The sequence below is a fragment of the Variovorax paradoxus genome (assembly GCF_030815855.1).
GTDB classification, from domain to species: Bacteria; Pseudomonadota; Gammaproteobacteria; order Burkholderiales; family Burkholderiaceae_C; genus Variovorax; species Variovorax paradoxus_M.
Genome location: NZ_JAUSXG010000001.1, coordinates 2,583,943 through 2,692,862, shown reverse-complemented (window position 1 = coordinate 2,692,862; position 108,920 = coordinate 2,583,943). Strand labels below are relative to the sequence as shown.

Genomic DNA, 108,920 nt, shown 5'->3' with positions numbered 1-108,920 from the left:
CGCGGGACTGCCCAACGAAGCAAACCGGATATGCGTAGAAGAAAAACTTCCTTGAACCTGCGAGAACCGCTGCATACCCTGCGGCACAGGATCGCCCCCTCATTCCCCCGAATTTCCGAAAGCCCCCATGAGCCTCACCGAACTTCCCGTCGAAACCGCAGGAAACGACATTGCCAGCGCCCGTGCGCGCGCCGTGGACGCCTTCCTCGCGCAGGCCCGGAGCCTGCTGCGTCCCGGCGCCGGCACCCCGGGCGGCGCGCTGCAGGCCGTGGCCGATACGCTGGTCCGCCTCGGCCAGCGCCATTCGCTGTTTCCGGCCGCCCACTTTCCCATCGATGCGCAGCGCCCCTCGCAGGTCTACCGGCTGGCCGAGGACGCGGACGGGGGCTTCGCGCTGTACCTGTCGGCCGGCCTGGCGGGCAAGGCCCAGCCGCCGCACGACCACACGACATGGGCCGTGATCGCGGGCGTCGAGGGCAATGAACGCAACGTGATCTACCGCCGCGAAAAGACCGGCGACCCGGCGCGCGATGCGCTGGTGCAGCAGCGCACCGTCGACGTGGCGTCAGGAAACGCCGTCGTGCTGTTGCCGGACGACGTGCACACCATCGAACTGATCGACGGCCAGGACGGCCGCCATTTGCACTTCTACGGCCGCGCGCTCGAACTGCTCGACAAGCGCGTGGTGTTCGAAGGCACCGAGGGCGGCAGCTACCGCCATTTCGCGCCGCCGAAGAATATCCGCCATCCGGTCATCCGCCCGGAGGCGCTGAAGGCCGCGCTGTCCGACGGCGAAGAGATCGCGCTGCTCGATGTGCGCGAGGCCGGCGTGTTCGTGCGCAGCCACATCCTGTTTGCGGTCTCGGCACCGCTGTGGCGGCTGGAGGTGCTGATCGACCGCCTCGTGCCGCGCCGCGGCACTCGCATCGTGCTGGCCGACGCCGACGAGTCGCTCGCGCACCAGGCAGCCGCCAAGCTCGTGCGCCTCGGCTGGCGCAACGTGTCCGTGCTCGCCGGCGGAACGCAGGGCTGGGCCGCCTCGGGCTACGAGCTCTTCAGCGGCAGCAATGTGCCGAGCAAGGCCTTCGGCGAAGTCATCGAGCAGAAGAAGCACACGCCCTGGATCTCGGTCGACGACCTGCACCAGCGCGTGGAGCGCGGCGACGACGTCGTGGTGGTCGACAGCCGCACGCCGGAAGAGTTCGCCGACTTCAGCCTGCCGTTCGCCCACAGCCTTCCGGGCGCCGAGCTGGTCTACCGCATCCAGGAACTCGCGCCCCGGCCGGAGACGTTGGTGGTGGTCAATTGCGCGGGCCGCACGCGCAGCATCGTCGGCGCGCAGACGCTCATCGATGCGGGCATTCCCAACCCGGTGGTCTCGCTCAAGGACGGCACCATGGCGTGGTTGCTGGCGGGCCGAAAGCTCGCGCATGGCCGCGCGGCGCCGCTGCCCGAGCCGGGCGAACGCACGCGGCAGGAAGCCCGCGCCCGCGGGGAAGACGTGGCGGCGCGCGCCGGGGTGCGCCGCATCGATGCGGCCGAATTCGCGCGCTTCGAGAACGAGTCCGACGAACGCTCGCTCTACCGTTTCGACGTTCGCACGCGCCAGGAATACGAAGCCGGTCACCTGGAGGGCTGGCGTTGGGCCCCGGGCGGCCAGCTCGTGCAGGCCACCGACGAATACGTGGGCACCCGCCGCGCCCGCATCGTTCTGGCCGATTGGGACGGCGTGCGTGCACTGACCACCGGGGCGTGGCTTGCGCAGTTGGGCGGACACGAAGTGTTCGTGCTTTCGCCTCCGGCCTTGCCGGTGCTGGTGCTCGGCCCGGAACCCGTGCGCGTGCTGTCGCTGCGCGCGCCCGCACCGGAAATTGCACCGCGCGAAGCCGCCGCAGCCCTCGAGGCGGGCATTGCGGTGGTATTCGATGTGGAGCGCCGCTCGGCCTACGAGCGCCGGCATGTCGAGGGCGCGCGATTCGCGGTGCCCGACCGGCTGCAGGAGTTCGTCGCCGACGTGCCTCTATCGCAGCGTATCGTGCTCACCTCATCGGACGGCGTGCTCGCGCGCATCGTGGCGGCAGAACTGGGGGCGCGCATCGGCCGCGAAGTTCACGCACTGGCGGGCGGCACCCAGGCCTGGGCGGCAGCGCGCCTGCCCACGGGCAATGGTCCCGAAGGCGTGCTGACCGGCGACGACGACCATTGGTACAGCCCCTACGCACACGTCGATCCCGCCAGGCGCGACGCCGGGTTCAAGCAGTACCTGGACTGGGAGATCGGCCTGGTGGCGCAGCTCGAACGCGAGGGCGACGTCGGCATCCGCCTCGTCGAGCCCGCAGCGCGCTGAACCGGACGATATCAAGGCGTCGGAGCGGCGCAACCGGATTGCGGCCATCCTGGAGCGCGTCGGCCTGCCGGCCGATGCGGGCGGCGCTTCCCCAACGAATTCTCGGGCGGGCAGCGCCAGCGCATCGGCATTGCGCGCGTATTGGTGCTGCGGCGTTCGCTGGGGGTGCTCGACCATTTCGCACGACCTCTCGGTGGTGCACTACATCGCCGACGAAAAAGCCTGCGCCAGATCGGCGGTCAGGTCGTGCGGGTCTTCGAGTCCGATGTGAAGCCGCACGACGGCCGCGTCGCCAGTCCATTGCCGGTGTTCGCGCAGACGCTCTGGTTGGGCGACCAGTGCCAGGCTTTCGTAGCCGCCCCAGGATGCGCCGATGCCGAAGAGCGTGAGCGCATCGACGAAGGCGTTGGCGGCAGCCGGCGTGGCATGGCGGAACTCGAAGGACACGAGCCCGCTCGCACCGCTGAAATCGCGTTTCCACAGCGCGTGGCCGGGGTCGGTGGGCAGCGCCGGGTAGAAGACGCGGGACACGTGCGGTTGCTGCTGCAGAAACTCGGCCACGGCGGTGGCGTTGCGCTGGTGCTGCGCGAGCCGCACGGGCAGAGTGCGCAGGCCGCGCAGCGCAAGGTAGGCATCGTCGGCCCCGATGGTCAGGCCCAGTGCCTCGTAGGCGGCCGAGATTTTTTCTGCAAGAGCCGGGCTATCGACCACCACCACGCCCTGCATCAGGTCGGAATGGCCCGAGATGTACTTGGTCGCGGCCTGGATGGAAATGTTGGCGCCAAGCGCCAGCGGCTGGTAGAACCAGCCGCCGCTCCAGGTGTTGTCGGTGGCTACGGTCAGGCCGCGGTCGCGCGCAACGGCGGCCAACGCCGGTAGGTCCAGCACTTCGTAGAGCAGCGAACTCGGCGATTCGAGGTACAGCAGCCGCGTGTTCGGGCGGATGCGGCTTGCCAGATCGTCGTGCGTGGGCGAGAAATATTCGATCTCGACGCCCAGGCGCTTGAGCAGCGTGCTGTCGACCCGGCGCACCGGCGCATACACGCCGTCGGCCACCAGCGCATGGTCGCCGGGCGAGAGCAGCGCGAGCAGCACCAGCGTGATCGCCGACAGCCCAGAGGGCGTAAGGAACGCGCGGTGCCCGCCTTCGAGGCCGGCCACCGCGTCTTCGAGCGCGCGGTGAGTGTCGAGCCCGTGGCGACCATAGGCCGCCACGCGTTCGCCCGCCGTGCGGCGGTGGTGGTATTCGGCGTGCGTGGCCGTGTTTTCGAAGCGCACGGTGCTGGTTCGCACCACGGGCACGTTGACCGGGCCGGTGCCGTCACGCAAGGCGGGCGCGCCCGCATGCAAGAGTTGGGTGGCGGGACGCAGGTTCGCCGCCGCCGAGGCCTTGGCCGTCATGCCGCCGCCTTGCTCGGCTTCAGCTGCGTGGCGTTGTAGTTCACGACCGCACCGGTCTCCAGATGCACGCCGATGCGCTGCGAAAGCGTTTCGAGCGGTCGGCCGTACAGGTGGAAATGCAGCGTGGGCCTGTCGCCGATCACGTGAATGCTGTGCAGGTCGTCGGCCAGGAAGCCGATGGACGTGCCGGGCTGCACCGTCACCTCGCGGTCGAGCTCGAGCCGCGCGACGGCGGGGTCGCTGCCGTCGTCGATGCGGCGGTAGACGCGGTTTTCTTCCTGGCCCTCGACCGCCACGATGGTGGCCCAGGTCGTGTGGTTGTGCGGAATCGAAGTCTTGCCCGGGTTGATGGAGTTCAGATAGAGCGCCACGCCGTCGTCGCCGTCTTCGGGGTTCAGGCGGTAGCGCGTGGAGGCACCCACGCCCTCGGTGACGGCGGGCGGCGGAAAGTCGGCGCGAGGGAACAGCTCGGTGTGGCTCGCCAGTGCTTCGAGACGGGCCGTGATGCGTGCGAGAACGGCGCGGTCGAAGGGCTGCGCGTTCGCGATGCCGCGGATCTCGGCGAGGGCCTCGCTGACGACGATTCGGCGCCGGGCGGCCAGAGCGGATGTGTGGTGGTTGGTGGTCATGGGTGGGGCAGGAGCGGTGGGGTTTCAGAGTGCGAAGCGCAGACGATCGAAGGGTAGCGCTTCGGGAATCGGGGCGGGTCGCGCCGGCGGCGTGCGCGGGCCTTCGCCCAGTGCACGGTGCAGGAAGGCTCGGGTGCGCTCGCTCTCGGGCTGTTCGAAGATGCGCGTGGGCGGGCCGTGCTCGACGATCACCCCGGCTTCGGTGAAGTACACCGTGTCGCTGATCTCTTCGGCAAAGCGCATTTCGTGCGTGACGAGCACGCAGGTCAGGCCATCGCGCACCAGGTCGCGGATCACGGTGAGCACCTCGCCGACCGTTTCGGGGTCGAGGGCGGAGGTCACCTCGTCGAACAGCATCAGCTCCGGGCGCATGGCGAGCGCGCGCGCGATCGCCACGCGCTGCTGCTGGCCGCCCGACAGCTCGCCGGGGTAGGCGGCTTCCTTGTGGGACAAGCGAACCTTGTCGAGCAGGGCGCGCGCGTCGCGCTCGGCCGTGGCGCGGTCGCGCCCGGCCACGCGGGTGGGCGCAATCACCAGGTTCTGCAGCACCGTGAGATGCGGGAACAGGTTGTATTGCTGGAACACGAAGCCCACGCGCTTGCGCAGGGCGATCAGCTCGGCCTCGGTGCGCAGTGCGTCCACGCGCGTGTCGCCGACGCGGATCTCGCCATGCTGCGGCCGCAGCAGGCCCGTGATGCAGCGCAGGATGGTCGACTTGCCCGAGCCCGACGGGCCGATGATCGACACCGCGTGGCCGCGCTCCACGTCCAGGTCGATGCCGCGCAGCACCGCATTCGCGCCGAAGGAAAGCTGCACGCCGCGCAGCGCGACCAGGGGGGAGGAAGAGGGGTCAGTGGCGGGCATGGCGGCGTTCCAGCGCGCGGGTGGCGCGGGCAATCGGATAGCAGTAGGCGAAGAACACGCCGAGCAGCGTGAAGTAGACGAGCACGGTGAAGTCGGTGCGCGCCACGGTGTTGCTGGCAATCTGCGCGGTGTCCACCACGTCGTGCGCCCCCACCAGGGACGCGAGCGCAGTGCTCATGGTGATGCTGGCGTACAGGTTCATCCACGGCGGCAGCATGCGGCGCAGGCACTGCGGCAGAACGATCAGCCGGAAGATCTCGCCGCGGCGGAAAGCCAGCGACTGCGCGGCCTCCCACTGGGCACTCGGAATCGACTGGATGGCACCCCGGAAGATCTCGGCCACCACCGCGCTGGTGGGCAGCGCCAGGCCCGCCACCACCTTGATCCAGTCGGGAAACGGCACGGTCCACGCGGCCAGGCGCAGCTCGAACGGAAACACGTAGGTGGTGAAGTAGATGAGCACCAGCACCGGTGCATTGCGGAAGAGCTGCACGTACCAGCGCGTGACCACGCGCAGCGCGCGTAACGGCGAGAGCGACAGCGCCCCCACCACCAGGCCGGCGAGGGTGCCGAGCGCCATGGCCAGCACGCTGATCTCGATGTTCGTGAGCAGACCCCGCAGCAGCGCGGGTGTCCATTGCCAGAGAAAGACCAGCGCCACGGGCGTGGTGCCCGTGGCGATCCAGATACCGACCACGGCGAGCGTGGCGGCCAGCGCCGCGAGCCACGGGTGCCGGCGCGGGTCGAAACGTGACGCAGACGCAGACGCAGACGCAGGCATGGGCGCGGCGCGCACGTCGATGGCGCTCACTGCGGCTTCATTGGCCATAGCCAGGCATCCTCAGGCGGCCTTCGAGCCAGCGGCCGGCCAGGCTGACGAGCCAGGTCAGCAGACCGAAGTACAGCAGGATCAGAAGCAGCAGTTCGAGCACGTTGTCGCGCTGCGTCCAGATCATGATCGATTCGTAGGTCACGTCGCCCACCGCGATGGCCGAGGCCACGGCCGTCATCTTCACGAGGTCGACCAGGTTGTTGACCAGAGAGGGGAGGGCGAAGCGCACGGCCAGCGGCAGCTCCACCCGCCACAGCAACTGGCGCTGCGAAAAACCCAGCGAACGCGCCGCTTCGAGCGTGACCTGCGGCACCGCCTCGATGCCCGCGCGCAGCGCCTCGGCATGGAAGGCGCCCTTGTGGATCGCGACCACGATCACCACCCACACGAAAGGCGTGAGCGGGTTGCCGCCCACGCCTTCGAGCTGGCGCGTGATCAGCATGTTGAGCACCAGGAAGGCACAGTACAGCTGCACCAGCGTGGGCGTGTTGCGCGTGACCTCGACGAAGGCGCGCGCGGGTAGCGCGAGCCAGCCGCGGCCCGAGGTGAGCGCCGCGGCCATTGCCACGCCGGCCGCGAGGCTGCACGGAATGGTCAGCAGGCAGAGCTCGAAGGTGACGACCAGCCCGCGCAGAAAGGCCTGCCGTTCGCCCAGGTCGAGCAGGAACGCGTAGTTGAGACCCAGCGGCTTGATCGCTGCCACGGCCTGCGCGAGCAGGCTGCCGCCTGTCATCCGGCCGCCTTCAACGCGGCGACGGCGCGGCCGATGCGCTGAACCGCATCGGCCAGCACGGCATCGCTGGCCGCGATGGACAGGCGGATGTAAGGCGACAGGCCATACGACGCTCCATCGACCACAGCCACACCCTCGGCTTCGAGCAGCCAGTCGGCCAGGTCGATGTCGGTGGCAATCGGCCGGCCGTCGGGCCGCAGGCGCCCGATCAGCGCGGCGCAGTTCGCGTAGACGAAGAAGGCGCCTTGCGGCGGCAGCACGGCGATGCCGGGCACCGCGGCCAGCGCCTTGGCGACGAGCGCAGCCCGGCGCGCATAAGCGGCGCGTGCTTCGCCCACGAAGCGCTGGTCGTGCGATTGCAGCGCGGCGGCCGCGGCCGCCTGGCCGATGGCGTTGGCACCTGACGTGGCCTGCGACTGAATGACCACCATCGCTCGCACCAGCGGCTCGGGCCCGGCGCCCCAGCCGATGCGCCAGCCCGTCATCGCGTAAGTCTTGGAAACGCCGTTGACCAGCAGCGTTCGCTCGCGCAGGTCGGGCGCGGCGTGCAGCAGGTGGGCGGGCGGCGCATCGCCGAACCAGATGTGCTCGTACACCTCGTCCCAGAGCACCAGCACGCGAGGGTGCCGGCGCAGCACGGCGGCCAGCGCCTCGAGTTCGTGCCGGCTGTAGACCGCGCCAGTCGGGTTGCCCGGCGAATTCAGGATCAGCCAGCGCGTGCGCGGCGTGAGCGCCTGCTCGAGCGCCTGCGCAGCGAGCTTGAAGCCGCTGGCTTCGTCGCACGGCACGATGACCGGTGTGCCGTCGTTCACGCGCACGATGTCCGGAAACGAAGGCCAGTAGGGGGCGGGCACGATCACCTCGTCACCCGCATCGAGCGTCGCCGCGAACGCCTCGAACACGATCTGCTTGGCCCCGTTGCCCACCACGATCTGTGCTTGCGTGTAGTCGAAGTCGTTCTCGCGGCGGTACTTGTCGACGATGGCCTGCCGCAATGCGGCAGTGCCGGGCGTGGCGGTGTATTTCGTCTCGCCGCGCGCCAGCGCGTCGATGGCCGCCTGCTTGATGTGCGCCGGCGTGTCGAAATCGGGCTCACCCGACGTCAGGGCGAGCACGTCGCGGCCTTGCGCAGCCAAGGCGGCGGCGCGTGCGCTGGCGGCGGCATTGGCCGAGAGCTTGACGCGTGACGCGCGTTGCGAGAGCGCCAGTGCGGGAGGCGCCGAGCTGGAGGTGCTCACAGCGGCGCCTTTGCAAACTTCGCCTTGAGCTCGTGCAGCAACGGAGTGGGGGTCATGCCGTTCTTCTTCTCGACCTCGATGAGCCAGCCGGTGCGATGCCAGTTCTGCACGATGCGGTCGATGGCCGCCTGCGTGTCGGCCTCGCCCTTGCGCAGCCAGATCACGGAAGGCGAGGGAATCAGGTCCGAAGGCGAGACGATGGCGTAGTCCTTCCAGTCGGCATTGCCGGCCGCCAGCTCGCGCAGGGTCGGGCTCACGTGCACGGCCGCCACGCAGTTGCCGCCCTTGAGCGCCAGCAGCGATTCGGGTTGGCCCCGAAAGGCCTTGATCTGCGCACCGTATTGCTCGGCAAGCGGCTTGGTGAAATTGCTGCCCTGCGACACGCAGACCGGCTTGCCGCGCAGGTCTTCCCATCGCGCGAGCCCGCTGTCCTTGCGTGCGATGGCCGCGCCGCCCACTTCCTCGAAGGGGGTGGGCACGAAAGACAGAATTTCGCTGCGCTCCTGCGTCCACTGCATGTTGGCGATGAGGATGTCGACCTTGCCCTGCTGCAGGAACTGCACGCGGTTCGATGGCTGCACCTGAACCGTTTCGAGGAGCACGCCCAAGCCCGTGGCGACGCCCTCGGCCAGCTCGACGTTGTAGCCCACCGGCTTTTGCGTCGCGGGGTCGATGGTGCCGAAAGGCGGGCCGGAGAGGATGACGCCGACGGTCAGCTTGCCGCGTTGCTTGATCTTGTCGAGCGTGGCGTCCGCATGTGCGGCGCCGGCGCTCGCCGCCAGGAGGAAGGCAGGCAGCAAAGAAACGAGAAGGCGTGGTGTCATGGCATCGAAATCGGGGAAAAACGAAAGTGCGGGGAGCCGTCTTGCAAGGCTCCCCTGAAAAGAAGTGCAGCGTGCAACGGCGCTGCCGCGGCCGCTCAGGGCGCGGCGCGCAGCCTGGCCTGCAGTTCGGGCAGCAGCGGCTGCGGCGGTTCGATGTGGTTGCGCTTCTCGGTCTCGATCAGCCAGCCGCTGCGATGCCACTGCTTCACCACCTTGTCGACGGCGGCGACGGTGTCGGCCTCGCCCTTGCGGGTCCAGACCACGGAGGGTGCGGGCAGGATCTCGTCGGTGATGGGCGCCGCATAGCCGGCCCATTCGGCGCTGCTGCGCAGCAGCGGCTGGATCAGCGTGGCGTCATGCACCGCCGCGACGCAGTTGCCGCCGCGCAGCGCGAGCAGCGATTCGGCGGAGGTCTTGAAGCCGCGCACCTGTGCGCCGTATTGTTCCTGCAGCGGCTTCACGTAGCTGCTGCCTTGCGAGGCACAGACGATCTTGCCGCGCAGGTCTTCCCACTTGGCGATGCCGCTGGTCTTGAGCACGGCCGCGGTGCCGCCCACGCGGTAGAAGGGCGTGGGGACATGGCTCAGGATCTCGCCGCGGTCGGCGTTGTATTCCATCGAGGCGATCAGCAGGTCGACCTTGCCCGACTGCAGGAACTGCACGCGGTTCGACGGCTGCACCTGCACCAGTTCGACCTCGGCGCCGAGCTGCTTCGCGAGGTCACGCGCCAGGTCGGGATTCCAGCCGATCAGTTGCTGCGTGGCGGGGTCGATGGAGCCGAAAGGGCCGCCACTCACCATGACGCCGATGGCGACCTTGCCGCGCTGCTTGATGCGGTCGAGCGTGGCGTCGGCGTGGGCCACGCCCGCCCACAGGCTGACGACCGTGGCAAGCGCGGCCGCGGTGCGGGAAGAGAAGAATGAAAGGCGCGAGCGAAAAATCATCGAATGAAAGGATCAAAAAAGGCGAAGCAAGGCAGACAGCGATCTTGCGAGGCCGCGACTGCCGCTGCAACGAACACCTTCAACTATCGATATGCGGATTTCCGCGCAAACTTTCGTGCGTACCGGTCGGCACGCGGAAGCTGGCCAGTTCATCGGGCGCGCACTGGGCGACAAGGCCCAGTTCCCAGTCGAGATAGCGGCGAGCGGCATCGAGGTTGCCGTCGTGGCGGTCGTGCACGAAGAGCAGGTAGTCGATGGCGTCGGCGTCGGGCGGCGATGTGGGTGTGGCCAGCTGGGGCCAGCCCGCGGCCTCGAGCGCTTCGGCCTTGGCCCACGAGAGCTGCTGCCAGCCGGCTTCGCTCAAGTCTTGGGCGGCCAGGCGCGCGAGGGTTTCGTCGGGTGCGATCAGCAGCACCGGGTGTTGCGGGTTGCCGCCGGTCGCGACGCGGGCATCGGCGACCACGCGCGGCCGGATCGACCAGATCGCACCGCGTGCATGGCGCGCCCTGTAGATCGGCGAGGGTCGCAGATCGAGCACGGCGGGCAGGCGGTCGTCGAGGCGGCCGTTGTGTCCGCGCAATGCGGACAGTGCGTCCGCGTCCAGGGCTGCCACCGTCGGCGGAAGCCTGGCGGGTGCGCGCATCGGTACGCGCAGGTCACTGGCGAGGCCGTCCTCGACCAGGGCCGCATCGAGACCGAGCCGCCGCAGCCACAGCGCCACGACGGGGGCGCGCACGCCATCGTCGTCGAGCACCAGGACGCGCGCGTGGCGCACCCCGATCTGCAGGTCGGTGGCTTGAAGCAATTGGCCTCCCGGTGCATGCCGTGCGCCTTGCAGGCCACCGGCGGCAAATTCTTCCGCGGTGCGAACGTCGAATACGAAAGTGGTGCGGGTGCCGTCGTCGAGCCAGTCCTGCGCCTGGGCGGCGGTGAGCACGGGCACGCCCGTGCGTTGCGCCGCCGATCCGGCGTCGTCGCGTGCGGCCTGGCGCTGCGCTGCATCGGGTGCAGGTGGAAGTGTCCTGGCGCTTCCGCGCTCGAGTTCGAAGCCTGCGAGTGCCCAGCCCTGGGTTCCGTTCTCCAGCGCGAACACGGGATTCGGTACGCCGAGGTCGCGCAGGATCTGCGCGCCGACGATGCTGCGCGTGCGCCCAGCGCAGTGCACCACGATAGGCGTCGCCGGATCCGACACCAGCGCGCGCCAGCGCAGCGCCAGCTCGCCATTGGGTACGGGAACGGCACCGGGAAGCGTCATCTTGCGGTGTTCTTCGAGCGTGCGGCCGTCGAGAAGAAGCAGCGGTTCGCCCGCGCGCTGCCAGGCGGCCAGCGTGCGTGCGTCGATGTGCGGCACTTCAAAGGCGTGTTCGGCGACTTCGCCGAAGGTCTTGGAGGGCAGGTTCACGCCCTTGAACAGCGTGTGCCCGGCGCGAGACCAGGCCGGTGCACCGCCTGCGAGCACCGACACGTCGTCGTAGCCGAGCGCCGCAAGGCGGCCCGCCGCCCTGTGCGCCAAGGCCGAGTCCGCATCGCCGTCGTCGAACAGCACGGTGCGGGTGGCACGCCGCGGCACGAGGCGCGCCACCTCGGTTTCGAGGCGGCTGTAGCTGGCATGGACTGCGAAGAAGGGATGGCCTTCGCCGTACTGGCCATGCTCGCGAATGTCGAGCAGCGCCAGTTCGCGCCCGTCCTGCAGCCATTGGTGCAAGGTGGCCGCGGAAATGGCGGATGCCGACGCTGATGCGGAAACAACCGCCGGGGCGGAAGCAGGGGTGGAAATTGCGGCGGTGGTGGACATGAGTGCGCTGAAGAAAAGGTCGGCGGCACCATAGCCTCTCGACGCACGCGCTGCTACGAAGACTTCCGCATAAGCAAACGCGGCGGCGAGAGATCGTGCTCGCGCCGACGGCCTGAGCGGCATCGGAATCGCGCTCCGGCAAACGCGCTAATCGCATAACCAAGCGCGAAAACCGGATTTCCTTAGTCCCGCGGCGCAGGCAAGACTCGAAGGCTCTTCGACAACCTGGTCTGTTCCGGATGCCCGGCCCTTTTCACCCTTCACACCCTTTGCGACCCCTACGCCTTGGCTTCTTCAGCCGCCTGCTGGACGAGGTCTCCGCCGCCGAGCGCTATCGTCTTGTCGCCGCGCAGATCGCCCATGCCGAGGCCTGCGGTTTCGACTCCGCCTGGGTGGCGCAGCACCACTTCCACGAACACGAGGGCGGGCTGCCGTCGCCATTCGTGTTCCTGGCGTATGTGGCTTCGCGCACGAAGCGCATCCGCCTGGGTACGGGCATCGTCACGCTGCCGCTGGAGAACGCCGTGCGCGTGGCCGAGGACGCGATCGTGCTGGACCTGCTCTCCGGCGGCCGGCTCGAGGTAGGCGTGGGCACGGGCGGAACACCCGAATCTTTTGCGGCTTTCGGGCTGGACGGCAACGACCGCTCTGCCATCTTCGCGAGGCAGCTTGCCGCAGTGCGCGCGGCATGGGCCGGGCAGCCGCTGGTGGGCGGCGACACGCTGTACCCCGCGGCGTCGCAGTTGCTGGACCGCATCTGGCAAGCCACGTTCTCGGTCAGCGGCGGCAGGCGCGCGGGCGAGGCCGGCGATGGCCTGATGCTGTCGCGCACGCAGCCGCGCCCCGAACACGCGCCCGATGCTTCGCTTGCCGACATCCAGAACCCGATCGTCGACGCCTACCTGGCCGCGCTGCCGCCCGACCGTGCACCGCGCATCGTCGGCTCGCGCAGCGTTTTCGTGGCGGAGACCCGCAAGGAGGCCCTGCGTCTTGCAGACATCGGGCTGCGCCGCTCGGCGGCCCGCTTCGCTGCTTCAGGACAGGTCGGCCTGGCAGACCGTGCCGGCCCGGATGCGTCGCTCGAACAGCTGATTGCCGCCTACGACGTGCACGTCGGCTCGCCGGACGACGTGATCGCCGCGCTGCGCGCGGACAGCACGCTCGCGCGCGTGACTGACCTGGTCTGCCAGGTGCACTCCGTCGATCCGCCGCACGAGGCGATCCTGCGCTCCGTCGAACTGACGGCCTCCGTCGTCGCGCCGGCCCTGGGCTGGACGCGCGGGGAGGGCGTCTCCGACCTTCAATCCCTTGCACTTCTCTAAGCTGGATTCCACTGTATGAACGCTACCGTTTCTTCATCCGCATCCGCTGTGCCCGACGTCATCGACCGGCTCGCCGGCATCGCGCCGGGCAGCCACCTCGACCGGGTTCGTGCCCAGCGCGAGCAGGCGCGCACGCATGCGCAGCAGAGCTATCTTTCGCTGTTCGCGCCCGTGCCGCCCCTCATCGGGAATTTCGAAATCGTGGATCGGTTCGCCATCGCGGCCTTCGTCGCAGGTCTGCACGGGCAGGCCGAAGCGGCGCGCTTCTATGCCGACGGCTTGGCCGGGCAGGGTGCGGAGGCTGCAGTGCTGGAGGCTATCGCCGGCGAAACGAAGCGCGGCGCCGCAGCAGGACCGTACGGCCGCTATCCGGCGGGCCCGCTGAGTGCCGAAGACGCCGCGGGCCCGTCGTATGCGGTCGGCGATGCACAGCGGCAGGTGCTCGGCGAGCGGTTGTCGAGCGCACTCGCGCATGCGCACCTGCTCGTCTTCCACCCCCGCGATGCGAGCGCGGCGGCGCTGCAGTCGCTGCTCGATGCCGGGTGGTCCAGCACCGAAATCGTGACGCTGTCGCAACTCGTGGCCTTTCTTGCATTCCAGATCCGCGTCGTCACCGGCCTCGGGGCATTGGCGCAACGTCCCGTCACCCTTGTCGATTGACCCGAGAAACACATGGCCGCCGAATCGACTCTTAGTCACCCCGACAACACCCACCCGATCGCCTTCACGCAGGCGCAGCTCGAATGGCTGCCCTGGCTCGAGCCGCTGCCCGAGGCCGAGCTGACCGAGCGGCATTTCGCAGGACTGGTGGACGCGTCGCGCGCCAAGTCGCCGTACTTTCGCCTGCTGGCGCGCGACCCCGACATCCTGGGTGCCCGCACACGCACAGACAAGGACATCTTCTACAACCCCGAAGCAGGGCTGCCGCGTGCCGAGCGTGAACTCTCGGCGGCTGCGGCCTCGCGCTACAACGGCTGCATCTATTGCGCGTCGGTGCATGCGCGTTTCGCCTCGCATTTCTCGCAGCGCACGGACGACGTACAGCGCCTGCTGGACGAAGGCGTGCAGGCCGACCTGGGCGAACGCTGGAACACGATCGTCGCGGCCTCGGTTGCGCTGTCGTCCACACCGTCCGCGTTCGGCGCCGAGCACGTCGAGCAACTGCGCGCGCTGGGGCTGGACGACCTCGCGATTGCCGATGTCATCCACGGCGCGGCCTTCTTCAACTGGGCCAACCGGCTCATGCTGTCGCTGGGGGAGCCGCAGCAAAGCGTGGCCGCATAGGCATGCATGCCGTTTCGCATTCCGTCGAATGCGAAAAACGAATATGGAAGCTCTGATCCGTTGTTTGGGGTTGGAGGCAGCGCGGCTAACCTGCGGCACCCAAGCTTTCTCGCATGGAAGAAAGCGGGCCAACACAACCTGTTTATCGAGGGAATCCAAAATCATGCTGCTTTCAACCCGACGCGCGTTTTCTCTGATGGCGCTCGCCATTGCCGGCCTGGCCGCCGCCGCACAGGCGCAAGAGGTGCTGCGCGTGGCCGCTTCGCCGGTGCCGCATGCGGAGATCCTGGAATTCATCCGGCCGCAGCTGAAGGCACAGGGCGTCGATCTGCAGGTCAAGGTGTTCAATGACTACGTGCAGCCGAACCTGGCGGTGAGCGAGAAGCAGCTGGACGCCAACTTCTTCCAGAACCGTCCGTACCTGGAGTCCTTCAACAAGGACCGCAAGACCGACATCGTGGAAGTGCCGGGGAGCGACGTGCACATCGAGCCCTTCGGCGCGTATTCGCAGAAGATCAAGAAGGCTTCCGAGCTGCGCGAGGGCGCCATCGTCGCGATCCCGAGCGATCCGTCGAACTCGGGCCGGGCGCTGTCGCTGCTGGCACGCGAAGGGCTCATCAAGCTCAAGGACCCGAGCAACATCAAGTCCACCGCGCGCGACATCGTCGCCAATCCGAAGAAGCTGGTGATCCGCGAACTCGAATCCGCGCAGCTGCCGCGTGCGCTGCCGGACGTGGACCAGGCGTTGATCAACACCAACTACGCGCTGGAGGCCAAGCTCGACCCGGGCAAGGATGCGCTCTTCATCGAAGACGGCCGCAAGTCGCCGTACGCCAACTTCATCGCCTCGCGCAAGGACAACGCGGCTTCGCCCGCCGTCGCCAAGCTGGTGGCGGCGCTGCATACGGCGGAGGTCCGCAAGTTCATCCAGGACAAGTACAGGGGTGCGGTGATCCCGGCCTTCTGAGCGATAAAGACTTCGCGGGCTTCATCGATCCCGGCCGACCGGCGCATGCCGCGCCATCAGCTCGGCGACCCAATCGATGAACACGCGCAGCTTGGCGCTGACATGCCGGTTCGGCGGAAACGCCACGTACAGCGGTATCGGGTCGAGCTGCCAGCCCTCGAACAGCGGCACCAGCTCGCCGCGCGCCACGTGCGCCTTGGCCATGTAGTCCGGCAGCCAGAGTACGCCCACGCCCGCGAGGCCAGCCGCGAGGTAGGCATTGCCATCGTCGACCGACAGCACATAGCGGCCCTGCACCTCGATGCGTTCGCCATCGCGGTGCATCGCGTACGGAAAGGTCTTGCCGTTGCGTGACCACAAAAAGCCCACGATGCGGTGATGCGAGTCTTCGAGCTCGAGCGGGTGCGAGGGCACGCCGGCGCGTGCCAGGTAGCTCGGCGCCGCATGAACCCCGAGCTGCAGGTCGCCCACGCGGCGTGCCATCAGCGACCGGTCGGTGAGCTCGCCGCCGCGCACGACGCAGTCCACGTTCTCGCCCATCAGGTCGACCACGCGATCGCTCACGCCCATGTCGAGCTGGATGTCGGGATAGCGGGCGTGGAAGGCCGGCAAGGCCGGCACCAGGATCGTGCGCGCCAGCGGGCTGGGCACGTCCACCCGCAGGCGGCCGCGGGGCAGCGCCGCGGCGCTGGACAGGCTGGTCTCCGCATCGTCCATGTCGGCCAGCAGGCGCACCACGCGCTCGTAGTAGGCCGCGCCGTCGGCAGTGACGTTGACCTTGCGCGTGGTGCGGTTGAGCAGCTTGACCCGCAGCCGTGCCTCCAGCTGCTGCACCAGCTGCGTCACGCTGGTCTTGCTCATGTGAAGCGTTTCGGCCGCCTTGGTGAAGCTGCCTGCTTCCACCACGCGGGCGAATGCCTGCATCGCATCGAAACGGTCCATGCCTGCTGCTCCTGCTGATTCGAAGATTGTTTGGATTCCGCAAACAGTGATTGTTGGCTTGGCCCGTTTATCCGGCAGGCACGAATGCCTAAAGTCCCTTCATCGTGATGACCGGGTCGGCGACGACCCATTCAGGAAAGAAGAGAAAGCAATCCATGGCTCAACGTGACGTCGTTTTTCCGCCCGGGCGCCAGGCGCTCTACGATAAGAATCGCTATTCGCCGGCCATCCGCTCCAATGGCTTCCTGTTCGTTTCAGGACAGGTCGGCAGCCGGGAGGATGGCTCGCCCGAGCCCGAGCTGGAGGCGCAGGTCCGGCGCGCGTTCGGCAACCTGAACGCCGTCCTGGCGGCGGCGGGCTGCACCTTCGAGGACGTGGTCGACGTCACCGTCTTCATCGTCGACCCGGAGTCGAATTTCGAAAGAATCTGGAAGCTGGTGCCGGAGTATTGGGGGAGCGCGCCGCACCCGACGCTGACCGGCATCGGCGTGACGTGGCTCTACGGTTTCCAGTTCGAGATCAAGGTGATCGCGAAGCTGCCGGAGACCAGCGAGCGCTGATCCGGCCGGCGGAGTCAGGAGCCGATGACCTGGTGGTCGCCGCTCGCGCCGAGCAGCTGGCGCACCTGCTGCGCCAGCGAGCCGAATATCCGTCCTGCCAGGCTGGGCTCGTCCCGCCCGAAGACGATGCGGTCGCAGCCGAAGTCGCGCGCTGCCGCCACGATGGTCTCCGCACTGCGCCCGATGGCCACCGTGGTGGTGCAGGAGATGCCGGCCACGGCGAGCAGGTTCTGTGCGAACTGCAGTTCCTCGGCGCCCGTGCTTTGCTGCAGCTCGCGCAGCTCTTGCGCGTCGAAGAACATCGCGACGTGGCCCGAGACCGCGGGCTGCACCCGCAGCAGCCGGACCGCTGCCGGTTCCCGCTGGCAGATGCGCACGACCTGATCGACGGCCGAGCGCGTGCGGGCCGGCTCGGTCGGGTCGATCGGAACCAGAATGCGCCGTCTCACGCCGGCACCTTCAGGCGTTGGCGGGTTCCGGCTGCTGACGGCTGGTCAGCCACTTGCCGATCGCCACGACGGAGATGGCGCCGATGGCGGGAATCACCTTGTGCAGCACATGCTGGTCGGCGGCCCAGCCGGCGATGGCCGGATCGGACATCGCCATTTCACCGGCCACCCAGCCCAGCAGGGCGGCGCCGAGCGTGATGATGATCGGGAAGCGGTCCATCAGCTTGAGGATCAGGGTGCTGCCGAAGATGATCAGGGGAATGCTGATCACCAGGCCGAACACCAGCAGCGGAACGTTGCCCTTGGCCGCGGCTGCGACGCCGACGACGTTGTCCAGGCTCATGACCAGGTCGGCGACGACGATGGTCTTGATGGCCGCAGCCAGGCTGGAGTGGCCGTCGAGGTTTTCCTCGCCGTCATCGCCCTTGAGCAGGCCGATGCCGATCCAGAACAGCAGCGCGGCGCCGACCAGCTTGAGGTACGGCAGCGTGAGCAGGTAGACGGCAAAGAACGTCAGGACCACGCGCAGCACGATCGCGCCCATGCTGCCGAACAGAATGGCCTTTTTCTGCTGCGCGGGCGGCAGCGAGCGGGAAGCCATTGCGATGACAACGGCGTTGTCGCCGCTCAGGACGATGTTGATCAGGATGATCTGCGACAGGGCAATCCAGAAATCCGGACTGGTCAAAAACGACATGGGGGTGTCTCCTCGAAGTGGACGCGGAACCACTGCGGTTCCGACGTGGTCGAGGCTACGGACCTGCGCTGTCACCTTTCTGCCGGCAGGCTGTCAGCCACTTGTCTGCCAGCTGTCAGCCAGCTTACAACCGGCCGATGCGGCGGGTTCGCGAGCCGGCAGGTTCAGGCCGCTCGCAGCGGGAAGAAGACGCTGAAGGTGTTGCCCACGCCGTCGATGTCTTCCTCCAGCGTGATCCGCGCACCGTGCAGCGTGGCGATCTCGCTGACGATGGCGAGGCCGAGACCGCTGCCGTCCTCCTGCGTGCCGAGGAGCCGGTGAAAGCGCTCGAAGATGCGCGCCCGCTCTTCCACCGGCACGCTGGGGCCGTCGTCGCTGATGGCCAGGCGGCATTGGTCGTTCTCGCCAGGGCCCACCTGCACGGTCACGCGGCCGCTGGGCTGGCTGTAGCGGATCGCGTTGTCGATCAGGTTGTTGATGAGTTCGCGCAGCCGGTCGCGGTCGGCGTTGATCACCAGCGGATGCTCGACGCCCTCGAAGCCCAGGTCGATGTCGCGCTTGAGCGCCTGCGGCACCCAGTCCATGCTGACCTCCAGGGCGTAGGCATTCAGGTCGAGCGCCTGCAGCTGCATGGCGTCGAGCGCGCCGGGCTCGTTGCGGGCGAGCGAAAGCAGCTGCCGCACCAGCCTCGACAGCCTATCGGCGCTGATGTAAAGCTGCGCCAGCGAATGGCGCACGCGCTCCGGGTCGCTCTCCCGCAGCGCCAGCTCGATCTGGGCCTTCAGGCCGCTCACGGGCGTCTTCAGCTGGTGGGCGGCGTCGGCCACGAAGCGGTTCTGGAAATCGAAGGTTCGCCCGAGCCGCGCCATCAGTTCGTTGACTTCATCCACCAGCGGCCGCACCTCTCCCGGAACGTCGTGCGTGTCGATCGGGCTCAGGTCCAGGTGCGAGCGGTCCGACACCGCGCGCCGCAGCCGCTGCAACGGCTCGAGCCCGCGCGAGATGCCGAACCAGACCACCGCGGTGGCCATCACGATCAGCAGCAACTGCGGCACCACCACGTTGGCCACCATCTCCCATGCGAAGCGCGTGCGCTTGTGCAGGGTTTCGGCGACCTGCACCAGGACCATCGGCGCTTCGGGCTTGGCGTCGACCGGCATCCGCGCCACCAGCATGCGCACCGGCTCGCCGCGGACCGTGTCGCGGTAGAAGCGCGGCTTGCCGGCTTCTTCGCCTCCGCGCGGCGGCGGCATTTCCGCATCGCCTCCGAGCGCGGTGCCGTCGTCGGCGACGACGCGGTAGAAGAGCAGGTCTTCCTGGTCGAGCAGCAGGATGTTGCCCGCGGCCTCGGAGAGATCGAGCCGGGGGCGGGTGCCGTCGAGCTTCACGTGCAGCACGATCTCGCGTCCGATCTCGTACAGCGCCCGGTCATAGGCGAGGTTGGAAAACCGCAGCGAGTTCCAGTAGGCGGCGCCTGTGTCCAGCACCAGCAGCACGGCGAGCGGCCCGAGCAGCCAGGCCAGCAGCTTGCGCTGCAGCCTGGGCTCAGGTTTCCGCATCGCCGCGATCCATCAGGTAGCCCATGCCGCGCACGGTGCGTATCTCGCATCCGAGCGGCTCCAGCTTCTTGCGCAGCCGGTAGACGTTGACCTCGATCGCGTTTTCGCCGACCTCGTCGCCCCAGCCGTAGAGATGGTTGACCATCTGCTCTTTGCCCACCACGCGCCCTTCGCGCATCATCAGCAGTTCCAGCACGGCAAGCTCGCGCGGCGACAGATCGAGCGGCTTCTTGTCGTAGAACACGCGGCGGCCCACCGTGTCGAAGCGCAGCAGGCCGTGTTCCAGATAAGGCGTGGAGTTGGTGCTGCGGCGCAGCAGCGCCCGCACGCGCGCCTCGAGTTCCGGCAGGTCGAACGGCTTGGCCAGGTAGTCGTCGGCGCCCAGGTCGAGCCCGCGGACGCGGTCCTGCAGGGTGTCGAAGGCGGTCAGCATCAGCACGGGCATGGTCGACCGGCGCGCTCGCAGCCGACGCAGCACGTCCAGTCCGCTCAGTTTCGGCAGGCCGATGTCCAGTATCGCCAAGTCGTAGATGCCGAGCGAGAGCGCATGGTCGGCCTCTTCGCCGGTGGAGACGATGTCGACGGCGTGGGCGGACTGCACCAGCGCGCGCGAGAGCGCGTCCGCCAGTACCTTGTCGTCCTCTACAAGCAATATCCGCATTGATCCATTCGCCCCGCCCGTATGTGGGCGAACATGCTAACCGGAATGGTCCGCGACGATCATCTTCCCGCAGAATCCGAAGAGGACTCCCCGAACATGACTTCCCCCACACCGCCCTTCATCCTCCAGCTTCAGGACCTGAGTTTTTCCTATGCGGGCCAGCCTGCACTGGTGTCCGGCTGGAGCGCTTCGTTGGACCAGGGCATCACGCTGCTGTACGGCGACACCGGCACCGGAAAGTCGACCTTGCTGCGCGTGATGGCGGGCACGCTCCCCGCTTCCGGGAGGCAGATGCTTGCGGGCGTGCGCCTGGACGCAGAGCCCGAAGCCTACAAGCGGCATGTGTTTTTCTGCGATCCGGCCACCGATGCGTTCGACCAGGTGACCGCGCGCGCCTGCACCGCCACCTTGAGCGAGGGCGACGCAGGCTTCGACCCGGCGCTGTGGCAGGCGCTCGTCGAGGGGTTTTCGCTGCTGCCGCACATCGAGAAGCCGATGTACATGCTTTCCACCGGATCGAAGCGCAAGGTCTGGCTCGCGGCCGCCCTGGCTTCGGGCCGCCCGCTGGTGCTGCTCGACGAGCCCGAAGGCGCGCTCGATGCGCGGTCGATCGGCTGCCTGTGGAAGGCCGTCGAATCGCAGGCCGGACGCGCGGGCCGCGCGATCGTCATCGCCAGCAGCGCGCGCCTCGAACACGTTCCGCAGATTCCGCTCGCCGGCCGCATCGAACTGCCGCTTCGTTAAGGAACGGGGCAGCCGGCAGCCGGACTTCCGGCCCCGCGACTGCGCCGGTAACGGCGCTAGTCCAGCAGCGCCCGGTGAAGGCGGATCGCCTCGGCCGACACGGCATTCAACTCGCCGGATCCGCTGGCGTCCAGGTGCGCAAGCAACGCGCGCCGCATGCGCGGCTCCCAGAAGCGTTGCAGGTGCAGCGCGAGGTCGTGCTGCGCTTCACCGCGGTCGGGCATGGCTTCGAAGAAGTTGCCCATCTGGTTGACCATGCGAATCAGCTGATCGACGTGCATTGCGGAAAACCTCAGGCGTTGGCGGGCAGGCCGTTCAGCCGCCACGGGTGGGTGTAGATGACCAGGTCGTCGCCGCGCACGAAGCCTGCCAGCGTGAGGCCCGCGTCTTCTGCGACCGAGGTGGCCAGCGAGGTCGACGCCGATACCGCCGCCAACAGCGGCACGCCGGCAGCGACAGTTTTCTGCACCATCTCGAAGCTCGCGCGGCTGGTCACGGCGATGAAGCCGGTGGAGGCGGGCACGGTGCTTCTTGCGAGCGCACCCACGAGCTTGTCGAGCGCGTTGTGCCGGCCGATGTCCTCGCGCACCAGCAGCGCTTCGCCTTTCGCGCTGCACCAGGCCGCCGCGTGCACGGCGCCGGTGACCTTCTGCAGCACCTGCAGCGATGCGAGCTCCCGCATGCCGCGAGCGACGGCGCCGGTCGAAAGTGCAGGGCCATCCGGCAGCGGCGGCAGCGTGCGCGAGACATGCGCCAGGCTCTCGGTGCCGCACAGCCCGCAGCCCGTTCGGCCGGCCATCGAACGGCGGCGCTGTTTCAGCCGCGCGAGAGCCGCGCTTGCCACGTCGAGCTTGAGTGTGATGCCTTCGGGCGCGTACTCTTCCTCGACGCCATAGAGTTCGCTCCTCCCGAGCAGGATGCCCTCGCTGAGCGCGAAGCCCAGTGCAAAGTCGGCCAGGTCGGTCGGCGTGGCAAGCATCACGGCATGCGAGATGCCGTTGAACTCCAGCGCGACCGGCACTTCCACGGCCACCCAGTCGCGGTTGTCGAAAGCCTGGCATGCGCGCACGCCGCGCACCGGCAGCAGCTCCGCGCTTCCGGGCCGCAGCGGCAGATCGGCCAGGTTCATTTGGCCCCCGCCGTTTCTTCGATCCGCTTGCTCAGCAGTTCTTCCTGCAAGGCGTTGAACCGGCTGTATTCCTGTTGCCATTCGGACGGCTGCATCACCGGCATCACCTGTACGGCGGTCACCTTGAACTCGGGGCAGTTGGTGGCCCAGTCGGAGTTGTCGGTGGTGATCACGTTGGCGCCCGATTCGGGGAAGTGGAAGGTGGTGTAGACCACGCCCGGCTGCACGCGTTCGGTGATGGTGGCCCGCAGCACGGTTTCGCCGGCCCGGCTTCGGATGCCGACCCAGTCGCCCTCGGCAATGCCGCGGTCCTCGGCGTCGGTCGGGTGGATTTCCAGCCGGTCTTCGCTGTGCCACTGGTTGTTCTCGGTGCGGCGGGTCTGCGCGCCCACGTTGTACTGCGACAGGATGCGCCCGGTGGTCAGGATCAGCGGGTACATGCGCGTGACCTTCTCGTCGGTCGGCACGTACTGCGTGATGATGAACTTGCCCTTGCCGCGCACGAACTCGCCGATGTGCATGGTCGGCGTGCCTTCCGGTGCGGCCTCGTTGCACGGCCACTGCACGCTGCCCAGCTTCGCCAGCTTGGCGTAGCTCACGCCCGTGAAGGTGGGCGTGAGCGCGGCGATCTCGTCCATGATCTCCTCGGCGCTCGCGTAGTTCATGGGGTAGCCCAGCGCGTTGGAGAGCAGCTGCGTCACCTCCCAGTCGGCATAGCCGGCCTTGGGCGGCATGACCTTGGTGACGCGCGAGATGCGGCGCTCGGCATTGGTGAAGGTGCCGTCCTTCTCCAGGAACGACGCGCCGGGCAGGAACACATGGGCGTACTTGGCGGTTTCGTTCAGGAACAGGTCCTGCACGACGATGCATTCCATCGCCATCATGGCCTCGGCCACGTGCTGGGTGTTCGGGTCCGACTGCACCACGTCCTCGCCTTCGCAGTACAGGCCCTTGAAGCTGCCGGTGATGGCGGCATCGAACATGTTGGGAATGCGCAGGCCCGGTTCGGGCCGCAGTTCGACTCCCCAGGCCGATTCGAAGCTGCCGCGCGCGGTGCTGTCGGACACATGGCGGTAGCCGGGCAGTTCGTGCGGAAACGATCCCATGTCGCAGGAACCCTGCACGTTGTTCTGGCCGCGCAGCGGATTCACGCCCACGCCTTCGCGGCCTACGTTGCCGGTGGCCATGGCCAGGTTGGCAATGCCCATCACCATGGTCGAGCCCTGGCTGTGCTCCGTCACGCCCAGGCCGTAGTAGATGGCGGCGTTCTTCTTGCCGTCATGGCCCTTGGCGAACAGCCGCGCGGCGGCGCGCAGGTCAGCGGCTGGCACGCCGGTCACTGCTTCCATGGCCTCGGGCGAGTTGGCCGGGCGAGCGACGAATTCGCGCCACTCGTTGAACGACTTGGCCTCGCAGCGCTCGGCCACGAAGGCTTCGTCGACCAGGCCTTCGGTCACGATCACATGCGCCATGGCGCTGATCACCGCCACGTTGGTGCCGGGCTTGAGCTTGAGGTGATGGTCGGCCTTGACGTGGGGCGACTTCACCAGGTCGATGGTGCGCGGGTCGACCACGATCAGCCGGGCGCCGGCGCGCAGGCGGCGTTTCATGCGCGAGGCAAACACCGGGTGGCCGTCGGACGGGTTGGCGCCAATCACCATGATCACGTCCGACTTCTCGACCGACTTGAAGGTCTGCGTGCCGGCCGATTCGCCCATGGTCTGCTTCAGGCCGTAGCCGGTGGGCGAGTGGCACACGCGCGCGCAGGTGTCGACGTTGTTGTTGCCGAACGCCGCGCGCACCAGCTTCTGCACCAGGTAGCCTTCTTCATTGGTGCAACGTGACGACACCAGCCCGCCGATGGAATCGGTGCCGTACTTGGCCTGGATGCGGCGGAACTCGCTGGCGGCGTAGTTGACGGCTTCGTCCCAGCTCACTTCCTGCCACGGGTCGGTGATCTTGCTGCGGATCATGGGCTTGAGCACGCGGTCCTTGTGGGTGGCGTAGCCCCAGGCAAAGCGGCCCTTCACGCACGAGTGGCCTTCGTTGGCCTTGCCGTCCTTCCAGGGCACCATGCGCACCACTTCGTTGCCCTTCATCTCGGCCTTGAAGCCGCAGCCCACGCCGCAGTAGGCGCAGGTGGTGATGGCGCTGTGCTCGGCCTGGCCCAGCCAGATCACCGATTTTTCCTGCAGCGTGGCGGTGGGGCAGGCTTGCACGCAGGCGCCGCAGCTCACGCATTCGGATTCCATGAAAGGCTGGTCCTGGCCCGCCGATACGCGCGACTCGAAGCCGCGGCCGCTGATGGTGAGCGCGAAGGTGCCTTGCGTTTCCTCGCAGGCGCGCACGCAGCGGTTGCAGACGATGCACTTGGCCGGGTCGTAGGTGAAGTAGGGGTTGGACTCGTCCTTGGCGCTCTTCAGGTGGTTGGCGCCGTCGTAGCCGTAGCGAACATTGCGCAGCCCGGTGACGCCGGCCATGTCCTGCAGCTCGCAGTCGCCGTTGGCGGCGCAGGTGAGGCAGTCGAGCGGATGGTCCGAGATGTAGAGCTCCATCACGCCCTTGCGCAGTTCCTGCAGCCGAGGGCTTTGCGTGCGTACTTTCATGCCGGCCTCGGCCGGCGTGGTGCACGAGGCCGGGTAGCCCTTGCGCCCGTCGATCTCCACCAGGCAGAGCCGGCAGGAGCCGAAGGGCTCCAGGCTGTCGGTCGCGCACAGCTTGGGCACCTGCACACCCGCGTCGACCGCCGCGCGCATCAGCGAGGTGCCCTTGGCCACCGTGATCGGCATGCCGTCGATTTCGAGCGTGACTTCCTCGGTGGACTCGCGCCTGGGCGTGCCGTAGTCGATGTCTTGCGATGGGTTCAGCATGAAGTGTCTCCTGGAATGCGCGTCGACTCAGGCGGCGAAGCGGTCGGGGGCTTCGATGCCGAAGTCCTCGGGGTAGTGATTGATGGCCGATAGCACGGGGTAGGGCGTCATGCCGCCCATGGCGCAGAGCGAACCGTGCAGCATGGTGTCGCACAGGTCGCGCAAGAGAATGACCTGCTGCGGCCGGTTCTGGTTGCTGGTGATCTTGTCGATCACTTCCACGCCGCGCGTGGAGCCGATGCGGCAGGGCGTGCACTTGCCGCAGGACTCGATCGCGCAGAACTCCATCGCGTAGCGGGCCAGCTGCGACATGTCGGCCGTGTCGTCGTGCACCACGATGCCGCCGTGCCCGACCACCGCGCCCACGGCCGCATAGGCCTCGTAGTCCAGCGGCAAGTCCCACTGCGCCTCGGGCACATAGGCGCCCAGCGGGCCGCCCACCTGCACCGCCTTGATCGGCCGGCCGCTCGCGCTGCCGCCGCCGAAGTCGTAGAGCAGTTCGCGCAAGGTCAGGCCGAAGGCCTTTTCGACCAGGCCGCCCTGCCTGATGTTGCCGGCCAGCTGAAACGGCAGCGTGCCGCGCGAGCGGCCCATGCCGTAGTTCTTGTAGAAGTCCGCGCCGCGCGACAGGATGATGGGCACCGACGCCAGCGTGATCACGTTGTTGATCACGGTCGGCTGGCCGAACAGCCCCTGCAGCGCCGGCAGCGGCGGCTTGGCGCGCACGATGCCGCGGCGGCCTTCCAGGCTTTCGAGCAGCGCGGTCTCTTCACCGCACACATAGGCGCCGGCCGCCTTGCGCACGGTGAGGCGAAAGCGGTGGCCCGAGCCCAGGATGTCGTCGCCCAGAAAGCCAGCCTGCTCCGCATGGCGGATGGCCTCGTTCAGGGTGGCGATGGCATGCGGGTATTCCGAACGCACGTAGATGTAGCCTTCGGTTGCGCCCGTCGCAATGCCGGCAATGGCCATGCCTTCCACCAGCATCAGTGGATCGCCTTCCATCGTCATGCGGTCCGAGAAGGTGCCCGAGTCGCCTTCGTCCGCATTGCAGACGATGTATTTTTGCGGCGCCTGCGCGGCCAGCACCGTCTTCCATTTGATGCCGGCGGGGAATGCGGCGCCGCCGCGGCCGCGCAGTCCGGAGTCCAGCACCTGCTGGACGATCTCCGCGGGGGCCAGCGTCAGCGCGCGGCGCAGTCCCGCGAAGCCTTCATGCGCCTCGTAGTCGGCCACCGACACCGGGTCGGTCATGCCCATGCGCATGAAAGTCAGGCGCTCCTGCTTCTTCAGATACGGGATCTCGTCGGTCAGGCCGAGGTTCAGCGCGTGGGCGCCGCCGGAAAGAAAGCTGGCGTCGAACAGGCCTGCGACATCGGCGCGCGTGACCGGACCATAGGCCACGCGGCCTTCCGGCGTTGCCACCTCGACCAGCGTTTCCAGCCAGAACAGGCCGCGCGAGCCGTTGCGCACGATGCGCACGTCGACCTTGCGTGCAATTGCTTCCGCTTCGATCTGCCGGGCCACACGGTCGGCGCCGACAGCCAGCGCCGCGGAGTCGCGCGGGACATAGACAGTGGTGGTCATGAGGCTTGCCGCGCTTCCTCGACGATGTCGTCGAACAGCGCCGGCGTGATGCGCGCATGCACCTCGTCGTTCACCGCAATGGCGGGGGACGAGGCGCAGAGCCCGAGGCAGAACACCGGTTCCAGCGAGTATTGGCCGTCCGCCGACGTGCCGTGCACATCGCAGCCCAGGTGCTTTTTTGCATGCTCGAGCAGTGCGTCCGCGCCCATGGCCTTGCAGGCTTCGGCGCTGCAGACCTGCACCAGCAGCCGGCCCGCCGGGGTCGAGCGGAAGTGGTGGTAGTAGCTGACCACGCCATGCACCTCGGCGCGCGACAGGTTGAACTGCTCGGCGACGGCGGGGACCACGTCGGATGGCACATGTCCCAGCGCGTCCTGGATGCCGTGCAGCGCAGGAAGCAGCCCGCCGGGCACGTTGGTGTGCGCGGCGGCGATGGATGTCGCGATATCCAGGTTATTCATATGCTCTCTATCTCCTAATTGCGCGGTCGCAATATTCGTGGTTTCGCGAGTGTATGGAGAGGGGTCGAGTGCCACAATATGAAGCGTTCAGCCCACTAAATATGCTTTGAAAAGCCGAAACTCATGCATGAAGTGCACATCAAGCCGCAATGGACCATCCGCCAGACCGACGGTGCGGCCCTGGCGCCGCGGGTGATCGAACTGCTGGTGCAGGTGCTGGAGCACGGCAGCCTGTCCAGCGCCTGCACCGTTTCCGGCGTGTCCTACCGCCACGCGTGGGAACTGATCCGGCAAGGCGAGGCCATGTTCGGCCAGCCGCTGGTGGCCATGCAGCGCGGCAAGGGCTCCAGCCTTACGCCGCTGGGTGAAAAGCTGGTGTGGGCCGACCGCCGCATCACCGCGCGCCTGTCGCCGCTTTTGGATTCGCTGGCCTCCGAACTGGGCGCGGAAATCGAGAAGCTGATCCCCACCGCGCCCACGCTGCTGCGCATCCACGCCAGCCACGGCTTCGCCATCGAAGCCCTGCACGGCTTTCTCGCCGCGGCGCAGGTGCCGGGCGACCTGCGCTATTGCGGCAGCGAAGAAGCGGTGGCCTCGCTGCACCACGGCAGTTGCGACGTCGCGGGCTTCCACGTGCCGCTCGGCGCGTTCGAGGCCGAGGCCATCGCCCACTATGGTTCCTGGCTCGCCCCGGAAACGCAGAAAGTCATCGGCATGGCGACGCGGCACCAGGGCCTGATGGTGGCGCCCGGTAACCCGAAGAAGATCTACACGCTGGCCGACCTGGCGCGTCCCGGCGTCCGCTTCATCAACCGGCAGGCGGGTTCGGGCACGCGCTACCTGTTCGATCTTCAATTGCGAGAGCAGGGCATCGCGCCGGAATCGATCAAGGGCTACGAGCAATGCGAGTTCACGCATGCCGCGGTGGCGGCCTTCGTGGCCAGCGGCATGGCCGACGCGGGCTACGGCGTTGAAACGCCGGCGCGCCAGTTCAAGCTGGACTTCATCTCCAACCAGGTGGAGCGCTACTTCCTGCTGTGCGACGAGCGCTCGCTGGCCGCGCCCATCGTGCAGCGGATGCTGGACATCCTGCAGAGCGACGCGTACCAGGACGCCGTGAACCGGCTGCCGGGCTACCAGGCGGTGAACTGCGGCCGCGTGCTGTCGCTGACGGAGGCGTTCGAATCGCTTCGCGTGGCACCTGTCAGGAAAGCCGCCGCCGCGAGCCGACGGCGACAAGATCGCGCCGCCCAGGGGTAGCGCATAGCGCGCTCAGGTATGCCGCGGCGACATATCTAAAAGTGTCCGGCCCAGATAGCGAGCCGCGAGGCGAGTTGAGATAGTTCGAAGCACCGGTGCCACGGCGAGCACCGGCGCTTCGAACAAATAGATCTGGAGACAAAAAATGGATATGCGCACTCGCGCCTGCCTGGCTGCGGGCCTTGCAACGGCTTCGCTCGGCTCTTGCCCCGCATTCGCGCAAAGCGCCTCGGCGGACAGCGTGAGCATCTACGGCGTGCTCGACCAGTATGTGGGTTCGCTGCGCCGAAGCGATCAGTCTGGCCGCACCAAGGTGCTGAACAGCGGCGGCATGACGACCTCCTACTGGGGTGTTCGGGGCACCGAAGACCTGGGAGGCGGGCTGCAGACCTTCTTCGCGCTGGAAAGCTTCATTCAAGCCGATACCGGCACCTTCGGCCGGACATCCGCCGACCCTTACTTCTCGCGTAACTCCTACGTGGGGCTCGGCGGCGCCTTCGGCCAATTGAGCGTGGGGCGGCAGACCAACGCGCTCTATGCGGCAACCGGCAACTTCAATCCGTTTCTCGCGTCCGCCAATCTGAGCCCGGTGATGCTGCAGGTCTGGAACACGGGCTACAACCGCGCGGTGCTGGGGGACAGCGTCTGGGACAACACGGTTCAGTACACGTCGCCCGAGGTGACGGGCTTTCGTGCTTCTGCGTCGTATGGCTTCGGCGAGGTCACGAACCGGCCCGGCCGGCACAACCTGAACCTGACGCTCAACTACGCGAACGGCCCGTTCGCTGCGGCGATTTCCGCGCAGGAGGCCGACGTGGGCCCGGGCCTCGCGGCCCCGGTCACGAGCCAGAAAGCCCAGATGGCCGGACTCTCGTACGACTTCAATGTGGTGAAGGTCTACGGCCAATACTTTCACACCGACACGCCCGACATCCGCACCCAGACGCGGACGACGCAGCTCGGCTTCGCGGTGCCCGTTGGCGCAGGCCGGCTCATGGCGTCTGTCGCGAGCACGCGTCGAGACATGCCGCTCACGGATTCCCGCCGGACCACATCGGCGCTCGGCTATGACCACTATCTTTCCAAGCGCACCGACCTCTATGCGGTCTACCTCTCGGACAAGCTCACGGGCTTCGACCGGCGAGGAAACCTGGCGCTCGGCGTGCGGCACCGCTTCTGAGAGTTCCTGAACGCTTGTCTTACAGTGAATCGAATCCCATGAACACTCTCCTGAAAATGACCCGGCACTCCGCGCTTGCCCTGGCTGCGCTCGCCCTCTGCGCCAGCGCCAACGCACAGCCGGCGTCGACGAAACCGATTCGCCTGGTGGTGCCCTTCGGCCCCGGCGGCGTGGCCGATCTCACGGCGCGGACCGTGGCGCAGAAGATGTCGGAGTCCATGGGGCAAAGCATCATCGTGGACAACAAGCCGGGCGCAGGGGGCGTGGTCGCGTCCGACACCGTGGCCAAGGCGCCGCCTGACGGGCTGACCGTTCTGCTGATGTCCAACGGCAATGCCGTGAGCGTGGGGCTGTTCAAGCACCTGCCGTTCGACACGGTCAAGGACTTCGCGCCGGTCTCGACGCTCGGTTATTTCGACATGGCCGTCGTGACCGCCGCAGATTCCAGGTTCAAGACGCTGCAGGAGCTCCTGGCCCATGCGAAGGCGCACCCCGGCACGGTGAACATCGGGACGATCAACATGGGCAGCACGCAGCATCTCGCGGCCGAGCTGTTCAAGCGCAGCACCGGCATCGATGCGCAGGTGGTTCCTTTCAACGGATCGCCCGCGTTGATCACCGCGCTGCGTGGTGGGCAGATCGATGCCGGCGTGGAAATCCTCGCGCCCATCCTCGGCCAGATCAGCGGAAAGTCGGTGCGGCCGCTCGCGGTCATGGGCGCGAAGCGGTCGTTCGCGCTGCCCGACACGCCGACCGTCGCGGAAAGCGGCACGCCCAACTTCAGGGTGGCGTCCTGGAATGCGCTTGCGGTGCCGGCGAAGACGCCGCCCGCTGTCATTGCCCGGCTCAACAAGGAGGCCAACGCAGCACTCGCCGCGCCGGAGGTCAAGGAGCGGCTGCGCCAGCTCGGCGTCGAGGCGCAGGGGAGCACCGCGCAGCAGCAGGCGGACCTTCTGCGGGACGAGATCCAGCGCTGGTCCGAGGTGATTCGCCTGGCCGGCATTCCGAAGCAGTGAGCGTCCGGCCGGCCGTCAGGTGGTGCCGGGCCTGGCGGGCGACGGTGGGTTGCTCATCGTCTGGGTCACCACCTCGCGGATCAGCGTGAGCACGGCTTGCTGGGTGAGGGTGGTCGGCCGTTGAGAGCTCAGCGCAAGGGCGAGCCGGCTGCGCAGCGGCGGGCTCTCGATCCGGCGGATGGCAAAAGCCTCCGGACGGGGCGCGGTAAGAATGGCGTTCGAAGACAGCACAGCCAGTCCCATGCCTTCGATCACCAGGTCGAGGATGGCTGCAACCCCGTCGATCTCCATCGAGATGGAGGGCCGGCATCCGATGTTCGCCATCTCCGCTTCGACCAGCATGCGAATCGAATTGGGCTTTGTCGGGATCACGAGCGGCGCCGAAGCCACGTCGCGCAACGAAACCGCTTCGCCGGTCTTGCCGCCGGGCTGCGCCGGCCCGACCAGGTACAGGTCTTCTTCCAGGATGACGACGCTGTCGATGTCCGCGGAAGGTGCCGGGTTGTAGAGCAGCGCCAGGTCGATGCGGCCGGCGGTCACCGATTCCTGCAGAGCGCTTGAAAGCGCTTCGGTGATCGACAGGCTGGCATCGGGAAGCTGCTGGCGGAAGGCGCGGGTCAAAGGCACGGCGATGCGCTTCGCGATGCTGGGCGGCAACCCGACCGCAACGCGGCCGGCCAGCGCACCGCGCAACAGGCCGAGGTCTTCCTTGGCGCGTTCGATCTGATGCAGGATGCCCCTGGCGTGGTCCAGCAGCAGCTTGCCTGCGTCGGTGAGAGTCACGCCGCGGCCGTTGCGTGTCAGAAGGTTTTGTCTCAGCTCCACTTCGAGCTGGCGCACCTGCCGGCTGAGCGCGGGCTGTGCGACGTCGATCACGATCGAAGCCCGGGTGAAGCTCCCCAGCTCGGCGACGTGAACGAAGTACTCCAGCTGCTTGAGATCCATGGAGCGGAGTCTAGGGGCTGCCCGCGCCTTAGGCACCTCGGACGCTATGCCCAGTACAGCCGCATCGGGTTGTCCACCAGCAACTTGCGCTGAAGTTCTTCCGTCGGCGCGATGCGGGGAATCATGTCGACCAGCGTGCCGTCGTCGGGCATGTGCGTCTTGAGGTTGGGATGCGGCCAGTCGCTGCCCCACAGCACGCGGTCCGGAAACTCCTCGACCAGGCGGCGCGCGAAAGGAACGACGTCGTCGTAAGCGGGCGGACCGGAGAGCGACAGGCGCTCGGGGCAGCTCACCTTCGACCAGACATTCGAATGCTCGCGCAACAGCCGCACGAAGCGCTCGAACTGCGGTCCGTCGACCGGCTGGCGCACGTCGGGCCGGCCCATGTGGTCGACCACCACGGTGGTCGGCAAGCGGGTGAAGAAGTCCCACAGTTCGGGCAGGTCCTGCGCTTCGAAATACACGACCACGTGCCAGCCCAGCGGCGCAATGCGCTCGGCGATGTTCATCAGCACCTCGCGCGGCGTGAAGTCGGCCAGCCGCTTGAGAAAGTTGAAGCGCACGCCGCGCACGCCGGCTTCGTGCAAGAGGCGAAGTTCGGCGTCGCTCACGCCCGGCGCGACCGAGGCCACGCCGCGCGCGCGCCCGTCGGCATGCGCAATGGCGTCGAGCAGGGCGCGGTTGTCGTTGCCGTGGCAGGTCGCCTGCACGATCACGTTGCGCTCGAAGCCCAGCAGATCGCGCAGCGCGAACAGCTGTTCCTTCGACGCGTCGCACGGCGTGTATTTGCGTTCCGGCGCATAAGGGAACGCGGCAGCGGGACCGAAGACGTGGCAGTGCGCGTCCACCGCACCCGGCGGCGGAGTGAAGCGCGGCTTCGATGGCGCGGGGTGAAAACAAAGCCAGTCCTTGTCCATGGTGCTGGCGATCGCGGTGCGTCCTGTTTGCATAGCGCCGTATCTTGCGCAAAATTCGAGCACGCGGCGAGTGCAAAAACGCGCTAGCAGCTAGCGTGTTTCGGCATGGCGCGAGACGGGTGCATCGGAGCAAAAAAACAGCCCGCGCTAGGGCGGGCTGGAAAGTGACCTGCTGGAGGAGGGAGGATCAGAGAGGGTGCAGGCCACAGGGAGAAAGAGCCTTGACTATGTCTTGTGAACCTGCATGCAACCTGACTTGAAACTGGATCCCTCAATCCTCGTCTTCCCACTTGCCGACGACGGTGCCAAGCACGGTGAATGCCATGCGGATGGGCTCGTGCTTGGGGTTCAACGGCAGCAGCCAGCGGCGGCCGTCTTCTTCCTTGAAGACCTTGAACGTGACCTCGTTGCTCGCCTCGAGCCTGGCGATGACGCGTTCGCCATCGGCGGGCGTTGTTTGCAGCGTGTCGACGAAGATGATCGATTCCGCGGGATAGCTCTTCATGTGCCCGCTCGGCGCGGTCATGCTGTCGCCGCGCACGCGCAGCGCGTAGGTGTTGCCGGCGCTGTGATGCGCCACGCACGGAATCCACCGCTCGGCCTGAATCGCTTCCCGCGCGGCGCTGTTCCAGGATGCAGCCTGCGTCCAGGCAATGAGCGGTACCGTGCCGGGCGTGCCCGGGCTGAACGAAGGGCTCGACGGCGGCGTGCGCGTGACCCGGTAGGGGCCAGGAGGTTCGTTGGCGTTGTCGCGCGCCGGGCGTACCTGCACCTTGTCCCACGGAGCCGGGCCGTCGCCGGTGTCGAGCCAGTTGGGGTCGACGCGATAAGCGCGTGCCAGGGCGAGCAGGCCCATCGATCGGCCGGTGTCGCCGCGTTCAATCTTGGAAATGTTCGACTGCTTGACGCCCGAAGCGGCTTCCGCCTGCTTCTGGGTCATCTTGGCGTATTTGCGTGCTGCCAGTGCACGCGCTGCAATAGTCTCCATGGGCGCAGATTTAAGCGCAGGCGAATATTCAACTTGGACTTTAGAATAGTTGAAAGGGAGTATTTGCCATGAAACCACGCAAGCTGGTGCTGGCGCCGAAGGCCGCAACGCCGACGCAAAAGCCGATTGGAGGCCTGTGGGTCGACCGCGCGCTCTGCGCGCTCTTGGCGCTGCTGTCGGCCGCTGCGCTGTTCTACGGATTTCGCCTGCGCGACTATGGCCTGGGCGGCTTGGCGATTTCCGGCCTGGTGACCGCCGCCTGCGTGAGCATTGCGCTGTTCGACGACTGCGCGTTCAGGCGGGCGCGGGCGGTTCGGGAGGCAATAAGGCGAGGGTCGCGCTGACGCGCACGCAGTCCTTGATGTGCTGTTCGCCCAAGGCGCGCAAGGCTGCATAGCCGAGCGCGGCGGAAACGATCTGCCCGGCAATCGGCACGTACTTGGCCGCCTGCTTGGCCGTGAGCTTCACGCCGGCGTGCCGGGCGAGCCTGATCAGCAAATCGCGCGTCACGAGCCGGCCGACCAGCAACGCGCCGACCGTGGTGGCTGCCTTCTGGATGCGCTCGCGCTGGTGCGGCGCGAGCTTTTCCACCTGCGTGACCGAAAGGCCGAACTCGGCGCTGATCTGCGGCACCAGCCGCGAGAGCAGGGCCGCATCGGCCGCCCAGTCGATGCCGGGAAGCGGAATGGCACTGGCGGCCGCGGCCATCAGCGCCTTGCGTCCGATCAGCCGGCGGCTGCGGTGGACCGCCGCAATCAGCTTTTCGTCACCCCGGGCCAGTTCGATGGCGGACGGCATGCGGCATGTCTCCTTTGCGGGTTCAGGCCGCCAAGGCCTCGAGCTGGTCCGACAGGGCCAGCCAGCGCTCTTCGAGGCGGCCGATTTCATCGTTGAGGGCTTTCAGCCGCTTGCCCGCATCGGCAATCTCGGCGGGCGGAAGGGGCTGGGCCAGGCGTGCCTCGAGCGCGGTGCGTTCGGTGCCGGCCGCGGCCAGGCGTTCGTCGATTTGCGCGATCTCGCGCTTGATCGGCTTGGCCTGGTCGCTGCGTTGCTGGCGGCCCTGGGCATCCTGCTTGCGCTGCTGCGGGTTCTTGTTCGCGGTCGCGGGTTCGCTGGACGCAGGGGCGGGCGCAGGCACGGCTGCAACTGCAACAGGCGCGGCTGCGTTGGCCGCCTCGCGCACGGCGATCTTGGCTTCTTCGCGCAGCCGCTTGGCTTCGTCGAGCAGGTAGCGCTGGTAGTCGTCGAGGTCGCCGTCGAAGTCGGCGACCACGCCGCGGCCGACGAGCCAGAACTCGTCGCACACCGAGCGCAGCAGCGCACGGTCGTGGCTCACGAGCATCAGCGTGCCTTCGAATTCATTGAGCGCCACGGCCAGGGCCTCGCGCGTGGCAAGGTCCAGGTGGTTGGTGGGCTCGTCGAGCAGCAGCAGGTTGGGCCGCTGCCAGACCATCATCGCGAGCACGAGGCGGGCTTTTTCGCCGCCGCTCATGGTGCCCACGGGCTGCTTCACCATGTCGCCGCTGAAGTTGAAGCTGCCGAGGAAGCCGCGCAGCGCCTGCTCGCCGGTCGCTTCCTTGACGTTGCTGCCCAGCTCGCGCGCCATGCGCACCATGTGTTCGAGCGGGTTGTCCTGCGGTCGCAGAACGTCGAGTTCCTGCTGCGCGAAGTAGCCGATGTTGAGGCCCTTGCCCTCCGTGACTTCGCCGGCCAGCGCGCCCATTTCGCGCGCGATGGTCTTCACCAGCGTCGACTTGCCCTGGCCGTTGGCGCCCAGGATGCCGATGCGTTGGCCCGCCAGCACCGAGCGGCTCACGCCGCGCAGGATGGTCTTGGGTTCTTCGTTCTCGATCTCGTAGCCGAAGCTCGCGTTGCCGATCGAGAGCATCGGGTTCGGGATGTTGCCCGGCTCCTTGAACTCGAAGGTGAAGTCGGCCTCGGCCAGCAGCGGCGCGACCCGTTCCATGCGCTCCAGCGCCTTGACCCGGCTTTGCGCCTGCTTGGCCTTGCTGGCCTTGGCCTTGAAGCGGTCGATGAACTTCTGCAGGTGGGCGATCTTGTCCTGCTGCTTGGAGAACGCGACCTGCTGCTGCTCCATCTGCAGGGCGCGCATGTCTTCGAACTTGCTGTAGTTGCCGCCGTAGCGCGTGAGCTGGGCGTTGGCGATGTGCAGCGTCACGTCGGTCACGGCGTCGAGAAACTCGCGGTCGTGGCTGATGACGATCATGGTGCCGGCGTACTTCTGCAGCCAGGCTTCGAGCCAGACGAGCGCGTCCAGGTCCAGGTGGTTGGTGGGTTCGTCGAGCAGCAGCAGGTCGCTCGGGCACATCAGCGCGCGGGCCAGCTGCAGGCGCATGCGCCAGCCGCCCGAGAAGCTGTTGACCGGCTCGTCGAGCTCGTGCGACTTGAAGCCGAGGCCGAGGACCAGCGCCTGTGCTCGCGGCACGGCGTCGTGCTCGCCGGCATCGGCCAGGTCGGTGTAGGCGTGGGCCAGTTCCATGCCAATGTCCGGGTCATCGGGGTTCTCGGCATAGGCAGCCTCGATGGCCGCGAGCGTGGCGCGCAGTTCGGCGAGTCGGGTGTCGCCGCCGACCACGAAGTCGGTGGCCGATTCCTCGGTTTCTGGCATGTCCTGCGCCACCTGCGCCATGCGCCATTGCTTGGGCACGTAGAAGTCGCCGCCGTCTTCGTGCAGCGAGCCGTTGAAGAGCGCGAACAGGGTCGACTTGCCGGCGCCGTTGCGGCCCACGAGGCCGACCTTTTCCCCGGGGTTGATGGTGACGGTGGCGCCGTCGAGCAGAACCTTGGCGCTGCGGCGAAGAATGACGTTTTTGAGAGTAATCATGAAATAGGAACCGTAGGGGCGATTATCCCGCCCGGCCCGTGGCGGCTTGGCGCGAAGGGGCAAATGGGGACGCCGCCCCGATAAAAGGAGCGCCGCAGCCTTGGCTGCGAGAAAGCGGCGGAAGGGGAGAAAGGACTGGGCGGTCGCAGCTAACGCGCGCCGGCGCCCGCGAGCAGTGCGGTTCGGGTCACGAGCAAGACCTGGTCTTCGCCTGCGGAGGTTTCCAGCCACACGACTTCGAGCTGCGGGAAGGCGGCCTCGAAGTGGTCGCGCTCATTGCCGATTTCAAGCACCAGCACCGCCTGCTCGCTCATGCGGGAAGGCGCATCGGCGAATAACCGGCGGACGAAGTCCATGCCGTCGGCGCCGCCGGCCAGCGCCAGTTCGGGCTCGGCGAGGTATTCGGCGGGCAGCGCGGCCATGCTCGCGCTGTTCACGTAGGGCGGGTTGCACAGCACCAGGTCGTAGGGGCCGGGCAGGTTGGCCAGGCCGTCGGATTCGATGAGCCTGACGCGGGCGTCCAGCTGGTGCCGGGTGACGTTGATCGCGGCCACCTCGAGCGCCGGGGTCGACAGATCGGCGGCATCCACCGTGATGTCCGGATAGGTCATGGCCGCGAGCACGGCGAGGCTGCCATTGCCGGTGCACAGGTCGAGCACGCGCTGCGTGTGCTCGCCGAGCCAGTAGTCGATGCTGCCGTCGGCAATCAGCTCGGCGATGAAACTGCGCGGCACGATGGCGCGCTCGTCCACGTAGAACGGCACGCCCTGCAGCCAGGCTTCCTTGGTGAGATACGCCGCAGGCTTGCGGGTGGCGATGCGCTCGTCCAGCAGTGCTGCGACCTTGTCGGCGTCGGCCGGCGAAACGGGTGTATCGGCCGCCGCATCGATGTCGTCGAGCGGCAGCTTCAGGCGCCACAGCACGAGCCATGCCGCTTCGTCGAACGCGTTGGCGGTGCCGTGGCCGAACGCGACGCCGGCTTCTTCCAGCCGCTTGGCGCCGGCTTCGATCAGTTCGATGACCGTGCTCATTGAATAACCTCCGCGCTTCGCGCTGCGGTGCGAGCTTGCTTGGGGCGGCCCGGCGCGGCGCTCATCGGGCCAGCGACGCTTCGAGCCGCTCCAGCGTGCGCTTGTAGATGTTCTTCAGCGTCTCGATCTCGGCCACGTCGATGTGTTCGTCGATCTTGTGGATGCTGGCGTTGACCGGGCCGAGCTCGACCACCTGCTTGCAGATCTTGGCGATGAAGCGCGCGTCGCTGGTGCCGCCGCTGGTCGAGAGCTCGGTGGCGATGCCGGTTTCATCGGCAATGGCCGCCTGCACCGACGCCACCAGTTCGCCCGGTGTCGTGAGAAAGGGCAGGCCGCCGATGGTCCAGGCCAGCGAGTAGTCGACGCCGTGTGCATCGAGCACCGCATGCACGCGCTTTTGCAATGACTCGGGCGTCGATTCGGTTGAGAAGCGGAAGTTGAAATCGATGACCGCGCTACCCGGAATCACGTTGCTCGCGCCGGTGCCCGAGTGAAAATTGCTGATCTGCCAGCTGGTCGGCTGGAACCAGGCACTGCCCGCGTCCCAGCCGCCGGCCGCGTTGATGGTCACGAGTTCGGCCAGCGCAGGCGCCACCGAGTGCACGGGGTTGTTGGCGAGGTGCGGATAGGCGATGTGCCCTTGCACGCCGTTGACCGTGAGCTTGCCGCTCATGGTGCCGCGGCGGCCGTTCTTGATCATGTCGCCGCAGCGCTGGACGGCGGTGGGCTCGCCGACGATGCAATAGTCGATGACTTCGCCGCGCGCGGCCAGTGCGTTGCAGACGATGACGGTGCCGTCGACACCCGGGCCTTCTTCATCGCTGGTGAGCAGCAGCGCGAGCGTGAGCTTCGGGTCGGGCGTGGCCTTGAGGAACTCTTCGATCGACACCACGAAGGCGGCAACCGAGGCCTTCATGTCGCACGCGCCGCGGCCGTAGAGCTTGCCGCCCCGGTGCGTGGGCGTGAACGGATGGCTGGTCCATTGCTCGATCGGGCCGGTGGGCACCACGTCGGTGTGGCCTGCAAACACCAGCGTCTTGGTTGCCGCGGCGCCTGCGGGGCGGCGCACCGCCCACAGGTTGGTCACACGAAAGTCGTCCGGACCGCTCTCGATGGTTTCGAGCGTGAAGCCCAGTGGCGCCAGCCGTTCGCCGATGATCTGCTGGCAACCCGCGTCCTCGGGAGTGACGGAGGGGCGCGAGATGAGTTGTTCGGCGAGCTGGAGCGTACGGGACATCAGATAAAAAGCCAGGGGGCTGGGTCGGTCAGAACTTCACGTCGAGCGTGATGTCGGTGAAGGTGGGCTCGTCGACCTGGTCCGTCAGGTGGCGGTCGTCCACCTTCGGCTTGGGCGCGGCGCGGTTTTGCAGCCGCCACATCAGGTTGGTCGGCGAGTCGGACTGGGCCAAGCCTTCTTCGCGCGTCACGCGCTCTTCGGTGATGAGCCGGGCAATGTCTTCCTCGAAGGTCTGCGAGCCTTCGGCCATCGACTGCTCCATGGCTTCCTTGACCGCGGAGAAATCGCCTTTTTCGATCAGCTCGGCCACCAGGGCCGTGTTGAGCATGACCTCGAGCGCCGGCACGCGGCCGCCGGTGGGCGTGCGCAGCAGCCGCTGCGACACGACGGCGCGCAGGGCCGAGCCCAGGTCGCCCAGCAGCGTGGGGCGCACCTCGACCGGGAAGAAGCTCAGGATGCGGTTGAGCGCGCGGTAGCTGTTGTTGGCATGCAGCGTGGCGACGCACAGGTGGCCCGATTGCGCATAGGCAATGGCCGCGGTCATGGTTTCGCGGTCGCGGATTTCGCCGATCTGGATCACGTCGGGCGCCTGGCGCAGCGCGTTCTTGAGCGCAACCTGCAGCGACTCGGTGTCGCTGCCCACGTCGCGCTGGTTCACCAGCGACTTCTTGTTGGTGTAGGTGAACTCGATGGGTTCTTCCACCGTGAGGATGTGGCCCGTGGCGTGCTCGTTGCGGTAGTCGAGCATCGAAGCCAGCGTGGTGGTCTTGCCCGCGCCGGTGGCGCCGACCATCAGGATCAGGCCGCGCTTCTCCATGATCAGCGTCTTGAGAATGTCGGGCAGGTTCAGGTCGGCAAAGCTCGGAATGGTCGAGGCGATGTGCCGCACCACCACCGCATAGCTGCCGCGCTGGCGCATGGCGCTGATGCGGTAGTTGCCGGCGCCCTCGAGCATCACGGCCATGTTGAGTTCGCCCGTTCTTTCCAGTTCCTGGATGCGGGCTTCGGGCACCACTTCGGCCAGCAGCGCGAGCGGCGCGGTGGCGGGAAGCACCTGCGCGTTGATCGGCACGCAGGTGCCGTTCATGCGGATCAGCACCGGGGAGTGGGCCGAGAGGTAGATGTCGGAGGCCTTGCGCTCGGCCATCAAACGAAGAATTCGCTCCATCATGTTCATCGGTCTCTCTCCTCGGGTGCTGTTGTTTTCTAACGGGACAAAGGCAGGGGCCTGTCGATCAGTCGCGCAGCAGGTCGTTCAGGCTGGTCTTGGAGCGCGTTTGCGCATCGACCGTCTTGACGATGATCGCCGCGTAGGTGCTGTAGTCCTGGCCCGACTTGGTCTTCTTGGGCAGGTTGCCGCTGATGACGACACTGCCGGACGGCACGCGGCCGAACAAGGTCTCTCCGGTGTCGCGGTTGAAGATCGGGGTGCTCTGGCCGATGTACACGCCCATGCCGAGCACGGAGTTTTCCTCGATCACCACGCCTTCGACCACTTCCGAGCGGGCGCCGATGAAGCAGTTGTCTTCGATGATGGTCGGGCCGGCCTGCAGCGGCTCGAGCACGCCGCCGATGCCGACGCCGCCCGAGAGGTGCACGTTGGCGCCGATCTGCGCGCACGAACCCACGGTGGCCCAGGTGTCGACCATGGTGCCTTCGCCCACATAGGCGCCGATGTTCACGTAGGAGGGCATGAGGATCGCGCCCTTGGCGATGTAGCTGCCGCGGCGTGCGACGGCCGGGGGCACGATGCGAACGCCCGATTCCTTCAGCTCGCCGGCCGACAGGTGCGAGAACTTGGTCGGCACCTTGTCATAGAAGCCCAGCGAGCCGGCCTGGATCTGCTCGTTGTCCTTCAGGCGGAACGACAGCAGCACGGCCTTCTTGATCCACTGGTGCACCGTCCACTTGCCGACGCTTTCGCGCGTGGCAACGCGCAGCTTGCCGTTGTTGAGTTCGGAAATCACATGCTCGACGGCGTCGCGCACTTCGGCCGAGGCGGCGGTGGGCGAGACATTGGCGCGGTCTTCCCACGCGGCGTCGATGATCTGTTGCAGTTGCTGGGTCATGGAGAGAGTCTCGGGTAAAAAATAGGGGCCGGAAAAGCAGCGGTTCAGCGCTGGCCTTTTGCGCCGGATCGGACGAAGCGGACGATGCGTTCGGCGGCTTCCACGCATTCGGCCGTTTCGGCCACCAGCGCCATGCGAATCCGTCCGCGGCCGGGGTTGGGGCTGTGCGCCGTGTCGCGCGCCAGATAGCTCCCCGGCAAAACCGTAACATTGTATTGAGCGTAGAGCGCGCGGGCGAAGGATTCGTCGTCGCCAGCCCACACTTCGGGCACCCCCGCCCAGAGGTAGAAGCTGGCATCGGGCAGGCGCACGTCGAGCACCGGTTCGAGCAGGGGCGTCACGGCGGCGAACTTGGCGCGGTACTTGGCGCGGTTCTCGATCACGTGGGTTTCATCGCCCCAGGCCGCGATGCTGGCGGCGGCCACGGTGCCGCTCATGGCGCTGCCGTGGTAGGTGCGGTAGAGCAGAAAGCTCTTGATGATGGCGGCGTCGCCCGCCACGAAACCGCTGCGCAGGCCCGGCACATTGCTGCGCTTGGACAGCGAGGTGAGCGCAATCAGGTTCCTGAAGTCGCTTCGGCCCAGCTTGGCGGCGGCTTCCAGCCCGCTGAGCGGAGGCTCCTCGCGGAAGTAGATCTCGCTGTAGCACTCGTCGGCCGCAATCACGAAACCGAAGCGATCGGACAACGCAAAGAGTTTCTTCCATTCGTCCTGCGCCATCACGGCGCCGGTCGGGTTGCCGGGCGAGCAGACGAACACCAGTTGCGTGCGTTCCCAGACGGCCTTTGGCACGCTGTCCCAGTCGACCGCGAAATTGCGCGACGGCACGCTCGGCACGTAGTACGGCTCGGCGCCCGAGAGCAGGGCCGCGCCTTCGTAGATTTGATAGAACGGATTGGGCGAAACCACGATCGGCGCGGGGGATTTGCTGGCGTCGACCACCGTTTGCGCCAATGAGAACAGCGCCTCGCGCGAGCCGTTGACCGGCAGCACCTGCGTGGCCGGATCCAGTCGCAGTGCGTAGCGGCGCTGCAGCCAATCGGTAAAAGCGGTGCGCAGCTTCAGGTTGCCGGCCGTGGCGGGGTAGGCCGCCAGCGTGGCCATGCTGGCCGCCAGCGCCTCCTTGATGAACTCGGGCGTGGCGTGCTTGGGCTCGCCGATGCCCAGGCTGACGGGCGCGAAATCGGGGTTGGGCGTGACGCCCTCGAACAAGAGCCGCAGCCGCTCGAAGGGGTAGGGCTGAAGCTTGGAAAGCAGGGGATTCATGGAGAGCGATTATCGGCGACAGGTCGCCGGCCGCTCAGGTCCCGCTGCGCCGGTAGAACGCCAGCGAGCCGGCCAGCGCCAGCAGCATCGCGCCGCAGGTGCGGTCGATCCAGCGGGCGGCGGCGGCTGTCAGCAGTCGCATTGCCCGCGCGCCGACGAAGGCATAGACCAGCATGACGGCTGCATCGAGCGACGCGAACAGCACGGAGATGATGGCGTACTGCATGCCTTGGGCGGCCGCCGGGTCGATGAACTGCGGCATCAGCGCCGAGCAGAACAGGTAGCCCTTGGGGTTGGTCACCGCGACCAGGAACGACTTGAGAAAAACCTTGCGGCCTTCCTTGGGCATGCCCGCAACGGGCTCGCCAGCATCGGCGCGCGGCGCGTCGAAGCTGCCGCCCTTGGAGCGCAGCATGCGAATGCCCAGCCAGGCGAGGTACACGGCGCCCACCCACTTGAGCATGGAGAACCAGAACTCCGAGGCGGCCAGCAGCGCGCCCAGGCCCAGCGCCACCGCGCCGACCAGCACGAAGTCGGACAGCACGGCCCCCAGGATGCCCGGCAGCGCACCGCGCACGCCGCGTCGCGAGCCGTTGCTCAGTGCCAGCAGCACGGTTGGCCCGGGCGTGGCGATGGCGGCCAGCGCCACGATGGAGAACAGCAGGGCGGTGGCGAGCGTCATGGCGGCGGGCTTCCTTATAGGGTCAGGGGTTCAGATTTTCTTGACCAGCACCTGGCTCTTGCGGTCCCAGTTGTACTTGCGCTTGCGGGCTTCGGGCAGCCAGTCGGGGTTGACCTGCTGGAAGCCGCGCTTGAGGAACCAGTGCATGGTGCGCGTGGTGAGCACGAAGATGCTTTCGAGCCCCATCGCCTTGGCGCGGTGCTCGATGCGCTTGAGGATGCGCTCGCCGTCGCCTTGCGATTGCGACTGGGGCGAGACGGTCAGCGCGGCCATCTCGGCGGTCTTTGCCTCGGGGTAGGGGTAGAGCGCCGCGCAGCCGAAGATCACGCCGTCATGCTCGATGACCGTGTAGTGGCCCACGTCGCGCTCGATTTCGGTGCGGTCGCGCTTCACCAGCGTGCCGTCGCGCTCGAACGGCTCGATCAGCTGCAGGATGCCGCCGATGTCGTCGACCGTGGCTTCACGCAGGCTTTCGAGCTTCTCGTCGATCACCATGGTGCCGACGCCGTCGTGCACATACACCTCGAGCAGCAGCGCGCCGTCCAGAGCAAACGGCAGGATGTGGTTGCGCTCCACGCCGCCCTTGCAGGCTTTGACGCAGTGCTGCAGGTAAAAGGCCGTGTCGGTCGGCCGCTGCGGCGCCGGCAGCGACGCCAGCAGCTTCTCGGCCGCGGCGAGCGGCAGCTCGGTATCGATGGGGTTGTCTTCGCTCTCGGGCAGCTCGCTGTCGATGCGGATGCCCGGAATTTCCGTCAGGAAGATCAGCTTGTCGGCCTGGATCGAAATGGCCACGCTGGTGGCGACTTCTTCCATCGTCAGGTTGAAGGCCTCGCCGGTGGGCGAGAAGCCGAACGGCGACATCAGCACCATGGCACCGAAATCGAGCGTGCGGCGGATGCCCACCGCATCGACCTTGCGCACCAGGCCCGAATGCTTGAAGTCCACGCCGTCGACCACGCCGATGGGCCGCGCCGTGATGAAGTTGCCCGAAATCACGCGCACCGTCGAACCGGCCATCGGCGTGTTCGGCAGGCCCTGGCTGAAGGCCGCTTCGATCTCGTAGCGCAGCTGGCCGGCGGCTTCCTGGGCCGAATCGAGCGCCACCTCGTCGGTGATGCGGATGCCGTGCGAATAGCGCGCCTCGTGCCCCTTGGCGGCGAGCTGCTCGTTGACCTGCGGGCGGAAGCCGTGCACCAGCACGATCTTGACGCCCATGCTCTGGATCAGCGCCAGGTCTTGCGCAATGTTCTGCAGCTTGCCCGCCGCGATCGCCTCACCCGCCAGCGCGACCACGAAAGTCTTGCCACGGTGCGTGTGGATGTAGGGCGCGACCGAGCGGAACCAGGGCACGAAGGTGAAGTTGAAAACGGTGGACATGGGGCGTGATTGTGCATTCTTGAGGGACGATTCGTGCGGGTCGGGCCATCGTGATCTCGGGGCGGCGGCCTGCGCAGGCCGATGTTGCGGTTGTTGCCGGCGCCGTTGGCACCAACAGTGCGGCGCGTCGATAATCGACGGTTTGCCTGCCGCGCCTTCCCGAACAGCTTTTCCCTTGACGACCACGACACCTTCCGCTCCCTTGCGCATCGACTTTCCCGAATCGCTCCCCGTCTCCGGCCGGCGCGACGAAATCATGGCCGCCATCGAGGCGCACCAGGTGGTGATCGTCTGCGGCGAAACGGGCTCGGGCAAGACCACCCAGCTGCCGAAGATCGCGCTCGCGCTCGGCCGCGGCAAGCTCAATGCGCCGCCGGGCAAGGGCCGGCTCATCGGGCATACGCAGCCGCGGCGCATTGCCGCAAGCTCGGTGGCCAAGCGCATCGCCGAAGAATTGAAAACGCCGCTGGGCGACGTGGTCGGCTTCAAGGTGCGCTTCCAGGACCGGCTGAGCCGCGACGCCTCGGTCAAGCTCATGACCGACGGCATCCTGCTGGCCGAGACGCAGACCGATCCGCTGCTCAAGGCCTACGACACGCTGATCATCGACGAGGCGCACGAGCGCTCGCTGAACATCGACTTCCTGCTGGGCTACCTGCGCGAGATTCTTCCGCGCCGGCCCGACCTGAAGGTCATCGTGACCTCGGCCACCATCGACGCCGAGCGCTTTGCGCAGCACTTTGCCTCGGCCAAGGGGCCGGCGCCGACCATCATGGTGTCGGGCCGCACCTTTCCGGTCGAGCAGCGCTACCGACCCTTCGAGGAGTCGCGCGAGCACGACCTGAACGACGCGATTGCAGATGGCGTCGACGAGCTCTGGCGCGATCCGCACAACGCGGGCGACATCCTCGTGTTCCTGCCCGGCGAGCGCGAGATCCGGGAGGCGGCCGACCACCTGCGCCGCCACCTGAGCCACCAGCCGCTGCTGCGCAATGCCGAGGTGCTGCCGCTGTTCGCGCGGCTGTCGGGCCCCGAGCAGGACCGCATCTTCGACAGCCACACGGGCCGGCGCATTGTGCTGGCCACCAACGTGGCGGAAACCTCGCTCACGGTGCCGGGCATCCGCTACGTGATCGACACCGGCACCGCGCGCGTCAAGCGCTACAGCTTCCGCAGCAAGGTCGAGCAGCTGCTGGTCGAGCCGATCAGCCAGGCCGCGGCCAACCAGCGCGCGGGCCGTTGCGGCCGCGTGGCCAACGGCATCTGCATCCGGCTCTACGACGAGAAGGATTTCGACGGCCGGCCGCGGTTTACCGACCCCGAAATCCTGCGGTCGTCGCTCGCTGGTGTGATCCTGCGCATGAAGTCGCTGCGCCTGGGCGACGTGGCTCAGTTTCCATTTCTCGAGGCGCCTTCGCCGCGCGCGATTGCCGACGGTTACCAGCTGCTCAACGAGCTGGGCGCGGTCGACGATGCCAACGAGCTCACGGCCACCGGCGCCGAGCTCGCCAAGCTGCCGCTCGATCCGCGCGTGGGCCGGATGATTCTGGAGGCTCGCACACGCGGCGCGCTCGAAGAAGTGCTGGTCATCGCCTCGGCGCTCAGCGTGCAGGACGTGCGCGACCGGCCGATGGATGCGCAGCAGCAGGCCGACCAGGCGCATTCGAAATTCGACGACGACAAGAGCGAATTCAGCGGCTACCTGCGGCTGTGGAAATGGATCGCCGATGCGCGTGGCGGCCATGGCGACACGCACAAGCTCAGCAACCGCCAGTACGAGCAGCTGCTGCGCCAGAACTTCATCAACATTCGTCGCGTGCGCGAATGGCGCGACATCCATTCGCAGTTGCTCACGGTCGTGACCGAGCACAAGTGGCGCATCAACGCGGAGCCTGCAGGCTATGAGCCGCTGCACCTGTCGATGCTCGCGGGCCTGCTCGGCAACGTGGGCTGGAAGCTCGAGGACGACGAGGCGTACCTCGGTGCACGCGGCATCAAGTTCTACAAGCATCCGGGCGCGCACCTGAAGAAGAAGCCGGGCCGCTGGATCGTTGCGGCCGAATTGGTCGAAACCACGCGGCTCTTCGGCCGCGGCATTGCGAACATCGAGCCGCAGTGGCTCGAACAGGTGGCCGGCCACCTGCTGAAGAAGCAGCTGCTCGATCCGCACTGGGAGAAGAAGGGCGCTCAGGTTTCGGCGCTGGAGCGCGCCACGCTCTACGGCCTCGTGGTCTACAGCGGCCGCCGCGTCGATTTCACCAAGGTCGATCCGGTCGCGGCGCGCGAGATCTTCATTCGCGAGGCGCTGGTGGCCGGACAGTGGGAAAGCAAGTTCCCCTTCCTCACGGCCAACCGCAAGCTGGTGCGCGAGGTCGAAGGGCTGGAGCACAAGGCGCGCCGGCAGGACGTGCTGGTCGATGAAGAACTGATCTTCGCGTTCTACGACGCGCAGCTGCCCGCCGATGTAGCGAGCGGCATCACCTTCGAGAACTGGTACCGCCATGCGTCCAGGGAGCAGCCGCGCCTGCTCTTCCTGACGCGCGAGGAGCTCATGCGCCACCAGGCGGCGGGCATCACCACGCAGTCCTTTCCCGCCACGCTGAAGCTTGGCGGCGTCGATTGCGCGGCGAGCTATCTGCACGAGCCGGGCGACGCGAAGGACGGCCTCACGGTCAGCGTGCCGCTCTTCGTGCTCAACCAGGTGAGCGAGGAGCGCTGCGAATGGCTGGTGACGGGCATGCTGAAGGACAAGATCCAGGCGCTGCTCAAGAGCCTGCCGCAGCGTCCGCGCTCGCGGCTGGTGCCGCTGCCCGAATCGGCCGCGAAGCTGGCCGAGGAACTCTCGGCGCCCGAGATGTTCGGCCACGGCTCGCTGACCGACGTGCTGCTCAAGCGCGTGCGCGATGCGACGAGCATCGACGTCAAGCGCGCCGACTTCAAGCTCGACATGCTGCCGCCGCACCTGTTCATGAACCTGCGCATCGTGGATGAACACGGCCGTCAGCTCGGCATGGGACGCAACCTGGGCGCGCTCAAGGCAGAGTTGGGTGCGCAGGCGCGGGGCGCTTTCCAGGCGCTGGCGGGTCTCAACGTCAAGGCTTCCGCGGAGCGAAAACCGGCGGACGGCAGCGACGGGCGCGTGCAAGCCACGGGCACCGCCGCAGCGCCAGCCGCCGCCGCGCCGAGCCTGCCCGCAGGCCAGCGCTACACGAACTGGAGCTTCGGCGAACTGCCCGAGCTGATGGAAGTGCGCCGCGGATCGCAGTCGCTGATCGGCTTTCCGGCGCTGCGCGACGAGGGCGACGCGGTCACCATCGAGGTGTTCGATGAACCCGCGGTGGCGGCCGCCAAGCACCGCGCCGGCCTGCGCCGGCTGTTCGCACTGCAGCTGAAAGACGCGCTCAAGTACCTCGAGAAGAACATCCCCGATCTGCAGAAGATGGCGGTGGCCTACATGCCGCTGGGCACGTCCGAAGAGTTGCGCACGCAGATCATCGACGTGGCGATCGACCGGGCCTTTCTTCAGGAGCCTTTGCCCACCGACGAGTTCGCCTTCAAGCGCCGGCTTGAAGAAGGGCGCGGCCGGCTCACGCTGATTGCGAACGAGGTCGCCCGCCTGGCTTCGTCCATCTTGGTCGAGTACGCGGCCGCCGCGCGCAAGATCAAGGACACGAAGATCCACCCCGAGGCCGTGCAGGATGCCGCGCAGCAGTTGCAGCGCCTCGTCGGCAAGCGCTTCATTGCCGATGCGCCGTGGACGCAGCTGCAGCATTTCGCGCGCTATCTCAAGGCGATCGTGCTGCGGCTCGACAAGCTGCGCGCCGACCCCGCGCGCGATACCGCCAAGCTGGCCGAACTCCGGCCGCAGGAGCAACGCTATTGGCGGCTGGCGGCGGAACGCAAAGGCGTGGTGGACGACCGCATGCTCGAATTCCGCTGGCTGCTGGAGGAGCTTCGCGTGAGCTTTTTCGCGCAGGAACTGCGCACGCCGCAGCCGGTCAGCATCAAGCGGCTGGACAAGGCCTGGGCCCAGCTGCAGGCCTGAGCGGCAGGGCGGCAAAAAAAGAAGCCCGCTTGCGCGGGCTCCTTTCAGGTGCGGGAAATCCGCGGGAGCGTCATATGCGTCCCATGAGCACCAGGATGACCACGATCACCAGGACAAGGCCCAGGCCGCCGCTTGGCCCGTAGCCCCAGCTGCGGCTGTAGCCCCAGCTCGGCAGCGCGCCGATCAGCAGCAGGATCAGAATGATCAGCAGAATGAACGAGAGGGACATGCTTTTCTCCTGGACGTTGTTGTTACGAGCATTGATGCTCGGTGTCCGGGAGCGCAAGACACGCCGGAAAGCCGCTCCTTCGGCGGTCAGGACTGTCCTACCGTCAGCGTCGGCCTGGGAGCCGCGTCGATCCGTTCAGAGCCGGGCGAGGCGATCCAGCGCGGAATTCAGCGTCTCGTCCTTCTTGGCAAAGCAGAAACGGACCACGCGCTGATCGAAGCCGTTGCCGTAGAACGCCGACAGCGGAATGGCCGCCACGCCGATCTCGCTGGTGAGCCACAGGCAGAAGTCGGCCTCGGACAGGTCGCTGACCGCCGAGATGTCGACGCACTGGAAATAGCTGCCCTCGCTGCGCAGCAGCTTGAAGCGGGTTTTCTCGGCGAGCCCTGCGGCAAAAAGGTCGCGCTTGCGCTGGTAGAAGGCCGGAAGCTCGAGGTACGGCTTCGGATCGGCCATGTACTGCGCGAGCGCATGCTGCATGGGCGTGTTCACGGTGAACACGTTGAACTGGTGCACCTTGCGGAACTCCGCCATGAGCGGCGCCGGCGCCGCAACGAAGCCGACCTTCCAGCCGGTGACGTGATAGGTCTTGCCGAAGCTGCTCACGATGAAGCTGCGCGCCGCCAGGCCCGGGAAGCGGGCCACGCTTTCGTGCTGCGCGCCGTCGTAGATCATGTGCTCGTACACCTCGTCGGCAATCACGAACACGTCGGTCGGGGCCAGCAGCTCTTCGAGCTTGCGCATTTCGGCCGCGGTCCAGATCGTGGCGCTCGGGTTGTGCGGCGTGTTGACGATGATGGCGCGCGTGCGCGGCGAGAGCGCCGCGGCAATCTTGTCGAAGTCGGGCCGGAAGGTGCCAGGCACCAGCGGCACGCGCACCACGCTGCCGCCTGCGAGTTCGATATTGGGCACGTAGCTGTCGTAGCAGGGCTCCAGGACGATCACCTCGTCGCCTGCGCGTACCACGGCAAGAATGGCCGTGAGGATGGCCTGCGTGGCGCCCGCGGTCACCGTGATCTCGGTGGCCGCGCTGTAGCTGTGGCCGTAGAGCGCGGCGATCTTGCCGGCAATGGCTTCGCGCAGCGCCGGAATGCCGGGCATCGGCGGGTATTGGTTGTGGCCCGCGGCCATGGCGGCCGTCACGTCTTCGAGCAGCTTCGGGTCGCATTTGAAATCGGGGAAGCCCTGGCCGAGGTTGACCGCGTTCTTCTCCGTTGCCAGTGCGGACATCACGGTGAAGATGGTGGTGCCGACGGCGGGCAGCTTGGTGGCGATCTCCGGCGTGCGGGGGGCGGAAAGAACAGTGCTCATGGTCGTGGTCGAAAGCTGGGGCTGCTGAATATCAAAGATCGTAGTCTTGCTGATGTCCGCTCAGGGCCTTCGCGATCAGGTTGCGGTCGAGCCGGTCGGACAGCAGCTCGGCAAACTTGAACACGAAGTTGCGCAGGTAGGCGCTGCGCTTGAACGCCACGCGCGCGATGTTCTGGCCGAACACGTGGCCCATGGGGCGCACCACGAGGTCCGCGTTCGACTCGTCGCGCACCGCCATTTCGGCCACGATGCCCACACCCAGGCCCAGGCGCACATAGGTCTTGATCACGTCGGAGTCGATGGCTTCGAGCGCGATGCGCGGCGTGAGTTTTTTCTGCGCAAAGGCGTGGTCGATGCGCGTGCGGCCCGTGAACGACGGGTGGTAGGTAATGATGGGTTCGAGCGCCAGGTCTTCGAGCGAAATGCGCTCCTTGGCGGCCAGCGGATGGTCCTTGGGGAGCACCAGCACGTGCTGCCATTCATAGCAGGGCAGGGTCACGAGCTCGGTGTAGTCCGCGAGCGATTCGGTGGCAATGCCCACCTCGGCAATTTCGTCGATCACCATGCGTGCCACCTGGTCGGGCGAGCCCTGGTGCAGGCTCACGTTGACCTTCGGATAGGCCTCGCGCAGCCTGGCCACGGGCACCGGCAGCACGTAGCGCGCCTGGGTGTGCGTGGTGGCAATGGAGAGGGTGCCGCTGTCCTGCGCGCTGAACTGCTCGCCGATGCGCTTGAGGTTGCCGACTTCGCGCATGATCAGTTCGATGCTCGCGATGACATGCTGGCCCGGCTCGGTGACCCGCTTCAGGCGCTTGCCATGGCGGGCGAAGATCTCGACGCCGAGCTCTTCCTCGAGTTCGATGATGGCCTTGGACACGCCAGGCTGCGAGGTATGCAGCGCCTTGGCCGCCTCGGTGAGGTTCAGGTTGCGCCGCACGGCTTCCTGAACAAACTTGAACTGGTGCAGATTCATATCAAATTCCGTCTTATTGCGGAATTCATTATGCCTTCGGAGTCTATCGAAATAGCCCCGAGATCAAGATTTGCTTGCGATTCTGGCCAGCAATTCGACCAGTTCGGGCTCCTCGCCCACGATGTTGGCGAGCTGGAATTCGACCTGCGGCCAGGTTCCGCGCAGCGCGTCGAGCTGCAGCGGCAGGTCTTCGCGGGCGTGCTTGCCCATGCCGAGAAACAACGGAACGACGCGGAGCGCCCGCGCACCGCTCGCAATCAGGGCCGCCGCGGCGGTGCGCAGGTCGGGCGCGGCCAGCTCCATGTAGGCGCAGACCACCCGGGCCTGCGGGTCGAGCACCGTGACGCGCGCGGCCACGGCCTCGATGGGTTCGCGCCAACGCTCGTCGCGCGAACCGTGGGCCAGAAGGATGATGCCCTTCGTGCTTCCCGTCGTCATGCCGGCCTTCCCTGGTCTTCTATCTTCGAAGCACCAGCCAGCTGAACGCGGCAAGCGACATGACCGAATAAATGAGCCCCGGCGCCGCCGCTGTTAGCCATGGCGACCAGTTGCTCAGGTTGCCGAGGTAGCCGAACACGTTGTTCAAGAGGAAGAAGCTGATGCCGATCATCACGCCGCCGAACACGTAGGTGGTAATGCCGGCCTGGCGGAAGTGCAGGTAGGCAAAGGGCAGGGCGAGCACCACCATCACGAGGCACGAGAGCGGGTAGAAGACCTTGCGCCAGAACTGGATCTCGTAGCGCTGCGCGGTCTGTCCGTTGGCTTCGAGGTGGCTGATGTAGTCGAACAGGTCGATGGTGCTCATGCGGTCGGGCCGCAAGAGTGCGACGGACACCATCTCGGCCGTGAGCGTGGTCGGCCAGTCGAGCTGCGGCACCCGGCTGGTCAGGATGTGAGCCTTGTTAGCGTCGCTGCGCGTGTCGTAGTCTTGCAACTCGACATCCGACAGCACCCAGCGGTCGTCCAGAATGCGCGCGGAAGTCGCGAGGAGCTGCTTGCGCACGTAGCCATTGGCATCGAACTCGAAGATGCGCGCATTCCTGAGGGAGCCATCGCGCGAGATGGACAGCACGTTGACGGCGTAGGACACGTTGTCACGCTTCTCCTTGAGCCATGCCCCCGTATTGCCGACCAGAGAAAAGGTGCCCTGGTATCGCGACTTGAGCAATTGGCCCGTGCGCTCGGACATGGGGGCGATGTAGTCGCCGATGGCAAAGGTCAGAAAAACAAATCCGACGCCCAGCAGCAGCAGTGTGCGCAGGGCGCGCCAGGGGCCGAGGCCGCTGGTGCGAAGAATCGTGTATTCGGAGCTTTGCGCCAGGCGTGCCATCACGAAGATGCAGCCGATCAGCACGGTGATCGGGAGCAGCTCGTACAGGTGGCTCGGAATCAGCAAGGTCACGTAGATCAGGGCCTGCGCCGGCCCATAGGCCAGGCTTTCGGGTTTGCCGATGGATTGCAGTTCGTCGACGAAGTCGAAGAAGAAGAACAGGCTCAGGAAGCCGAGTGTCACGAAAGCCACGGCCTTCAGTGCCTCGACATAGATCAGGCGTCGGATTGTTTTCACGTGGTCGGGTCGATCTTGGTGGGCTGGGACGGCAGGCCGCCGGGAATGACCCGCTCCACCTTGCGTCGCCGACCCCAGTTGTTATTGCGCAAAACCAGCCATGCGACGCCGATCAGCAGCACGCCGCCGTGAAGCAGCAGCATGAACGAACCCATGCTGTAGCGCCCGGAGCTGATCCAGCTCTGGCCGAGGTTGAGCATGTTGTAGTAGACGACGAAGGCGAACAGCGCAAACAGCAGGTTGCCGCTGCGTCCCACGCGCGGGTTGACGCTCGACACGGCCAATGCGAGCAGCACGAAGTTGATGGCGGCCAGCAGCATGCCGATGCGCCATGCCAGTTCGCCGCGGCTCGCGTCGCCGGGCTCCCGCAGGAGCTGAAGCGTCGGCTTGGCGCGCGCCGGCGTGGTGTCGGCTGTAAAGGCGTTGTTGCCGCCCGCCCGGGTGCCGTAAGTCTCGAATTCGCTGATCTTGAGGCCCGAGGTCGCGGTGGGCAGCAGCGGGCGCTCGAGCCGCTGGCCGTTGCTCAGCATCAGGTAGCGGTGCTCGCCGACGTTCTCGATGCGTCCGCTGCGCGCGGAGGTGGTGATCTGCAGACCCCGCTCGATGGCCCAGATGAACACGTTGGTCGCCGTGGCGCCGTCCGGCGTGTCCTTGTCGATGAAAAAGACACGGATGCGACCGGCCGATTCGCGGAATTCGCCGGGCGTGACGCGCTCGATGTCGCTGCGCTGTTCGTATTGCGCGCGCATGCCGATGGTCTGCGAGTTGGCCCAGGGCCAGCCCAGCAGCGCCATCACCGCAATCAGCGCGAGCACCGGCCAGGCAAAGCGGAACAGTGGCTGGACGAAATCGGCGAGGCCGCGCCCGCTGGAAAACCAGATCACCATTTCGCTGTCGCGGTACATGCGCGACAAGGTGCCGACAATGGCGATGAACAGGCTCAGGCTCAGGATGGTCGGCATGTAGCCGAGCACCGTGTACGCCATCACCAGGAACACTTCGGACGGGTTCACGCTGCCCTTGGAGGCGAGTCCGAGCGTGCGGATGAGCATCATGGTCATCACGATGGTGACCAGGACGACGAGGGTCGCTCCGAAGCTGCGCGACAGCTCCTTGCGTAGGGAAGAATGGAATAACATCGTTCGAGGAAAAAAAGGATTATGGACTTTCAGCTCAAGACCCTCACCGTCGCCCGCGCCGCGGCCGAAAAATCCGACGTACTCATCGTGCTCGTCGGCAGCGTCCCCATCACCGCCAAGGACCCGCTTTCCGCACTGATTGCCAGCGCGCGCAAGGCCGGCGACCTGCCCGACAAGGCCGGCAAGCTGCTCACGCTCTACCAGCCGAACGAAGTGGTGGCGTCGCGCGTCGTGCTCGCGGCCATCGGCGACGGCAAGCCCGCGTCGGTGCGCAGCGGCGTCATTGCGGCGGTCAATGCGGCCAAGGCCCATGGACCGAAGCGGGTGGTGGTCGTGTTCGCGCACGAAGCCGACAGCGCGGCGGTGGGGTGCGCCGTTTCCGCGGCGGCCGACGCCAGCTACGTCTACACCACGACCAAGTCGAAGGCCTCGAACGGCGAGGGCGGGCGCACCATTCGCAACCTCACGCTCGGCGTGGCCGATGCCGCCGCGGTGAGCAAGGCCTTCGACGAAGCCCGCGCCACGGTGTCCGGCATCGAGCTTGCCAAGGAATGGGGCAACCGGCCCGGTAACTATTGCACGCCCACCTTGCTGGCCGATGCCGCCAAGGACCTGGCCAAGCTGCCCCGCATCAAGTGCGAGGTCCTGGGCCCGAAGGAAGTGCAGAAACTCGGCATGGGCTCGTTCGCCGCCGTGGCGCAAGGCTCGGCCGAGCCGCTGCGCTTCATCGTGCTGCGCTACCAGGGCGGCCCCAAGGACGAGGCGCCCGTGGTGCTGGTCGGCAAGGGCATTACCTTCGACACCGGTGGCGTCTCGCTCAAGCCGGCCGCCGAAATGGACGAGATGAAGTTCGACATGTGCGGCGCAGCCAGCGTGCTCGGTACCTTCCGTGCGTTGGGCGAAATCCAGCCGGCGATCAACGTGGTCGGCCTGGTGCCCTCGTGCGAGAACATGAACGACGGCCGCGCGATCAAGCCCGGGGACGTGGTCACCAGCATGAGCGGGCAGACCATCGAGGTGCTGAACACCGACGCGGAAGGGCGCCTCATCCTTTGCGACGCGCTGACGTACGCGAAGCGCTTCGATCCGGCCGCCGTGATCGACATCGCCACGCTCACCGGGGCCTGCGTGGTGGCGCTGGGCGGCGTGCGCAGCGGCCTTTTCACGGCCGACGAAGCGCTGGCCTCCGCGCTGCAGGCGGCCGGAGAAGCATCGCAAGACCGTTGCTGGCGCCTGCCGCTCGACGACGAATATGCCGACGGCCTCAAGAGCAACTTTGCCGACGTCGCCAACGTGGCGGGCCGCGCCGGCGGCGCCATTACCGCGGCCAAGTTCCTGCAGCGCTTCGCCGGCGATTTCGCCTGGGCGCACCTGGACATCGCGGGAACGGCCTGGAAGAGCGGGGCGGCCAAGGGGTCGACCGGGCGGCCGGTGGGCCTGCTGGTGTCGTATCTGATGGAACGCGCACGCAGCGGGGCAGCCAAGGCGGCACCGCCGAAGGCCGCGCGCAAGAACGCCGGCCCGGTCAGCCGAAAGGCCCGGTCCGCACAGTGACGGAAATCGGCTTTCATTTCAATACGCCGGACAAGGTCAACTACGCCTGCCGGCTGGTTCGAAAGGCCGTGAGCGCGCGCGGGCTGCGCGTGGTCGTGGTGGGCGAGGCCCCGATGCTGGAGGCGGTCGATGCCGCGCTCTGGCAGCTGGCGCCCTCCGACTTCATCGCCCATTGCCGCGGCGACGCACCGGCGCACATGCTGGCCCGTTCGCCGGTCATTCTTTGCGCCGAGGGCGCCGATGCCGCATCGCTTCCGCACCGGGAGATGCTCGTGAACCTGGGGCCCGAGGTTCCGGCCGGCTTCGAGCGCTTCGAGCGCCTGATCGATATCGTGAGCGACGAGGCGGTAGACCGGCAGATCGGCCGGTCGCGCTGGCGCCACTATGCCGACCGGGGCTACACCATCCAGCCGCACGACTTTGCAAGGAGCGCCTCCTGATGGCCAGCACCCTGCGTACACCGCCCAAGTTCGTTCCCACGCTGACCACGGTGCTCGATCTGCCGGCCGAACCCGTGGCGGCCGAGGTGGCCAAACCTCCCCCAAGCTCGCCGGCACCGCCGGTCGACCTCGCCGAGGCCGTTGCATTGCCCCCGGCCGAGCAGCGTTCCGAGGCCGAAATCGTGCGCCTCGAAGAGCAGCTTCTGCACCGCGTGCTGCAGCGCGTGGACCTGTCTCTGGAAGAGCGTTTGAGCGACGCGGTGTCGGCCGCCGTTCAGCAGCAACTCGATGCCATGGTGCCTCGGCTGCGTGGAGAAATCGAGGCCGTATTGCGCGCGTTGGTGATCGAAGCCATGGCCGCCGAACTCTCCGAAAACACAGGGTCTACGCCAGCTTCCGGAGCATAAAGCTTCAGCTAAACTGCGCGCCAGGTCGGTAGGCGGGAGGGTGCCGCTGGTCTGCGGCGCGGAACTTGCGAGGTCTGCGCGCCCGGATCACACGACCGGTTCTTAGTTTTATTTATCCATGTTCTGGAGGTTCTCATGCAATTGAAATGGACTGCGGTCGCACTGGCTGCTCTCACGCTGGTGGCTTGCGGCAAGAAAGAAGAAGCTGCTGCACCCGCCGCACCGGCGCCCACGGCAGCGGCTCCGGCACCTGCAGCGCCTCCGGCCGACGCACTGATCGTCAAGATCGGCCACGTTGCGCCCACCAGCGGTCCGATTGCCCACCTTGGCAAGGACAACGAGTTCGGCGCCAAGATGGCCATCGAAGACCTCAATGCCAAGGGCCTCAAGATCGGCGACAAGGTTGCCAAGTTCGAACTGCTGGCAGAAGACGACGCCGGCGATCCGAAGCAAGGCACCGCAGTGGCCCAGAAGCTGGTCGACAGCAAGGTCAACGGTATCGTGGGCCACCTGAATTCGGGCACCACCATCCCCGCATCGAAGCTCTACAGCGACGCCGGCATTCCGCAGGTTTCGCCATCAGCCACCAACCCCAAGTACACGCGCCAAGGCTTCAAGACCACGTTCCGCGTGGTGGCCGACGACACGCAACTCGGCGGCACGCTGGGCAAGTACGCGGTCGAAACGCTCAAGGGCAAGAACATTGCCGTGATCGACGACCGCACGGCCTACGGCCAAGGCGTTGCCGAAGAATTCGAGAAGGCGGCCAAGGCTGCCGGCGCGACCATCGTCGGCCACGAATTCACGACCGACAAGTCGACCGACTTCAACGCCATCCTGACCAAGCTCAAGGCTTCCAAGCCCGACGTGCTGTTCTTCGGCGGCATGGATGCCGTGGGCGGCCCGATGCTCAAGCAGGTCAAGCAACTCGGCCTGAACGTCAAGTTCATGGGCGGCGACGGCCTGTGCACCGGCGAACTGCCGAAGCTGGCTGGCGATGCCATCGGCGAAGAGATGGTGGTTTGCGCCGAAGCCGGTGGTGTCGATGGCGACTTCAAGCAGCCGCTGGAAGACTTCAAGGTCAAGTTCAAGGCCAAGAACGGCGTGGACGTGCAGATCTACGCACCGTACGTGTACGACGCCGTCAACGTCCTGGCCGAAGCCATGGTCAAGGCCGGTTCTTCCGACCCTGAAAAGTACCTGCCGGAAGTCGGCAAGGTGCAATACAAGGGCGTGACCGGCCCGATCGCCTTCGACGAAAAGGGCGACATCAAGAACGGCGCGCTGACGCTCTTCACCTACAAGGGTGGCGTGCGTACGCAGATCGCCGTGGTGCGCTGATCGGCGCCATGACAGCGCGCAGCAATGCGCAAAAAGAGAAAGGGCCTTCGGGCCCTTTTTTCATGGCTGCCAGCCGCTGGCACCCGTCGGATCAAACCAGGGCGGCATGCCCCGAGGGGCGGTCGGTGTTGCAGTAGTCGATGAAGGCGTCGAGGTCGCGCGACTTGTCGAAGACGGCATCGGCGCCCAGTGCCTGGCAGCGTGCGCGAATGTCGGCTGTCACGTAGTTGCTCAGCACCACCGCGCGCTGGCCCGGCCCGCGCGTCTTGCAGCCCGAGAGCACGCCGAGGCCGGAGCCTTCCTTCAGGAACAGATCGATGATGAGCAACTGCCAGTCATGCGGATGGGCGGCGAGCCAAGCGAGCGCGGCCGACTCGGTTTCGGCAAAACCGACGACCTGGCCATTGACCAGATCCTCGAGGGCCGGCACGAGGTTGTCTCTGATGGTCTTGTTGTCCTCGACGAGGAACGTGATGAGGGCCATGCCGTGTTTCGCTTTGAGAACCAATAGCGTAGCGTGCCGGACGTGTCCGCAGCGTAGGAGAAAAGGATAAGGATCAATCCATTCCGCCGGGACGGACCGTCAAAGCGCTCAGTCCGCACCGCCGGATCGGATCCTTGCCTTGAGTTCCTCGGCTTCCGCCTGGCTTTCGTCGCGCTCGGCGGTGACCTCGAGGCGCTTTTCGATTTCTTCGCTCAAGGCGGCGTTCACCTCGGCCAGCGTTTCCGCCGACTTGGCCAGCTTTTCCTCGAGCTGGCTGGTGTGCTCGATGGCCTGGGCCACGTCACCCACCTGTACCTCTTCAGGCAGCCCCTGCTCGAGAACCGTGTTCACGATCGCGAGGTTGTCCGATGCCCGCTGCACATCGGCGGCAACCGCTTCGGTCTTCTCCAATGTCTGTTCGAGTGACGTATCGCCGCCCGATGAAGTTTGTTGCTGTCCGGCCATCCGGGCTCCTTTGCAGGCGTGAAAAGTAAGACCTTTGGATCGTACTGCCAGACGGCCGCGGCCGGCAGGGCAGACCACGTTGCTGAAGTACAACGCAGCAACAAAAAAGCCCAAGAAGCTTGGGGCAACTCGGGCTTTTCTACTTTCTCTGCATGTTCGCGAACGGTTACGAACAATCAATCTCTGGCGGAGCAGGCGGGATTCGAACCCGCGGAGGGCTATTAACCCTCACACGCTTTCCAGGCGTGCGACTTAAACCGCTCATCCACCGCTCCTGAGCCTTCGATTGTAGCAGTCGCTCAAGCCGGATTTTGCGGCTTGCCGGCTTGAACCATGCGCATGGCCGAGGCGATGAGTGCGGCCGTTTCGGTCATGTTGCTCGGAACGATCAGCGTGGTCTTGGCATCGGCCGCAACCTTGCCGTAGGCATCGACCGCGCGTTCGGCCACCTTGAGCTGCACCGCCTGTTCGCCGCCGGGCTGGCGGATGGCTGCCGCTACGCGTTCGATGGCGTCGGCGGTGGCGGTGGCCACGGCCGTGATGGCGGCCGCCTCGCCCTGGGCGTTGTTGATCTGGGCTTGCTTCTCGCCCTCGGAGCGTGCGATGAAGGCTTCGCGCTCGCCCGTGGCGATGTTGATCTGCTCCTGGCGGCGGCCTTCGGAGGCCGCGATAAGGGCGCGCTTGCCGCGCTCGGCGGTGATCTGCGCCTGCATGGCCAGCAGGATTTCCTTGGGCGGCGTCAGGTCCTTGATTTCGTAGCGCAGCACCTTCACGCCCCAGTTGAGCGCCGCCTCGTCGATGGCCGCGACAACCTGGGCGTTGATGACGTCGCGCTCCTCGAAGGTCTTGTCGAGCTCGAGCTTGCCGATCACGCTGCGCAGCGAGGTTTGCGCCAGCTGCGTCACGGCCACGATGTAGTTCGACGAGCCGTAGCTTGCGCGCATCGGGTCGGTCACCTGGAAATAAAGGATGCCGTCCACCTGCAGCTGGGTGTTGTCCCGCGTGATGCAGATCTGGCTCGGCACGTCGAGCGGGATTTCCTTCAGGCTGTGCTTGTAGGCCACCCGGTCGATGAACGGGATCAGGAAGTTGGGCCCGGGCGTCATGGTGCCGTGGTACTTGCCCAGGCGCTCGCGCACCCAGGCGTTCTGCTGCGGCACGAACTTGACCGACTGGCTGATGAAGATGATCGCAATGACCAGGATGATGATGGGAACTGAATATTCCATGATGTTTCTCCTCTTGAGTTCTGTTCAGGTCTTCTCGACCACGAGGCGGCTGCCGATGACTTCGATCACGCGGTGCTCGCCGGTGGCGAGAGCCTGGCCAGCGCGCGAGACCACGGTCCATTGAGCGCCCCGGTAGCGCACGGTGGCCGTGCCGTCGAGGTTCCACCCCTCGATATGGATGATCTCACCGATGTCCAGGTTGACGTCGCGATTCGACCCTGTGGCTGGCGCCGCCGGCTGCCGGCGCTGCACGGCATACCAGACCAGCACGGCGCCCACGCCGACCACTGCGGCCACCACCAGCTGCACGACCGTCCCGGCGCCCATGTGGGCCGCAATGGCTGCGGCTGCGAAGCCGGTCGCCAGCAGCAACAGGTAAACGGTGCCGGACAGCAACTCGAGCACGATCGCGGCTCCCGCTATCAGCCACCAGATGGTGGAATTCGCCATGTCTTCTCCTCTTTGATGGACGCACGACATTCTGAGTCAAAAGCTCACGCAATCCTTCATCCGAATTCCGTACACTTCGCGCCTCGCCTCATTGCCCTGTCCGGAGCCCCGCTCATGAAATTTCGCTTTCCCATCGTCATCATCGACGAGGACTTCCGTTCCGAAAACACTTCGGGCCTCGGCATTCGCGCGCTCGCGCAGGCCTTCGAGAGCGAGGGCTTCGAGGTGCTGGGCGTCACGAGCTACGGCGACCTGAGCCAGTTCGCCCAGCAGCAAAGCCGGGCCAGCGCCTTCATCCTGTCGATCGACGACGAGGAATTCACCGTGGGCCCCGACCTCGACCCGGCCGTGCTCAGCCTGCGCAGCTTCATCGGCGAGGTGCGGCGCAAGAACGCCGATGTGCCGATCTATATTTACGGCGAAACCAAGACCTCGCGCCATATCCCGAACGACATCCTGCGGGAGTTGCATGGCTTCATCCACATGTTCGAGGACACGCCGGAATTCGTGGCGCGCCACATCATCCGTGAGGCCAAGAGCTACCTCGAGGGCGTGCAGCCGCCGTTCTTCAAGGCGTTGATCGATTACGCTGAAGACGGTTCGTACTCGTGGCACTGCCCCGGCCACTCCGGTGGCGTGGCGTTCCTGAAGAGCCCGGTGGGCCAGATGTTCCACCAGTTCTTCGGCGAGAACATGCTGCGCGCCGACGTCTGCAACGCGGTGGAAGAGCTCGGCCAGTTGCTCGACCATACCGGCCCCGTGGCGGCCAGCGAGCGCAACGCAGCGCGCATCTTCAATGCCGACCATTGCTTCTTCGTGACCAACGGCACCAGCACCAGCAACAAGATGGTGTGGCACCACACGGTGGCGCCCGACGACGTGGTGGTGGTCGACCGCAACTGCCACAAGTCGATCCTGCACGCGATCATCATGACCGGCGCGATTCCGGTGTTCATGAAGCCCACGCGCAACCACTTCGGCATCATCGGGCCGATTCCGAAGAGCGAGTTCGAGCAGAGCGCGATCAAGGCCAAGATCAAGGCCAACCCGCTGCTCGCCGACGTGGACCCCAACAAGGTCAAGCCGCGCGTGATGACGCTCACCCAGTCGACCTACGACGGCGTCATCTACAACACCGAGACCATCAAGAACATGCTCGACGGCTACGTCGACACGCTGCACTTCGACGAGGCCTGGCTGCCGCATGCGGCCTTCCACCCGTTCTATGGCGCTTATCACGCCATGGGCAAGCGCCGCGTGCGGCCGAAGGAATCGCTGGTGTTCGCGACGCAGTCGACCCATAAGTTGCTCGCCGGCATCAGCCAGGCCAGCCATGTGCTGGTGCAGGACTCGCAGAACCGCGCGCTCGACCGCGACCTGTTCAACGAGGCCTACCTGATGCACTCGTCGACCAGCCCGCAGTACGCGATCATCGCGAGCTGCGACGTGGCCGCGGCCATGATGGAGCCGCCCGGCGGCACCGCGCTGGTGGAGGAGAGCATTCTCGAAGCGCTCGATTTCCGCCGCGCCATGCGCAAGGTCGAGGACGAGTTCGGCAAGGACGAGTGGTGGTTCAAGGTCTGGGGCCCCGAGAAGCTCGTCGACGAAGGCATCGGCCGCGCCGAAGACTGGATCATGACGGGCGAGAAGAACGGCAAGCCGAAGAACAAGAAGTCCCCGCGAAACTGGCACGGCTTCGGCGAGCTGGCCGACGGCTTCAACATGCTCGACCCGATCAAGTCGACCATCGTCACGCCGGGCCTCGACCTCGAGGGCAACTTCGCCGAGACGGGCATTCCCGCGAGCGTGGTCACCAAGTTTCTCGCCGAGCACGGCGTGATTGTGGAGAAGACCGGGCTCTACAGCTTCTTCATCATGTTCACCATCGGCATCACCAAGGGCCGTTGGAACACACTGCTCACGGCGCTGCAGCAGTTCAAGGACGACTACGCGCGCAACCAGCCGATGTGGCGCATCCTGCCGGAGTTCTGCCAGCAGCATCCGGGCTACGAGCGCCTGGGCCTGCGCGACCTGTGCCAGCACATCCACCAGCTCTACGCACGCTACGACGTGGCGCGCCTCACGACCGAGATGTACCTGAGCGATCTCACGCCGGCCATGAAGCCCAGCGACGCCTTTGCCCACATTGCGCACCGCAAGACCGAGCGCGTGGAAATCGACGAGCTCGAAGGCCGCATCACCACCAGCCTGATCACGCCGTATCCGCCGGGCATTCCGTTGCTCATTCCGGGCGAGGTGTTCAACAAGAAGATCGTCGACTACCTCAAGTTCTCGCGCGAGTTCAACCTGCAGTGCCCGGGCTTCGAGACCGACATCCACGGTTTGGTCGCGCGCATCGACGAAACCGGCAAGAAGCGCTACTACGCGGACTGCGTGGCGGCGCCGAAGAAATAAGTAGAGAGAGGAAGAGGGCGGCGCGCGGCGAGCGCGCTGCTGCGCTTCAGGAGGGCAGGTCGATGCGCACTCGCATGAAGCGGGCAAACCTCGGCAGGCCGCTGGCGTTCGTGCCGTTGAAGCGGTAGGTCACCCAGCTTCCGACCGCGGGTGGATTCTCGCGCTCGGCGTCGGTCAGGCCGGTGCCGAGCTTGAAGCGCTTGCCGTCGGGTGTTTCTACCAGCAGCGCACCGAGGCGGCTGCTGTGCTTGCCTTTGCCCTGCACATGGCCCACCACGCGGGCCTCGGCGTCTTCATGCGGCTTCACCTTGAGCAGGTCGCTATTGCGTTCGGCGCGGTAAAGCGATCCGCCCCGGTGCAGCATGAGGCCTTCACCGCCCATCTTCACAGTCTTGTCGAGCAGCGCCTGCAAGTCCGCATGCGTGGTGGCGCGCTCTTGCGGCACGGGGATGACCCACGGTGCGCCGGTGATCGGCAGCAGTTTTCGCAGCGCGGCCAGCCGCGCCGTGAAATCGCCGCCCTGGGCCGGCAGGTCGAACACCATGAAGCGCATGCTGTGCCAGGCCGTGTCGTTGGGCGTCTGGCTGCGAACGGTGGAAACCGCATGCGAAAACTGACCCCGGCCGGCCCACAACTCGCCGTCGAGTGGCTGCTTCGGAAGCGGCGCGGTGAACCAGGCCGGTGCCACCACCGGCTCGCCGCCACGCGTCCAGAGCCGCTTGCCGTCCCAGTAGCCGCGCACCCCGTCGTACTTTTCGCTCACCCAGTAGTCGGCCAGCGACATGCCGGGGCGATAGACCTCGGCCAGCATCAACGCCGGCGCGGCTTCGCGTGCCGCGGCCATGCCCGCCGCCAGTGCGCCAAGGCCGGCGAGCAGGAGGGAGCGTCGGGTTAGCACAGGCCGTTTTTATTCAGCCATGCCCGCCACGACGTTGCTGAAGCCGCCGTCCACATAGGTGATTTCGGCGGTCACGCCGCTGGCGAGGTCGCTCAACAGGAAGGCGGCCACGTTGCCGACTTCCTCGATGGTCACGTTGCGGCGGATCGGAGAGGCATCCGCCACGGCGGACAGCATCTTGCCGAAGCCCTTGATGCCGCTGGCCGCCAGCGTCTTGATCGGGCCGGCGCTGATGCCGTTCACCCGCATGCCCTTGGGGCCGAGCGACGCCGCGGTGTAGCGCACTGAAGCTTCGAGCGAGGCCTTCGCCAGGCCCATGGTGTTGTAGTTGGGCAGCGCGCGTTCGGCGCCCAGGTAAGTCAGCGTCAGCAGTGCCGACTTGTCGTTCAGGTAGGGCAGGGCTGCCTTGGCCATGGCCGGGAAGCTGTACGCGCTGATGTCGTGCGCAATCTTGAAGCCCTCGCGCGACAGGCCCTCGAGAAAATCGCCCGCGATGGCTTCACGCGGGGCGAAGCCGATGCTGTGCACGAAGCCGTCGAACTTGGGCCAGGTCTGCGCCAGATCGGCGAAGAGCTTGTCGATCTGTGCGTCGTCGCCCACGTCGCAATCGAAAATCAGCTTCGAGTCGAAATCGGCGGCGAATTCGGTGATACGGTCCTTGAATCGCTCGCCGACGTAGCTGAAGGCGAGTTCGGCGCCTTGTTCGTGGCACGCCTTGGCGATGCCGTAGGCGATGGAGCGATTGCTCAGCACGCCGGTAATCAACAGTTTTTTGCCAGAAAGAAAGCCCATGAAGTTGCCTCGTGAAAATCTTGGGCAGAATTCTCGCATGCGGTTTCTCCGGGTCTGGTGGTTATTGGTGTGTGCAGCTCCCGTGTGGGCGGCTCACGGGTATGCACTCTGGGACGACCTGAAATACGCGCCGGGCTTCACGTCGTTCGATTACGTCAATCCCGACGCGCCCAAGGGCGGCGAGCTCCGGCTCGTGAGCAATCAGCGTTACTCGACCTTCGACAAGTACAACCCCTTCACGATCAAGGGCGCGCCCCCCGCGTACCTCGACGGCCTGCTGTTCGACTCGCTGCTGACCGGATCGATGGACGAAACCGCCTCGGGTTACGGCCTCCTTGCCGAGGACGTCGCGGTTGCGCCGGACCGCCGCAGCGTCACTTTCCGGCTGCGGCCGGAGGCCCGCTTCCACAACGGCATTCCCGTGGAAGCAGCCGATGTGAAGCACAGCTACGACACGCTGATCGGCCCGTTCACCTCGCCGGGATACAAGACCATGCTGCAGGAGGTCGATGGTGCCGACGTGCTGGACGCGCGCACCATCCGCTTCCGCTTCAAGACACCGAACCGCGAGCTGCCGCTGATCGTCGGCGGCCTGCCGGTCTTCAGCCGCGCCTGGGGCGTGGAGAACGGCAAGGCCAAGCCCTTCGACCAGGTGGTGATGGACATCCCCATCGGCAGCGGCGCATACAAGATCGGGCCGGTGCGCTTCGGCAAGGACATCACCTATGTGCGCGACCCCAATTACTGGGGGCGCAATCTGGCGGTGAACCGCGGCGTCCAGAACTTCGACCGCATCACCGTGAAGATCTACAAGGACAACACGGCCCGCCTCGAGGCGCTGAAGGCAGGGGAGTTCGACATGATGAGCTTCTACTCGGCGGGCGATTGGGCGCGCCGGGTGACGGGCAAGCGCTTCGACTCGGGCGAGCTCATCAAGCAGGAGTTCCCGCACAAGAAGCCCGCCGGCTTCCAGAGCTATGTGCTGAACAGCCGCCGCGAGAAGCTGAGCGATTCGCGCGTGCGGGAGGCGCTCGGCCTTGCGCTGGATTACGAGTGGATGAACCGGCAGATGTTCTACGGCGGCTATCCGCGCGTCAAGGACCTGTTCGGCAACACCGATTGCGAGGCCCAGGGATTGCCTTCGGCTGAAGAGAAGGCGCTGCTCGATCCTTGGCGAGGCAAGATTCCCGACGCCAGCTTCGGCCCCATGTATGCCCCGCCCACTACCGAAGGCGCCGGCCAGTCGCTGCGCAACAACCTTCGGCGGGCGCGGGATCTGCTGAAGTCAGCAGGCTGGGAGTACCGTGACGGCGCATTGCGCAACGCCAAGGGCGAGGCCATGACGCTGGAGTATCTCGACAGCAAGGAGGGCGGCGTGCGCACGGTGTCGCCGTGGATGCGCAACCTCGAGAAGCTCGGCATCTCGCTGAACTTCGCGCCCGTGGACTTCGCGCTGTACCAGGAGCGGCTCGACAGGTTCGAGTTCGACATCACGAGCATCAACTTCCCGGGTACCAACAACCCGGGCCAACAACTGCTCGAGATCTTCGGCAGCAAGGCGGCCAAGACGGAGAGCTCGGGCAACTACATGGGCGTGTCCACGCCGGCGGTCGACGCGCTGCTCAAGCAAATCGTCGAAGCCGACAACAAGGCCGAGCTTCTGCCCGCCTGCCGCGCGCTGGACCGCGTGATCATGCACAGCCACTACCTGATTCCCCAATGGACGCTGATGTCCCACCGCGTCGCCTACGACGACCGGCGGCTGGCGTTCAAGGCGCCGATGCCGCCGTATGCCGGTGCCGAAGCCTGGGTCATGGGCGCCTGGTGGGCCAAGCCGCAGAAACCATAGAAGAGAAAGAAAACAAGCCATGCTCTCCTATGTACTCAAGCGGCTCTTGCTGTTCATCCCCACGCTGCTGGGCGTTTTGCTCGTCACTTTTCTGGTGATCCAGTTCGTGCCGGGCGGGCCGGTGGAGCAATACCTGGCCGAGGCAAAAACCGCGGGCGTCGGCGGCGCCGGTGGCTTCGAGTCGGGCGGTGGTTCGTACCGCGGCAACCAGGGGGTCGACCCCAAGCGGCTCGAACAGATCAAGGCGCTCTACGGCTTCGACAAGCCGCCCCATGAACGCCTCTGGCAGATGCTGGGCCAGTTCGCGCGCTTCGATCTCGGCAGGAGCTTCTTCCAGAACAAGGATGTGTGGACGCTGATTCTCGAAAAGCTGCCGGTGTCGATCAGCCTGGGTCTGTGGACCTTTTTCATCAGCTACGGCGTCGCGGTGCCGCTGGGCGTTGCCAAGGCGGTCAGGGCGGGAACGCGCTTCGACCTGATCAGCACGCTCATCGTGCTGGTCGGCTATGCCATTCCCGGCTTCGTGCTCGGCGTGGCACTGCTGGTGATCTTCGGCGGGCAGCTTCAGTGGTTTCCATTGCGCGGATTGACTTCGTCCAACTGGGACGAACTGAGCTGGGGCGCGCGCATCGTCGACTACCTCTGGCACATCACGCTGCCCGTCACCGCCATGGTGCTCGGCAGCTTCGCGGTAACGGCCATGCTGACCAAGAACGCCTTTCTCGAGGAAATCCGCAAGCAATACGTTCTGACCGCCCGGGCCAAGGGGCTGGGCGAGCGGCAGGTGCTGTGGAAGCATGTGTTCCGCAATGCGCTGATCCCGATCATCACGGGCCTGCCATCGGCTTTCATCGGTGCGTTCTTCGCGGGCTCGCTGCTGATCGAAACCTTGTTCTCCCTCGACGGGCTGGGCCTGCTCGGCTACGAAAGCGTGATCCGGCGCGACTACCCGGTGGTGCTCGGCACGCTGTACCTCTTCACGCTGATCGGCTTGGTGACCAAGCTGATTTCCGATCTCTGCTATGTCTGGGTGGACCCGCGTGTCAAATTCGACTGAAGGCGCGATGTCCATCGCTGTGCCGGCCCACGTGGATACCGGGGCCGTGCCGCATACGACCGCCCATGTTTCCCCCAGCCGCCGGGCCTGGCTTCGCTTCAAGCGCAACCGGCTCGGCTACTGGAGCCTGGTGATCTTCACCGTGATGGTGGTGCTGAGCCTCTTTGCCGAAGTGCTGTCCACCGACAAGCCGCTGGTGCTGCGCTACGAAGGACGCACCTATTTCCCCGTGCTGCGCGACTATTCCGAAAAGACCTTCGGCGGCGACTTCGAAACGCCGGCCGATTACCTCGATCCGTTCATCCGAGAGCGGATCACTTCGGGCGGCAATTGGGCGATCTACGCGCCCAACCCTTACGGGCCGAAGACGCTCAACTACTTCGCCAAGGCGCCGAGCCCGGCTGCGCCCACGGGCGACAACTTCTTCGGCACCGACGACCGTGGCCGCGACCTGCTGGCGCAGCTGATCTATGGCTTTCGCGTGAGCGTGCTGTTCGGCCTGGCGCTCACGGCGATCGGCACGGTGCTCGGCGTGATCGCGGGAGCGGTGCAGGGCTATTTCGCGGGCAAGGTCGACCTCGCATTCCAGCGCTTCATCGAAATCTGGGGTTCGATGCCCGAGCTGTACCTGCTGATCATCTTCAGCGCCATCTTCGCGCCCAGCGTCGCGTTGCTGTTGATCCTGCTGAGCCTTTTCGGCTGGATGGGACTGGCCGACTACGTGCGTGCCGAATTCCTTCGCAACCGCCAGATGGACTATGTGCGTGCCGCGCGCGCCTTGGGTGTGAGCAACCTGCAGATCATGTGGCGCCACATCCTGCCCAACAGCATGGTGCCGGTTGTCACGTTCCTGCCGTTTCGCATGAGCGCAGCCATCCTGGCGCTGACCTCGCTCGATTTTCTGGGGCTCGGCGTGCCGCCGGGCACACCCTCGCTCGGCGAACTGCTGAGCCAGGGCAAGGCGAACATCGACGCCTGGTGGATTTCGTTGTCCACCTTCGGGGTGCTGGTCATCACGCTGATGCTGCTGACCTTCATGGGCGACGCGCTGCGCGATGCACTCGATCCGCGGAAGGCCGACAAGTGAGCGACATGACCTCTCATCAGCCGTTGCTCGACGTGAAGAGTCTGGGTGTCGCCTTCGGCGGCAAGAGCGTGGTGCATGGCATCGACTTCCGCATCGCCGCCGGCGAGAAGCTCGCGCTGGTGGGCGAGTCGGGCTCGGGCAAGACGGTGACGGCGCTGTCGCTGCTGCGGCTGGCGCAGAACGCCGATGTGACCGGCACCGCGCAGCTGCTCGATGCCGCAAGCGCTTCCCATGGGCGCGACCTCCTGTCGATTCCAGAGCGCGAACTGCGCGGCATTCGCGGCAAGGAGATCGCGATGATCTTCCAGGAGCCGATGACCGCGCTGAACGCGCTCTACAGCGTGGGCGACCAGATCGCCGAGGTGCTCGAACTGCACGAAGGGCTCTCGGCGCGGGCGGCCCAGGCGGCGGCCGTCCAGTTGCTCGCGGACACCGGCATTCCCGAGCCGGCGCGGCGGGCGAGGGCGTTCCCGCACCAGCTTTCGGGCGGCCAGCGCCAGCGCGCCATGATCGCCATGGCGCTCGCCTGCAAGCCGCGCCTGCTGCTGGCGGACGAACCGACCACCGCGCTGGACGTCACGGTGCGCGCGCAAATCCTCGAGTTGCTCGCCGATCTGCAGCGCAAGCACGGCATGGCGGTGCTGCTGATCACGCACGACCTGAACCTCGTGCGGCGGTTCGCCGACCGGGTCGCGGTGATGGAAAACGGCCACATCGTCGAGCAGGGGCCGGTGGCCGCCGTGTTCGACGCACCGCAGCATGCCTACACGCGCAAGTTGATCGACAGCCATCCTGAACGCAATGTCGCCGCGGTGGCCGTGGGCGCCGGGGCGCAGCCGGTGCTCGAAGCTGCGGGCCTGCGCGTGAGCTATCCGGTGTCCAGGCCCGGCATCGCGGGCTGGTTCCGGAAGGGCGAATTCATCGCGGTACAGAACGCCGATTTCCGCATTGCGCCGGGCGAAACGCTGGGCGTGGTCGGCGAGTCGGGCTCGGGCAAGTCGACGCTGGCGCTGGCCGCGCTCGGGCTGTTGAAGTACCGCGGCGCGCTGAAAGTGGACGGCAAAGGCTGGGCGGTCGATCGAAAGTCCGATCTGGCCCTGCGCCGGGTCATGCAGGTGGTTTTCCAGGACCCGTTTTCTTCGCTCTCGCCGCGCATGACGGTCGAGCAGATCGTCGGCGAGGGGCTGCGCGTGCACGCTCCCGAGCTCGGCACGGCGCAACGCCGCGCGCGGGCGCTGGCGGCGCTGGCCGACGTGGGCCTGAGCGAAGCGCAGTTTCCCTCGCTGCTCGACCGCTATCCGCACGAGTTCTCGGGCGGGCAGCGCCAGCGACTGGCAATTGCGCGCGCACTGATCGTCGATCCGCAGCTGCTGGTGCTCGACGAGCCCACGAGTGCGCTCGACGTGACGATCCAGAAGCAGGTGCTGGGTCTGCTGCAGCGCCTTCAGCGCGAGCGGGGCCTGAGCTATTTGCTGATCACGCACGACGTGGAAGTGATCCGCGCCATGGCGCACCAGGTCATCGTGATGAAGGACGGCGCCATTCTCGAAGCCGGCGCGGTCGAGCGCGTGCTCGATGCGCCCGCGCATCCCTACACCCAGAAGCTGGTGGCCGCGGCGCTGCTGGAATAACAACGGAACTCAAAAAATGTCGGGAGTCGGACAAGACCGGCGCGGTGCCTGGCGCGCGGCGCTGGCCTGCATGGTCACTTTGGCTGTGGCCATGGGCTTGGGGCGCTTTGCCTTCACGCCCATGTTGCCGATCATGCTGCACGAAGGAAAACTCCAGCTCGAGGCCGGAGGCGTGCTGGCTTCGCTCAACTATCTGGGCTACTTCCTCGGTGCGGTCAGCTGCGCGGCGATCGGCATCAAGGCCAAGAGCATGGTGCGCGGCGGCCTTGCCGCAACGGCGGTCTTGCTGGTCGGCATGGGCGTGCTCCACAGCTTTGCGAGCTGGGGCATCCTGCGCACGGCAGCGGGGGTGATGAGCGCCTGGGTTTTCGTTTTTGCGTCGGGGTGGGGCCTGCGGCGCTTGGCCGAAACGAATTCCCCGGCACTGGCCGGCGTGATCTACACGGGGCCCGGCATCGGCATCGCCATGACCGGCCTGCTCGGCGGCGCCCTGGGGCGTTGGGGCTCGGAAGCCGGGTGGATCGGTCTGGGCCTGCTGGCCGTGGCGCTGGTGGCGCTGATCTGGCGGGTTTTCGACGATGGCGACTTGCCCGCCGCCAGCGGTTCCATGGCGGCACCCGCTGCCGCGACCGGTTCGGCCGCATCCGCGTCGGCGCGCAGCGACGCGATGTGGCTGGTCGCGCTGTACGGCCTGGCCGGCTTCGGCTACATCATTACCGCCACCTTCCTGCCGGTGATCGCCCGCCAGGCATTGCCGGGCTCGTCCTGGCCTGATTTCTTCTGGCCGCTTTTCGGGCTGGCCATCATTCCGGGCGCCTTGATCGGTGCGCGCGCCCCGGTTCACTGGGACAACCGCTTGCTGCTGGCGGTGGCTTATGCGCTGCAGGCATTGGGCGTGGTGCTGTCAGTGGCTTGGCCGACGATTGCCGGCTTTGCGCTCGGGAGCCTGCTGCTCGGCATGCCGTTCACGGCCATCACCCTTTTTGCAATGCGAGATGCCCGCCGGTTGCGGGGAAACTCGGCCGCCGGGTTGATCGGCTACGCGACGGCTTCCTACGGTGTCGGGCAGATCATCGGTCCGCTCTTTGCCGCGCCGCTGGCGCAGAGGACCGGCTCTTTCCAATTGCCGCTGCTGGTCGCGGCGGCCGCATTGGCGCTGGGTTCCATGCTGTTTGCACTGGTCTGGTCCAAATCCCGGCGCCAATAGCGCTTTGAGCCACTCCAGCCCCTTCATTTATCACGGGAATAGCATATAATTCGAGGCTCACGACCAAACGGGCGGGTACCAACCGCCCGTTTTTTTTGGTCTATGCATTCTCGATGCGTGGCACCCGTGGCATTCCATGGCAAATGGGTGGCACGCATAAGCATTTTTACAAGGCATTTTCGAACACGTGGCATTGCAGCAGACAGTGGAACAAACCGTGGCCGGACTCGGCTACGACCTGGTCGAGATCGAGCGCTCGGCCGGGGGATTGCTGCGCGTCACGATTGATTTGCCTTGGAAGGCCCCCACATCGGAAGCTCTGGCTGCCGGCATCCCCGAGCCTTTCGTGACGGTCGAAGACTGCGAAAAGGTCACGCGGCAATTGCAGTTTGCGCTCGAGGTCGATGGTGCCGATTACAAGCGGCTCGAGGTTTCCTCGCCGGGTATTGACCGTCCGCTTCGCAATGAGCAGGATTTCGAGCGTTTCGTCGGCGAGGTGATCGACATCACGCTCAACGCGCCCATGGGGGCTGCGGCGGCGGGGCAGGTGTCTGCCAACCGCAAGAAATTTCGCGGCACGCTGGAGCGTGCTGAAAAGGTGGAAGGGGCCGTCGGCGCCCCGGGCTGGCAAATCGTCTGGAGCGATGCGCCCGAGCCGAAACCGGGTCAAAAAGTGAGCAAGAAGCGCGCGCCTGCACCGTTGCATGCGCTCGGTTTTGTGCTGGACGAGCTGCGCGATGCGCGGCTCGCGCCAATTGTGGATTTCAAGGGCCGCAGGGCCAAAACCCAACCGGGTTTTTCGGATATTGACGACGGAACGAATGTTCCGGACTGACCAGAGGAGTGGTGGCATGAATCGCGAAATGTTGATGTTGGTGGATGCGATCTCGCGCGAAAAGAACGTCGAGCGCGACGTTGTTTTCGGCGCGGTCGAATCCGCGCTGGCGCAAGCCACCAAGAAGCTCCATCAGGGCGACGTGGACATCCGCGTCTCGGTCGACCGTGACAGCGGCGACTACGAAACCTTCCGGCGCTGGCACGTCGTTCCCGACGAGGCCGGGCTGCAGCTGCCCGACCAGGAAATTCTCCTGTTCGAGGCCAAGGAAGAAATGCCCGACATCGAGGTCGACGAATACATCGAGGAAGCGGTCGAGTCCGTGCCCATCGGCCGTATCGGCGCCATGGCGGCCAAGCAGGTCATCCTGCAGAAGATCCGCGACGCGGAGCGCGAAATGCTGCTCAACGACTTCATGTCGCGCGGCGACAAGATCTTCGTGGGCACCGTCAAGCGCCTGGACAAGGGCGACATCATCGTGGAGGCCGGCCGCGTCGAAGGGCGCCTGCGCCGCAGCGAGATGATCGCCAAGGAAAACCTGCGCAACGGCGACCGCGTGCGGGCCATGATCATGGAAGTCGACCTGACGCTTCGCGGCGCACCGATCATCCTGTCGCGCTCGGCACCCGAGTTCATGATCGAGCTGTTCCGCCAGGAAGTGCCCGAAATCGAACAAGGCCTGCTCGAAATCAAGAGCTGCGCCCGTGACCCGGGTTCGCGCGCCAAGATCGCCGTGCTCTCGCATGACAAGCGTGTCGACCCGATCGGCACGTGTGTCGGCGTGCGCGGCACGCGGGTCAACGCCGTCACCAACGAGCTCGCCGGCGAGCGCGTCGACATCGTGCTGTGGAGCGAAGACCCGGCGCAATTCGTGATCGGTGCCCTGGCCCCGGCCAACGTGTCGTCGATCGTGGTCGACGAAGAAAAGCACGCCATGGACGTGGTGGTCGACGAGGAAAACCTCGCCATCGCCATCGGCCGCGGCGGCCAGAACGTGCGCCTGGCTTCCGACCTCACCGGTTGGAAGATCAACATCATGGACGCCAACGAATCTGCGCAGAAGCAGGCCGTCGAGACCGATGCCAGCCGCAAGCTCTTCATGGAAAAGCTCGACGTCGACGAGGAAATCGCCGACATCCTGATTTCCGAGGGCTTCAACAGCCTCGAAGAAGTGGCCTATGTGCCGATCTCCGAAATGCTGGAGATCGAAGCTTTCGACGAAGACACCATCAACGAGCTGCGCACGCGCGCCAAGGATGCGCTGTTGACCATGGAAATCGCCAAGGAAGAGGGCGTCGAGACCGTCTCGCAGAATCTGCGCGACCTCGAAGGCCTCGACCCCGAGCTGATTCCCAAGCTGGCCGAGGCGGGTGTACACACCCGCGACGACCTCGCCGACCTCGCGGTCGATGAACTCACCGAGATCACCGGCCACAGCGCCGATGACGCCAAAGCCCTCATCTTGAAAGCCCGCGAACATTGGTTCGCAGGCCAAGAGTGACGGTCATGGAGGCACGAAACCAATATGTCCAGTACCACTGTCGCCGAGTTCGCGAACGAGCTCAAGAAGACTCCCGAAACCTTGCTTGACCAGCTCAAGAGCGCAGGCGTGCCCAAAGCGGCACCCACCGATGCACTCACCGAGGCGGACAAGCAGCGCCTGCTCGGCTTTCTCAAAGCCAGCCATGGCACCGCCGAGCCAGAGCGCAAGAAGATCACGCTGACGAAAAAGTCGACCAGCGAGATCAAGCAGGCCGACGCCACCGGCCGCGCCCGCACCATCCAGGTCGAAGTGCGCAAGAAGCGCACCTTCATCCAGCGTGAAGACGGCCATCCGGCCACGCCTGAATCGCAACCGGTGGCTGAAGCGCCCGCCGCGGCACCCGCCGCACCCCGCATCGACGAGGCCGAACTGGCCCGCCGCGAGGAAGAGGCGCGCCGCCAGGCCGAACTGATCCGCCGCCAGGAAGAAGAACTGGTCGAAAAGCGCCGCCTGCGCGAAGAAGCCGAAGCCCGCGAACGCGATCAGGCCGAAAAGGCCGAGCGCGCCGAACAGGCCGAGCAGGAAGCCGCACGCATCGCCGCCGAGAAGAAGGCCGCTGCCGAAGCCGCCGCCGCGCCCGCAAAGGAAGCGGCCAAGCCGGTGGCAGCCCCCGCGGCCGCCGCAGCCGCTGCCGCGGAGCAGCAAGCCGCAGACACCAAGCTGGCCGCCCAGACCGCCGCCACTCAAGCCAAGGAAGACGCGAAGGCCAAGGCCGCCGCCGAATCGAAGGCCCGTGCCGACGAGGAAGCCGCCCGCGCCAAGGACCTCGACGAGCGTCGCCGCAAGGCACTCGCCGAAGCCGAAGCCATTCGCGCCATGATGAACGCACCGGCCCGCGTGCTGGTGCCGCACAAGGCGCCGGAGAAGCCGCAGCCTGAAAAGGCCGCGGTCAAGGGCACGCTGCACAAGCCAGCCGCCCCGGCAGCGCGCCCCGGCGCGCCAGCCGCACCGGGTGCTGCTGCAGCGCCTGGCGCCGGCAAGGAAGTCAAGTCGGCCAAGCTCTCGTCGAGCTGGGCTGGCGATCCGGCCAAGAAGAAGGAAATCAAGACCCGCGGCGATGCCAGCGGCGGTGTCGGCCGGGGCAACTGGCGCGGAGGCCCGCGCGGCCGCCGCGGCAGCAACGACCGCGGTGGACACGAAGAGCATGTGCAGGCCGCACCGGTCGAGGCGCGCGTTCTCGAAGTGCACGTGCCCGAAACCATCACGGTGGCCGAACTCGCCCACAAGATGGCCGTCAAGGCGCAGGAAGTCATCAAGCAGCTGATGAAGCTCGGCATGATGGCAACCATCAACCAGTCGCTCGACCAGGACACTGCGATGATCATCGTGGAGGACATGGGCCACAACGCGGTCGTCGCCGCGCTGGACGATCCGGAAGCCTTCACTGACGAGGACGTTGGCGCGCAAACCGCCGAAGCCCTGCCGCGCGCACCGGTCGTGACCGTCATGGGCCACGTCGACCACGGCAAGACCTCGCTGCTGGACTACATCCGCCGCGCCAAGGTGGCCGCGGGCGAAGCCGGCGGCATCACGCAGCACATCGGTGCCTACCACGTGCAAACCGAACGCGGCATGGTGTCGTTCCTCGACACCCCGGGTCACGAGGCCTTCACGGCCATGCGTGCCCGCGGTGCGCAGGCCACCGACATCGTCATCCTCGTGGTGGCGGCCGACGACGGCGTCATGCCCCAGACCAAGGAAGCCATCAAGCACGCGAAAGCCGCTGGTGTGCCGATCGTGGTTGCCATCAACAAGATCGACAAGCCCGACGCCAGCCCGGACCGCGTGAAGCAGGAGCTGGTGGCCGAAGAGGTCGTGCCTGAAGAGTACGGCGGCGACGTGCCATTCGTGCCGGTGTCCGCCAAGACGGGCCAGGGCATCGACGACCTGCTCGAACAGGTGCTGCTGCAGGCCGAAGTGCTGGAACTCAAGGCGCCGGTGGATGCCGCCGCCAAGGGCCTGGTCATCGAAGCCCAGCTCGACAAGGGCCGTGGTCCGGTCGCAACCGTGCTGGTGCAATCCGGCACGCTCAAGACCGGCGACGTGGTGCTGGCCGGCTCGACCTATGGCCGCGTGCGCGCCATGCTCGACGAAGACGGCAAGGCCATCAAGACCGCGGGTCCGTCGATTCCGGTCGAGATCCAGGGCCTGACCGAAGTCCCGCAGGCGGGCGACGAATTCATGGTGATGAGCGACGAGCGCCGTGCGCGCGAAATCGCGACCTACCGCGCCGGCAAGTTCCGCAACACCAAGCTGGCGAAGGCCCAGGCCGCGAACCTGCAGAACATGTTCACCGACCTCTCGGCCGGCGAAGTGCAGACGCTGCGCATCATCATCAAGGCCGACGTGCAGGGCTCGCAGGAAGCGCTGGCCCAGTCGCTGCTCAAGCTGGCGAACGAAGAAGTCAAGGTGCAGATCGTGTATGCCGGCGTCGGCGGCATCAGCGAAAGCGACATCAACCTCGCCATCGCCTCGAAGGCTGTCGTGATCGGCTTCAACGTGCGTGCCGATTCCGGTGCGCGCAAGCTGGCCGAAGGCAATGGCGTTCAGCTGAACTACTACAGCATCATTTACGATGCCGTGGACGAGATCAAGGTTGCGATGTCGGGCATGCTGGCACCAGAGCGCCGCGAGGAAATCATCGGCTCGGCCGAGATCCGCACGGTGTTCGTGGCTTCGAAGATCGGTACGGTCGCAGGTTCGTACATCACCTCGGGTTCGGTCAACCGCAGCGCGCATTTCCGCCTGCTGCGCGACAACGTGGTGATCTATACCGGCGAAGTCGACTCGATCAAGCGCATGAAGGACGACGTCCGCGAAGTCCGCGAAGGCTTCGAGTGCGGTATCAAGCTCAAGAACTACAACGACATCAAAGAAGGTGATCAGTTGGAATTCTTCGAGATCAAGGAAATCGCCCGGACGCTCTAAGCGTTCGATGCGAGAGAGACCATGCCGAAAAGAAAAGCCGCCACTCCCAACCGCGCGTTCAAGGTTGCCGACCAGATCCAGCGCGATCTGACGGAGCTGATCGCGCGCGAGTTGAAGGACCCGCGCGTGGGCATGGTCACGGTCCAGGCGGTCGAGGTCACGCCCGACTATGCGCACGCGAAGATCTACTTCAGCATGCTCACGGGCGACGTGGACGAAACCACCGAAGCGCTGAACCAGGCCGCGGGGTTCCTCCGCAACGGCCTGTTCAAGCGCCTGCACATCCACACCGTGCCGACGCTGCACTTCCTGTTCGACCGCACCACCGAGCGTGCGGCCGACATGAATGCGCTCATTGCGCAGGCCGTCGCTTCGCGTTCGAAAGACGACTAGCCATGAATGCGCCACGCACAAGGGTGCAGCGGCGCCCTGTGCATGGGGTGTTGTTGCTCGACAAACCGCTGGGACTTTCCAGCAACCAGGCCTTGCAGAAGGCCAAGTGGTTGCTGCGCGCCGAAAAAGCGGGCCATACCGGCACGCTCGATCCGCTGGCCACCGGCGTCCTGCCGCTGTGCTTCGGCGCGGCCACCAAGTTCAGCCAGCTGCATCTCGATGCCGACAAGACCTACGAAGCCACGGCGCGCCTTGGCGTCAAGACCTCGACCGGCGACGCCGAGGGCGAGGTGATTGCCGAGTGCCCGGTGCACGTCACGCCCGAAGACCTGACCCGTGTCGAGGCGCAGTTCACCGGCCCGATCCGGCAGGTTCCGCCGATGCACAGCGCGCTCAAGAAAGACGGCAAGGCGCTGTACGAGTACGCACGCGAAGGCATTGAAATCGAGCGAGCGCCGCGCGACGTGGTGATTCACCAACTGAGCCTGGCGCGGACCGCCGATACGGCGGTGCGAATTGTCGCCACCGTGAGCAAAGGCACTTACATTCGCACTCTCGGCGAAGATATCGGCGAAGCGCTGGGTTGCGGCGCGCACCTGACATCGCTGCGCCGCACGGCGACGGGCGGCTTCGGCGAGGCGCAATGCGTCACCCTCGAAGCGCTCGAGGCCATGAACGAGGACGAGCGTCTGGCACGGCTCCTGCCTGCCGAATCGCTGGTGGACGGCCACAGCCGCGTCATGCTCGGCAACGAAGATGCGGCACGCTTTCTCTCGGGCCTGCGCCGCCGGGGCGACTGGGCCGATGCCGACGAGGTGGCCGTGTTCGGCATCGAGCCGCCGGCCTTCCTGGGAACGGCCCACATCACGGCCAACGAATTGATTCCGGGGCGCTTGCTGAACCCCATCGAAATCCAGCAAATTCTTTTGAACGCACAACAGACCGAAGCGACACCATGAGTACCAAGCAAATCCGCAATATCGCCATCATTGCCCACGTGGACCATGGCAAGACCACGATGGTCGACCAACTGCTGCGCCAGTCGGGCACCTTTGCCGAGCACGAGAAAGTGGTCGACACGGTGATGGACAACAACGCCATCGAAAAAGAACGCGGCATCACGATTCTGGCCAAGAACTGCGCCGTGACCTGGGAAGGCACGCACATCAACATCGTCGATACCCCCGGCCACGCGGACTTCGGCGGTGAAGTGGAACGTGCGCTCTCGATGGTCGACGGCGTGGTGCTGCTGATCGACGCGCAAGAGGGCCCGATGCCCCAGACGCGTTTCGTGACCAAGAAGGCGCTGGCCCTCGGCCTGAAGCCGATCCTGGTCGTGAACAAGGTCGACAAGCCGGGCGCCAACCCCGACAAGGTGGTCAATGCCGCCTTCGACCTGTTCGACAAGCTCGGCGCGACCGACGAACAGCTCGACTTCCCCGTGGTGTACGCCTCGGGCATCAACGGCTGGTCGTCGCTCGAAGAGGGCGCTGCCGGCGAGCAGTGGGGTCCCGACATGTCGGCCCTGTTCAACACCATTCTGAAGCACGTGCCGGCGCAAACGGGCGACCCCGAGGCGCCGCTGCAGCTGCAGATCTCGGCGCTTGATTTCTCGACCTTTGTCGGCCGCATCGGCGTGGGCCGCATCAGCCAAGGCACGCTCAAGCCCATGATGGACGTGGTCGTGATGGAAGGTCCGGACGGCAAGGCTATCAAGGGCCGCGTCAACCAGGTCCTGACTTTCCAGGGCCTCGAGCGCGTGCAGGCCACCGAAGCCGGCCCAGGCGAAATCGTGCTGATCAACGGCATTGCCGATATCGGTATCGGCGTGACCGTGACCGACCCCGCCAACCCGGCGCCGCTGCCCATGCTCAAGGTCGACGAACCGACCCTGACCATGAATTTCTGCGTCAACACCAGCCCGCTGGCCGGCCGCGAAGGCAAGTTCGTCACCAGCCGCCAGATCTGGGACCGCCTGCAGAAGGAACTGCAGCACAACGTGGCGCTGCGCGTGAACGAAACCGACGAGGAAGGCATTTTCGAAGTGATGGGCCGGGGCGAACTGCACCTGACCATCCTGTTGGAAAACATGCGCCGCGAAGGCTATGAAATGGCCGTGTCGAAGCCGCGCGTGGTGTTCCGCACCGTCAACGGCGAAAAGCACGAACCGATCGAGCTGGTGACGGCCGACATCGAAGAGCAGCACCAGGGCGGCGTGATGCAGGCACTGGGCGAGCGCAAGGGCGAACTGGTCAACATGGAACCGGACGGCCGCGGCCGCGTGCGCCTCGAATACCGCATTCCGGCGCGAGGCCTGATCGGCTTCACCAACGAATTCCTGAACCTGACCCGCGGCTCGGGCCTCATCAGCAACATCTTCGACAGCTACGAGCCGCACAAGGGCGACATCGGCAGCCGCAAGAACGGCGTGCTGATTTCCATGGACGATGGTGAAATCTTCACCTACGCCCTGGGCAAGCTGGACGACCGCGGCCGCATGTTCGTGAAGGCGAACGATCCGGTGTATGAAGGCATGATCGTCGGCATCCACAGCCGCGACAACGACCTGGTGGTGAATGCCACGCGCACCAAGCAGCTGACCAACTTCCGTGTCTCGGGCAAGGAAGACGCGATCAAGGTCACGCCGCCGATCGAACTCACGCTCGAATACGGCGTGGAATTCATCGAAGACGACGAACTGGTCGAAATCACGCCCAAGAGCGTGCGCCTGCGCAAGCGTTTCCTCAAGGAAAACGAGCGCAAGCGGGCCGGCCGCGAAATGGCGAGCTGATCGCCGTCGACAACCGATGCTGCGCCTGACGCACGGCGGGGCTGTGTGGCTGATGGTCGCCGTGACCCTGATGTGGGGCACGGCGGGCGTCATCACGCGGCACCTGGCGCAGGCGCACAGTTTCGAGATCACCTTCTGGCGCAGCCTCTTCACGACGCTGGCGCTGCTGGTGATCTTGCCGCTTTGGCGGGGTCGGGCGGTGTTTTCCCAGATACGGCACGGCGGGCGCGAGCTCTGGATCTCGGGGGCCTGCTGGACCGTGATGTTCACGGCCTTCATGGTTGCGCTCACGCTGGCGTCCACCGCCAGCGTGCTGGTCACCATGGCGCTCGGGCCGCTGCTCACTGCGCTGGCGGCGCGCCTCTTCATCGGCCATCGGCTACCGGTGCGGACCTGGCTTGCCATCGTGACGGCTGGCCTCGGCATTGCGTGGATGTACGGCACCCAACTGATGCAGGGCGGCAGAGGCGCGGCGGGCGCGGGCGTCTCGCTGCTCGGAACGCTGGTGGCGCTTTGCGTGCCGCTGGCCGGCGCCACCAACTGGACCGTGGTTCAGCATGCGCATGCCAAGGGTCATGACATCGACCTGGTTCCCGCGGTGTTGATCGGCGCGGCGCTCAGCGCGCTGTTCACGCTGCCGTTTGCGTTGCCGTTCCAGGCGAATGCGCACGACCTCGGTCTGCTTGCGTTCCTGGGCGTGTTCCAGCTGGCGATTCCCTGCGTGCTTTCGGTGCTTTGCGCACGGGTATTGAAGGCGCCCGAGGTGGCCTTGCTCGCGTTGCTCGAAGTGATCTTCGGCATTGGGCTGGCATGGATCGGCGCCGGCGAAACGCCCGCGTCCAGTGTGCTGACCGGCGGGGCGCTGGTCATCGGCGCACTGGTGTTCAACGAACTTCTGGCGCTGCGCGGACGGCGCACCGCGGCGGCCGACAACGTGCTGCCCAGCGCTCACTAGGCATCCTCTTCGGGCAGGAGAGCGGCGCCAGGCAAGCGGAAAAAAAAGGCCCCGACATCTGCCGGGGCCTTCGCGATTCAGGAGATCCTGGGATCTCAGGGGCGGGCAACCTTCCAGGCGCCATTGGCCACGCCGTCACCGGTCTTGTCGCCGGGCTTGGCGTCCTTCGTCCAGTAATAGAGCGGGGCTCCCTTGTAGGCCCACTGCTTCTTGCCGTCTTCGCGCACGATGACGGTGTAGCCGCCCATGGGCTTGGCGGTTTCGGCCACCGGCAGCGGCGGCCAGTTGGCGGCGCACTGGGCGTTGCAGGCGGAGGTGCCTGCACCGGGCGTATCGCGGGCGAAGGTGTAGAGCGTCATGCCGTTCGGTCCGACGAGCACACCGTCGGCGGTGCGGGTGGGGGTGTCGGGTGCGCTGGCGGTCTTGTTGGACATGCCACCGCAGCCGGCGAGCAATGCCGCCGCGAGGATCGAGGCGCTGAGCAATTTCATGCAGTTTCTCCTTCAGTTGAAAAATCGCGAAAACAAGCCGAGTGGTGGTTGCGCGACCCGGCAGTTTATGCCGGGCTCACGACAAATCGCGGTAGGCGAGTGTCGCGAGTTTCAGCAAAATATCACGCGGCAGCTTACCGGCAACGGCGTAGCCGAAGCCCTGGTCCACCCAATAGAAGCTGGGCACCGGCCCTTCGGACGCAAAGCGGAAGGCCGTTTCGCGCGATGCGGGAGTGCCGGCGGCCTGGCTGTCGAGCGTGCCGATGTAGAGCGTCACGCGCTCGCCGGCGCTGTCCTCGAACATGAACTGGGCGCGTGCGCCGCTTTCCCCCGGCAACAGGCGCCCACCGACGAGCGTATAGCCCATCGCCGTCAGGTCCGGCACCTTGAGTGGCTTGTCGAGGCGTTTGGACAGCCACTGGACGAGATGCTGCTGCTCGGTGCCGGCCACTTCGACGGGGTGTCTTTTCTCGGGCGCATAGACGGCGTGCGCAATCGACGCGTCGTGCACGAACTCGCGCATCGCAGGTGCCTTGGCCAACTGGACCGGCGCGGCACGTTGCGCCGACCACTGGGCATTGCCGAGCCAGCCTGCGCCAAAGGCGACCAGCACGCCGGCCGCCATGCCGCCCCATCGCATCCAGCTGGCTTGCCGGGCCTGCCCGGGCCGGTTGCGATCGAGCGCGCTCATCAAGGCGGAGGGAATGGGTTCGTCGAGCAGTTCGCCGTGCAGCCGGCGCAGCGCGTCGCGCTGGACGCGCCAAGCCGCCACCTGCGCCGCAAGGGCCGGATCGTGCGCCGCGGCGTCCTCGACCTCGGCGCGGCGTTCCGGTGCCAGATGGCCATCGACGAGGGCATGCAACTCGTCGTCGGCGGGGGGCGGGGCAGGGCGATTCATGATGGAGTGAGAGGTTTCACTTGAGGCGGCGCAGGCCGGGGCGATGCGGCGCAGCGGCGCCGTCCATCAACTCGTGCAGCCGGACGCGGGCGCGCGACAGGCGGGACATCACCGTCCCCGCGGGAATGCCGAGCACCTTGGCCACCTCGGCATAGGAGAGGTCTTCGAGCGTGACCAGCAGCAGCACGGCCCGCTGCTCCTCGGGCAGCTGCATCAGGCAGCGCTGCAGGTCGAGGCCGGTGCCTAGGTCCCGGGCCGGATCGACGTCACCCTGTGGTTCGTGCGCCAGGTCGTCCAGCGGCACGACGCTGTGCGGCGGCGGCGTGCGCCGAAGCTGGCTCGCGAAGATGTTGTGCATGACCGTGAACAGCCACGCGCGCAGGTCGCTGCCCACCACCCAGAGCCGCCACTTGCTGCAGGCCCGTTCCAGGGTGTCCTGCACCAGGTCGTCGGCCGCCCATGCATTGCCCGTGAGTGCGCGCGCATAGCGGCGCAGGCTCGGGATCTGGTCGGCCAGCAGGCGGGCGTCCATGAGCGGCACAGGCGCGTGAGGTCAGGGCTTGGCGATTTTCCAGGCGCCGCCGACGCCGTCGCCGGTCTTGTCGCCTGGCTTGGTGTCCTTGGCCCAGTAGTAGAGCGGCCAGCCCTTGGCGGCCCATTGCTTCTTGCCGTCGTCGCGCGTGACGATGGTGAAGTCGCCGGCCGCCTTGTCGCTGTCGGCGGCCATGAAGGGCGGCCAGTTGGTCGCGCAACCACCGTTGCACACCGATTTGCCGTTGCCTGCGGTGTCCTTGTCGAAGGTGTAGAGCGTCATGCCGTTCGGGCCGACCAGGGCGCCATCGGCGGCTTTGGGCTGGGCGAGCGCGGGGAGCGCGAGCAGGCTACCGAGCAGCACGGTGGCAATACCGATGGAGGAAACGCGGAAAGGCAAAGGCAGCATGGAAAGACTCCTGGTTGGGTGGCATCGACGATCCGATGACACCGCACAAACGCCTGCAATCGGCGTTTTATTCCATGCCGCGCAAAAAAAGAACTAGCGGCTGCGGCTTTTCATCGCGCGCTCGACCTCGCGCTTGCCTTCGCGGTCCTTGATGGTGTCGCGCTTGTCGTGCTCGGCCTTGCCCTTGGCCAGTGCGAAATCGCATTTGACCTTGCCGGCCTTCCAGTGAAGGTTGAGCGGCACCAGCGTGTAGCCCTTCTGTTCGACCTTGCCGACCAGCCGGCGAATTTCTTCCTTGTGCAGGAGCAACTTCTTGGTGCGGATCGAGTCGGGGTTGACGTGGGTCGAAGCGCTCTTGAGCGGGTTGATCTGCAGGCCGACGACGAACAGCTCGCCGTCGCGGATCACCACGTAGCCGTCGGTCAGCTGGACCTTGCCTTCGCGCAGGGACTTGACCTCCCAGCCTTCGAGCACGATGCCGGCTTCGAAGCGTTCTTCGAAGAAATAGTTGTACGCGGCCTTCTTGTTGTCGGCGATGCGGGAGGAGGTATCTTGTTTCTTGGTGGCCATGGCTCGGGAAGGTGGGGGCGCATGGCTTCAATACAATCCGTCGCGCACGCTGTCCCGATTCTATGAAAACCGTCAACAAGTCCGTCCTCATCTGGTACAGCGCCGAAGAGATGTACGCGCTCGTCACCGATGTGGAGAAATATCCGCAGTTTTTGCCCTGGTGCGACAAGGCCCGCGTCATCGAGGAAGACGAGGCCGGAATGACCGCCGAAGTCGGCCTGGCCTTCGCCGGCCTGCACCAGAGTTTCACCACCCGCAACAGCCATGTGCCGGGGCGCGAAGTGCACCTGAAACTGGTCGACGGGCCGTTCTCCAACCTCGACGGCCACTGGAAATTCGTGCCCGTGGGCGAGCCTGGCGACCACGCCTGCCGCGTCGAGCTGCACATGAGCTACGGCTTCAACAACTTTGCGCTGCAGGCGCTGGTGGGACCGGTGTTCGACACGGTCGCGTCCAGCCTGGTCGAAGCCTTCGTGAAGCGCGCCGAGCAGGTCTACGGCAAGGAAAGATGATCGAAGTCACGCTGTGCTGCTCTCCCGCGCCACGCGAGGTGTTCGAACAAAGCCTGCAGCTGGCGCCCGGGGCCACGGTCACCGACGCGGTGAAAGCGAGCGGCCTCGCGCAGCACTTTCCGGAGCTGGATTGGCGCCATTCCATGACGCCGGGAATCTGGGGCAGGGAAGTCGACTGGAACCAGCCGCTCAAGGACGGCGACCGCGTCGAGCTGTGCCGGCCCCTGGCCGTCGACCCCAAGGTGGCGCGCCGCGAACGTTTTCAGCGCCAGGGCGCGAAGGGTACCGGCCTGTTTGCGAACCGCCGCAAGGGCGGCAAGGCCGGCTACTGAACCGGCGGCGACCGGCTGCTACTTGCAGTCGCTTTCGATGATCGACTGAAGGCGCTTCTGCTCCGCGGCACGAGCCGTGTCGTCCATGATTTCGCGCTCGCCCTTGGCGTTGATCTTCGCCACGCGGATGCCGCTGTCGAACGTGGCCTTGCCCTGGCGCGCGCGGTCGCAGTTGTCGGCCTTGGCCTTGGCGTTCTTCTCCGTCTCGGCCGCCTGCTTGGCTTTTTCTTCCGCCTGCGCCTTCTTGGTCTTTTCCTCGAGTTCCTTGTCGATGGCCGGAGGCTTGGGCGCCGCCGCAGCCTTGGGCGCGGAGGCCTCCGGCGCATCGGCTTCGGCAGCGGACTGCGTCATGCCGGCGCGGGGCGGAGGCGAGCCCGCGCGGCGAAGAATGTTCTTTTCAGGAATGTCGGGCGGCGGCGCCTGGTCGCTGAAGACCTTCTTGCCGCTTTTGTCGATCCATTGCCATTGCGCGCTGGCCGACAGCGGCAGCAGGCAAACACATCCCAGTACGAGCCAATGCGCTAATTTCATGCGTCGAGTTTAGCGTTGCCTTACGTTTTGCAACATGGCGGAGCTTCGCTTTCGTCGTGGTCGAGTTGGAAATTGGCGACGTTTCATGCGCGTGGGGTTCCCGTCGGCCGCGGCTGAAGCCCCGCGGAGGGCGGGCCTTGCCGGGCATCGTTACAATCCGTCTTTTGGAGCTTCACCCATGCGCCTTCTCGGCAAAGCGCTCACCTTCGACGATGTGTTGTTGGTGCCAGCGTTCTCCCAGGTCCTGCCCAAGGACACCTCTCTCGCCACCAAACTCTCCCGCAACATCACGCTGAACCTGCCGCTCGTCTCGGCGGCCATGGACACCGTGACGGAAGCCCGCCTCGCGATCGCCATCGCGCAAGAGGGCGGCATGGGGATCGTGCACAAGAACCTCACCGCACAGCAGCAGGCCGCCGAAGTGGCCCGCGTGAAGCGCTATGAATCGGGTGTGCTGCGCGACCCCGTGGTGATCACGCCGACGCACTCGGTGCGCCAGGTGATGGCGCTGTCGGACCAGCTCGGCATCTCGGGCTTCCCGGTGGTCGATGCCGGCAAGGTGGTGGGCATCGTGACCGGGCGCGACCTGCGCTTCGAGAATCGCTACGACGTGCCAGTGAGCGAAATCATGACGCAGCGCGACAAGCTCATTACCGTGCCCGACGGCACCACGCTGGCCGAGGCCAAGGCGCTGCTCAACAAATACAAGCTCGAGCGCCTGTTGGTCATCAACAGCGACTGGGAGCTCAAGGGCCTGATCACCGTCAAGGACATCACCAAGCAAACCAGCTTCCCCAACGCCGCGCGCGACCCGAGCGGCCGCCTGCGCGTGGGCGCAGCGGTGGGCGTGGGCGACGGCACCGAGGAACGCGTCGAGGCGCTGGTCAAGGCCGGCGTCGACGCCATCGTGGTCGACACCGCGCACGGCCACAGCGCCGGCGTGATCGAGCGCGTGCGCTGGGTCAAGCGCAACTATCCGCAGGTCGACGTCATCGGCGGCAACATCGCCACCGGCGACGCCGCGCGTGCGCTGGCCGATGTGGGCGCCGATGCAGTCAAGGTCGGCATCGGCCCGGGCTCCATCTGCACCACCCGCATCGTGGCGGGCGTGGGCGTGCCGCAGATCATGGCGGTCGACAGCGTGGCCACCGCGTTGCACGGCTCGGGCATTCCGCTGATCTCCGACGGCGGCGTGCGCTACTCGGGCGACATCGCCAAGGCCATCGCGGCCGGCGCCAGCACGGTGATGATGGGCAGCATGTTCGCCGGCACCGAAGAGGCACCGGGCGAAATCGTGCTGTACCAGGGCCGCAGCTACAAGAGCTATCGCGGCATGGGCTCCATCGGCGCGATGCAGCAGGGCAGCGCCGACCGCTACTTCCAGGAGTCGACCACCGGCAACCCCAACACCGACAAGCTGGTGCCCGAAGGCATCGAAGGCCGCGTGCCTTACAAGGGCTCGATCGTCTCCATCGTCTACCAGATGGCCGGCGGCGTGCGCGCCAGCATGGGCTACTGCGGCTGCGCCACCATCGCGGACATGCAGAACAAGGCCGAGTTCGTCGAGATCACCACGGCGGGCATTCGCGAGAGCCACGTGCACGACGTGCAGATCACGAAGGAAGCACCGAACTACAGGGCTGAATAAGCCCAATCTGGCCAGACCTTGAAAGTCAGGCCAGACTGGGTTTAAAATTTGGGCCAGATTCAATTTTTCTGGCCCAAATGCAATCCATCGGTATCGCTGAAGCCAAGAACAACTTCTCGGCCCTGATCGACCTCGTCGAAAAGGGCGAGGAGGTTCGCATCACCCGCCACGGCAAGGAAGTCGTGCGCATGCTGCCGGTGCGGCGCAAGCCCGTCATCACCGACGAGCAGATCGCGCGCGAACTCGGGCAGATCGACGCGCTGCACGCCACCATCCAGCCCGGCCTCTCCGTGCGTGAACTGCAGGGCGAAGGGCGCCGATCGTGACAGCCTTCGTCATGGACGCCTCCGTCACCGCCGCCTGGCTGCTGCCCGACCAAGCCAGCGAACACACCCGCAAGCTCTACGCCGCCATCCGCCGCGACGAGGTCGAGCCACAGGCGCCCAACGCGTGGCAATGGGAGTGCGCCAACATCCTCGCCAATGGCGTGCGCAGCGGCCGCATTCCGATGTCCGCGGTCGAAGGGCTGTGGAGCGTGCTCGACGCCATCCGCCACCGCGTCGAGCTGCACGAACTCGCGCCGGCCCAGCACAAGGCGGTGCTCGCGGTGGCCATCGATGCCGGCGTGTCGCTCTACGATGCGGGCTACCTCTGGCTCGCCAAATCGCTCAATCTCCCGCTCGCCACCTTCGACGAGCACCTCATCCAGGCAGCGCCCAAAGCGGGCGTGAAGCTGTTCGACATTTCAACGCTCTGAGTCCCCTCGCCATGCAACACGACAAGATCCTCATCCTCGATTTCGGCTCGCAAGTCACCCAGCTCATCGCACGCCGTGTGCGCGAGGCGCATGTGCTCAGCGAAGTGCACCCCTGCGACGTGACCGACGAATGGGTGCGCGAATACGCAGCCGACGGCCACCTCAAAGGCGTGATTCTTTCGGGCAGCCACGCCAGCGTTTATGAAGAGACCACCGACAAGTGCCCGCAAGCCGTGTTCGACCTCGGCATTCCGGTGCTCGGCATCTGCTACGGCATGCAGACCATGGCGCACCAGCTGGGCGGCAAGGTCGAGGGCGGCCACAAGCGCGAGTTCGGCTTCGCGGCCGTGCGCGCGCATGGCCACACCGCGCTCTTGAAAGACATCGCCGACTTCACCACGCCCGAAGGCCACGGCATGCTCAATGTGTGGATGAGCCATGGCGACAAGGTCACCGAACTGCCGCCGGGCTTCAAGCTCATGGCCAGCACCGACAGCTGCCCCATCGCCGGCATGGCCGACGAGGCGCGCCGCTACTACGCGCTGCAGTTCCACCCCGAAGTCACGCACACGGTGCAAGGCAAGGCGATCATCGATCGCTTCGTGCTCGGCATCTGCGAAGCCAAGCCCGACTGGGTCATGCGCGATCACATCGCCGAAGCCGTGCAGAAAATCCGCGAGCAGGTGGGCGATGAAGAAGTCATCCTCGGCCTCTCGGGCGGTGTCGATTCGAGCGTGGCTGCCGCGCTCATTCACCGCGCCATCGGCGACCAGCTGACCTGCGTGTTCGTCGACCACGGCCTCCTGCGCCTGAACGAAGGCGACATGGTCATGGAGATGTTCGAAGGCAAGCTGCACGCGAAGGTGATTCGCGTCGATGCCAGCGACCTGTTCCTCGGCAAGCTCGCGGGCGTGAGCGACCCCGAAGCCAAGCGCAAGATCATCGGTGGCGAGTTCGTTACCGTGTTCAAGCAGGAAGCCGCCAAGCTCAAGGCAGGCGACGGTGGGCACAAGGGCGCCACGTTCCTTGCGCAGGGCACGATCTACCCCGACGTCATCGAGTCGGGCGGTGCCAAGAGCAAAAAGGCCGTCACCATCAAGAGTCACCACAACGTCGGCGGCCTGCCCGAGCAGCTCGGCCTGAAGCTGCTCGAGCCGCTGCGCGACCTGTTCAAGGACGAGGTGCGCGAGCTCGGCGTGGCGCTCGGCCTGCCGCCCGAGATGGTGTACCGCCATCCGTTCCCCGGCCCGGGCCTGGGCGTGCGAATTCTTGGCGAAGTGAAGAAGGAATACGCCGACCTGCTGCGCCGCGCCGACGCGATCTTCATCGAGGAACTGCGCAACTTCAAGGACGACGCCACCGGCAAGAGCTGGTACGACCTCACGAGCCAGGCGTTTACCGTGTTCCTGCCCGTGAAGAGCGTGGGCGTGATGGGCGACGGCCGTACCTATGACTACGTGGTCGCACTGCGCGCCGTGCAGACCAGCGACTTCATGACCGCCGACTGGGCCGAGCTGCCGTACGCGCTGCTCAAGAAGGTGTCGGGCCGCATCATCAACGAAGTGCGCGGCATCAATCGCGTGACCTACGACGTGTCGAGCAAGCCGCCTGCGACGATCGAGTGGGAGTGAGCGGCGAAAGCATCGACTCGGCCTGTCGCGGTGACCAACTCACACAGGTTTTTCTTTGCGGTTCGGCGTCGGCGCAGCAGAGTGCCACCAGGTCGAATTTCTTCGTGGTGAGATTCAAGCCTGTCCTCCCGCGGTCCTCTCCGCCAAGCAGAGGGCGAAAAGCCATCTGGCAGATCGCCGAACTCGGTCAGGAGGAACGTGGAATATCAATCCGAAGGCACCACTCAAAGAAGAGATCGAGCTGGTTCGACTTGTCGAAAAGAGCGTCGGCGCCCAACTCCAGGCTGTGACGACGCATCTCTTCGGTCGGATAGTTCGTCAACACAACCATCCTCTGGTGCGGGGCCCGCTCCTTGCACGCTCGGAGCACCGTGAGGCCCGACCCCTCTCGCAAGAACAGATCCACCACGGCCAAGTCCCAGGTGTTGCCGAGCTTTTCGAGGACCGCAGCAGCTTCGCTCGCAGTCTCGGCAACAGCAACAACTTCTGCATCGGCAAGGTCGGCCAGTGCCGGAATCAGAGCCTCTCTGATGGTGTTGCTGTCCTCGATGAGAACCGTCTGAAGCGGCATGACGTTGGAGCGGCGTTGCTCTGCGCGCTTGTTGCTATAAGTTGCTAGTGTCAGCGTTTATACACAGCGGTTCAGTCGACTGTGTAGGCCAAAAGCTTGACATCACGGGAGCTGCCGAGTCGTCCATGAATGCGAGCTAGCATTTGGATTTCTCTGATGAAAGATGTGTCGTGTCCCACCCATCCTCCAATCCCACTGATAAACCCCCCGCTGACCTGGCCAAGGCGCTCGAGAAGAACAAACACGCGACCGAGGTGGTCCAGGGTGCCGCAGAGGATCTTTCCGTCGTCCATGCTGTGCTGGACAGTGAAGTGCCTAAAGAGACTCTGCACCCCGACGTCGGCCAAGCGATCGAACAAACAGACCAACTCAAAGACAAGCTCAGGTTGGCCGAGGAAAAGTTGAAGGCCGTGAACGAGACGCTTGAACGGCAGGTCGCCTCAAAAGGCTCTTAGGGCCGTCAGCGAGTGCGGCTCCCCGATGGCGTTTCTTGATGCAGGGCTGGGCAGGGCAGCGCAGTCGCCAAGTCCATCCCGCTACGAGGCGCCTCGGGCACTCCTGCGCATGAAGTGCAACCCAGACCGAGCGGACGCGGCCAGGGTCTTTCGGCGCGAGGCGCTCCGGCATGCCTTGGCGGGACCGGTTTCCATCAGAGGGCGGGCGGGCCTCAGCCCGCGCCGCGTGGCGTACGCCCGGCGCCCCCGCCGCCCTTGCGCGCCGAGATCTGGTTCTGCGGCCCGGCCCCCATCGTCTGGCGGTCGTGCCGGCTCGCGGGCGTGCGCCGGCCCTGGTTGAGCTGCGTCGGCTGTGTCTGCCCCATCTTGTTGTGGTCGTTCGCGAGCTTGCCGCTGTGCGGTGTCTGCGCATCGGCCTCCGGGGTACCGCGCGCGGCGCCTGCCGCTGTTGCGGCCTTGGCCGGGCTGCCGACCTGGTCGCGCTCGGGATGCTTGTCGCGGCTTTGTTCCTGGCGCAGGAAAGTCTGCTTCTTGGTCATGGTGTCACTCCGTGATGGTTGTCCGTCGAGTCGGCTTCCATGCTTGTTGCTGGCGAATTCTCGGATGTAGGAACAGCGCTGAGGGCCATGTCGTACGCGCGCGGGTTGGACCTTCGGTCGCCTCGCGCTGGCGGTTCTTGCTGGTGCCCACGCGGGTGCCCACGCGCCTCGCTCGCGCGAGACGCTTGCAACTGCGATTCCCTGACTTGGCCTAACTTGGTGTGAAGAGGCGTACGCCAGACGAGGCAATGACAGGGATACCGTCGGCGCCTTCATCCTGTTCAGCCTTCAGTGGCTCGCGGGCAGGTGCCGTGCCACATCCCGGCAGGCCGCGACGAAGCGTTGCGCTGCGGCGCTGTCCGGATCATCAGGCCTGCGCGGAGCGGGTGAATCGTTTTCAGGGCGGCCGGAGGCAGACAGGGCGATTCCCAGCGAACGCCGGAGGATCGCCGGAATGTTCTCGTCGCCGACGAGAAGAAGAGCGGCAATCCGCGCCGCCCTGGGGGTCAGTTCGACCGCTTGCTCGTAAAGGGGGCCTATGTGCATGGATGAAAGCGTGGCAACTGGCGTGCCTGCGCATCGCGCCCGCTCGCCACTTCGCGGAAGGCGCCGGCCTAGCCTTTGTAGTAGGCCGCGCGCGGCATGGGCTTGCGGTTCTCGAAGCACCGCTTGCCTACGAAGCTTCGTACGCGGCTTCCAAGGCCGGTGTGCTGGCACTTGGCCGCGCGCTCAACGAAGAGCTTCGGTTGGCTCGCCTTTCGGGCGTGCACGTTGCCACGGTGATGCCCTGGGCGGCGGACACGCCGTTCTTCGTGCACGCAGGCAACTACACCGGGCGACAGCCGAACACGGTGGCGCTCGACCCACCCGAGATGGTGGTGGAGGCGATCGTCTGGGTGTCCGTCAATCCGCGGGAGGAACTCCCTGTTGGGTGGCAGCCGTGCGCACCCACCAGACCGTTCTCTTGCGAGTTGCTCTCGCCCCAAATTTCGACCACGGCCGTCAGCCGGCCGTATCGATTTGCATAAGAGATGAGATGGCCTGCTTGAGGCGATCCTCCAGCAAGGCGCGGGTCGGCAGCCCCGTCAGCGCGTCGTGGGTGGGCTGGCAGGTCAAGCTATCGGTGTCGCTCTCCAGCTGTGTCCTCCCCATGCCAATCGCCTCAGTCGGTACCTTTTGCCAGGTCGCCGCAGTCATCTTCTTCCATCACCAGTGTTCCACGATCCGGAGGATGCGCACGCACCGTTCGAAGGAACCCGACGATGTTCTGCGGGCAGGTCTCGGCGCTGACGCATGTGCCCATGGCCTGCGCCACAAACTGGAACGTTGCCTGGGTGACGATCAATTGATCGCCCGACAAACCCAGTTCGGCGCGGACCTCGCCTGGCCCCCATCTTTTGGGTGCTGCATCCACGCGAACCTCGCCGAGCCTTTTGCTGATGCAAAGCCGCTGCAACCGCAGCAGCCTCAGGGTGAATGCCTCGTCCACCTGCAGCTCTGCAAACGAGGCGCCCAAGGGATGCGTGGGCATGGTTTTGACAAGCACCGCCATGGCGGATGCCGTCGGCGTCGCTCCGAGGTTTCGACGTTGCGCGTACTGCGCCTGCGCTGCCAGCCAGGGGTGCTTGCGAAACCTGCTCTCCGGCAGGAACGCGTCGGGACGCTGGCCGTGGCCTGCAGATCGGTTGAATACCATCGCCTCCGCGGGGTCCGCGGTCCACTCGAGTGCGCCGCTCTTTGACGCTCGTGCGAGAAAGCGCAGCTCATCCGCGTGACTCGACACGCAGTAGAGGTCAAAGATTTTGCCGCCTCGTGTCCAATGAATTCCACGGTCCCGTTGAAACGTCATGATCGACTCGGCGTAGTCGAGCGCCTCGACGCAGGTGGCAAAGTCGCCGATCCGCTCGGAAGCGCCGGCTCCTGAGCGCAGGAACACCGAATACATCGCAATGGGGCCCTCGTCTGCCGATGCGAAAACCTTCAATGCCCCTGCCGCGCCTGCCGCGCCTGCCGCGTCAGCATGGGACGGGGCCATCGCCAAGGCCTCGATCTCGACGCCGGTGTACCGGCCCGCGTCGATGTCTGCGAGGCGGGCGTATTGCTTGGTGGGCAGCAAGGTTGCATCCTGCGCGCTGTGCCGTTGCCGCTGGCGGCCATCGCGACGCGTGAACGAGAGGCCAGCACGTTCGGCCGATCGGCGATGTTCGTTCTGGGCGAGGCTCATGAGACCAATTTCGAAACCCGAGCGGCGTCTTCCAGGACATAGCCGACCCCGTACACGGTGTGCAGCAGCTTGGCGGCGAACGGACCATCCAGCTTGCTGCGCAGGCGCTGGACGGTCACCTGGATCAGGTTGGCATCGACTTTCGACTTTGAGCCCCATACTTCTTCGGCCAATGTGGCGCGAGAGACGATCTGGCCCTGTCGGCGCAGCAGAGTGAGCAGCAGGTCGAACTCCTTCGAGGTGAGATTCAAGCCTGTCCTCCCGCGCACGCACCCCCGATTGGTTTGGTCGAGGCTGAGGTCGGCGAATAGAAGCATGGTGGACCTTTCAGTCTGTGTCGATATTTGGCGGCTCGGCGAATCAGCCGCCTCCTTTGAGAAAGGCAGTCCACAGCTTTCGTATTGCGCTGCCGATCGAAGCCTTGACGAGATCACATCAACGCAGTTCTCGACCCATTTGCATTGAGGTTGCTGCGGGCTTTGGCATGTCCTCGATCCTCGCGATCTCGGCGCGCCCATGCTCGGTGATGCGGATCACCGTGGCCAGCTGTGACGCCGCGTAGGGCGCCGTGGCTTCCAGGGGGTCGATCTCGGCCTCGATCAGACCAGTGGCTGTAAGCACGGAGACGTATCGGATCTCTCCGGGTTCAGCGACTCGAACCGGAAAATTTTCGTGCTGCAGCCGCATCAAGAACCAGAGCGGCATCCGACTCCCCAGATGGACTCTCGCGTGCAGGGCCCGGAGGCGCCGCGCTTCCTCGCGAAGGCGCTCGGCCTCCTCGGAGAGTTCCCTCACGGCCGCGTTGATCGCCGCGATCCTTCGTCCCAGATCTGTGGAGGCTACGGAATGGGCCCAGTCGTTCATCGTACGAACTAAATGTGATAATTTCACATTAATCGTACTCTTAGTTACGTACCCTGCCTACTCGGTGGTTTCCAGAATCCAGCCCCGCCGGTTCTGCCGCCTCGGTCAGGTACGATATTTCGTCATGGGAAGAAATCACATCCAAGACTTTGTATGGGTGGCCGGCGCTTCGCGCACGGCCACAGGTGGTAGGGGATGCCGGACCATGGCCACCCGCAATCAGGCGGCGTCGACCCGCTTTCCGCCGGCCCCAGTCGCCCACATTGGTCAGCCGGCCCTGGTCTTCAGCGCACCTGGGCAGGGCCCGAAATGATCCGAAGAAGCGCAGTTCTCGGCAAGGACGCGGCCGTCGCGCTGCTGCGCGAACTCCTGCATGAAGCGGAATTCGGCTCGCTGAACTGCATTGCCCTTCGCGTCTTTCACTCGGATGGCTCCTGGGAAGATCTCGTGCTCGGGGGAACGAAGGAAGAACAAGCCAAGGCCCAGGCACTTTCGAGTGGTGTGCCTGACCCCGACTTCCCATTGATGCGCATGACCATCAGCGCCCCTGGATCCGCAGCTGCAATGGCGACAGGAAGGGCGGCCGAGCTGCTGGCAGAAGCCATCCAGGCGGCTAGCCGGTCGAAGCCGAATGTCACCATCTGGATCGAAGTGACCCAGCCAGAAATGCCGCCGTTTGTCGCCGAGGCATTCGACAAGCTCGCGGGGTATGGTGCGGCAATGGTGGTGACGCATGTCACGCCGAAAGGGATGCTTTGCTCTCACCCGCCTGGCGAGCAACTGCCGCTGCAATTCCTCGAGCGGCTCGTCAGGGCAAGCGGCACGGGCACGGTGTGGCACCCGCTTGCGCAGGCGCCAGTGCGGGGCATCGGCGTCTGAGCTTTGCGTCGCCCTCGGCACTGCCGCAATGGGAGAACGCAATGGACATCGAGCGACCCTCCTGGGCATAGCCTTCCCTCATCGCAGATGGCGCATCCGGCCGACAGCGTCAAATCCAACGTGCGCGGACCGGTGCGCGGCGCGCCAGGGTGTCATGTGCAGCACCGCCGACAACGCGGGGATGTCCTAACATTGCTCCCGCCCAACGCTGGCTCAGCAAGCACCTGAACACGAGAACCATGAAGAAGTTCATCACAGCCGTTGCCACGCTCGCAGCGGCGTTCGCCTGCTCATTCGCCGCGCATGGGCAAAAGGGCGCACTGGATCCCGACACCGGCCTGCCGGCGTCCCAGCCTTTCGATTTCCCAGCGCAGGGACCGGCCGCGCAGTTCTGGGCGAAGCGCCTCACCGGCTATCTGACCACCTCCGATGGCATCAGGCTGCGCTACAGCGTGCTCCTGCCCGCGGCATCAGGCCGGTTCCCCGTCGTCCTGAGCATCAATGGCTACGACGCCGGCTCGATCGGGGGCGCATCCTATCTCCAGTACAAGACGTCGATGTCGGTCGAGCTCGACAAGCAGCTGGTCGAGGCCGGCTATGCAGTGATGGGCATCAACGCCGCGGGCAGCGGATGTTCTTCGGGCCGGCTCGAATTCACGCGGCCGCAACTCGGCCGGCACGGCGCCGAAGCCGTCGAATTCGCGGCTTCCCAGGCCTGGTCCGACGGCAAGGTCGGCATGGTCAACTGGTCCTACGGCGGCTCGTCGCAACTCGCGACCGCGCAGTTCCGGCCCCCGCATCTCCGTGCCATCGTGCCCGGCATGGTGTTGACGGACTTCCGTGACGCACTGGTGCCCGGCGGCGTGCCGGCGCCCGGCTTCGTGACACCCCTCCGGCGCTCGATGCGAGCCTATTGGGAGAGGGTGGTCGCGCAGACCGCGAGGGAAGAGGGCGACGCGCAGTGCCTGGCGCAGATACCGAGGAACCTCGCGGCCGAAGACTCCAACTCCGTGATGCACCTGTTCCTGTCGCATCCCCTGCGGGACGACCACATGAGGAGCTTCGACCTGGCGCCGCACGCCGGCCGCGTGCAGGTGCCCGTGCTGTCGCTCGAGGCCTTCCAGGACCAAGCCATCACGCCGCGCAGCGGCTACTACCAGTCGCGGCTCGACCCGGACAAGCTGTGGTCGGTGCAGACGAACGGCCGGCACGACATGTACCTGGCCGCGGAATTCCAGGCGATGGCGGTACGTTTCCTCGACCGCTTCGTGAAGGGCGAGCACAACGGGTTCGAACGCGACACCCCGCACACCACGGTGTGGATGGAAACCGCCGAAGCCGGCGGCGGCAGCGCGCTCCAGCGACGCGTTTCTCCCAAGGCGCGCTGGATGGTGCAGCGGGGGCCGATCCGCAGCGACGACCTGAGCGTCAAGGCGTTCCACCTGAACGCGGGCCAGGCCCTCGCCGATGCACCCGGCTCCGGAGCCGCCGACGGCTTCGACTACCCGGGCCATGGGGTCGCCATCAACGACATCGCGGGGAACGGCTTCTGGGGGCCGTTGCCCGACGACTGGAAAGCCACGAGTCTCGCCTACACCTCGCCGCCGCTCGGCGAAGACATGATGGTCTACGGTCCGGGCAGCGCCGACCTCTGGGTCACGGCCAGCGCAGGTGATGCGGACCTGCAGGTCACTGTCACCGAGGTTCGGCCGGACGGGCAGGAAACCTACGTGCAGCGCGGCTGGCTGCGTCTTTCGAACCGCGCGCTCGACACCGCGCGTTCGACACCGCTGCTGCCGGTGCGGCTGGAGCGGCCCGGCGCGCCGATGCCGCTGCTGCCCGGCCGGCCGGTACTCGCGCGCGTCGAGATCAACAAGATGGGCCACTACTTCCGCAGCGGCTCGCGGCTGCGGATCTGGATCGACACGCCGGCCCAGACCGGCGGCCTGGTGTTCGACACCTTCACCCAGAAGCAGCGCCTTCACGTGCTGCACAACGCCAGGTACGACTCCGTGGTTCGGTTCGGCGTGCTGAAGGACGTCGAAGGCCCGGCCAGCCATCCGGAGTGCGGCTCGGCGATCCTGCAGCCGTGCCGACCGGATCCCCTGGCAATTCGCTGACCGGAGGCGGACCACCATGCAATACAACCCCGCGCTCGACGGTGTTCGGGCGCTGTCCATCCTTGCCGTCGTCCTGTTCCACGGCAAGGTCCCCGGTGCGGCGGGCGGATTCGTGGGGCTGGACATGTTCTTCGTCCTTTCCGGCTACCTCATCACCTCGCTGCTGGCGGCGGAGTACCGCAACGGCGCGATCGACATCGGCCGCTTCTACGCCCGCCGGGCGTTGCGGCTGTACCCGACGCTGCTGCTCGTGGTGGCGGCCTACCTGGGACTGGCGCCCGTCCTCTGGCCGGCGGAGGACCGCTGGCTGTCCGCCGCGCTCGCCGCGCTCTACGTCTACGACTACGCGCTGGCCTTCTCGCACATGGCCTACACCATCGGCCACACATGGTCGCTCGGGGTGGAGGAGAAGTTCTACCTGCTGTGGCCCCTGGTGCTGCCGCTCCTGCTGCGCACCAGGCATCCGGTCGGCTGGCTCGTTTCGGCTTTCTTCGCGGTCACGGCCTGGCGGTACTTCGTGGCCGTCAACTGGACCTGGCCGCAAGCATATTTCAGCTTCGACACGCGAATGAGCGGCATCCTTCTCGGCGCCATCGCGGCCCGGACCCGCTTCAAGGTCTCGAGGCCGACCCTCGCCATCGCCTGCGTGGCATTGCTGTTCCTCGTTGCGATGCCTTCGCTGCCGACGAGCCACCAGATCGAGGCGGTCACGCTGCGCATCACATTGGCGGAGCTCTCGGCCTTCGTGCTGGTCTGCCATGCCGCCGAGCACGCGGGATCGGCGTTCCTCTCGTCACGGCCGATGGTGTACGTCGGCAGGCTCTCCTACGGCATCTACCTCTGGCACTTTCCGATGGTGCTGCTGCTTCGCGATACGCAGCCGCTGTGGGTGACGCTCAGCGCGACGCTCGCGTTCTCGTTCACCATGGCCGCAATCTGCCTGCACCTCGTGGACACGCCGCTCAGGAGATGGCGCCAGAACACATGGGCGAGGGCCCCGGGCGCCGCCTGAGCCAGGGAGATTCCGGTTGAATCGCGCACCGGGAGGCTGTCTCGAGGCAGGGGATCGCAATGCCGACGAAACGTGGCGCCGGGAAGGAAATTTCTAAGTCGCGAGCGCGACGATGCTGGTGATGCCGTTGCGCGCCATCTTGGCGTAGGGGCAGAATCTTTCGGTGCTGCGCACCAACTCCTCGGCCACGCTCTTCTCGACGCCGGGCAGATCGATCCGGACATCGGCGGTGAGCATGAAGAGTCCATCGACGGGATCGCGCCCGAAAGCGACGGACACCTGCACGGTGGCGTCGTGGACCGGAATCTTCTTCTTCGCCGCAAGCAGGTTCAGCGCGCCATGGAAGCACGCGGCATAGGCCGCCGCGAACAGCTGCTCCGGGTTGGTTCCGCCACCTTCGCCGCCGAGCGCGGCAGGGAGCCGCAACTCCAGGTTGAGGTTGCCGTCGTCCGAGCGGGCCACGCCCGAGGCACGTCCGTGTTCCGCTTCGCCGCCGCTCACCGTGACGGCCGTCGAATAGATTCCCTCGAATTCCTGCCCCTTGTACTTGTCGAGCAGAGCGACAGGCGGCGCTTGCAATGAGCCGGATTGCCCGGCGACAGTCGCGGGGGCGGCGGCTCGATCTTTCTGCGTGGACATTCCGGGCTTTTGCTCCAGGTGCTGGGAAGAACGCTCGCTCGGGCCGCCGCGCGCCTTACGATGCTGGCGAGGGCCGCCCCGTTTTCAGTGCGCAGGCTTGGGCAGCGCGAACCATGCCTCGAAGCCGAGCGCGCCGATGCGCGGGTTGGCTCCCGGCACGAGCGTGTCGTCCTTCAGCTCCGCGCCGAAGTAGCGGGCGTGCACGTCGTGGATGACCTTGCGCGGGTCGTTGGTCCTGGCGAGAAATCGCTGCACGAGATCGGACAGGCGAACCCGTTCGGGCCCGGCAATCTCCACCACGCCGTTCACCGGTGTGCCCAGGGTGTAGTCCGCCACGGCGGCGGCGACGTCGTCCGACGCGATCGGCTGCACGAACGCCGGCGAGAGGCGCACGGCATCGCCATCGGTGCCCGATTGCGCGATGCCGCCGAGGAACTCGAAGAACTGCGTCGAATGGACGATGGTGTAGGGGATCGTCGATTCCCGGATGAGTTTTTCCTGCGCCATCTTGCCGCGGGCATAGCCGCTCCCGGCGAGGCGATCCGTGCCGACGATCGACAGCGCGACGTGGTGCTTCACGCCCGCCGCGGCTTCCGCGGCCATCAGGTTCCGCCCCGAGGTTTCGAAGAACTCGAGCACGGCCTTGTCCTCGAACGAGGGCGAGTTCGCCACGTCCAGCACCACCTGGGCGCCCGCGAGGGCCTCGGCCAGGCCTTCGCCGGTGATGGTGTTGACGCCTGTGGCGGGCGATGCGGCGACGACCTCGTGGCCGGCGTCGCGCAGCTTGATGACGACCTTCGAACCGATGAGGCCCGAGCCGCCGATGACGACGATCTTCAAGATGTTCTCCTTGTAGCCCCGGCGAGGGGCGAGGTTGAAAGACGGTACGCAGCGTAGGCCAGCGAAGGTGCGCGCGGTAGGCATGCACGGGGCTTCACGGTGTTGCCCGCCGCGCAACAATCCATTCGGGCGCACGGCATGTTTCCCAAACGGCATCACTGCGAGGGAGCCATCCGCAACGTCGCGCCGGCAACCGCGGCGTTCGCTGCGTGCGGAATTCGGCGGACGCTAGCAGGCCCGCGCTGCCGCGGCACGGTGCCGCACGAGGTCTTCGATCGCGCGCAGCACGTCGTCGGGCTCGGCGCGCTTGCGGATGTCTTCCTCGATATGCGCGAAGCGGATGCGGCCTTCCTCGTCGATCACATAGGTGGCAGGAACGGGCAAGACCCAGAGGCCGTTGCCGTTCAGGACGGGAATGTCGGTGCCCACCGCACCGTAGAAGCTGACGAGTTCGGGAGGCAGCGTGTAGGCCAGCTCGAAGCCGTTCGCGGCCTCGAGGTTGGAATCGCTGAGCACGGTGAAAGCCGGACGCGCGTCTTCCGCCGCGGGCGTCGAATGCTCGGACATCTGCGGCGAGACCGCGAGCAGCGTGGCGCCGAGCCGCGCCAGATCGTCCGCGCGCTGGTGCCATGCCCTCAGCTGAAGGCTGCAGTAGCTGCACCATCCGCCGCGGTAGAACACCAGCACGAGCGGCCCCGTGCGCCACACGTCCGAGAGCCGCACCGGCCGTCCGGAGCCGTCAGGCAAGGTTGCGTCGGGTGCGAGGTCGCCGGCACGCCTGGCGCGGGCCGCGATGCCGGTGGCGTCGAAGACCGCGTTGGCGTCGTCGTTGTCGCCAAAGGATGGAAGTAGCGGTTCCACGGCCCGGCGCAACGCTATTTCACTGGAACGAAGAACTCCGCGCCCTTGTTCTTCACGAGCATGACCACGAACTTCGCGGAGCGGATCTTGCTTGCGTTGCGTCCCACGGTGTGGATGTCGTCCGGGCCTTCATAGAAGGTGTCGCCGGCCTTCAGCGTCACTTCCTTTCCGCCCTTGACGGCCATCACGATCGAACCCTCGAGCACGTACACGAAGCTGTGTGCGTCGTGCCGGTGCACGGGGTCGGTGGCGCCGGGCGGATAGTCCACCGTGATCATCAGCACTTCCTTGCCGGGGATGTCCTTCATTTCCTGCGTCAGGAGCGATGTGATCTTGGCGTCCTTGGCGGCGCCGTGCGACGCAGTGTGTTGGGCCATTGCAGCGCCGGTGGCGAACAGCAGGGTGAGCCCGAGGCTTCTTGCGATCTTGATCATGGTCTACCTTCCGTTGGTGTGTTCGACGAATCGTAGGATCGGCCGGCACCGCGCGGTAGGCCGGTCCAGGGGATCACGATGTTGCGCGAGGCGCACCAATCGAGTCGTCACCGACCACCGGTATGCCGGCGGAGTCCGCCGCGCGGGTCGGCGCAGGCCCGTTCAGCTAGCGCGCCGACAAGGCCGAAGCATCTCGGGATGCCTTGTTGCCGTGAGGTTGCTAGAAGCGGCGTGCGTATCGGATCTGAATGAAGTTCTCCCCGGGATTCGGCTGCTTGATGCCCGCGTTCGAGAAATGCTCCAGGCGCAAGGCGAGCTCATGCTGGCGCTGCTCGCCGAAGCTGCGGCCGACCGCCAGGTGCGTGCCGAAGTTGAAGCTGGTCGAGAAGCTCTTGCGACGGGTCCTGTAGACCGACGATGTGGCGGTCACGCCCAGCCCGGTTTCGAAGAACCAGGGCGAAGTGCCATCCGCGGGGCGGTAGCGCAGCACCGGCGTCAACGCGAGCTGGGACAGATGCGAAAGCCCGGCCCGGTTCGGCGGTTGGATCTGCCAGTACGCGTAGGAAGCTTCCAGATAGCTGCTCAGGTCGCCGGGCCCCAATTTCCACCGGTAGGGCAGGTCCCAGCTGAGTCCGACCGTCAGTGTTCTCGTGCCGGGGGCCGAGCCCGTCTGTACGAATGCGGAGGAGGGGCGGGCAAATTCCTGCGCGGCGGCGGCGCCGAGGTGCACGAAGCAGAGTCCGGCGCAGAGCCATGCGATGGTGCGGCGTTCACGGCGCCGCGATGCGGCGTGATTTCGATGAGAGAGGGCGTTTGACATCGCCCAAGCGTAGAAAGACCCGGGACAGAACGCATGCGCCAAAAGAGAGAGCCGGCGTCCTCTCTTCGGTCGTTGCGAGGCATTCGGCCCGGCCGCTGAGCACGCGCGCCACGGGCCCGGGTCACCAAAAGCTTTCCAGCAGCACGTCGAGCTTGGCGCCCGCGTTGTTCCCCAGATCGGCCACTTCGTTGGGATAGTTCTTCTTGAGCAGCCGGGCCACCTCCGGCAGCTTCCCCCTGTCGAAATCGAGGACGAAGCGCACCTTCGGATACCGGTTCAGAAAGACAGGAAGGATCTCGCGCAGCGCGAACTGCGCGATCTCCACGGCGGTGGTCAGCCGGATCACGCCGCTGGGCTCGGCCAGCGGAGGGAATCGTGCCCGGTGTTCTGCTCAGGAGGGCTGTTCGGCGCTGAGCCAGAAGGCGACGTTTCGCACGTATTGCTTCGTCGAGCGAAGCGCCTCGGCGAAACGGACGATCCCGTCGCCGGGGGGCTCGGTCACGAAGGAGGGGCAGCCCGCCGAGGGGTCCCAGTTGTAGTCGGCGAAATGGTGGAAGGTTGACTGGGCGATGGCCCTGCCGCCGTGCTCGGAGCGCTCGAAGGCCACCGCGATGTTGTAGCGCCTGCCCGATACCGAGCTCTGTCCTTCCATGACCACGCGGCCGCTCGAGTCGCCTGGCGGTGCGCTGACGGTGCCCTCGTGCGGATGCGCGGGCAGGTACTGGATCACGCCGGTGGACGAGCGCCTGTCCCGCATCACCGGATGGATGCTGCCGACCGAACGGATGCGCTGGTAGTCGCCGTTGGCGCCCGAGTGGTAGTTGGGCCACGAGATGTGGGCCGAGAAGGGATTGTCGACGCAGTGACGGCCCGCATCGGGCTCGCGGTTGCGGCTGTGGAAGTGATGCGCGGCACCGACGCCGCTCAGGTTGCAGATCGAACGGCCCAGGTCCATGTGGTCGCGCGTGACCATGAGGCCGCCGCCACGGCGGCGGAACCGGCTGATGCTCGCGCAATCGTCCGGCGTCAGGCCGTCCCCGGTGTCCACGGCGAAGAGCCAGAGCTGGTCGAAGTCCGATTCATCCAGTGTCGACAGCACGGGGTCCGGGGCGGCGCGGGGCGCGCGGTCGCGCGCCGTCACGCGAAACGCGGGCCGGCCGTCGTCGCCCTGAAGCTGCGAGAGAAACGAAGCCAGCCGACTGAAGCGCGCGATGTTCCAGTCGTCCGGATCTCCTTCGATCGTGGTTTGCAGCAGTAGATTCAGCATAGGTGCAAGCTCGGGTCGGTCGGTGCTGGGCGCGGCTCAGCTCTTCAGGAAGGCGAGGAGATCCGCATTCACCTTGTCTTGCAGCGTGGTGGTCAGCCCGTGCGGCGCGCCCGGGTAGTAGATCGCCTTGGCGCCCTTGACGAGCTGGACCGACTTCTTCGCGGAGTCGTGCACCGGCACGATCTGGTCGTCCTCGCCGTGCAGGATCAGCGTCGGCACATCGATCTTCTTCAGGTCTTCGGTGAAGTCGGTCTCGGAGAAGGCCTCGATGCACTCGTAGGCGTTCTTCTGGCCGCTTTGCATGCTCCAGAGCCAGAACTGGTCGAGCACGCCTTGCGACACCTTCGCGCCCGGACGGTTGGCGCCGTAGAAGGGAAGGGCGAACTCCTTGTAGAACTGCGAGCGGTCGCCGGCCACACCGGCGCGGATGCCGTCGAACACCTCGATCGGCAGGCCTTCCGGATTCGCCGCGGACTTCACCATGATCGGCGGCACCGCGCCGATGAGCACGGCCTTGGCCACGCGCTGAGTGCCGTGTCGGCCGATGTAGCGAACCACCTCGCCGCCGCCGGTCGAGTGGCCGACCATCGTGACCTTCTTGAGGTCGAGCGTGTTGAAAAGCACCGCGAGGTCGTCGGCGTAGCCGTTCATGTCGTTGTGGGAGGACGACTGGCTCGAGCGGCCATGGCCGCGGCGGTCATGCGCGATGACGCGAAAGCCGTTGCGTGCCAGGAAGTGCATCTGCCCGTCCCATGCGTCGGCATTGAGCGGCCAACCATGGGAGAAGGTGACGACGGGGCCGTCGCCCCAGTCCTTGTAGTAGATCCGGGTGCCGTCGGGCGTGGTGATGGTGCTGCTCGTCGTGGCGGGGCTCCGGGGCTGGACCGAACGGTTGCGGGTGGCGGCTGCGCCGGCTGCTTCCTGCATGCCGAACGCGAGGGTTCCGGTAGCGACGGCGGCGCCGGTCGCAATGAGGTGTCGGCGCGAAGGGTTCTGTGTGCTCTTCATGTTTTTCCTGCGATTGTGTTGAGGCGTCGGACCACGGTGGGCGAGCGTTGCGAATGAAGCCGTGGAAAACGCTTCGAATGCTAGGTTCGCGACTCGGGCGCGAGTAGCCTCGCGCAGGGACTCACGCTGTTGTCGCGTCGGCACCAATCTCGGTTTCGGCCCGCGGCTTCGGGCTGATATCGGTGAGGCAGTCCGCGTCCGCGGCCCGGATCCGCTGTGTCATGAAATCGATGAATGCACGCATCCGCGAAGGCAGGTGTTGCCGGCTCAGGTAGCAGATGTAGTGGCCGCTGTCGTCGGGCGCGCACTGGCTCAGGCACGTGACCAGCGCGCCCGTTCTCAGCGATTTGCAGGCCAGAAAGCCCGGGAGCTGGGCGATGCCGTGGCCATCGAGCGCCGCCTGGAGCACCAGGTCCGCGTCGTTGTAGGTGAGCTTGGCCGCGGGGGCCAGCTTGCGCATCTGGCCTGCCACCTTGAACTCCCACTCGAGGATGCGTCCGGAGGAGGAACGCAGGTTGATGCACTCATGGCCGGCCAGGCCTTCCAGGCTGGTGGGCAGCCCGTGCGCCTGCTGGTAGGCAGGGGAGGCGCAGAGCAGCAGCTGCATCGGGATGATCTGCTTGGCGATGATCTGGGCGTCTTCCATGCGGCCGTTGCGGAACGCGATGTCGACGCGGTCCGAGGTGAAGTCGGTCGGCTTGTCGTTCAGCAACAGGTCGATGGTGATCTCCGGGTACGTCGCGCGGAAGTCGCCCAGAAGGGGCGCGACGACCCGGCGGCCGAACGCGACCGCCGCGCTGATGCGCAGGTGGCCGCGCGGCGGGCCCTGCCGGAGATCGCGCATTTCCTCGACCGCCTGGACGATCCGGTCGACACCGGCATGGCAGTTGGCGTAGAAGAGGTCGCCTTCCCGCGTGAGCGTCGTGCTGCGGGTGGTGCGCAGGAAGAGCCGTACGTTGAGCTGGTCCTCCAGCTTCTGGACGCTGCGGCTCACCGCTGACCGGCCGATGCCCAGGCGGTCGGCGGCGCGGGCGAAGCTGCCTTCCGTGACCACCGCGATGAAAGCGACGACCCCCGCATAGCTCGTGGCGAAGCTGGAGGCCAGCGGGTCCGCGCGCTGCGCGACAGGGATGGGAGAGGGCGAACGCGAAGGGAGGGCAGAAGTTGTCATGAAGCGGCTTCTCGGTTGTGGGACGCAGGCGTCCTGAATCCCCAGCGAAGCGGCCACTCTGCGCGCAAACCCGGCCCCGGGCCAGTTAAGCCGTGTCAAGGTTTGTTATGGCCGACCGGGCGTGCACGTACGGGGCTTCGCGCACGATTGCAGACCTCGTCCAGCAGTTCCACGGCTTCCCGCCGCCGGCCCTGCCGGGCCTGGAGCCTCAGCGGCGCTGAGCTCCCATGCCAGCGCGCCTTGCTGCCTGGCGGTGTCGATCCAGTCCTGGCAGAGGGTCAGGAGCATCTCCACGAGCGACTGGTGCAAGGCGGCCGCGTATTCGCCTCGGATGACATGCAGGACGCAGACACCCCAGCGGGCCTGCACGACCCGGTCGCGGTACTCCTCGACCTGGGAAACCTGGAACCACAAGGGAGCGGACGCGATCGTGAGTGCGGCACCCGTCTCCCAGCCGTCCTGCTGCGCGAGACAGGTGTCCAGCGCGCTGCGCACGTCGTCCAGCCGGTACGCGTAGCGCGCGGTCCAGTCCTGCGCGGAGAGCTCGCCCAGTTCCGCGGTCGCGGCGTCCATCGACTCGCGCATGAGAAGTGCATGGCGACGCTGGAGCGCCGGAGCTTCGCCGGTCTGCGCGAGCCGGGCGGCCGCGTAGCATCTCGTGGTGTCGAGGAGCCGGTAGGGTGCGACGGTGTCGCCGTTGTCGAAGGACACCAGCGACTTGTTGACCAGCGAGATCAGCGCATCGAACGCGACCTCGGGTTCCATGTCCGTCTGCGTGACGCTGAGCGCCGACTCCACGTCGAAGCTGCCCCGGAAGACCGAGAGCCGGCGAAAGAGCCGCAGCTCGGCATGGTCGAGCAGCGCGATGCTCCAGTCCAGCGCCGCCGCAAGCGTCCGATGCCGGGATAGAACCGACCGACTACCTGCCGAGTGGAGGCGCATGTGGTCGTTCAGCCTCGGCGCAAGATCGCCGATCGACTGGACGCCCAGGCGCGCAGCCACCAGTTCGATCGCAAGGGGATGCCATCCACCTGCCGCACGATGGCGGCGAGTTGCGCGGCGTCCGCGTCGCCGAATGCGCGTGCGCCCGCGGCTTTCGCGCGCTCGACCAGCAGCTCGACCGCCGGCGAGGCCATGGCCTCGGCCAGCGCGGCGCAGCCGGCACCCGGCAGCGCGAGGGGCCACAGCCGAACCACATGCTCTCCTTCGATGCGGATCGCCTCGCGGCTCGTCGCGAGGATGCACAGGCCGGGCAAGGCCGCGAGCAGTTCGGCGACGAGCGCCGCGAGCGGATCCAGCATGTGCTCGCAGTTGTCGATCACCAGGAGCGCCTCCCGGCCTGCGAGTCGCCGCAGGATTGCCGGCGTCGTCTCGACGGCGTCCGGCGGCACGCCCAGCGCGCGCGCCACCGTGCCGGCCACATGGGCGCGCGAGACAAGCGGAGAAAGGTCGACGAAGGCGAGCGGAACGCCTGTGCGCTCCGAATGGCTTTCGGCCGCCCAGATAGCGGCACGGGTCTTTCCCATGCCACCTGCACTGACGATGGTGACCAGCCAGCGCGTGGCGAGCGCCCCCAGCACACGCTCCATGTCGGCGCCGCGCCCGACCAGCCGCGTGAGCCGTTCCGGCATCTTCGTGAACGACGGTGCGGGCAGGGTACCAGCCAGCAGGCGTTCTTCCTCTGCGCTCGAGGGATCGACTTCCTCGCGAAACACAGTCCCGTTGAAGCGATACCCGCGCAGCGGGATGTTGGAGATCCACTCCTTGCAGTTGACGCTGTCGTTCGGCTTGCCCAGGGCCTTGCGAAGCGACGAGATGTGGACACGGACACTGGATTCCTCCACCACCACGCCGGCCCAGACGGTGGCGAGCAGTTGCTCCTTGTCGACGACCTCGCCGCGCCGCTTGAGCAGCTGCAGCAGCAGCTCGAACGCTCGGGGGCCCAGTCGAACGCGTTGCCCGACCCGCTCCAGCCGGCGTTGGGTCTCCCAGAGAACGAACGCGCCGAACCGCCAACGGACCTCGCTCCATCCAATCGCCGTGGCGACGGGTGCCTGGGCGGGAAAGGCCTGGGCGCCGACGCCGATCTCGTACATGTCACCCACTCGCGGGCCTCCTGGACGCCTGGGCCCGGCCCGACGGGTCGCTGCCGCCGATGAAGGAGGGCGGCTCGATCGCAAGCTTGTTCATTCTTTGGTCCGGTGAGAAGAGTTGTGGAGGCAGCGAGCGGCCGGTCCTGCGGACCGAAAAGCGCGATGCCCCCATGCAAGACGGGTGGGCACGCTGCTTTGTGACAAGGCGCGCGTCGCGAAGCGTTGGTCAGCGCCTGCAGTACAAGGCCGCCGGGGATGACAGCCGGCCGATCGGGCGTCGGACTTGCCCTGGTCCACGGACTCGTCGACGTCCATGGCGGGTTCGTGAAAGCGGTCTCCGAAGGCCTGGGCCGCGGTGCCAGGTTCAACGTATGGCTCCCCTGTGCCGCAGCCCCGGGAGCGCATAGCGAATTGATGCCCCGCGAGCAACACGGCAGTCCCCGCCGCATGTCTAGCGCGGCCGGGACCCGAAACCTAGCATTCGAACCGTGCCGCGATGTCCGCGCACCGGAGCCCCAGCCGTCCTGAGGACAGGGGCGCGACGCCCTCGAGGAACCACCATGACGCAGCGCAACCCTTCACCGGCGCGATCGGTCGCAGCACACCGCGTTCTTCAGGCGCGCAACGGGCCCGGGCAAGCGGCACGGCGCAGCCCGATGGACCGTGCCTGGAGCCTGGGATACATGGCCGTTTCGCTGCTGACCATCTCGATGGCGTGCGCGGTGGCGAGCGGCGAAGCGGCGAAGGCGGAGCTCCGGTTCGCCGCCGTCTCGCTCCATGCGGCAGCGCTCCCTTGGGACGTCTGCTCCGCAGGCGCTGGCGGCGGCACCAGCGCGGGGAAACAAAGGTGCGCCAGTGCAGGCGCGCACCGAAGCAGCGGCTCTGGCGTGTGTTGAACCGCCGGCGAGGCCATCCATTTCATCGAACCAGAAGGAAAAAACCATCATGAAGAAGTTCTCCAGTCTGCTGCGCGCCTTCGCCTGCATGGGCGTCGCGGCGATGCAGCTCGCGGCGCCGGCGGACGCAGCAACGCCGGCTGCCGCGCCCGCGCGACCCACCGTCGTGCTGGTCCATGGCGCATTCGCAGAATCAGGAAGCTGGAACGACGTGGCACGCGACCTCCGCGCCCGGAGCTTTCCCGTCATCGCGGCCGCCAATCCGCTGCGCGGCGTGAAGTCGGACGCGGACTATGTCGCGGCGATCGTGGGCTCGATCCAGGGCCCGGTCGTCCTCGTGGGCCATTCGTACGGAGGCTCCGTGATCTCCGCAGCGGCAGATGGAAAGCCCAACGTCCGCGCGCTGGTGTTCGTGGCGGCGTTCGCCCCCGAGGTGGGCGAGTCGGCGGCCGATCTGTCGGGGAAGTTTCCTGGAAGCACGCTGGGCCCGGCGCTCGCAGCGCCGGTGCTGCTGCCGGACGGGAGCAAGGACCTCTACATCCGCCAGGACAAGTTCGCCGAGCAGTTCGCCGGCGACGTGGCGCCGGCACTCGCCCAGTCGATGGCGGTGTCGCAGCGCCCCATCACCGAAGGTGCGCTGGGAGAGGCCGCGCCCGCCGCCGCGTGGAAGGCCGTGCCTTCGTGGTTCATCTATGGCGATCGCGACAAGAACATTCCGCCTGCCGCGCTGGCTTTCATGGCCGAGCGTGCGAAGTCGATGAAGACGGTCGTGGTCAAGGGCGCTTCGCACGTGGTGATGACTTCGCAGCCGAAGCCGGTGGCCCGCTTGATCGTCGAAGCCGCCCAGGCGGTGCAGGCGAAAGCGCTGCCTGAGGCGCGGGGCGGGCAATGAAGGCTTCGACCGATCGCGGCGACCCGCCGTGCCGTTCGCGCAGACTTTCAATCTTGACTAGCAGAAGGAACACGACTCCATGACCGCGCCGACCCAGGCCCGCCCGATCGAGGTATCGATTGCACACCGCGATCCGTATGTGGCCGCCGGGGTGGCATCGTTGCTGCGCTCCCACGACGACTTCGTGGTGCGGATGCGCGATGCCGATGGCGATGTCCACCAGGGCTCCGATGCCTCCCGCGTGTTTCTCGCGGACTATGAGACCGGTCTGCGCGTGGCCGCCGCCATCCGGGCGGAGCGCCGCCGCACCGCGCCAAACCCCGTGCTTGTTCTCACCGGCCAGTGCACGGGATGGCAGATACGCAAGGCCGTGGACGCGGGGGTGCGTGGCTACTTGCTGCACGACTGCACGGCAGAGGAATTGTTCGAGGCGGTGCGCTGCGTTGCCGACCAGAGAAGGTATCTCTCGTGCGAGATGGCCGACCAGTTGCTCGACACCCTGGCGGCGGCCGTACCGACGAGTCGCGAGCTGGAAGTGCTGCAGCTCATCGCGCACGGGCTCGCCAACAAGGAGATCGGCCGGCGTCTCGGCATCGGCGAAGGCACGGTGAAGACACACGTGAAGGCACTGCTGCGCAAGCTTGGCGAACCGACGAGAACCGGTGTGATCGCCGAGGCATTCCGCCGCGGGATGTTGCTGGAGCCGGCGCCGTGATGCGCGCAGACAAGCTCTGCATCCGGGTCTGCCACGGCGATCCGCTGGCCATGGCCGGCCTCGTGTGGCTCGTCGGCCAGGAGCCCGGCTTCGAGGTGCAGCCGGGGCAGCAAGCGGACGAGGGCATCGTCGACGTGATCGTGGCGGACCACGAATGCGCACTCAGCCTGCTCGCGTCGGCTGCTGCCTTCGGCCCCCAAGGCGCATCCCTCGGCTTTCATGTGCCGCGCATCGTCGTCGTGACGAGGCGCGACAAGGAGAGTGAGATCGTGCAGGCCATCGAGCGCGGCGCACATGCATATCTGCTCCAGGACGCGCAACCCGCCGAGCTGATGGACGCAATCCGCCACGTGGCCCACGGCGGCGCGCTCTACCTCTGCCAGCGCACGAAGGCGCTGCTGCGCCGAGGGACACCGCGCGCGAGCCTCACCGCCAGGGAGGAGGAGGTGCTGCGATTTCTTGCGAGGGGCGACTGCAACAAGGGCATCGCCCGCAAGCTGGACATTTCAGCGAGCACCGTCAAGGCGCACGTCTCGAGGATCCGGGAGAAGCTGCGTGCTACTTCGCGGGTTCAGGTGGCCGTGACGGCCACCCAGCGCGGCCTGGTCTCGCGCTGAGCACTGCATGGTGCCGTTCGACGCTCTGCG

Annotated in this window: 111 protein-coding genes, 1 tRNA gene and 1 pseudogene (1 of these 113 running past the window's edge); 45 read left to right on the top strand and 68 right to left on the bottom strand. The window is 66.3% G+C overall.

What is annotated here, in order from left to right; translation table 11 throughout:
* The first annotated feature begins 127 nt into the window (after positions 1 to 127).
* Complete coding sequence (locus QFZ42_RS12620) at positions 128 to 2,347, top strand: rhodanese-like domain-containing protein (protein ID WP_307701280.1); 2,220 nt, start codon at positions 128 to 130, stop codon at positions 2,345 to 2,347.
* Between the two features lie 22 nt (positions 2,348 to 2,369).
* Positions 2,370 to 2,521 (top strand): annotated as a pseudogene (locus QFZ42_RS12615) (ATP-binding cassette domain-containing protein); the annotation flags it as partial.
* A gap of 27 nt (positions 2,522 to 2,548) precedes the next feature.
* Here QFZ42_RS12615 and metC read toward each other — a convergent pair.
* The 9 genes from metC to QFZ42_RS12570 form a co-directional block, all read right to left on the bottom strand.
* Positions 2,549 to 3,748, bottom strand: coding sequence for a cystathionine beta-lyase (metC, locus tag QFZ42_RS12610; RefSeq protein ID WP_307701279.1), 1,200 nt, complete (start codon positions 3,746 to 3,748; stop codon positions 2,549 to 2,551).
* Positions 3,745 to 4,377, bottom strand: a complete 633-nt coding sequence (locus QFZ42_RS12605; protein ID WP_307701278.1) for a cysteine dioxygenase family protein — start codon at positions 4,375 to 4,377, stop codon at positions 3,745 to 3,747. The genes metC and QFZ42_RS12605 overlap by 4 nt, the downstream gene beginning before the upstream one ends.
* A 24-nt stretch (positions 4,378 to 4,401) precedes the next feature.
* The gene (locus tag QFZ42_RS12600) at positions 4,402 to 5,241 is read right to left on the bottom strand and encodes an amino acid ABC transporter ATP-binding protein (RefSeq protein WP_307701277.1); all 840 of its coding nucleotides are present in this window, start codon (positions 5,239 to 5,241) and stop codon (positions 4,402 to 4,404) included.
* On the bottom strand, positions 5,228 to 6,070 hold the full coding sequence (locus QFZ42_RS12595) for an amino acid ABC transporter permease (protein WP_307701276.1): 843 nt from the start codon (positions 6,068 to 6,070) through the stop codon (positions 5,228 to 5,230). Before QFZ42_RS12595 ends, QFZ42_RS12600 begins: the two co-directional genes overlap by 14 nt.
* Entirely contained in the window at positions 6,060 to 6,806 is a 747-nt protein-coding gene (locus QFZ42_RS12590) for an amino acid ABC transporter permease (RefSeq protein WP_307701275.1), read from the bottom strand. The genes QFZ42_RS12595 and QFZ42_RS12590 overlap by 11 nt, the downstream gene beginning before the upstream one ends.
* A complete protein-coding gene (locus QFZ42_RS12585; protein WP_307701274.1) occupies positions 6,803 to 8,044 on the bottom strand; it encodes an aminotransferase class I/II-fold pyridoxal phosphate-dependent enzyme in 1,242 nt (413 codons plus the stop codon). Before QFZ42_RS12585 ends, QFZ42_RS12590 begins: the two co-directional genes overlap by 4 nt.
* Entirely contained in the window at positions 8,041 to 8,868 is an 828-nt protein-coding gene (locus tag QFZ42_RS12580; protein ID WP_307701273.1) for a transporter substrate-binding domain-containing protein, read from the bottom strand. Before QFZ42_RS12580 ends, QFZ42_RS12585 begins: the two co-directional genes overlap by 4 nt.
* Positions 8,869 to 8,963: 95 nt before the next feature.
* Positions 8,964 to 9,812, bottom strand: coding sequence for a transporter substrate-binding domain-containing protein (locus QFZ42_RS12575; protein ID WP_307701272.1), 849 nt, complete (start codon positions 9,810 to 9,812; stop codon positions 8,964 to 8,966).
* 79 nt (positions 9,813 to 9,891) lie between these two features.
* Positions 9,892 to 11,607 carry a rhodanese-like domain-containing protein gene (locus QFZ42_RS12570; protein ID WP_307701271.1) on the bottom strand — a complete coding sequence of 572 codons (1,716 nt, stop codon included), beginning with the start codon at positions 11,605 to 11,607 and terminating at the stop codon, positions 9,892 to 9,894.
* 239 nt (positions 11,608 to 11,846) lie between these two features.
* Here QFZ42_RS12570 and QFZ42_RS12565 point away from each other — a divergent pair, with 239 nt between their 5' ends.
* From QFZ42_RS12565 to QFZ42_RS12550, 4 genes are all read left to right on the top strand, one after another.
* Positions 11,847 to 12,929: a putative FMN-dependent luciferase-like monooxygenase gene (locus QFZ42_RS12565; protein WP_307701270.1), complete on the top strand. Its 1,083-nt coding sequence runs from the start codon at positions 11,847 to 11,849 to the stop codon at positions 12,927 to 12,929.
* A 15-nt stretch (positions 12,930 to 12,944) separates the two neighbouring features.
* Entirely contained in the window at positions 12,945 to 13,589 is a 645-nt protein-coding gene (locus tag QFZ42_RS12560) for a CMD domain protein (RefSeq protein WP_307701269.1), read from the top strand.
* A 12-nt stretch (positions 13,590 to 13,601) separates the two neighbouring features.
* Entirely contained in the window at positions 13,602 to 14,213 is a 612-nt protein-coding gene (locus tag QFZ42_RS12555; RefSeq protein ID WP_307701268.1) for an alkylhydroperoxidase domain protein, read from the top strand.
* Positions 14,214 to 14,376: 163 nt separating this feature from the next.
* A complete protein-coding gene (locus tag QFZ42_RS12550; protein WP_307701267.1) occupies positions 14,377 to 15,180 on the top strand; it encodes a MetQ/NlpA family ABC transporter substrate-binding protein in 804 nt (267 codons plus the stop codon).
* A 21-nt stretch (positions 15,181 to 15,201) separates the two neighbouring features.
* Here the strand turns inward: QFZ42_RS12550 and QFZ42_RS12545 are convergent, their stop codons facing one another.
* Complete coding sequence (locus tag QFZ42_RS12545) at positions 15,202 to 16,122, bottom strand: LysR family transcriptional regulator (protein WP_307701266.1); 921 nt, start codon at positions 16,120 to 16,122, stop codon at positions 15,202 to 15,204.
* 155 nt (positions 16,123 to 16,277) lie between these two features.
* Here QFZ42_RS12545 and QFZ42_RS12540 point away from each other — a divergent pair, with 155 nt between their 5' ends.
* Positions 16,278 to 16,682 (top strand): RidA family protein, encoded by a 405-nt coding sequence (locus tag QFZ42_RS12540; protein ID WP_307701265.1) that lies wholly within the window; start codon positions 16,278 to 16,280, stop codon positions 16,680 to 16,682.
* 14 nt (positions 16,683 to 16,696) lie between these two features.
* On the opposite strand, the gene QFZ42_RS12535 is transcribed toward QFZ42_RS12540, so the two are convergent.
* From QFZ42_RS12535 to QFZ42_RS12520, 4 genes are all read right to left on the bottom strand, one after another.
* The gene (locus QFZ42_RS12535; RefSeq protein WP_307701264.1) at positions 16,697 to 17,131 is read right to left on the bottom strand and encodes a universal stress protein; all 435 of its coding nucleotides are present in this window, start codon (positions 17,129 to 17,131) and stop codon (positions 16,697 to 16,699) included.
* Between the two features lie 10 nt (positions 17,132 to 17,141).
* Positions 17,142 to 17,828, bottom strand: coding sequence for a TerC family protein (locus QFZ42_RS12530; RefSeq protein ID WP_307701263.1), 687 nt, complete (start codon positions 17,826 to 17,828; stop codon positions 17,142 to 17,144).
* 164 nt (positions 17,829 to 17,992) lie between these two features.
* Positions 17,993 to 19,387: a sensor histidine kinase gene (locus QFZ42_RS12525; RefSeq protein WP_307701262.1), complete on the bottom strand. Its 1,395-nt coding sequence runs from the start codon at positions 19,385 to 19,387 to the stop codon at positions 17,993 to 17,995.
* A complete protein-coding gene (locus QFZ42_RS12520) occupies positions 19,374 to 20,048 on the bottom strand; it encodes a response regulator (protein WP_307701261.1) in 675 nt (224 codons plus the stop codon). Before QFZ42_RS12520 ends, QFZ42_RS12525 begins: the two co-directional genes overlap by 14 nt.
* A gap of 96 nt (positions 20,049 to 20,144) precedes the next feature.
* On the opposite strand from QFZ42_RS12520, the gene QFZ42_RS12515 reads away from it, so the two are divergent.
* Positions 20,145 to 20,792, top strand: coding sequence for an ABC transporter ATP-binding protein (locus QFZ42_RS12515; protein ID WP_307701260.1), 648 nt, complete (start codon positions 20,145 to 20,147; stop codon positions 20,790 to 20,792).
* Positions 20,793 to 20,848: 56 nt separating this feature from the next.
* Here QFZ42_RS12515 and QFZ42_RS12510 read toward each other — a convergent pair whose 3' ends face one another.
* Genes QFZ42_RS12510 through QFZ42_RS12490 form a run of 5 tightly spaced genes read right to left on the bottom strand, consistent with a single transcriptional unit; the run spans position 20,849 to position 26,836 of the window.
* Positions 20,849 to 21,073, bottom strand: a complete 225-nt coding sequence (locus tag QFZ42_RS12510) for a formate dehydrogenase subunit delta (protein WP_307701259.1) — start codon at positions 21,071 to 21,073, stop codon at positions 20,849 to 20,851.
* Between the two features lie 11 nt (positions 21,074 to 21,084).
* Positions 21,085 to 21,921, bottom strand: a complete 837-nt coding sequence (gene fdhD, locus QFZ42_RS12505) for a formate dehydrogenase accessory sulfurtransferase FdhD (RefSeq protein ID WP_307701258.1) — start codon at positions 21,919 to 21,921, stop codon at positions 21,085 to 21,087.
* Entirely contained in the window at positions 21,918 to 24,791 is a 2,874-nt protein-coding gene (gene fdhF / locus QFZ42_RS12500) for a formate dehydrogenase subunit alpha (RefSeq protein ID WP_307701257.1), read from the bottom strand. Before fdhF ends, fdhD begins: the two co-directional genes overlap by 4 nt.
* Before the next feature lie 27 nt (positions 24,792 to 24,818).
* Positions 24,819 to 26,375, bottom strand: coding sequence for a formate dehydrogenase beta subunit (locus QFZ42_RS12495; RefSeq protein WP_307701256.1), 1,557 nt, complete (start codon positions 26,373 to 26,375; stop codon positions 24,819 to 24,821).
* On the bottom strand, positions 26,372 to 26,836 hold the full coding sequence (locus tag QFZ42_RS12490) for a formate dehydrogenase subunit gamma (RefSeq protein ID WP_307701255.1): 465 nt from the start codon (positions 26,834 to 26,836) through the stop codon (positions 26,372 to 26,374). The genes QFZ42_RS12495 and QFZ42_RS12490 overlap by 4 nt, the downstream gene beginning before the upstream one ends.
* Positions 26,837 to 26,959: 123 nt before the next feature.
* Between QFZ42_RS12490 and QFZ42_RS12485 the strand changes: the two genes are divergently transcribed.
* From QFZ42_RS12485 to QFZ42_RS12475, 3 genes are all read left to right on the top strand, one after another.
* A complete protein-coding gene (locus QFZ42_RS12485; protein WP_307701254.1) occupies positions 26,960 to 28,096 on the top strand; it encodes a substrate-binding domain-containing protein in 1,137 nt (378 codons plus the stop codon).
* Between the two features lie 145 nt (positions 28,097 to 28,241).
* Entirely contained in the window at positions 28,242 to 29,276 is a 1,035-nt protein-coding gene (locus tag QFZ42_RS12480; protein WP_307701253.1) for a porin, read from the top strand.
* 38 nt (positions 29,277 to 29,314) lie between these two features.
* Positions 29,315 to 30,292 (top strand): tripartite tricarboxylate transporter substrate binding protein, encoded by a 978-nt coding sequence (locus QFZ42_RS12475; RefSeq protein WP_307701252.1) that lies wholly within the window; start codon positions 29,315 to 29,317, stop codon positions 30,290 to 30,292.
* A gap of 15 nt (positions 30,293 to 30,307) precedes the next feature.
* On the opposite strand, the gene QFZ42_RS12470 is transcribed toward QFZ42_RS12475, so the two are convergent.
* From QFZ42_RS12470 to QFZ42_RS12460, 3 genes are all read right to left on the bottom strand, one after another.
* Positions 30,308 to 31,237, bottom strand: a complete 930-nt coding sequence (locus QFZ42_RS12470) for a LysR substrate-binding domain-containing protein (protein WP_307701251.1) — start codon at positions 31,235 to 31,237, stop codon at positions 30,308 to 30,310.
* A 44-nt stretch (positions 31,238 to 31,281) separates the two neighbouring features.
* Positions 31,282 to 32,154 (bottom strand): amidohydrolase family protein, encoded by an 873-nt coding sequence (locus tag QFZ42_RS12465; RefSeq protein ID WP_373423388.1) that lies wholly within the window; start codon positions 32,152 to 32,154, stop codon positions 31,282 to 31,284.
* 271 nt (positions 32,155 to 32,425) lie between these two features.
* Positions 32,426 to 33,142, bottom strand: a complete 717-nt coding sequence (locus tag QFZ42_RS12460; RefSeq protein ID WP_307701249.1) for a helix-turn-helix domain-containing protein — start codon at positions 33,140 to 33,142, stop codon at positions 32,426 to 32,428.
* A gap of 68 nt (positions 33,143 to 33,210) precedes the next feature.
* On the opposite strand from QFZ42_RS12460, the gene QFZ42_RS12455 reads away from it, so the two are divergent.
* A complete protein-coding gene (locus QFZ42_RS12455) occupies positions 33,211 to 33,486 on the top strand; it encodes a hypothetical protein (RefSeq protein WP_307701248.1) in 276 nt (91 codons plus the stop codon).
* On the opposite strand, the gene QFZ42_RS12450 is transcribed toward QFZ42_RS12455, so the two are convergent.
* The 9 genes from QFZ42_RS12450 to argA form a co-directional block, all read right to left on the bottom strand.
* Complete coding sequence (locus tag QFZ42_RS12450; protein ID WP_307701247.1) at positions 33,437 to 33,940, bottom strand: hypothetical protein; 504 nt, start codon at positions 33,938 to 33,940, stop codon at positions 33,437 to 33,439. The two genes, QFZ42_RS12455 and QFZ42_RS12450, sit on opposite strands and share 50 nt — an antisense overlap.
* Positions 33,941 to 33,962: 22 nt before the next feature.
* On the bottom strand, positions 33,963 to 35,987 hold the full coding sequence (locus QFZ42_RS12445; protein WP_307701246.1) for an ABC-F family ATP-binding cassette domain-containing protein: 2,025 nt from the start codon (positions 35,985 to 35,987) through the stop codon (positions 33,963 to 33,965).
* 149 nt (positions 35,988 to 36,136) lie between these two features.
* Positions 36,137 to 37,018, bottom strand: a complete 882-nt coding sequence (prmB, locus tag QFZ42_RS12440) for a 50S ribosomal protein L3 N(5)-glutamine methyltransferase (protein WP_307701245.1) — start codon at positions 37,016 to 37,018, stop codon at positions 36,137 to 36,139.
* A gap of 61 nt (positions 37,019 to 37,079) precedes the next feature.
* On the bottom strand, positions 37,080 to 38,255 hold the full coding sequence (gene dapE, locus QFZ42_RS12435) for a succinyl-diaminopimelate desuccinylase (RefSeq protein WP_307701244.1): 1,176 nt from the start codon (positions 38,253 to 38,255) through the stop codon (positions 37,080 to 37,082).
* A 28-nt stretch (positions 38,256 to 38,283) separates the two neighbouring features.
* Positions 38,284 to 39,432 carry a PilT/PilU family type 4a pilus ATPase gene (locus tag QFZ42_RS12430; protein ID WP_307701243.1) on the bottom strand — a complete coding sequence of 383 codons (1,149 nt, stop codon included), beginning with the start codon at positions 39,430 to 39,432 and terminating at the stop codon, positions 38,284 to 38,286.
* Between the two features lie 58 nt (positions 39,433 to 39,490).
* Positions 39,491 to 40,324, bottom strand: coding sequence for a 2,3,4,5-tetrahydropyridine-2,6-dicarboxylate N-succinyltransferase (dapD, locus tag QFZ42_RS12425; protein ID WP_307701242.1), 834 nt, complete (start codon positions 40,322 to 40,324; stop codon positions 39,491 to 39,493).
* A 44-nt stretch (positions 40,325 to 40,368) separates the two neighbouring features.
* The gene (dapC, locus tag QFZ42_RS12420; RefSeq protein ID WP_307701241.1) at positions 40,369 to 41,589 is read right to left on the bottom strand and encodes a succinyldiaminopimelate transaminase; all 1,221 of its coding nucleotides are present in this window, start codon (positions 41,587 to 41,589) and stop codon (positions 40,369 to 40,371) included.
* A gap of 34 nt (positions 41,590 to 41,623) precedes the next feature.
* Positions 41,624 to 42,271 (bottom strand): LysE family translocator, encoded by a 648-nt coding sequence (locus tag QFZ42_RS12415; protein ID WP_307701240.1) that lies wholly within the window; start codon positions 42,269 to 42,271, stop codon positions 41,624 to 41,626.
* Positions 42,272 to 42,301: 30 nt separating this feature from the next.
* Positions 42,302 to 43,648, bottom strand: a complete 1,347-nt coding sequence (gene argA / locus QFZ42_RS12410; RefSeq protein WP_307701239.1) for an amino-acid N-acetyltransferase — start codon at positions 43,646 to 43,648, stop codon at positions 42,302 to 42,304.
* Between the two features lie 256 nt (positions 43,649 to 43,904).
* Between argA and hrpA the strand changes: the two genes are divergently transcribed.
* Complete coding sequence (gene hrpA, locus QFZ42_RS12405) at positions 43,905 to 47,693, top strand: ATP-dependent RNA helicase HrpA (RefSeq protein WP_373423387.1); 3,789 nt, start codon at positions 43,905 to 43,907, stop codon at positions 47,691 to 47,693.
* 70 nt (positions 47,694 to 47,763) lie between these two features.
* Here the strand turns inward: hrpA and QFZ42_RS12400 are convergent, their stop codons facing one another.
* The 6 genes from QFZ42_RS12400 to lptF form a co-directional block, all read right to left on the bottom strand.
* Positions 47,764 to 47,922, bottom strand: coding sequence for a DUF3309 family protein (locus tag QFZ42_RS12400; RefSeq protein ID WP_007832302.1), 159 nt, complete (start codon positions 47,920 to 47,922; stop codon positions 47,764 to 47,766).
* Positions 47,923 to 48,057: 135 nt separating this feature from the next.
* Positions 48,058 to 49,233, bottom strand: a complete 1,176-nt coding sequence (locus QFZ42_RS12395; RefSeq protein ID WP_307701237.1) for a pyridoxal phosphate-dependent aminotransferase — start codon at positions 49,231 to 49,233, stop codon at positions 48,058 to 48,060.
* Positions 49,234 to 49,264: 31 nt separating this feature from the next.
* Complete coding sequence (locus tag QFZ42_RS12390) at positions 49,265 to 50,206, bottom strand: CysB family HTH-type transcriptional regulator (RefSeq protein ID WP_307701236.1); 942 nt, start codon at positions 50,204 to 50,206, stop codon at positions 49,265 to 49,267.
* 63 nt (positions 50,207 to 50,269) lie between these two features.
* Positions 50,270 to 50,644, bottom strand: coding sequence for a sirohydrochlorin chelatase (locus QFZ42_RS12385; protein ID WP_307701235.1), 375 nt, complete (start codon positions 50,642 to 50,644; stop codon positions 50,270 to 50,272).
* A gap of 19 nt (positions 50,645 to 50,663) precedes the next feature.
* Positions 50,664 to 51,773 carry an LPS export ABC transporter permease LptG gene (gene lptG / locus QFZ42_RS12380; RefSeq protein ID WP_307701234.1) on the bottom strand — a complete coding sequence of 370 codons (1,110 nt, stop codon included), beginning with the start codon at positions 51,771 to 51,773 and terminating at the stop codon, positions 50,664 to 50,666.
* Complete coding sequence (gene lptF, locus QFZ42_RS12375; RefSeq protein ID WP_307701233.1) at positions 51,770 to 52,912, bottom strand: LPS export ABC transporter permease LptF; 1,143 nt, start codon at positions 52,910 to 52,912, stop codon at positions 51,770 to 51,772. Before lptF ends, lptG begins: the two co-directional genes overlap by 4 nt.
* Positions 52,913 to 52,933: 21 nt before the next feature.
* Between lptF and QFZ42_RS12370 the strand changes: the two genes are divergently transcribed.
* The 4 genes from QFZ42_RS12370 (at position 52,934) to QFZ42_RS12355 (ending at position 56,654) form a co-directional block, all read left to right on the top strand.
* Complete coding sequence (locus QFZ42_RS12370; RefSeq protein WP_307701232.1) at positions 52,934 to 54,466, top strand: leucyl aminopeptidase; 1,533 nt, start codon at positions 52,934 to 52,936, stop codon at positions 54,464 to 54,466.
* The gene (locus tag QFZ42_RS12365; RefSeq protein ID WP_307701231.1) at positions 54,463 to 54,906 is read left to right on the top strand and encodes a DNA polymerase III subunit chi; all 444 of its coding nucleotides are present in this window, start codon (positions 54,463 to 54,465) and stop codon (positions 54,904 to 54,906) included. Before QFZ42_RS12370 ends, QFZ42_RS12365 begins: the two co-directional genes overlap by 4 nt.
* A complete protein-coding gene (locus QFZ42_RS12360; RefSeq protein WP_307701230.1) occupies positions 54,906 to 55,313 on the top strand; it encodes a hypothetical protein in 408 nt (135 codons plus the stop codon). Before QFZ42_RS12365 ends, QFZ42_RS12360 begins: the two co-directional genes overlap by 1 nt.
* A gap of 135 nt (positions 55,314 to 55,448) precedes the next feature.
* The gene (locus tag QFZ42_RS12355; RefSeq protein WP_307701229.1) at positions 55,449 to 56,654 is read left to right on the top strand and encodes a branched-chain amino acid ABC transporter substrate-binding protein; all 1,206 of its coding nucleotides are present in this window, start codon (positions 55,449 to 55,451) and stop codon (positions 56,652 to 56,654) included.
* A gap of 91 nt (positions 56,655 to 56,745) precedes the next feature.
* Here QFZ42_RS12355 and QFZ42_RS12350 read toward each other — a convergent pair whose 3' ends face one another.
* From QFZ42_RS12350 to QFZ42_RS12330, 5 genes are all read right to left on the bottom strand, one after another.
* Positions 56,746 to 57,138 (bottom strand): response regulator, encoded by a 393-nt coding sequence (locus QFZ42_RS12350; protein WP_307701228.1) that lies wholly within the window; start codon positions 57,136 to 57,138, stop codon positions 56,746 to 56,748.
* 108 nt (positions 57,139 to 57,246) lie between these two features.
* Positions 57,247 to 57,696 carry a hypothetical protein gene (locus QFZ42_RS12345; protein ID WP_307701227.1) on the bottom strand — a complete coding sequence of 150 codons (450 nt, stop codon included), beginning with the start codon at positions 57,694 to 57,696 and terminating at the stop codon, positions 57,247 to 57,249.
* A gap of 91 nt (positions 57,697 to 57,787) precedes the next feature.
* A tRNA-Ser gene (locus QFZ42_RS12340) sits at positions 57,788 to 57,878 on the bottom strand.
* Between the two features lie 24 nt (positions 57,879 to 57,902).
* Entirely contained in the window at positions 57,903 to 58,832 is a 930-nt protein-coding gene (locus tag QFZ42_RS12335) for an SPFH domain-containing protein (RefSeq protein ID WP_307701226.1), read from the bottom strand.
* Positions 58,833 to 58,856: 24 nt separating this feature from the next.
* Positions 58,857 to 59,282 (bottom strand): NfeD family protein, encoded by a 426-nt coding sequence (locus QFZ42_RS12330; RefSeq protein WP_307701225.1) that lies wholly within the window; start codon positions 59,280 to 59,282, stop codon positions 58,857 to 58,859.
* A 114-nt stretch (positions 59,283 to 59,396) separates the two neighbouring features.
* Between QFZ42_RS12330 and QFZ42_RS12325 the strand changes: the two genes are divergently transcribed.
* On the top strand, positions 59,397 to 61,697 hold the full coding sequence (locus QFZ42_RS12325) for an arginine/lysine/ornithine decarboxylase (protein ID WP_307701224.1): 2,301 nt from the start codon (positions 59,397 to 59,399) through the stop codon (positions 61,695 to 61,697).
* Between the two features lie 46 nt (positions 61,698 to 61,743).
* Here the strand turns inward: QFZ42_RS12325 and QFZ42_RS12320 are convergent, their stop codons facing one another.
* Together QFZ42_RS12320 and fabI are read right to left on the bottom strand one after the other, a co-directional pair.
* A complete protein-coding gene (locus QFZ42_RS12320; protein ID WP_307701223.1) occupies positions 61,744 to 62,595 on the bottom strand; it encodes a DNA ligase in 852 nt (283 codons plus the stop codon).
* A gap of 9 nt (positions 62,596 to 62,604) precedes the next feature.
* Positions 62,605 to 63,387: an enoyl-ACP reductase FabI gene (fabI, locus tag QFZ42_RS12315; RefSeq protein WP_157613990.1), complete on the bottom strand. Its 783-nt coding sequence runs from the start codon at positions 63,385 to 63,387 to the stop codon at positions 62,605 to 62,607.
* Positions 63,388 to 63,424: 37 nt separating this feature from the next.
* On the opposite strand from fabI, the gene QFZ42_RS12310 reads away from it, so the two are divergent.
* From QFZ42_RS12310 to QFZ42_RS12255, 12 genes are all read left to right on the top strand, one after another.
* Positions 63,425 to 65,236, top strand: coding sequence for an extracellular solute-binding protein (locus QFZ42_RS12310; RefSeq protein WP_307701222.1), 1,812 nt, complete (start codon positions 63,425 to 63,427; stop codon positions 65,234 to 65,236).
* Between the two features lie 19 nt (positions 65,237 to 65,255).
* A complete protein-coding gene (locus QFZ42_RS12305; RefSeq protein WP_307701221.1) occupies positions 65,256 to 66,293 on the top strand; it encodes a microcin C ABC transporter permease YejB in 1,038 nt (345 codons plus the stop codon).
* 7 nt (positions 66,294 to 66,300) lie between these two features.
* Entirely contained in the window at positions 66,301 to 67,380 is a 1,080-nt protein-coding gene (locus QFZ42_RS12300; RefSeq protein WP_307701220.1) for an ABC transporter permease, read from the top strand.
* Positions 67,381 to 67,385: 5 nt separating this feature from the next.
* Positions 67,386 to 69,011 carry an ABC transporter ATP-binding protein gene (locus QFZ42_RS12295; RefSeq protein ID WP_307701219.1) on the top strand — a complete coding sequence of 542 codons (1,626 nt, stop codon included), beginning with the start codon at positions 67,386 to 67,388 and terminating at the stop codon, positions 69,009 to 69,011.
* A 16-nt stretch (positions 69,012 to 69,027) separates the two neighbouring features.
* Complete coding sequence (locus QFZ42_RS12290) at positions 69,028 to 70,218, top strand: YbfB/YjiJ family MFS transporter (RefSeq protein ID WP_307701218.1); 1,191 nt, start codon at positions 69,028 to 69,030, stop codon at positions 70,216 to 70,218.
* Between the two features lie 187 nt (positions 70,219 to 70,405).
* Positions 70,406 to 71,053, top strand: coding sequence for a ribosome maturation factor RimP (gene rimP / locus QFZ42_RS12285; protein WP_307701217.1), 648 nt, complete (start codon positions 70,406 to 70,408; stop codon positions 71,051 to 71,053).
* A gap of 16 nt (positions 71,054 to 71,069) precedes the next feature.
* Entirely contained in the window at positions 71,070 to 72,554 is a 1,485-nt protein-coding gene (gene nusA / locus QFZ42_RS12280; protein WP_307701216.1) for a transcription termination factor NusA, read from the top strand.
* Between the two features lie 24 nt (positions 72,555 to 72,578).
* Positions 72,579 to 75,524 carry a translation initiation factor IF-2 gene (gene infB / locus QFZ42_RS12275; protein WP_307701215.1) on the top strand — a complete coding sequence of 982 codons (2,946 nt, stop codon included), beginning with the start codon at positions 72,579 to 72,581 and terminating at the stop codon, positions 75,522 to 75,524.
* A gap of 21 nt (positions 75,525 to 75,545) precedes the next feature.
* Positions 75,546 to 75,917 (top strand): 30S ribosome-binding factor RbfA, encoded by a 372-nt coding sequence (gene rbfA / locus QFZ42_RS12270; RefSeq protein WP_307701214.1) that lies wholly within the window; start codon positions 75,546 to 75,548, stop codon positions 75,915 to 75,917.
* Positions 75,918 to 75,919: 2 nt separating this feature from the next.
* Entirely contained in the window at positions 75,920 to 76,876 is a 957-nt protein-coding gene (gene truB / locus QFZ42_RS12265) for a tRNA pseudouridine(55) synthase TruB (RefSeq protein WP_307701213.1), read from the top strand.
* Entirely contained in the window at positions 76,873 to 78,708 is a 1,836-nt protein-coding gene (typA, locus tag QFZ42_RS12260; protein ID WP_307701212.1) for a translational GTPase TypA, read from the top strand. The genes truB and typA overlap by 4 nt, the downstream gene beginning before the upstream one ends.
* A 16-nt stretch (positions 78,709 to 78,724) precedes the next feature.
* Positions 78,725 to 79,663, top strand: coding sequence for a DMT family transporter (locus QFZ42_RS12255; protein ID WP_307701211.1), 939 nt, complete (start codon positions 78,725 to 78,727; stop codon positions 79,661 to 79,663).
* Positions 79,664 to 79,758: 95 nt separating this feature from the next.
* Here QFZ42_RS12255 and QFZ42_RS12250 read toward each other — a convergent pair whose 3' ends face one another.
* The 5 genes from QFZ42_RS12250 to smpB form a co-directional block, all read right to left on the bottom strand.
* Entirely contained in the window at positions 79,759 to 80,154 is a 396-nt protein-coding gene (locus QFZ42_RS12250) for a COG4315 family predicted lipoprotein (protein ID WP_307701210.1), read from the bottom strand.
* A 76-nt stretch (positions 80,155 to 80,230) separates the two neighbouring features.
* Entirely contained in the window at positions 80,231 to 81,052 is an 822-nt protein-coding gene (locus QFZ42_RS12245; RefSeq protein ID WP_307701209.1) for an anti-sigma factor family protein, read from the bottom strand.
* Positions 81,053 to 81,068: 16 nt separating this feature from the next.
* Positions 81,069 to 81,584 carry a sigma-70 family RNA polymerase sigma factor gene (locus QFZ42_RS12240; RefSeq protein ID WP_307701208.1) on the bottom strand — a complete coding sequence of 172 codons (516 nt, stop codon included), beginning with the start codon at positions 81,582 to 81,584 and terminating at the stop codon, positions 81,069 to 81,071.
* A gap of 21 nt (positions 81,585 to 81,605) precedes the next feature.
* Complete coding sequence (locus QFZ42_RS12235) at positions 81,606 to 81,992, bottom strand: COG4315 family predicted lipoprotein (RefSeq protein WP_307701207.1); 387 nt, start codon at positions 81,990 to 81,992, stop codon at positions 81,606 to 81,608.
* A 93-nt stretch (positions 81,993 to 82,085) separates the two neighbouring features.
* Positions 82,086 to 82,562: an SsrA-binding protein SmpB gene (smpB, locus tag QFZ42_RS12230; protein WP_307701206.1), complete on the bottom strand. Its 477-nt coding sequence runs from the start codon at positions 82,560 to 82,562 to the stop codon at positions 82,086 to 82,088.
* Between the two features lie 62 nt (positions 82,563 to 82,624).
* On the opposite strand from smpB, the gene QFZ42_RS12225 reads away from it, so the two are divergent.
* Together QFZ42_RS12225 and QFZ42_RS12220 are read left to right on the top strand one after the other, a co-directional pair.
* On the top strand, positions 82,625 to 83,074 hold the full coding sequence (locus QFZ42_RS12225) for a type II toxin-antitoxin system RatA family toxin (RefSeq protein WP_307701205.1): 450 nt from the start codon (positions 82,625 to 82,627) through the stop codon (positions 83,072 to 83,074).
* Positions 83,071 to 83,406: an RnfH family protein gene (locus QFZ42_RS12220; RefSeq protein ID WP_307701204.1), complete on the top strand. Its 336-nt coding sequence runs from the start codon at positions 83,071 to 83,073 to the stop codon at positions 83,404 to 83,406. The genes QFZ42_RS12225 and QFZ42_RS12220 overlap by 4 nt, the downstream gene beginning before the upstream one ends.
* A gap of 18 nt (positions 83,407 to 83,424) precedes the next feature.
* On the opposite strand, the gene QFZ42_RS12215 is transcribed toward QFZ42_RS12220, so the two are convergent.
* On the bottom strand, positions 83,425 to 83,937 hold the full coding sequence (locus QFZ42_RS12215) for a DUF4124 domain-containing protein (RefSeq protein WP_307701203.1): 513 nt from the start codon (positions 83,935 to 83,937) through the stop codon (positions 83,425 to 83,427).
* A 178-nt stretch (positions 83,938 to 84,115) separates the two neighbouring features.
* On the opposite strand from QFZ42_RS12215, the gene guaB reads away from it, so the two are divergent.
* The 4 genes from guaB to guaA all read left to right on the top strand — a co-directional run bounded on the left by guaB (position 84,116) and on the right by guaA (position 87,973).
* Positions 84,116 to 85,585, top strand: a complete 1,470-nt coding sequence (guaB, locus tag QFZ42_RS12210) for an IMP dehydrogenase (protein WP_307701202.1) — start codon at positions 84,116 to 84,118, stop codon at positions 85,583 to 85,585.
* A 77-nt stretch (positions 85,586 to 85,662) separates the two neighbouring features.
* Entirely contained in the window at positions 85,663 to 85,911 is a 249-nt protein-coding gene (locus QFZ42_RS12205; RefSeq protein WP_307701201.1) for a type II toxin-antitoxin system Phd/YefM family antitoxin, read from the top strand.
* 11 nt (positions 85,912 to 85,922) lie between these two features.
* A complete protein-coding gene (locus QFZ42_RS12200; protein WP_307704224.1) occupies positions 85,923 to 86,342 on the top strand; it encodes a type II toxin-antitoxin system VapC family toxin in 420 nt (139 codons plus the stop codon).
* Positions 86,343 to 86,353: 11 nt separating this feature from the next.
* Positions 86,354 to 87,973 carry a glutamine-hydrolyzing GMP synthase gene (gene guaA, locus QFZ42_RS12195; RefSeq protein ID WP_307701200.1) on the top strand — a complete coding sequence of 540 codons (1,620 nt, stop codon included), beginning with the start codon at positions 86,354 to 86,356 and terminating at the stop codon, positions 87,971 to 87,973.
* Between the two features lie 187 nt (positions 87,974 to 88,160).
* On the opposite strand, the gene QFZ42_RS12190 is transcribed toward guaA, so the two are convergent.
* Positions 88,161 to 88,544, bottom strand: a complete 384-nt coding sequence (locus QFZ42_RS12190; protein ID WP_307701199.1) for a response regulator transcription factor — start codon at positions 88,542 to 88,544, stop codon at positions 88,161 to 88,163.
* 170 nt (positions 88,545 to 88,714) lie between these two features.
* Between QFZ42_RS12190 and QFZ42_RS12185 the strand changes: the two genes are divergently transcribed.
* On the top strand, positions 88,715 to 88,999 hold the full coding sequence (locus tag QFZ42_RS12185) for a hypothetical protein (protein WP_307701198.1): 285 nt from the start codon (positions 88,715 to 88,717) through the stop codon (positions 88,997 to 88,999).
* Positions 89,000 to 89,211: 212 nt separating this feature from the next.
* Here the strand turns inward: QFZ42_RS12185 and QFZ42_RS12180 are convergent, their stop codons facing one another.
* Both QFZ42_RS12180 and QFZ42_RS12175 read right to left on the bottom strand, forming a co-directional pair.
* Entirely contained in the window at positions 89,212 to 89,538 is a 327-nt protein-coding gene (locus QFZ42_RS12180; RefSeq protein ID WP_307701197.1) for a hypothetical protein, read from the bottom strand.
* Between the two features lie 288 nt (positions 89,539 to 89,826).
* Positions 89,827 to 90,084, bottom strand: coding sequence for a hypothetical protein (locus tag QFZ42_RS12175; RefSeq protein WP_307701196.1), 258 nt, complete (start codon positions 90,082 to 90,084; stop codon positions 89,827 to 89,829).
* A gap of 2 nt (positions 90,085 to 90,086) precedes the next feature.
* Here QFZ42_RS12175 and QFZ42_RS12170 point away from each other — a divergent pair, with 2 nt between their 5' ends.
* A complete protein-coding gene (locus QFZ42_RS12170; RefSeq protein WP_307701195.1) occupies positions 90,087 to 90,566 on the top strand; it encodes a hypothetical protein in 480 nt (159 codons plus the stop codon).
* Between the two features lie 134 nt (positions 90,567 to 90,700).
* Here QFZ42_RS12170 and QFZ42_RS12165 read toward each other — a convergent pair whose 3' ends face one another.
* The 3 genes from QFZ42_RS12165 to QFZ42_RS12155 all read right to left on the bottom strand — a co-directional run bounded on the left by QFZ42_RS12165 (position 90,701) and on the right by QFZ42_RS12155 (position 92,626).
* Positions 90,701 to 91,762 carry a hypothetical protein gene (locus tag QFZ42_RS12165; RefSeq protein WP_307701194.1) on the bottom strand — a complete coding sequence of 354 codons (1,062 nt, stop codon included), beginning with the start codon at positions 91,760 to 91,762 and terminating at the stop codon, positions 90,701 to 90,703.
* Complete coding sequence (locus QFZ42_RS12160) at positions 91,759 to 92,079, bottom strand: winged helix-turn-helix domain-containing protein (protein WP_307701193.1); 321 nt, start codon at positions 92,077 to 92,079, stop codon at positions 91,759 to 91,761. Before QFZ42_RS12160 ends, QFZ42_RS12165 begins: the two co-directional genes overlap by 4 nt.
* Before the next feature lie 118 nt (positions 92,080 to 92,197).
* A complete protein-coding gene (locus QFZ42_RS12155; RefSeq protein WP_307701192.1) occupies positions 92,198 to 92,626 on the bottom strand; it encodes a hypothetical protein in 429 nt (142 codons plus the stop codon).
* A 309-nt stretch (positions 92,627 to 92,935) separates the two neighbouring features.
* Here QFZ42_RS12155 and QFZ42_RS12150 point away from each other — a divergent pair, with 309 nt between their 5' ends.
* The 3 genes from QFZ42_RS12150 (at position 92,936) to QFZ42_RS12140 (ending at position 96,637) form a co-directional block, all read left to right on the top strand.
* Positions 92,936 to 93,505 carry a hypothetical protein gene (locus tag QFZ42_RS12150; RefSeq protein WP_307701191.1) on the top strand — a complete coding sequence of 190 codons (570 nt, stop codon included), beginning with the start codon at positions 92,936 to 92,938 and terminating at the stop codon, positions 93,503 to 93,505.
* A gap of 239 nt (positions 93,506 to 93,744) precedes the next feature.
* On the top strand, positions 93,745 to 95,625 hold the full coding sequence (locus QFZ42_RS12145) for a CocE/NonD family hydrolase (protein WP_307701190.1): 1,881 nt from the start codon (positions 93,745 to 93,747) through the stop codon (positions 95,623 to 95,625).
* Between the two features lie 16 nt (positions 95,626 to 95,641).
* Positions 95,642 to 96,637, top strand: coding sequence for an acyltransferase family protein (locus tag QFZ42_RS12140; RefSeq protein ID WP_307701189.1), 996 nt, complete (start codon positions 95,642 to 95,644; stop codon positions 96,635 to 96,637).
* 93 nt (positions 96,638 to 96,730) lie between these two features.
* On the opposite strand, the gene QFZ42_RS12135 is transcribed toward QFZ42_RS12140, so the two are convergent.
* The 11 genes from QFZ42_RS12135 to QFZ42_RS12085 form a co-directional block, all read right to left on the bottom strand.
* The gene (locus tag QFZ42_RS12135) at positions 96,731 to 97,276 is read right to left on the bottom strand and encodes an Ohr family peroxiredoxin (RefSeq protein ID WP_307701188.1); all 546 of its coding nucleotides are present in this window, start codon (positions 97,274 to 97,276) and stop codon (positions 96,731 to 96,733) included.
* An 84-nt stretch (positions 97,277 to 97,360) separates the two neighbouring features.
* Positions 97,361 to 98,116 (bottom strand): SDR family oxidoreductase, encoded by a 756-nt coding sequence (locus tag QFZ42_RS12130; protein WP_307701187.1) that lies wholly within the window; start codon positions 98,114 to 98,116, stop codon positions 97,361 to 97,363.
* Positions 98,117 to 98,344: 228 nt separating this feature from the next.
* Positions 98,345 to 98,977, bottom strand: a complete 633-nt coding sequence (locus QFZ42_RS12125; protein WP_307701186.1) for a peroxiredoxin-like family protein — start codon at positions 98,975 to 98,977, stop codon at positions 98,345 to 98,347.
* Between the two features lie 14 nt (positions 98,978 to 98,991).
* Complete coding sequence (locus QFZ42_RS12120; RefSeq protein WP_307701185.1) at positions 98,992 to 99,411, bottom strand: cupin domain-containing protein; 420 nt, start codon at positions 99,409 to 99,411, stop codon at positions 98,992 to 98,994.
* Positions 99,412 to 99,631: 220 nt separating this feature from the next.
* Positions 99,632 to 100,231 carry an acyloxyacyl hydrolase gene (locus QFZ42_RS12115; RefSeq protein WP_307701184.1) on the bottom strand — a complete coding sequence of 200 codons (600 nt, stop codon included), beginning with the start codon at positions 100,229 to 100,231 and terminating at the stop codon, positions 99,632 to 99,634.
* A 121-nt stretch (positions 100,232 to 100,352) separates the two neighbouring features.
* Entirely contained in the window at positions 100,353 to 100,577 is a 225-nt protein-coding gene (locus tag QFZ42_RS28320) for a hypothetical protein (protein WP_373423329.1), read from the bottom strand.
* 45 nt (positions 100,578 to 100,622) lie between these two features.
* Complete coding sequence (locus tag QFZ42_RS12105; protein WP_307701183.1) at positions 100,623 to 101,498, bottom strand: hypothetical protein; 876 nt, start codon at positions 101,496 to 101,498, stop codon at positions 100,623 to 100,625.
* A 36-nt stretch (positions 101,499 to 101,534) separates the two neighbouring features.
* Positions 101,535 to 102,506 (bottom strand): alpha/beta fold hydrolase, encoded by a 972-nt coding sequence (locus QFZ42_RS12100; RefSeq protein ID WP_307701182.1) that lies wholly within the window; start codon positions 102,504 to 102,506, stop codon positions 101,535 to 101,537.
* Between the two features lie 121 nt (positions 102,507 to 102,627).
* A complete protein-coding gene (locus QFZ42_RS12095) occupies positions 102,628 to 103,677 on the bottom strand; it encodes a LysR family transcriptional regulator (RefSeq protein WP_307701181.1) in 1,050 nt (349 codons plus the stop codon).
* Positions 103,678 to 103,782: 105 nt separating this feature from the next.
* Complete coding sequence (locus QFZ42_RS12090; RefSeq protein WP_307701180.1) at positions 103,783 to 104,619, bottom strand: hypothetical protein; 837 nt, start codon at positions 104,617 to 104,619, stop codon at positions 103,783 to 103,785.
* Between the two features lie 8 nt (positions 104,620 to 104,627).
* Entirely contained in the window at positions 104,628 to 105,773 is a 1,146-nt protein-coding gene (locus QFZ42_RS12085; protein ID WP_307704223.1) for a winged helix-turn-helix domain-containing protein, read from the bottom strand.
* A 557-nt stretch (positions 105,774 to 106,330) separates the two neighbouring features.
* On the opposite strand from QFZ42_RS12085, the gene QFZ42_RS12080 reads away from it, so the two are divergent.
* The 4 genes from QFZ42_RS12080 to QFZ42_RS12065 all read left to right on the top strand — a co-directional run bounded on the left by QFZ42_RS12080 (position 106,331) and on the right by QFZ42_RS12065 (position 108,890).
* Positions 106,331 to 106,666, top strand: a complete 336-nt coding sequence (locus QFZ42_RS12080) for a hypothetical protein (protein ID WP_307701179.1) — start codon at positions 106,331 to 106,333, stop codon at positions 106,664 to 106,666.
* A gap of 49 nt (positions 106,667 to 106,715) precedes the next feature.
* Positions 106,716 to 107,558 (top strand): alpha/beta fold hydrolase, encoded by an 843-nt coding sequence (locus tag QFZ42_RS12075; protein ID WP_307701178.1) that lies wholly within the window; start codon positions 106,716 to 106,718, stop codon positions 107,556 to 107,558.
* Between the two features lie 79 nt (positions 107,559 to 107,637).
* Entirely contained in the window at positions 107,638 to 108,273 is a 636-nt protein-coding gene (locus QFZ42_RS12070; protein WP_307701177.1) for a response regulator transcription factor, read from the top strand.
* On the top strand, positions 108,273 to 108,890 hold the full coding sequence (locus QFZ42_RS12065; protein ID WP_307704222.1) for a response regulator transcription factor: 618 nt from the start codon (positions 108,273 to 108,275) through the stop codon (positions 108,888 to 108,890). Before QFZ42_RS12070 ends, QFZ42_RS12065 begins: the two co-directional genes overlap by 1 nt.
* Here the strand turns inward: QFZ42_RS12065 and QFZ42_RS12060 are convergent.
* A protein-coding gene (locus QFZ42_RS12060; RefSeq protein WP_307704334.1) for an ATP-binding protein crosses the window boundary here: on the bottom strand, positions 108,832 to 108,920 show its 3' end. It continues 2,383 nt past the right edge of the window; the window shows 89 of its 2,472 coding nt (coding positions 2,384–2,472); its start codon lies off the right edge, out of view; the stop codon is at positions 108,832 to 108,834. The two genes, QFZ42_RS12065 and QFZ42_RS12060, sit on opposite strands and share 59 nt — an antisense overlap.

Excerpts from the sequence above, each read along its gene's own strand:
- QFZ42_RS12240 (WP_307701208.1), bottom strand. The coding sequence starts at position 81,584 with ATGGACGCCCGCCTGCTGGCCGACCAGATCCCGAGCCTGCGCCGCTAT.
- QFZ42_RS12575 (WP_307701272.1), bottom strand. The coding sequence starts at position 9,812 with ATGATTTTTCGCTCGCGCCTTTCATTCTTCTCTTCCCGCACCGCGGCC.
- QFZ42_RS12520 (WP_307701261.1), bottom strand. The coding sequence starts at position 20,048 with ATGCGGATATTGCTTGTAGAGGACGACAAGGTACTGGCGGACGCGCTC.
- QFZ42_RS12605 (WP_307701278.1), bottom strand. The coding sequence starts at position 4,377 with ATGACCACCAACCACCACACATCCGCTCTGGCCGCCCGGCGCCGAATC.
- QFZ42_RS12305 (WP_307701221.1), top strand. The coding sequence starts at position 65,256 with ATGCTCTCCTATGTACTCAAGCGGCTCTTGCTGTTCATCCCCACGCTG.
- dapC (WP_307701241.1), bottom strand. The coding sequence starts at position 41,589 with ATGAATCCCCTGCTTTCCAAGCTTCAGCCCTACCCCTTCGAGCGGCTG.
- QFZ42_RS12175 (WP_307701196.1), bottom strand. The coding sequence starts at position 90,084 with ATGCACATAGGCCCCCTTTACGAGCAAGCGGTCGAACTGACCCCCAGG.
- QFZ42_RS12570 (WP_307701271.1), bottom strand. The coding sequence starts at position 11,607 with ATGTCCACCACCGCCGCAATTTCCACCCCTGCTTCCGCCCCGGCGGTT.
- QFZ42_RS12370 (WP_307701232.1), top strand. The coding sequence starts at position 52,934 with ATGGACTTTCAGCTCAAGACCCTCACCGTCGCCCGCGCCGCGGCCGAA.
- QFZ42_RS12095 (WP_307701181.1), bottom strand. The coding sequence starts at position 103,677 with ATGACAACTTCTGCCCTCCCTTCGCGTTCGCCCTCTCCCATCCCTGTC.
- QFZ42_RS12515 (WP_307701260.1), top strand. The coding sequence starts at position 20,145 with ATGACTTCCCCCACACCGCCCTTCATCCTCCAGCTTCAGGACCTGAGT.
- QFZ42_RS12235 (WP_307701207.1), bottom strand. The coding sequence starts at position 81,992 with ATGCTGCCTTTGCCTTTCCGCGTTTCCTCCATCGGTATTGCCACCGTG.
- QFZ42_RS12115 (WP_307701184.1), bottom strand. The coding sequence starts at position 100,231 with ATGTCAAACGCCCTCTCTCATCGAAATCACGCCGCATCGCGGCGCCGT.
- prmB (WP_307701245.1), bottom strand. The coding sequence starts at position 37,018 with ATGAGCACGGTCATCGAACTGATCGAAGCCGGCGCCAAGCGGCTGGAA.
- QFZ42_RS12560 (WP_307701269.1), top strand. The coding sequence starts at position 12,945 with ATGAACGCTACCGTTTCTTCATCCGCATCCGCTGTGCCCGACGTCATC.
- QFZ42_RS12200 (WP_307704224.1), top strand. The coding sequence starts at position 85,923 with ATGGACGCCTCCGTCACCGCCGCCTGGCTGCTGCCCGACCAAGCCAGC.
- QFZ42_RS12525 (WP_307701262.1), bottom strand. The coding sequence starts at position 19,387 with ATGCGGAAACCTGAGCCCAGGCTGCAGCGCAAGCTGCTGGCCTGGCTG.
- QFZ42_RS12085 (WP_307704223.1), bottom strand. The coding sequence starts at position 105,773 with ATGTACGAGATCGGCGTCGGCGCCCAGGCCTTTCCCGCCCAGGCACCC.
- QFZ42_RS12400 (WP_007832302.1), bottom strand. The coding sequence starts at position 47,922 with ATGTCCCTCTCGTTCATTCTGCTGATCATTCTGATCCTGCTGCTGATC.
- QFZ42_RS12385 (WP_307701235.1), bottom strand. The coding sequence starts at position 50,644 with ATGACGACGGGAAGCACGAAGGGCATCATCCTTCTGGCCCACGGTTCG.
- QFZ42_RS12180 (WP_307701197.1), bottom strand. The coding sequence starts at position 89,538 with ATGACCAAGAAGCAGACTTTCCTGCGCCAGGAACAAAGCCGCGACAAG.
- QFZ42_RS12335 (WP_307701226.1), bottom strand. The coding sequence starts at position 58,832 with ATGGAATATTCAGTTCCCATCATCATCCTGGTCATTGCGATCATCTTC.
- QFZ42_RS12355 (WP_307701229.1), top strand. The coding sequence starts at position 55,449 with ATGCAATTGAAATGGACTGCGGTCGCACTGGCTGCTCTCACGCTGGTG.
- fdhD (WP_307701258.1), bottom strand. The coding sequence starts at position 21,921 with ATGAACCTGGCCGATCTGCCGCTGCGGCCCGGAAGCGCGGAGCTGCTG.
- QFZ42_RS12160 (WP_307701193.1), bottom strand. The coding sequence starts at position 92,079 with ATGCTTCTATTCGCCGACCTCAGCCTCGACCAAACCAATCGGGGGTGC.
- QFZ42_RS12450 (WP_307701247.1), bottom strand. The coding sequence starts at position 33,940 with ATGCCGTCCGCCATCGAACTGGCCCGGGGTGACGAAAAGCTGATTGCG.
- QFZ42_RS12550 (WP_307701267.1), top strand. The coding sequence starts at position 14,377 with ATGCTGCTTTCAACCCGACGCGCGTTTTCTCTGATGGCGCTCGCCATT.
- QFZ42_RS12485 (WP_307701254.1), top strand. The coding sequence starts at position 26,960 with ATGCATGAAGTGCACATCAAGCCGCAATGGACCATCCGCCAGACCGAC.
- QFZ42_RS12395 (WP_307701237.1), bottom strand. The coding sequence starts at position 49,233 with ATGAGCACTGTTCTTTCCGCCCCCCGCACGCCGGAGATCGCCACCAAG.
- typA (WP_307701212.1), top strand. The coding sequence starts at position 76,873 with ATGAGTACCAAGCAAATCCGCAATATCGCCATCATTGCCCACGTGGAC.
- dapE (WP_307701244.1), bottom strand. The coding sequence starts at position 38,255 with ATGTCCCGTACGCTCCAGCTCGCCGAACAACTCATCTCGCGCCCCTCC.
- QFZ42_RS12455 (WP_307701248.1), top strand. The coding sequence starts at position 33,211 with ATGAAACCACGCAAGCTGGTGCTGGCGCCGAAGGCCGCAACGCCGACG.
- QFZ42_RS12495 (WP_307701256.1), bottom strand. The coding sequence starts at position 26,375 with ATGACCACCACTGTCTATGTCCCGCGCGACTCCGCGGCGCTGGCTGTC.
- QFZ42_RS12390 (WP_307701236.1), bottom strand. The coding sequence starts at position 50,206 with ATGAATCTGCACCAGTTCAAGTTTGTTCAGGAAGCCGTGCGGCGCAAC.
- fdhF (WP_307701257.1), bottom strand. The coding sequence starts at position 24,791 with ATGCTGAACCCATCGCAAGACATCGACTACGGCACGCCCAGGCGCGAG.
- QFZ42_RS12080 (WP_307701179.1), top strand. The coding sequence starts at position 106,331 with ATGACGCAGCGCAACCCTTCACCGGCGCGATCGGTCGCAGCACACCGC.
- QFZ42_RS12135 (WP_307701188.1), bottom strand. The coding sequence starts at position 97,276 with ATGTCCACGCAGAAAGATCGAGCCGCCGCCCCCGCGACTGTCGCCGGG.
- infB (WP_307701215.1), top strand. The coding sequence starts at position 72,579 with ATGTCCAGTACCACTGTCGCCGAGTTCGCGAACGAGCTCAAGAAGACT.
- QFZ42_RS12300 (WP_307701220.1), top strand. The coding sequence starts at position 66,301 with ATGTCCATCGCTGTGCCGGCCCACGTGGATACCGGGGCCGTGCCGCAT.
- dapD (WP_307701242.1), bottom strand. The coding sequence starts at position 40,324 with ATGACCCAGCAACTGCAACAGATCATCGACGCCGCGTGGGAAGACCGC.
- QFZ42_RS12620 (WP_307701280.1), top strand. The coding sequence starts at position 128 with ATGAGCCTCACCGAACTTCCCGTCGAAACCGCAGGAAACGACATTGCC.
- fabI (WP_157613990.1), bottom strand. The coding sequence starts at position 63,387 with ATGGGCTTTCTTTCTGGCAAAAAACTGTTGATTACCGGCGTGCTGAGC.
- QFZ42_RS12600 (WP_307701277.1), bottom strand. The coding sequence starts at position 5,241 with ATGCCCGCCACTGACCCCTCTTCCTCCCCCCTGGTCGCGCTGCGCGGC.
- QFZ42_RS12490 (WP_307701255.1), bottom strand. The coding sequence starts at position 26,836 with ATGAATAACCTGGATATCGCGACATCCATCGCCGCCGCGCACACCAAC.
- QFZ42_RS12540 (WP_307701265.1), top strand. The coding sequence starts at position 16,278 with ATGGCTCAACGTGACGTCGTTTTTCCGCCCGGGCGCCAGGCGCTCTAC.
- QFZ42_RS12255 (WP_307701211.1), top strand. The coding sequence starts at position 78,725 with ATGCTGCGCCTGACGCACGGCGGGGCTGTGTGGCTGATGGTCGCCGTG.
- argA (WP_307701239.1), bottom strand. The coding sequence starts at position 43,648 with ATGTCCACCGTTTTCAACTTCACCTTCGTGCCCTGGTTCCGCTCGGTC.
- QFZ42_RS12190 (WP_307701199.1), bottom strand. The coding sequence starts at position 88,544 with ATGCCGCTTCAGACGGTTCTCATCGAGGACAGCAACACCATCAGAGAG.
- smpB (WP_307701206.1), bottom strand. The coding sequence starts at position 82,562 with ATGGCCACCAAGAAACAAGATACCTCCTCCCGCATCGCCGACAACAAG.
- QFZ42_RS12555 (WP_307701268.1), top strand. The coding sequence starts at position 13,602 with ATGGCCGCCGAATCGACTCTTAGTCACCCCGACAACACCCACCCGATC.
- QFZ42_RS12225 (WP_307701205.1), top strand. The coding sequence starts at position 82,625 with ATGAAAACCGTCAACAAGTCCGTCCTCATCTGGTACAGCGCCGAAGAG.
- QFZ42_RS12325 (WP_307701224.1), top strand. The coding sequence starts at position 59,397 with ATGAAATTTCGCTTTCCCATCGTCATCATCGACGAGGACTTCCGTTCC.
- QFZ42_RS12145 (WP_307701190.1), top strand. The coding sequence starts at position 93,745 with ATGAAGAAGTTCATCACAGCCGTTGCCACGCTCGCAGCGGCGTTCGCC.
- QFZ42_RS12510 (WP_307701259.1), bottom strand. The coding sequence starts at position 21,073 with ATGCACGTCGATCAGCTGATTCGCATGGTCAACCAGATGGGCAACTTC.
- QFZ42_RS12460 (WP_307701249.1), bottom strand. The coding sequence starts at position 33,142 with ATGGAGACTATTGCAGCGCGTGCACTGGCAGCACGCAAATACGCCAAG.
- metC (WP_307701279.1), bottom strand. The coding sequence starts at position 3,748 with ATGACGGCCAAGGCCTCGGCGGCGGCGAACCTGCGTCCCGCCACCCAA.
- QFZ42_RS12220 (WP_307701204.1), top strand. The coding sequence starts at position 83,071 with ATGATCGAAGTCACGCTGTGCTGCTCTCCCGCGCCACGCGAGGTGTTC.
- guaB (WP_307701202.1), top strand. The coding sequence starts at position 84,116 with ATGCGCCTTCTCGGCAAAGCGCTCACCTTCGACGATGTGTTGTTGGTG.
- QFZ42_RS12215 (WP_307701203.1), bottom strand. The coding sequence starts at position 83,937 with ATGAAATTAGCGCATTGGCTCGTACTGGGATGTGTTTGCCTGCTGCCG.
- QFZ42_RS12470 (WP_307701251.1), bottom strand. The coding sequence starts at position 31,237 with ATGGATCTCAAGCAGCTGGAGTACTTCGTTCACGTCGCCGAGCTGGGG.
- truB (WP_307701213.1), top strand. The coding sequence starts at position 75,920 with ATGAATGCGCCACGCACAAGGGTGCAGCGGCGCCCTGTGCATGGGGTG.
- QFZ42_RS12250 (WP_307701210.1), bottom strand. The coding sequence starts at position 80,154 with ATGAAATTGCTCAGCGCCTCGATCCTCGCGGCGGCATTGCTCGCCGGC.
- lptF (WP_307701233.1), bottom strand. The coding sequence starts at position 52,912 with ATGTTATTCCATTCTTCCCTACGCAAGGAGCTGTCGCGCAGCTTCGGA.
- QFZ42_RS12330 (WP_307701225.1), bottom strand. The coding sequence starts at position 59,282 with ATGGCGAATTCCACCATCTGGTGGCTGATAGCGGGAGCCGCGATCGTG.
- QFZ42_RS12530 (WP_307701263.1), bottom strand. The coding sequence starts at position 17,828 with ATGTCGTTTTTGACCAGTCCGGATTTCTGGATTGCCCTGTCGCAGATC.
- QFZ42_RS12075 (WP_307701178.1), top strand. The coding sequence starts at position 106,716 with ATGAAGAAGTTCTCCAGTCTGCTGCGCGCCTTCGCCTGCATGGGCGTC.
- QFZ42_RS12170 (WP_307701195.1), top strand. The coding sequence starts at position 90,087 with ATGAAAGCGTGGCAACTGGCGTGCCTGCGCATCGCGCCCGCTCGCCAC.
- QFZ42_RS12150 (WP_307701191.1), top strand. The coding sequence starts at position 92,936 with ATGATCCGAAGAAGCGCAGTTCTCGGCAAGGACGCGGCCGTCGCGCTG.
- QFZ42_RS12430 (WP_307701243.1), bottom strand. The coding sequence starts at position 39,432 with ATGAACATGATGGAGCGAATTCTTCGTTTGATGGCCGAGCGCAAGGCC.
- nusA (WP_307701216.1), top strand. The coding sequence starts at position 71,070 with ATGAATCGCGAAATGTTGATGTTGGTGGATGCGATCTCGCGCGAAAAG.
- QFZ42_RS12590 (WP_307701275.1), bottom strand. The coding sequence starts at position 6,806 with ATGACAGGCGGCAGCCTGCTCGCGCAGGCCGTGGCAGCGATCAAGCCG.
- QFZ42_RS12065 (WP_307704222.1), top strand. The coding sequence starts at position 108,273 with ATGCGCGCAGACAAGCTCTGCATCCGGGTCTGCCACGGCGATCCGCTG.
- QFZ42_RS12165 (WP_307701194.1), bottom strand. The coding sequence starts at position 91,762 with ATGAGCCTCGCCCAGAACGAACATCGCCGATCGGCCGAACGTGCTGGC.
- rbfA (WP_307701214.1), top strand. The coding sequence starts at position 75,546 with ATGCCGAAAAGAAAAGCCGCCACTCCCAACCGCGCGTTCAAGGTTGCC.
- QFZ42_RS12120 (WP_307701185.1), bottom strand. The coding sequence starts at position 99,411 with ATGATCAAGATCGCAAGAAGCCTCGGGCTCACCCTGCTGTTCGCCACC.
- QFZ42_RS12310 (WP_307701222.1), top strand. The coding sequence starts at position 63,425 with ATGCGGTTTCTCCGGGTCTGGTGGTTATTGGTGTGTGCAGCTCCCGTG.
- QFZ42_RS12480 (WP_307701253.1), top strand. The coding sequence starts at position 28,242 with ATGGATATGCGCACTCGCGCCTGCCTGGCTGCGGGCCTTGCAACGGCT.
- QFZ42_RS12295 (WP_307701219.1), top strand. The coding sequence starts at position 67,386 with ATGACCTCTCATCAGCCGTTGCTCGACGTGAAGAGTCTGGGTGTCGCC.
- QFZ42_RS12205 (WP_307701201.1), top strand. The coding sequence starts at position 85,663 with ATGCAATCCATCGGTATCGCTGAAGCCAAGAACAACTTCTCGGCCCTG.
- QFZ42_RS12070 (WP_307701177.1), top strand. The coding sequence starts at position 107,638 with ATGACCGCGCCGACCCAGGCCCGCCCGATCGAGGTATCGATTGCACAC.
- QFZ42_RS12580 (WP_307701273.1), bottom strand. The coding sequence starts at position 8,868 with ATGACACCACGCCTTCTCGTTTCTTTGCTGCCTGCCTTCCTCCTGGCG.
- QFZ42_RS12415 (WP_307701240.1), bottom strand. The coding sequence starts at position 42,271 with ATGACGCTCGCCACCGCCCTGCTGTTCTCCATCGTGGCGCTGGCCGCC.
- QFZ42_RS12565 (WP_307701270.1), top strand. The coding sequence starts at position 11,847 with ATGCCCGGCCCTTTTCACCCTTCACACCCTTTGCGACCCCTACGCCTT.
- QFZ42_RS12155 (WP_307701192.1), bottom strand. The coding sequence starts at position 92,626 with ATGAACGACTGGGCCCATTCCGTAGCCTCCACAGATCTGGGACGAAGG.
- QFZ42_RS12475 (WP_307701252.1), top strand. The coding sequence starts at position 29,315 with ATGAACACTCTCCTGAAAATGACCCGGCACTCCGCGCTTGCCCTGGCT.
- QFZ42_RS12465 (WP_373423388.1), bottom strand. The coding sequence starts at position 32,154 with ATGGACAAGGACTGGCTTTGTTTTCACCCCGCGCCATCGAAGCCGCGC.
- guaA (WP_307701200.1), top strand. The coding sequence starts at position 86,354 with ATGCAACACGACAAGATCCTCATCCTCGATTTCGGCTCGCAAGTCACC.
- QFZ42_RS12445 (WP_307701246.1), bottom strand. The coding sequence starts at position 35,987 with ATGATTACTCTCAAAAACGTCATTCTTCGCCGCAGCGCCAAGGTTCTG.
- QFZ42_RS12090 (WP_307701180.1), bottom strand. The coding sequence starts at position 104,619 with ATGCGCCTCCACTCGGCAGGTAGTCGGTCGGTTCTATCCCGGCATCGG.
- QFZ42_RS12100 (WP_307701182.1), bottom strand. The coding sequence starts at position 102,506 with ATGAAGAGCACACAGAACCCTTCGCGCCGACACCTCATTGCGACCGGC.
- QFZ42_RS12140 (WP_307701189.1), top strand. The coding sequence starts at position 95,642 with ATGCAATACAACCCCGCGCTCGACGGTGTTCGGGCGCTGTCCATCCTT.
- QFZ42_RS12360 (WP_307701230.1), top strand. The coding sequence starts at position 54,906 with ATGGCCAGCACCCTGCGTACACCGCCCAAGTTCGTTCCCACGCTGACC.
- QFZ42_RS12545 (WP_307701266.1), bottom strand. The coding sequence starts at position 16,122 with ATGGACCGTTTCGATGCGATGCAGGCATTCGCCCGCGTGGTGGAAGCA.
- QFZ42_RS12350 (WP_307701228.1), bottom strand. The coding sequence starts at position 57,138 with ATGGCCCTCATCACGTTCCTCGTCGAGGACAACAAGACCATCAGAGAC.
- QFZ42_RS12595 (WP_307701276.1), bottom strand. The coding sequence starts at position 6,070 with ATGGCCAATGAAGCCGCAGTGAGCGCCATCGACGTGCGCGCCGCGCCC.
- QFZ42_RS12105 (WP_307701183.1), bottom strand. The coding sequence starts at position 101,498 with ATGCTGAATCTACTGCTGCAAACCACGATCGAAGGAGATCCGGACGAC.
- QFZ42_RS12245 (WP_307701209.1), bottom strand. The coding sequence starts at position 81,052 with ATGAATCGCCCTGCCCCGCCCCCCGCCGACGACGAGTTGCATGCCCTC.
- QFZ42_RS12290 (WP_307701218.1), top strand. The coding sequence starts at position 69,028 with ATGTCGGGAGTCGGACAAGACCGGCGCGGTGCCTGGCGCGCGGCGCTG.
- hrpA (WP_373423387.1), top strand. The coding sequence starts at position 43,905 with ATGGCCGCCATCGAGGCGCACCAGGTGGTGATCGTCTGCGGCGAAACG.